The following is a 115,343-nucleotide window of genomic DNA, read 5'->3' on the forward strand; positions in this document are numbered from 1 at the left end:
CCGCCATAGTCAAACCACTCAATCAGTGAAATTGGTAGATAAATCTGTATCCTGTATACAAACAAACATATAGAAGAATAAGACTTTTGCAGCCTGAGAATGGGACGTGGAAGACACTTTTTCAAACGGTGAATTTTTAGAATAAAATAAAATTTTAGCATGCAAATAATGAAAGGCAAAGTTGCTCTTGTTACAGGTGCAGCTTCAGGACTTGGACTTGCTTCTGCAAAAGCGTTTGCAGAAGCGGGTGCTTCAGTAGTGTTGGCCGATTACCATGAAAAAGCAGTTTATGCAGCCGCTGAAGAATTGGCAAGTAAAGGCTACAAAACCCTTGCTGTTGTTTGTGATGTTTCTGATGATATACAGGTTGAAGCAATGGTTGCAAAAACTGTTTCAACGTTTGGTCGTTTGGATGCAGCCTACAACAATGCCGGCGTTCAAAATGCCCTTGCAGATGCTGCCGATCAAACCAGGGAAGACTTTGACCGTGTTACGGGTATCAACCTTCGCGGGGTTTGGAGCTGCATGAAGTATGAGCTTCAACAAATGCGTAAACAGGCAAGTGGTGCCATCGTTAACTGTTCTTCCATAGGAGGTATTTTGGGTGGAGCACAAAGGGGAACTTACCATGCTGCTAAACACGGAGTAATTGGCCTTACCAAAAGCGCCGCTTTAGAGTATGCTTCACAAGGTATTCGTATCAACACAGTTTGCCCCGGCTTGATACATACTGCCATGGCAGACGAAATGATTGCCGGTGGGCAGAAGGAGGCACTCGATGCCATGTTAAAAACGGTACCTGTCGGTCGTCTTGGTCGCCCCGAAGAAATTGCCAGTGCCGTTCTTTTCCTTTGCAGCGATGCCGCCAGCCTTATCGTAGGTCATACACTTGTTATTGATGGCGGTTACAGTATTCAATAATTAATTTAAAGATTATGAAGATAAAGTCACTATTACTGCCATCTTTTGTAGCTGTTATTGTATTAACAACAGCTTGTAATAACAACAAGAAACAACATGAGATGGCAACACAGAATACCGCTGCAATTTTCCCTGAGGGAAACAAGTTGCCCGGCGATCATTTTACCGGAAATGCTTTTCTACATCCGATGCTGGCAAAAGACAACAACAATGAGTTTTCGCTTGGTTGCGTCACGTTTCAACCCGGTGCAAGAACGCATTGGCACACACATCCTAAAGGGCAGGTTCTGATAGTTACAGAAGGTGAAGGATTTAACCAGGAAAAAGGAAAATCAGCACAAACCCTGAAAAAAGGGGATGTGGTAAACATACCTGCGGATACGCAGCATTGGCACGGAGCTTCTACCAGTAGTAAATTGGTTCATGTTGCTATCACCAATTATAGGGGTGACGAAAATGTAGTATGGCTTCAGCCTGTCTCTGACGAAGAATACAACCAGGTTAATAAAAAATAAAACACGTAAGTGATGAACAAAGACAAACTTTTTAAATGGATACTATTCTTTGTTTTAATGCTAAGCATAAACAAAATGAATGCACAAACTGCAACTTCAAACCAGTCTTTAGATGCCCGCCAGCAACATATTGTTAGCATTTCGGCTTTGACCGCAGTCGGAGATTTACCGCATCTGCAAAACCAACTTAATAAGGGGCTCGATGCCGGGCTTACTATTAGTGAAATAAAAGAGATATTGGTACAGCTTTATGCCTACTGCGGTTTCCCGAGAAGCCTGAACGGCATTAATACATTCATGACGGTGTTGCAGGAAAGAAAAGCCAAAGGCATCACTGATGTTGTAGGCAAAGAGGCTGAAGTTATAAACGATACTACCGACACCTACGAACGGGGCAGAAGAGTACTTGAAATGCTTACAAAAACGCCGCAGGCAAAACCTGCACCCGGCTTTGGTGCATTTGCCCCGCGCATTGACGTTTTTTTAAAGGAGCATTTATTCGCCGATATTTTTGAAAGCACTGTGCTTACTTATCAGCAACGAGAACTGGTGACTATTGCAGCATTGGCAGCAATGACCGGCGTTGAAGCCCAGTTACAGGCGCATTTTGGAATGGGGATGAACACCGGCATTACCGAACAGCAGTTACATCAGCTTATTTACATTATTGAAAAAAATGTAGGAAAAAAAGGAGCAGATACGGGTAAACAAGTACTGGCTAAAGTAATAGCTGCAAGGCAAAAGTAGAAGCAGCTTTTTTACTTGCGGACGATTAGAGATGGCCATATTTTTTTTGAGCCGGGCTTAGGAACATCTATGATTCTGCCGTTGCGTCGCACTCTTTTACTTTTTGTTTATTATTCAGCAATACAGAAATTCATGACTCATAAAGTAGAACTACTCCAAATCAATGATGCCTGTAAAAAGGTGGTAAACAAAGAAGCGGAATATAGGTATATGATTGAGGTGGCAACGATATAAAACATTTTTAAACGGTTATATGGAAAAACAAAAAACAAGTCTCCGCAGTCTGCAACTCTTCGCAGCACTTGCGTTGGCATTTTTTTCTGGCTGTAAGTCAGGTGCTGATAACGATCGAACATGGGCTGTGTATAAGGCGGATGCCAATAGTTCGAACTACTCGCCGTTGGACCAGATTAATGTTTCTAACGTTGGTCAGTTAAAGACTGCGTGGACATTTGCTATTAACGATAAAGCTCCCGGAGCGAGACCAAGTCAGTGTAATCCCATCATTGTCGATGGAATAATGTATGCAACATCAGCAGGCCAATCCGCTTACGCTATAAACGCTGAAACGGGAGCGCCACTTTGGTCTTTTGACCCGTTTAACGGTGAGAAAGGTGGTGAAGTGAATCGTGGAGTTACGTATTGGGAAAATGGTGACGACAAGCGCATATTATTTACGGCTAACAATCACCTTTTTGCTCTTAATGCCCACACGGGCAAACCCATCACTTCGTTTGGGAATGAAGGGAAGGTCAATCTTCGGGTCGGACTTCGGGATAGCTCCGAAAACATCTTTGTTACATCCACCTCGCCTGGAATTATTTACAAAGATCTTATCATTATGGGCTGCAGAGTACCTGATGTGTACGGTGCTCAACCCGGTTACATAAGAGCATATAATTGCCTGACCGGCAAACTTGCCTGGACATTTCATACCGTACCATTGCCTGGTGAGCCGGGTTACGAAACATGGTCTAAAGACGCCTATAAAGTGGTGGGTGGTGTTAATAACTGGGCGGGCATGAGCCTGGACCTCAAAAGAGGCATTGTATTTCTTGCATTGGGGGCACCTTCATACGATTTCTACGGTACAGACCGCAAAGGAACAAATCTTTTTGGGAACTGTGTTTTGGCTCTAAACGCAGTTACAGGAAAACATGTCTGGCATTTTCAGACTGTTCATCACGATCTATGGGATTACGATTTGCCAGCTCCACCTAATCTTGTCACCCTACATCGGGATGGAAAAGATATTGATGCGGTAGCACAAATCACCAAGCAAGGCTTTGTATTCGTGCTTAACAGGGAAACAGGTGAATCTTTATTTCCCATTGAAGAAAGAAAAGTACCCGCATCCAATCTACCTGGTGAAGAAGCATGGCCGACGCAACCTTTCCCGCTAAAGCCAAAACCTTTTGCGAGGCAGTGGATTACGGAAGCGGACCTGACGAATTACTCGAACACTGATCATGATTCACTATTAAAAAAATTCAGGTCGTTGCGATATGAAGGTTTGTACACGCCTCCCGATTTAAAAGGAACGCTTCAACTCCCTGGCACACGGGGTGGCGGAGAATGGGGTGGAGCTGCTTTTGACCGGACTAACAATTTCTTGTACATCAAATCCAACGATGCACCCGACATTATAACGATCACTAAAGGAGATCAACAAGTTCCGGCTATGGAAGATTCGACACGAAAGGGCGGCTCGGTGAGCCAGTTGGAGACGGTAGAAAGGTATGCAAATACCGACCAGTACCTGAACGTAACCGGATATAAGACATGGAAAGACCCGAGTGGTAATCCGGCAATCGCACCACCCTGGGGAACGTTAAGCGCATTGAACTTGTCAACAGGCGAGTATGCGTGGCAAATCCCGTTAGGAAACGATACGGCACGGCAGCAAAAAGGAGCACCCGAAACAGGTCAGGAGGGGAAAGCAGGTCCTATCGTAACCGCGGGAGGTTTGATCTTTATCAGCGGAACCGAGGACAAAAAGTTACGAGCCCTCGACAAAGCCACGGGTAAGCTACTATGGCAAACAACGCTGCCTGCATTGGCAAATGCAACTGCATGTACTTACCAGGTCAAAGGGAAACAATATGTAGCAATTTCGGTAGGTGGTACAAGCCAAAACCCTTCCGGTTTTATTATAGCCTTTGCATTGCAGTAAGTTTATAAAAATTTATACCGTTTGTTGTAGTAAAACAATTTGAAAAGATGAAAGCTATCAATTTATTCGCCATCGCATTTAGTATGCTCTTCCTATTAAACCGTGTTTCCGCTCAAGACAAAAACCAAAAGGTGCGGCTGGCAAAACTTGTTATAGATACAAGCCAGTTAGAAAATTATAAGGCTGCATTAAAAGAAGAAATCGAAACCTCGCCACGTAAGGAGCCAGGTGTGTTAACTCTTTATGCGGTTGCCGAAAAAGATAATTCCAGCCACATAACCATTTTAGAAATTTACGCAAATGAAGCGGCGTACAAAGCACATTTGCAAACACCTCATTTTATTAAATACAAGACTGGTACAAAAGATATGGTCAAGTCGCTTGAACTTGTAGAAATGGATCCGCTGATACCAGGAATGAGAATAAAATATCAACCGGAAAAAATACCAAATGCAAAAACGAGCATTAGGAAACAGCGGCCTTGAAGTGCCTGCTATAGGGCTTGGTTGTATGGGTACGAGCTTCTGGTTATACCCCAATTCCGGATAAGAACGAAATGATTAGGTTAATACGCAAAGCAGTTGAACGGGGAGTTACTTTCTTTGATACCGCTGAAGTGTAGGGGCCTTTTACGAATGAAGAACTGGCAGGCGAGGCTTTAGCCCCTTTTCGAAATGAAGTGGTGATTGCAACCAAATTTGGCATCAACATTCAGGGTGGAAAAATGGCGGGTGTAAACAGTAAGCCGGAGAATATTAAGAAGGCGATAGAGGGGTCATTAAAACGATTGAATGTAGAAGCGATGGACCTTCTGTATCAGCATGATGACTTACAACAAATTAAGGAAGCCGCCTCGCAAATTACTGTACATGGAAACAGGTATACAGAAGCCCGTGAAACGATGACAGGGCTGTAACTGGTATCGGGACAAAGAGCTGTTCGTGCATCAGCAGCATGCACCGCATTAATTTGGACAAAGTGCCGGCAGTCAGCTTTTGTGAGCATCTTTGCGCTATAAATTTTTAACGCAACCTCTATTTTGCCATGTACGAAGTGTATTTTGAAAACTTCAATCAGAAAGTACCGTTAACAGACAGCGAACAAGCACAAATAAAAAGTTTTCTTTCCGTAAAAAAGCTCCGTAAAAAGCAATATCTGTTGCAGGAAGGCGATGTTTGTAAAAGCATTGCCTTTGTTGAGAAAGGAATACTAAGGGCGTACGCAATAAATGAAACCGGAACAGAACACATTATCCAATTCGCATTAGAAGGATGGACTGTTTCAGATTTGTATAGTTTTTTAACCGGCGAGCAGGCAACCTATAACATTGATGCTTTGGAAAACGCTGAGTTGGTTCTAATAAGTAAAACAGCACATGAAGAGCTGTTGCAACAGGTTCCTAAATACGAGACCTATATTCGATTGCAAATGACCAATGCTTACATTGCACTTCAAAAACGCCTTGCATCTACTGTTAGCCTGTCTTTAGAAGAACGTTATAAAATCTTTACCGCCACATATCCCGACCTAATTCAACGTGTACCTCAACACATGATAGCTTCTTATATGGGTCTTACACCGGAGACATTAAGCCGTATTAGGCGTAGAATAACAGAAAACAAATAAGCGGTTTCTGCGATAGCTTTACTTTCGTTCGATGAAGCATCAAATAAGAAAAGTTGAATAGAATTTCTATAAGTACAAGAGAGTGACACAACGATGCTGAATAGAAATTGTAACGCCGGTCGCCAAAAAAATCTTGACTAAATAAATTAAGTGCAAAAAGCGTTGATTTAGATCAATGCTTTTTCTTGCTTGTAAGCAAGTGTGAATGACATGGCGGAAAGTACTTTTGCCTTGTGAATTAGAATAGATATGAGGACAAAGCAAACAATAGCAATTATCGGAGCATCAGGAACTATGGGCTCTGCTATTGCCAAAAGCCTGTGTAAAGGTAACTACAAGTTACTTCTTTGTTCGAAAGAACCAGGCAAGATTGAGACGTTAATACATGATATAAAGAGCACCAACTCATTAGCTGATGTTGAGATCAGTGATTGTTTTAAAGAGGCTTGCTGGGAAGCAGACATTATTATTGCCGCAGTTCCGTATGCTTCTGAACAAGAATTAGCTGAAAGGATTAAAGAAGTAGCAAACCAAAAAATTGTTATCTCAATTGCCAATCCGCTAAACGAAACTTATACTGGTTTAATAACTGCGGCGGACACCAGTGCGGCAGAAGAACTGCAAAAATTGTTGCCGCACTCTAAAGTAATAAAGGCATTTAATACAACTTTTGCTGCGGATTTCTCTACCGCGGTAATTGATCGTAAAAAGATAGATGCGTTTATTGCAGGCAACGATGAAGACGCGCTTGAAACTGTTTCTGAACTGGTTAGTACCGCAGGTTTCAACCCCGTTATAGCGGGCGTGTTATCAGCAAGCAGAACCCTGGAAAACACGCAACTGATGCTAATTCAGTCAACACGGAAATACAATTACAACTGGTTGGCAGCTGGTTAAATTTTACACAATTAATTCAATAATCATTCAAAACAATAAAAAAAAACAAATGAAAAAGTTCGCGATTATTTCTTCGGCATTTCTGGTATTATCGGCTTTTACAGCCGCCGTTTCTACAACCTGGCAGAATGACGACATGCACTCTCAATTAAGTTTTACAGTAACGCATCTCGGCATAAACGATATTTCAGGCACTTTTAATGATGTTGATGTAACCGTTCAATCAACTAAGGCAGACTTTAGCGATGCATCGTTTGAGCTAACGGCTAAAACAGCTTCGATTGATACAAGGGTAGAGCCAAGAAACAAACACTTAAAAAGTGCAGATTTCTTTGATGTAGAAACGTACCCTACTTTGAATTTTAAAAGCACAGGAATTAAAGCAGCCGGTAAAAATCAATACAAACTTACAGGCGATTTAACTATACACGGTGTTACTAAACCAGTTACCATGAATTTGCTTTATAAGGGAACTGTAGAAAACCCTATGAGCAAAAAGCCTACTGCAGCTTTTCAAATCTCGGGAACTATTAAACGTACTGACTTTGGTGTTGGTGAAAAATTTCCTTCAGGTATGGTTAGCGATGAAGTTCGCATAAAAGCTGATGGAGAATTTGGATTGAGCGAGGCTAAATAAATACAGGTAAAAAAATCAGATGAAAAAGATACTAAGCGTAAATGAAGCAACCTCAATTACAGATGTAGCGCTGTTGATTGCAAGAGTAGGTATAGCCCTTCTTATGTTAACACATGGCGTTCCAAAAATGGTAACACTATTTTCAGCAGCACCGGTTCAGTTTATGCCGGTGATGGGAATGAGTGCAGAATTTTCGTTAGCACTTGCAGTGTTTGCAGAAGTTTTCTGTTCTATACTTCTTTTGGTGGGTTTTGCCTCCAGGTTAGCCGTTATTCCTTTAATGATGACAATGTTAGTGGCCGTATTCCTTGTTCATTCGGCCGACCCTTTTGCCAAACAAGAACCGGCTTTGCATTACTTACTGGTGTATATAGTGCTTTTGCTTGCTGGTAGTGGTAAATATTCAATTGATTATTTATTAAGCAGAAAAACATTCCCTACCAACACCTCTGCAGGTAAAACAGAAAGGGCAAATTCGTTGAGCTATCAATAGACAATCATTTAGTGCGCAGTGGGTTCTTTAAAAAAGATGAATTATTTGTAGACGTATTAAACGAGGCTAGACCGTATTAACCTTGCCTTGAAATAAAGATAAACATTTACAGAAGTTTTCTTTTCCAACAGTTAATGTTCATATAACTGTTGGAAAAGGAACTTCAAACCAGGTTCATCAAATCTTGCTGAAAGCAAAAAGCGAAAGTTTTTGGTGCCCGAGTGCAGTACTTCTATTAAGGTTTACTTGCGTCGCACTCGTGTACTTTTTTCTCCTTATGGAGCAATGCGCTCTCTTATATTTTGCCAACTGTAACGTGATACGGCATTTTTTGCAGCGTTGCCATTATGGTTCAAAATCTACTTACAGCTTCTAAGAAGTGTTGCTTACTTTAAAACAATTCCTTCTATCGGTTCTCCACATCAAATTCTTGTTTGTAATAATTTCAGGCAGGTGCTTAAGTAAAATAAAAAAGGCTGACACAGGTTAGCATCAGCCGGTAATTCGAATATAGGATTTTAAAAAAACCTCAATTAAGGTTAGTCTAATTAAAACGTTCGTTTAAGAGGCATATTATTCAAAAAATACAGTCAGTACAATTAGAGCATCAATGTAGCCGTTTGGGTTATGAAAACGTATGAAACGTACCTTCATCAAAATACGTACGGGTTCGTTTTTCATCTTTGCTTTGTTACACGCCATCCTACACACCAGCGAAATGCGATAACCCATCAAACTCCTGAAGAAAAATCGTTCATTATAATTGTTTCCAGGTTTCGGCAAGTGCCTGTACTTTTTTCCCGTCAGGATTTCGAAAAGGCTCAGGTAATGCCCGACTAGTGGAGGTTATTCATTATAAACTTTCCCGTTCACTAACACTTTTGCCACCATCCACGAATATTCACTGTATTTATCTTTCATATCAGCTTCCATAGGCAACTGCTTTTCGGTAATGCCGAACTTATTAAAAGTTGCCGGAGAGATCTGAACACGGATTTTATGTTTCTTATTCGACAATCCCTGAATAAAGGTGAAGCTGAGACGGGTGTAGTAACAGTATTTGTCAAACCTGTTAATGTAACGTGGAGCATCATTATCAATCAACACTTTTAGCTGCCCTGTAGATGGACCAATGATATCAAGAAAACCGATTGATTCACCGGAAAAAGAGAAGGACAGGATAGCCGCAGTATCTGAAAGTTTATACACATCTGATAGGTATCTGCTGTATCGTTTTAAATTTTCATTTTTGTTTTCGCTGACTGTAATGTGCCCAATATTTCCTTTCGCCATCGCCGGAGTTACCGGTATCATATCTGCTTTCTCAAATTTTGAACTGAAATAAGCAGTACCTAACATATGTTTTACGGGACCGGCAATAGAATGCAGGCTCATAATTGCATTAATGATAGATTCTGTATAATAAACATGACCTGTTTCTTTATACGGATGAACCCCGTCTCCGGAGAAAAACGTAGAATCATTTATAAACGGTTGTTTTCCTGAAACAAAAAGTTTTTTATCATTTATCAACCGCACGATTTTAGGAGAAAGATTAACGGAAGGAATACCATAATGACCCGCTATCTCTTCCATAGCTTTCACCGTGGAAGGCGCTCCTTCATTGTTATAATTCTTCAATAAGTAGTGGGCAAAGGTGTAGACAAAACAGATATCTGTTTTAGCATTTGCCATCCATGTTTTACGAACGATGCCCTCCATTGATGTCAATACATTTTCGCGCGTATCATCATCATCATTTACAGCAAACTCAACAAACAATAAATCCGGTTTATATTTCAGCACCTGTTCATTTAACCTAAATACTCCTAACCGTGAAGTTGTACCCCCAATAGCAGCATCTATTTGTTTGAAAGCAACGCGGGGATATTGTTTTTGCAGCCAGTTAAACGTCTGTTCCCGCCAGCCATTTTTTGCCTCAGTAATACTTCCGCCAAGATAGGCTACAGTTACCGTGTCCCTACTGTGTTGCAGCTTCCATAAAAAACCAGGCAAACCCTTTCTTGCAACGAATTCCTCCGGTAACGTTGCTGCCTTACTGGCTATATGCATGTGAAGAATGCAGGAAATAAGCAATAATCTAAACATAAAACACCTGTTTTTACTAATAGTTATACCCGTAAAAAGACTTTTTTCTTATATAAAAAATACAAAAACAACCACTTTATGGCCAGGGTGCAGACAGCAAAAACAACTACATTATAAGGATCTCCGACAAGTTGGACGAGCCATTGAAAAAAAGCATTGGCCGTATAATGAAAGTCTATAAAAATCTCGGCAACATAAATCAGGATGGAATTCATTCCTATTACCTTGAAGAAAAATGCCCAGTTTTTATGCCCAAGTACATCAATGATATAATAGAAAGCTGCTAATAAAAGCAAGCTTATTCCGGCTGCATGGAGCACGAAAGAACTTGTCCAGAGATTTTTATTTATAGGAAAAACAATGTTCCAGATGCGGGCCAGCAATAAAAATCCAACTCCCAAAAGCATTAAAACCCATGCTTTCTTCTGCTGGCTCATGGGAGTATTTCGCAAAAGATTACCAGCAAAAATGCCTGAAAGCGCCGTACTAATTGCCGGAACTGTTGACAATATACCTTCGGGATCGTGAATGTCCAGATACAGTTTTCCGGGCATAATAAGTCTGTCTACATAAGAAACGACATTGCCGGGCATGGTCATATCTCCGGCGGGGAAACCTGGTGCCGAAGCAAACTTGAATAATAGCCAGTAACCAATTAAAATGCCCAAAAACCATATTATCTGCGCCCTTTTACTGGTATATAAGTAAACAAGATTAGCAAACATATAGGCAAGTCCGATATGGCCGAGTACACTTCCAAAACGCATTTCTGAAAACGGCATAATTTTAAAATGGTTATTGGTAATGATGCCTATCAGCACTAATATCAAACCTCTCCTGATTATTCCGGGTATTAGTTTTTGTTTGCTCGTCCCTTGTTCAAGTCTTCTGCCTATTGAATAAGGTGTTGCTACACCTGCTATAAATAAGAAAAGTGGAAAGATGAGATCGTAGAAATGAAAGCCGTTCCAGTCGGGATGGTCCATTTGCTCGGAGATGATCCCCAGAAATGGCGAACCTGTTGCCTTTGCAAGACCTCGAACTATTCCGTCTGCTCCCATGATCCAAAACATATCAAAACCCCGGAGAGCATCAAGCGAATAAAGGCGTTGCGATACAGAAGTTTCAGCGATAGGATCTTTACCTGATGATGCCGTCATGTCAGAATTATAAAATTTATATTCGTATTTGTTTAAAGAATGCTTTGCATCCGTTTTCATGCTTTTATCACAAACTCACTCAACAATTACTTCATCTATAAATAAAGATGCATAGTTACCTGCCGGTGTTTTACCATAAGGTTGTGCAATGACCCTGATAAAACGGGAACTGGTGTTGGTAGGTGAAAAAGTTAATGGCACTGCGCCGGTAGCTTTTGGCAGTGCAATGGTTTGCGTTGCCTGGTCACTGAAATTTATGCCATCATCAGAAGTTTGCAATGTAACAGACTTTGGTATCATTATACCAAAAGGTACATCATGAAAGAACCGCATGGTAACCTTGTTGATGCTTTGCGGCTTCCCTAAATCAATGGTTCCATCAAAGGCCCGGTTTTCCCAGCCAAGCCATTTGTCATCATTATAGCGTTCCTCATCTTCGTTGCGATAATCATTAAAACGGGTATCATCAGCAAGGCTTCCATTGATCCAGCCATTCAGGTCGGTTTTAATATAATCGGGCGGCGTTTGCAGGGTTCCTTTTTTGCCGACAGCTTTGTGCATGATAAACGGCTTTACCGCCCTGTCTCTTAGTACCCCATCTATTATTATGGCTGCATTTACAGTACAGCTTTTTGCGATTGCTACAGGGTTTGTATAAACAGGAGAATTTGTATTGGGAATGCTGCCATCTAATGTGTAATAAATGGGGAAACCATTTTCGGCGCCTGCTAACGTAACAAAGAAGCTTCCGTCTGCTTCTTTCAAATTACTTATTCTTATGTCGAACAAATGTTTCGAGTAGTTTACGCGATAGCTATCTAATCTTTTTTCGTACGAAAGAAGTCTTCTTGTAAAATCAGCGAAGTTTTTCTTTGAAGGTAGGGACCAGTTCACTTCAGCCAGCGCGGTTGACCTGGGGAAAATCATGTACTCGGCAATAGTAGCATCAGGAACATAGGTTGTCCACAAGTTGCCTTGTGCACCCATTATGTATTTTGCCTGCTGGTCATTCAATTCTTTGCTTACCGGCTCGTAATTATACACATTAGAAAGCATGGTTAACCCATAATACGAAGGAGGCTCACCCGGAGCATCTGACTGAGCATGATCGAAGTAACAATAAGGCAGAGGTGTCATGGCAGCATAGTGGTTATTTTTTGCCGCTTCAATGCCGGGCTTTACGCCCGTCCAGCTCATGATGGCCGCATTTGGCGCCAGTCCGCCCTGCACAATCTCATCCCACCCAATAATGCTTCGTCCCCTGCTGTTTACAAACTTTTCAATTCGTTTTATAAAATAACTCTGCAATTCGTTCACATTTTTCAATCCATGCTTTTTCATGTTTGCCTGGCAATATTTACAGGTTTTCCAGTTAGCCTTATCTGCCTCATCTCCACCAATATGAATATATTTTGAAGGAAAAATGTCTATTACTTCAGATAAAACATCACTAAGAAAATTAATTGTTTCATCTCTTGTACAAAACTCACCCTGTATCTGTTTTGGATATGGAAACGGATGGCCGTTACTATCCACGCAAGCAAGTTCGGGATAAGCTGCTACTGCTGCCTGGGCATGAGCGGGCATTTCTATTTCCGGAACTATAGTAATAAACCTTTTGGCAGCATATTGAACAATCTCTTTCATTTGCTCTTTAGTATAATATCCGCCATGCAATTTTTCGTTGGGCCTGCTATCATAGTCGTAAGTAAATTTGTTATCTATAATATCACCTTTCCGGTATCCGCCTATTGATGTCAGCTTTGGATACTTTTTACTTTCGGGGCGCCAACCCTCGTTATCTGTCAGGTGCCAGTGCAGGCGATTCATTTTTTGCATTGCTAACAGGTCCAGTATTCTTTTGATTGAGTCTGTACCCATAAAATTTCTCGACACATCCAGCATTATTCCTCTGTAGGGTAACCGTGGCGCGTCCTCAATTTGCACGCAGGGCACTTTCCATTGTACATTTTTTACAGCAGTGGATGATTCTATACTTTCCGGCAACAGTTGCAGCAAACTTTGAACAGCATAAAAAACTCCCGCAGGCTGCCGAGCAACGATTTCAATCTTTTGCCTGCTGATATTTAATGTATATCCTTCTTCATCAGCGATAGCATTACTTAATGAGACACTAACAGCAGGCTTTCCCGGGCACTTTGTTTGGGCCAGTAAATTAACAGAAGCGGCCCTTTTTAGTTTATTAATTAAAGGGGCAATAGCATTTTGTAGTGGTTTATTGCTTTTGTCAAAAATAATCCGGGTACAGGAAGTAAACATAAATGCTCCTTCTTTCCATTCTGATCGTGCAGGTATTGGAACAATATTATTTTTAGACTGTGAGTTGCCCGCAGTAAAAAAAGCAGAAACAATAAGTATCAATAGAAAGCATTTCCTTTTCATAGGAGTGTTTGTAGAAATAAAAAATTTTGAAGAAGGTATTTTTATAAGCTAAACCGGGCAAGGTGTAAAAAAGCAAATGGTTTTTTGGGGGGACCCGGCACAATTGCTACTATCAGCAGCCGTTGCGTCGCACACTTCTACTTTTCTTTGCTGCTTCAGCAAAATAAAAAGTCACCAGGCACCCCTTTTGAAGTATAATATATAAGCTCTTTAAAAAAAGACATCTGTAAAGTAAGAAGTAAAAACAACTCACCTTACAGATGTCTCATTTTTTTAATAACCCTGATTTTGTTTTAAAACAGTACTTCCATTTACCTTGCTGCGGTCTATCTGATTCTGAGGAACAGGAAAATATTCATTTCTGCCTTTTTTGAACGTGGCACCTTTTAATATCTGGTAATCGTAGGTGGTGGTTTCATGTTTAATGTATTCGTTTAATACATCGGCCATATAACCTGTACCATTATCCCAACGCTGCAAATCAAAAAAGCGATGACCCTCCATTGCCAATTCAATCTTTCTTTCAAAGCGAACAGCTTTTCTTGCATACTCCTGTCCCCGTTGGGCAAACTGCCCCGTGTACAATCCTACTTTGTAGTTTGCTGCAGGTTGATTTGTAAAGCCTTTTGAAGGATCATTATTATCAACATAAGTATGTACAAAACCCGAAGGATTGGCAGCACGGCTTCTTACCTGGTTTACATACTTTTCTGCCTGGGCGAGACTTCCCGCTTCTACTTCAGCTTCAGCCGCCCATAACAGTATATCAGCAAAGCGTATCATAACATAATTGTTGGCTGTAACATTGCCGGCGCCCCATCCATCGTAAATATCACTTGTTGTAGCTGCATCAGCTTTATAATAAACATTTTTAATTGGAACATATGGTCCTCCCTGTGCCTGTGCACGTATCCATGGCAAACCGGGCATTATACCCCAGTCGAGATAAGGTATACCCCTTCTTCCTGCCGTCCAGTCGAGCCGTGAATCCAAGGTGCCTTCATAGGGAGCGAAGCTTGCTGTTCCGTCTACTCCCATATCATTTTTGATGTTAGCCCCGTTCCAGGTATCTAATAGGGGAAGCCCGCTAACAGGATCTGTTTTGAATGAATTTACGAGACTGAAAGAGGGCTGATAAAAACCGCAGCAGGTAGCTGGGCCCCCTCCCGGGAAATTCAATAAATCACCTGCATTTCCATTGTGCCCCGCCGCTCTGTCATTAACAGACATTTGAACCGCGAATACAGATTCTGAACCATTTTTTTTAATGGGATTGAAGTTCTCTCCATAATTAGCAAGAAGCTGGTATTTCTGCCCGGCTGAAGTAACTCCGTTATTAACTATATCAGACAATAGACTTTTAGCTTCTGCATATTTATGTTCAAACATATATACTTTGGCCAAAAATGCCTTTGCGGCCCACGAATTTGCCCTTCCCACCTGTGGCTGAACAGTTTTTAAGTTAGATGCGGCAAACTGAAAATCTGCTTCAATTTTAGGATATATCGGAGGCTCGTTGGAAACGTTGTAATTGTCGTTTTCGAAACTTACTGTTTCATCTATATATGGAACATTCTTCCACATTTTGGCAGCCTCCAAATGATACACCCCTCTTAAAAAAATTGCCTCAGCTTTTATTTCTTTCACCTCTGCCTCTGTAAGAGAGCCATCTGTTATTTTAGCCATTACGCGAAGCACATCATTGGCACGTTGAATTCCCGCATACAATGCGCCCCATTTAATAGGTAAATATTCATTTGTAGGATCAACTTTATAGCTTTCTATCAATTCAATACTTGTAATATCACCATACTCTGAGCCTTTATGGGCATCATCAGAAGCTACCCCTCCGTATATCCAGTTACTTACTGCTGATCCTTCATTGGATCCCGGGCTGCCTCTCCCGTCAAGTAATGAGTAAGCGCCTATCAGTAATCCATTAACTCCTGCTTTGGTGGCCAGTGTACTTTCTCCTATAGGGCCCAGTGGTTCTTTTTCGAGAAAACTTTTTTTACAGGCAACTACTACGGTAAGCAGCACTAAAAAACCCGAAATAATACATTTATTACGTAATTGTTTCATCCTACATTAATTTCAAAAAGTGATTATAATTAAAATGACAGGTTCAGTCCAAAAACTATATTCTTCTGGTTGTTGGGATAATTTCCGTAATCAATTCCAAAAGCTGAACTGCTTCCGCTTAATTCCGGGTCCAACCCTTTGTACTGGGTAATGGTAAATAAGTTGGCGGCCTGCACATAAAGTCTAAACCTGTTTATACCATATTGTTCTAAAATGCGCGGTTTAATTGTATAGCCCAATATCAGGGACCGGCACTTGAAGAAGGAACCGCTTTCCATATAATAGGAGTTAGCAACTCCCGACGTGCTGAAAGTATTGGTTAGTTCAGCAACAGGTGTTTTAGCATTTACATTCTGAGGTGTCCAGGAATTATAAAGAAGATCGTTGCTCTTACCTCCAATGAAACTGCCAAAGAAATCAGTATAATAACGAATATGGTTTAGGACATCATTACCCTGCGAGCCATAAAACAAAGCAGAAAAATCAAATCCCTTATAACTTGCGCCTACATTAATGCCGTAGGTAAACTTAGGGTTGGGATTGCCGTAGAAAGTACGGTCATCAGGAGTAATTTTTCCATCATTATTTACATCCTGGTATTTAAATCTTCCAGGGGCAGCATCTGCCTGTGTTGGAGAGGATGTTACATCACGATCATCCCTGAATAGCCGCTCTACCTGGTACCCGAAGAATGAACCAACGGGGTGGCCAACCTGGTTACGTACCAGATTACCCAAACTTGAACCAGCCACATCAAAGTAGTCACCGGGGATATTGACCACTGTATTTTTATATGCCGTTACATTTAGTCCAACATTGTATTGAAAGCTCCGCTTGCCTCCACCACGGTAATTCGCAGAAACATCCCATCCCTTATTTTCAATATCGCCAATATTAATAACCGGTGCATCAGCACCTCCTGCTGTTAGTAGCACCGGTTGGGGGAAAAGTAAGCCGTTAATTGATTTTCTATACCATTCGACAGATAAATCTATTTTATTAAATATCGTTGCATCCATCCCTATGTTGGTAATTACATCTTCCTCCCATCCTGTTTTCGGATTGCCATTGGAAGCACTATAAAAACCCTGCACAGGATTGGTGCTGAGGCCATTTATATCATAATAAGAGGTCTGGAAATTTGAACTAAATAAAGTGAAGGCATTGTTAGGACCTACATTGTTTTGAGAGCCTAATTTCCCCCAGCTTCCTCTCAATTTTAAATCGTTGATTTGGCTCACACTCTTCATGAAATCTTCATTAGATATTCTCCATCCTAAAGAAAAGGAGGGGAAAATGCCAAATCTCTTCTCACGTCCAAATTGGGATGATCCGTCACGACGGACAGTAGCAGACATAATATACCTGTCGTTGTAAGAGTAATCTAAACGACTAAACAGAGAATACAGGGAGATGTCGTAAGCATAACCGCTGTTGGTAATATTGGAAGTGCCATTACTTAACAAAAGATAAGCGGGACGGGTAGAGAAAAAGTTAGCGGCGGCACCGCCAATTCCCCTTCCGTTACTGTTGATTGCTTCCGATCCGGCCAGTACTTTCAGACTGTGTTTGTCAAACGTGTTGGTGTAAGTCAGTGTATTCGTCCACGTCCAGCTATTATCGTAATTCGAGTTTTCGCTTAAGGAGTTTATACCGTTATGAAATTCTTTGTCGTTATAGGCATTAGGCGAGAACCAGGTGCTATGACCATCGCTAACAGTTCCGCCAAAGCTGGTACGGGCCAGAAAGTGTTTAAATAAATCTACTTCAGCATACAGGTTTCCTACTACTGCCAGCGATCGGTTCTTATTAAGACTGGTACGTGCCTGAGCAGCATAAGGATTTGGAGCGTTTCCTAACTCAGGCCCTGCCCACGTTCCCCCGTAATTTCCCTGGATGTCGTAGACAGGAATAATCGGCATGGTACGGTAAGCATACGAAATCACATTGTCTGTGCTCTGGTTGCCAAATCCAGGGCTTTGCTTTAAGTAGATGTATGCATTCTCCCCTACGCGTATGTTCTTTTTAATTGTAAATTGGGTATTGATCCTGGTTGAATATCTTTTTAGATAGGTTTCTATAAGCGTACCCTGCTGATTAAGGTATCCAAATGAGAACAGGTATTTTGATTTGTCGGTACCCCCGCTTGCCGTGATGTTGTGGCTCTGCATAGGGGCGGTCCTGAAAATTTCATGAAACCAATCTGTACCCTGCTTGTTCACCTTTTGTATTAAATAATCGTTAGCCGGATTGGCGGCATCAAAAACATACTTCGAAGGGTCAACCGCCGGATCTCCTCCCATAGCAGTACCGGCAATGCCAGGGCCCGCATAAAGATAATCAGGAAGGCCATTGGCAAATAGAGTGGTCCCCGGGTTTACTTTCTTTACCAACATAGCAAAATCTGCCGAGTTCAATAAATTAAAAACGTTCCCTTTTAAAGGAATCTGACTTCCATAGTAAGCATCATAAGACAAGGTAGGCTCGCCTGATTTTCCTTTTTTTGTAGTCACCACGATAACACCGTTAGAACCCCGAACACCATAAATGGAGGCAGCCCCAGCATCTTTGAGTATTTGAACAGTTTCAATATCATTGATGTTGATGTCGCGAAGGCCAGCGGGTACCCCATCTACAATTATCAAAGGTTGTGTGCTTCCAAAGGAAGACACCCCACGGATAAAAATATTGCTTTCGCCCCCGGGAACACCGGAACTAATAATCGTAACACCCGATGCCATACCCTGAAGCGCCTGCTCGCCCGATCCTGTAGGTATAGATTTCATGTTCTTTACATCTACAACAGAAACGGAACCTGTAATATCTTTTTTTCGCTGAGAAGAATATCCGGTAACAACTGCTTCAGTAAGGGTATTTACGGCAGCGGCTAAAACTATGCTGATGTCTTTTCTGCTATCGACTGCAACCTCCTGAGATTGATATCCAACAAAGCTAAAAGACAAAACATTTCCTTTTTGTGCAGTAATAGAAAACGTTCCGTCTGGCCCTGTTGCTGTACCGGTTTTGGTATCTTTTACTATAACGGAGACATTTACCAGCGCTTCTCCGGCTTCATTAACTACCCGCCCATGCACTTTTGGGATGGTGTCAAAGGGCTTAATTACTTCGGCTGCCGGTACTGTTTTTTTTATAAAAATGGCATTATTCTCTACACTAAAGCTAAAGGGCCGGTTTTGCAGGCACCGGTTCAATACTTCAGAAATCCGGGCATCTTTAACATCAATACTAACAGGTGAAAAGTTTTCGAATAGTTTTTCATTATACACAATAGAAACTCCCGTTTGACGAAAAATTTCTTTAAATACCTTTTGAACGGATACGTTTTTAAGAGAAAGCGTAACAGTTTGTGTGTAACTCCTGGCGCTAAGCTGCAGGCAAGCGAATAATAAAATAATTGCTGTTAATCTCATAATTCTCAGCGTTTTGGTTAATGCCCGCTGCTTTAAAGGCAGTGTTTTACAATGAACATTTAATTTCATATTTTTGGAAAGTTTGGGTTTTCAACAATAAGCAGTTTATTAATTGTAACGAACCCCTTTTGCAGCCGTTCCGACTCGTACCCGGAACGGTTTTTATTTGGGTCCTTCTTTAATATCTATGTCATTTTATTTGTTTTTATCTTTTAACTATGGTTACCAAGCACAACTATTTTTCTGCCTTCAATTTTAAAATGCACCCCGTTGGTCTCTAATAAATGCAGCACTTCAGATAAATTTAGTTTCCGGCTAATTCCACCACCAAAACGGCCCTTATTATCAGAAGTTTCATATGAAATATCTACATCATACCATCTCGAAATTTGCCGCATTATTGTTGGCAGATCAGTATTGTCAAATTCGAAAAAACCGTTTTTCCATGCAATCACCTGGTCAACATCGACTGGTTGTATGATTATTGGCTTTGAAAAAGAAGTGAATACGGATTGCTGTCCGGGCAGTAGCAATTTTTCTAAAGAACCAGCACTAAATTTTACCGATCCCTCCAGTAATGTAGTATTGATGCTTTTCTCGTCGCTATATGCGTTTATGTTAAAATGCGTTCCCAAAACGGTTACTTTTGTTTGCAATACCATTACTTCAAATGGCATTGATTTATTTTTTGCTACCTCAAAGTAAGCTTCGCCGCTTAGCTCAACCCTTCGGTTATTACCAGTAAATGTGGTAGGAAACTTCAATGAACTTGCTGCATTTAGCCATACATGTGTACCGTCTGATAATTTAATCTCATATTGGCCACCACGTGGAGTACTAACCGTATTATATTCTATCGCTTTGTTATTCGTATCACTGTTATTATAATAGGCCAGTTTTCCATTGTCTTCTTTTACGACTTTGGTTTTCCCTTGTTCAATCAGGTTTCCATTTTTTGCATTATCCAGAAGAATAGTGGCACCATTTGAAAGGGTAAGCATAGCATGGTTGCCACCGGGAACAATATGATTTTTAGTAGTTGTTTTTCGGGCCACCACAGGTGCATGGGCTGTTTTCTTTTCTGTAAGTAAATAAATACCTGATGCAAGACAACATATGACTGCGGCTGCCGCAATTACACGTTTAACCGTGAAGAAAATTAATTTTGAAGGTTTCTCTTCGATTGCATTTTTTCTCTCTATGATTTCCTTAAACATTCGGTCTCGCTGCTGCTGGCTCGTCATGCCATCAAAGGCCCGTTCTTCAAGGTCCTCAATGACTTTGTTTTCAAGAATGCCCTGGTTGGCCGGCAGCAGAATTAAAAATTCCTTCAGTTCATCTTCCGACAGAGAAGCATCTAGATATTTATCAAGTAAAACCTGAAAACGCGACATAATGAATTTTTACACAAAAAATAGACGTGGGTACAATCGTCGTAGTAAAGACAATCGCAGATTGAAAATGTACCAGTGGGAAAATATTTTTTTTTAAAATTTTTTCAGAGATCTGATAACAAGGTTACAATAAAAATGAGATGGCGATCGGTTTGCTGTACAAATGATTGAACAGATTTTACGGCTCTGTCTAAATGGTTCCGCACTGTATTTCTTGTTAACCCTAACCGGGTAGCTACTTCTTTCAGCTTCATGCCCTGGACACGAACGAGCTGGTAAATAATTTTTTGCTGAGGGGGCAAATGCGAAATTGCTTTTTCTATAAGTGCGTTGGACTCCTTAAACATCAGTTCACCTTCAGGTGTGATACTGTTTTCTTTAAAATAAGCGGAGAGGTGTTGAATGCAATCTTTTTCCCTGATTTTGCGTTGTAGATAATTGAGTATATGATTACGTGCAATGATAAAAATATAATTAGAAAACTGATCAATTTGGGCAAGCGTTTCGCGCCGCGTCCATATTTTTAAAAACACATCCTGCACCAGTTCTTCTGAAAATTCCTGTGATTTTGTATAAGTAAAAGCAACCCCGTAAATTGTATCTGCATATTGCTCATAAAGCTGCTCAAAAGCCTTTTCGCTGCCCGTTGCAACTTGCAACAGCAATATTTTTTCATCGGAGGAAGCAGGGGGCAGCACTATAACAATAATTTTTTAAGTGTCTAAAGATAACTTATTACTTAACTTAAGTGCTGTCATTCACGACATAAGTTTCACATCAACTTACAATCAAGCAACGGCCAAAAAAGACTTTATCTATAAAATTTTCTGAAGAACTTATTATTAATTTTTAGTTACGGGTTGCTGCGTTTATTATCATCAGGGCTTGCTATATAAACTGCTGCTCCCATTATAAAAGCATCCTCCACAGGTAGGGGAACTAATATTTCGTAACAATTTGCAAGTGCACTGTTGGCTTTACCCGGCTACACAAAGCCCGACACTTCAAGTGCGTCGTGTTGGTATTGCCGCCAGCAACATAACTTGTACAAAGCCGCCGTGAGCACAGCCCTTAAACGGAGCGTCGCAAGCAAAGCCTCGGTAAAGACCTAATGCTAAGCCCAAAAAACATCTCATAACATTAAGGTGATCATTAAGCTCAGCTAAAAAAATTAAACCAATGGTATTTATAACACAACTCATTTACACCTCAGATGGTTAGGAAGTTATTTTAACCAATTTGAATCCATTGCTATTTTCATGATTTCAAAATACAACGGAAAACTTCTCATTAGGGTACGCCCTCAGTACGACGCGTACATACAAAGCAATATTGAAAAGCCTTATGAAATTCGCCTTGTAGAATTTGAAAACGAGCAGGACTTTAATAATTTTATGGAGGACTACGAACGAAAAGGATCATTGCATTTGAAAGAACAATCAATAAGATCGGTCGTGCTAATGAAGGGGTCAAAACTATAACGATTAAATGCGCCACAATCTCATATTGTCAAAGGGTTAATTATGAAACAATCAATAATGTTTTTGGTGTTTGTTATATCAGCAACACTACTTTTTGGGCAGAGCAATTTTGATGAATATGGAAAATTTGCCAAAAAAGCAGATTCTCTTTACCAGTTAAAGGACTATAAAAATGCGGCTACTACATTTTCGCAGGCATTTAAATCAATAGGCTGGAAGGGGTCGCAAAAGGACAGGTACAATGCTGCGTGCTCGTGGGCATTAGCGGGAGTTGCGGACAGCGCTTTTTTTCAACTTGATAATATTGTGCAAAAACAGCATTATACCGACTACGCCCATATTACTTCTGAGCCTAACCTAAATTCTTTGCACCAGGATAAGCGGTGGAAGCCGTTGGTTGGGCGTATAAAACAAAACAAGTATAGGGCAGAAGTTAATTTAAACAAGCCATTGGCAGCGCAGTTGGATAGCATTTATGTAGAGGATCAGCAGTACAGGCGGCAGATAGATTCTCTCCAGAAAAAATATGGATGGGAGTCAAAGGAAATGACAGCGCATTGGAAAATTATAAATGAAAAGGATTCGATCAATTTGATCAAAGTGAAGAATACTCTTGATAAGTATGGCTGGCTGGGAGCGGACGTTGTGGGCGAACAGGGAAGTACAACCTTATTTCTTGTGATACAACACTCAGATAGATTGACGCAGGAAAAGTATTTACCGCTGATGAGAGACGCCGTAAAAAAAGGCAAAGCACGAGGAAGTAGTTTGGCATTACTTGAAGACAGAGTTGCATTAGGCCAAGGAAAAAAACAGATTTATGGCAGCCAGATTGGAAGTGATGCAACTACCAAAACCTTTCATGTACTGCCGCTTGAAGATCCTGACAATGTTGACAAAAGACGTGCTGAAGTTGGACTACCACCTTTAGCCGAATATGTAAAGCAATGGCAAATAAAATGGGACGTTGAACAATACAAAAAAGATCTTCGGGGAATGGAAGCTAAAGGAAGAGTAAGCCCCTAAATAACTTTTAGCATATAAATAATAGAAAGGTTTAGTCTAACCAATAAACTACTTTTTTTGCCTTTGCAGTTATTCTTCACCTGCAAGTTCTTCTTCAATTACAGTTATAATTTTTTGGAAGTGCATGTAAAACTATTCGGTTTTCATTTGGGTTGAGGAGTTGTCTTAAAAAGATTTGTTGAAAATTTTTGCGGACCGAACACCTGTTCTTTGTGCAGAATTTGTTGTGTCACTCACTTGTACTGCATCTTTTTATAGCAGCTTTTTTAATAAAATAAAATTTGCAGGGGCATGATTATAGTGTATTTTTTCTTATGATTTTTAGGAATTCTCTTATAACTAATCCAACAAAAAATTACGGTATTACTTCAATTGCAGACAAAGGTGTAGCTATTTCAATTGTATTCATTTTGTTTTGTGTCATTCCTTCATATACAACGGCTCAGCAGATTACTCCCTCTAATGATAATATTGATACAATTAATAAGAAAGATTTGATAGATGTTTTTCAAAAGACATTCAAATACACACCACAGAAAATTCAAAGAAGAGGCAGACGAAAAGTTTATTTTTCCCTGGTACCTACTTCGTCTGCTGTTCCTGGCGGAGGCAAGGCTTTAATTACTTCTACTTCGGCAGCTTTTTATCTCGGTAGCAGAATAAATACTGCTTTGTCAAGTGTTACATTTGTTCCTTATCTAAACTTTAAAGGACGTTACTCCATTGGCTTCCGCAATAATATTTATACCAACAAGAATAAGTGGAACATACAAGGCGATACCCGCTTCTCTTTATACCCCGAATACGTTTATGGAAAGAACAACACAAATAGCCAAAATAATAGGGTGCTGATCACTTATAAATACGTCAGGTTTTACCAGACATTATTAAAACAATTAAAGCCCTACCTTCTGGCCGGTGTTGGTTATAATTTAGATTATCATATCAACATTCAAACCGTGGGAGATACGATAGGGCTGCCAAAATTTTTGAGCTATCCTCATGGTACAGCGGCCAACGCAAACTCTTTGTCGTCAGGAGTAACCTTCAACCTGTTGTATGATTCAAGAAACAATTCATTAAATCCTTTGCCGGGAGCGTATCTCAATTTTATCTACAGGGTAAACCCCTATATTCTTGGTAATGGCGACAATACATGGAAGTCATTATATATCGACGGGCGCAAGTACATTGACCTGCAAGGCAGAAGAAGAAAGGTACTGGCTCTGTGGAGTTATGTATGGACAGCTTTGAATAATAATGTTCCTTATCTCGACTTGCCAGCGATAGGGTATGAGCCTTATCAAAGGTCGGGAAGGGGGATTCAGCAGAACAGGTATCGTGGCAAAAGCCTGGTTTACTTCGAAGGTGAATACCGTAATGACTTACGGGATGACGGGCTTTTGGGTTACGTTCTTTTTGCAAATATGAATACTACGTCTGGCCCCGGAGACGGGAAGTTTACCGGGCCACACCCCGCCGTAGGCGCAGGTGTTCGTGTAAAATTCAATAAACGTTCAAATACTAATATTGCAATTGACTTCGGCGTAAGCAAGGGACATTCTGCGATTACACTAAATCTTGGAGAGGTATTTTAGGTGATGGCCTGATCAAAGATGTGATGAATATTGGATGTTCCCCTAAGCATGTTGGCGATTAAAGTATCTTGAATGTAGCGAGGGCAATATTTAAATACCGTGGGGGAAAATGAAATTAAATTAAATCTACTCGAGCTTATCAGGCTAATTTAATTCTTATGGTACTTTTTATTCTTAAAAAGCCACGAACTGACCTGGTAGTAAGCGATGGCTTTTTTAGCTAGCGAATCATTCAAAGGTTCCTCTGTCGCAGAACCCGTTCTGAAGTCTGGTTTAAACTGCTTTACCTTTCTCACCGGCGACTGTATTATAAGACGATCATTCTGTATAAACCCAAGTCCCTGGTATGTACTGATAAAAGCTTTTTCTTTTCCAGCGGGAAGATTAAAAATGTCTTGTCCAAGAAATTTAGACCTGTAACTAAAGTTCAGCATTCCCAAAATAGTAGGAGGGATATCTATTTGTGCCATCAAACGATCAACAATAAAAGGTTGTTTGATAATTGCCGGAGCATAAATAAGCATGGGAATATGATAACCTGTTACAGGTAGTTCAACGCTGCCTGCACTTCCGGCACAATGGTCCGAAACAATAACAAAAATAGTATTGCCGAACCATGGTTTTAATGAGGACTCCTTGAGAAATCTATTGATAGCATAGTCGGTATATTTCACTGCACCTTCGCGCACGTGATTGTCGGGAGAAATATCAATACGTCCTTCGGGGTAGGTGAACGGTCGATGGTTTGACACGGTCATAATTTGAGAAAAGAAAGGCTTTCCTTTAGCGTAGTTATTGTCTAAAGTGCGACCTGCCAACGTAAACAAGTCTTCATCAGCCACGCCCCAAATGTTTTGATAATGCACCTCTTCGGGCTTTATAGCATCACGGTCTATTACCTCATAATCATTATTGCTGAAGAACTGCTTCATATTATCAAAATAGCTGTATCCGCCATAAATGTATTGGGTAATATATCCTTTTGATCTAAAGACAGTTCCCAAAGAAAATAGATTTTCATTATTGGGTCGCTTAACAATGCTTTGCCCTGATGAAGGAGGTAAGCCAAGAGATAAAGATTCTAACCCTCTTACCGTGCGCGTGCCGGAAGCGTACAGGTTTTTAAAGAAAATACTTTTGCTGACCAGCGAATCAAGATAAGGAGTTATATTTTTTTCTCCTCCTAAGGTGTTCATAAAGTCGCCGCTAAGGCTTTCAACGCTAATTAAAACAACGTTATGTCTTAACTCTGGTTTTGGATAAGTTATTTGTCTTTCAATATTAAAAATATCATTAGTGGTAAATGTGCTGTTACCGTTTACAAGATCTTGCCTAACAATTGTAAAGGCATCTTTATCTGGAAGTGTTGTATAAAATTTAAAGAAGTCTAGTTCATTATGCCAAAAAGCATTCGCAAATTGAAATACGCCATTTCCCGCCAATTCGTTAGCGTATTCGTTCTTGCTAAAATTTCTCCATTCTTCTTTTACCCCTAAATAGTTAACTAGTGTTATTGTTAGTAGGATAATAGCTACGATAGTACGTGAAAGAAAAGTTGAGGAAGCATAAACAGACTTCTTAATGATAGGACGAAGTAAAAGGAAAATGGCTGTGGTAACGATAAGAATGATTGTTACTATAGCTGCAATAGGATAAGATTCTTTTATGTTACCCAACACTTCATTCGTATATACCAGGTAGTCCACCGCGATGAAGTTATACCTGACCGAAAATTCATCCCAGAAAAACCATTCGCTAATGGCGTTAAATAGTAATAAAAATATGACCAGGAAAAAGTCGAAGTATAAGACACCGGTTCTCCATGTTTTTCGAAAGGTGTTCTTTGTAAAGAGCAGGAATATAAAAATCAGGAACCGTAGGATGATGTAGGCCGTAACTCCTTTTTTCAGGTCTGCATTAAAATCAGAAGGAACAAGATTGGTAAAAAGAAAAATGCTAATAATAATTACAAATCCACCAATAGCAATCCATTTCCATTTGCGATCATATATCTTGTCATTTGTAAACCACAGTTGAAGAACAAATGGAACGATAAGATATGTAGACATGGCGAGGTCGAAAAAGGAACCTATGGCAAACGAGCCGGTTACATTCTTAAAAGTCCAGTCAAAGCTTTTGCCGGTTTTAAAAAGCAGTGCAATTCTGGTTAAGAATGAAATACCAAGCACTAACACGATAAGCAAGAAAACAGGTGAAAATCTTCCCGATACAAAATTTTTAAACACTCTGGTTATTGCGGGTTCTTTGGTTTCCTGTTTGACTTTTAATTGAAAAGATGCTTTGTCTTCTGACATTAAAAAATAGTTACTGAAAGCTTCAAAGTTAAACTAAAAATAATGTTTTCAGGTTGTCTTAAAAATCAACAAGCGTTGAGTGGGTATTGTGTATATAGTCTGTAGACATGTTATTATTATCGTTAATCCTAACCCCATTTATTCGCAATTTCTAACCAGCGCTTACGAGACATTCGTCTATAGCAAACTGATTTAAACAAAAAACCCGTATTGTTCTATCTGTTGCGGAAAAGGTAATTACGGCAAAAGGAATTGGTTGACATAGATATTTTAGATGTCTGATAAAAAAGAAAGTTTACGAGGTTAATGGGATTTAATTATCTTTTTGCCAGTTTCTTTAAAAAAAAAATTTACCAACGTAAAATGCGTTAATAAAATAAAAACGATGCTTGCATTCTCTGAAATCCAAAGTGAGGTAATAGGTAAACTCGAAAAGGGCTTGCCGCCTACGTTAACTTATCATAACGTACCACATACTTTAGATGTATTGAAGCACGTAATAAAAATTTCGGAGCAGGAGGGAGTAACTGAAGCAGAACTGTTATTATTAAAAGTAAGTGCCTTATATCATGACATCGGATTTCTTTACACTTATTTAAGACACGAGGAGAAAAGCTGTGAAATTGCCACCGCTGAACTTTCAGCGTTTGGATTTTCATTAGATCAGATTAAAAAGGTATGCGGAATGATTCGGGCGACAAAAGTACCACAAGAGCCACAGACCAGGCTTGAAGAAATTATTTGCGACTCTGATTTGGATTACCTTGGTCGGGATGATTTTTTTAAAATAGGGGAAGGGTTGTATAAAGAATTTTTGGCACAGCACATAGTTTCAAATGAAAGAGATTGGAACATGTTGCAAGTGAAATTTTTGGAGAGCCACCACTATTTTACAAATAGTTCTAAAAGAAACCGGGAAGCGGCAAAACAATTAAACTTAGAACAAGTAAAACAAAAGTTACTTTAAAGGGGTTGAGTTGGCCATTGTAGTACTTTTTTTGTTGATTACTCTTAACCTTTTGCACAGCGTTTTTAAGATTCCTTTTAATATATCGGCATTCGTCATTAGTATTTCGTAAAACGCTTCCTGCTCTAATTTAAGCAGCAGACATTCTTCCAGTGTTGTTGCGCTTGCTGACCTGCTTTCTGAATCTAAAACAGACAATTCTCCCACAATTTCATTTTCACCTAACACTGCAAGGGTATGCTCTCCATCATGAATTCTTAGCGTACCATTAAAAATAAAATACATGCAGTTGCCAGGATCACCCTTAGAAAATAAAGTGATGTTTGGTTCAAGATAAGTTTCTTCAAGTATAGCTGCTAACTCTACCAGCTCCGTTTCTGCTGTGTTTTGAAATATTTCCGAAGATTTTAAAATCAAAACCTTTTCAATCAACAACATCTTTAAATTAATTTAGCATAGATAAAACATAATTCTTCGTTTCATTAAACAGATGCCCGTCTTTTGGTTCTTTTACGTTTAACATCTTTAATGACATTTTACTCTTCTTCATTTTAGGAATCATGTAGCAAGCTACAGACCTTGTCCACTCACTAAAGTTAGCTTTGCTGTCTTTTATAACTTCCTCAATTATAACGTGCGGATCGAGGCCCTGTGTTTTTATCAATAGCTCTTTCTTGTGCTGTACGTCATCTATCAACTCAACAAAATTATTTAGCGGCGTAAAGTATTTCTTAGGAACGATTAACTCCAGTATTTCAATTGCATTCGATATTTTAGAAGTATTTCCAATAGATAACAATTCAATCACCCTGTCAACTTTCTCTCTATCGTAAAGTAAGGAAAAGCTTTTAAGCAGCATTTGTACATCTTTTCTTATTTCCATTATAATGGCCTGCTGTAATAGGGTAAGATTTTTATTATGAAGTATCTCGTAGTAACAGGTCACTTTATATTTGTCCTGCTCAGTCTTTTTATTTGCCCAATCTTCGATCAGCTGCATTGTCTCACTTGAAACTTTAGATTTCTTTAGCCACAATGCTTCGATTATATCATCTGTTTCCCCTGTCTTTTGTTTTAATAGTTCAACCAAAAATTTGGTCGAGTGGTCACCCTTTATATTTCCTGAGGTTTTAATAAAAATAGTAAGCAACTCTCCCCTTGGTGGCCGGTTCTTCCAGTTTTCTTCCCAAAAAAAACCGTCGCCGTAGTTAACAATAGCACGTTTTAAAGATGGAATAGCGCTTTTTGCCAAAGCCACGTCAATTACTTTTGGTAATAATTTCATGTTCTTAACCTTTCCACTAGCTTCAATTGCTTTTTTGTACACTTTAGGTTCGGAGTCAGAGAGTAAGGTTTCAAGCACTGCGGTATAATTCTCGCACTCGCAATCGAGTACAACATCCAAAGTCAGCAGCTTGTCTGCCATACTTCCTTTTGCCATCATTAAAAGCTGGTCTATTACCAGTTTCTCTGTTTCCTCTTCTTTGCGAAGAAGCAGCCCTTCCATAGCCGCTTTTTTGTGTTCGGCTTGTAAAGATTCCATGGCAGTTTTTCCATCAATCCCTATGTCTTTGTTAAGAAAGTAAAAAGCTTTGATAAGCCTGGGCTGCATGTTTTCATTATTATCTTTCCGGAGTTGTTGGGTAATTATGGGCAAAGCAATAGTCATGTTGTTTGCAATAATCCTTGTAAGCACATATTCCTGTATTTCGCAAACAGGACTTTGAAGGTTTTTAAGCAAAAGTTTAAATAGGTCCTTATATCCAGACCTCTCCAGCAAATTCAACGAATGAATTACTTCTAAAGGTTTTTTACTTTCCGCTTTTGAGATAAGTAAATTTGTTACTACTGAGTCATTTAAAAAAAGTTCCGCACCGGTAAAATTTCCTCTTTTTAACGAGGTGATTAAGGTTTGCAGGTATTGTTTTTTAATGATAAAAATTACCCCAATCCATATAATTAATAATGCGATCAACAATTGTCCCACAGCCATAATAGGCAGTTCGCGGTTATTTTTAAAGTATAAAACGAGAAAAGTACCCACCCCTAGTAATGCAAAAGGCAGTGTATGACCTTTTGCAATCAGGTGGCCGCGCAGCCGGTCGTGTGGCTTCAACGGCTGAAACAAGATAAAGAATACAGGCTCCTGTAAAGCGGAACGAAGTACTTCTGTCAGCAACACCATGAACCCAAAGATATATAGGTGTGAGATGAACCTGTCACCGGAAAGAATGATAAAGAAATCAATCACGAGAAGTAGTATCGGGGTTACCAATAAAGCATTGGTAAGGCCCATTCTCGAAATCATCCGGCTACTAAAAACTAGCTTTATTACAATTGCAAGAAATCTTCCAGTTGCGAAAAATACTCCGATAAACGTAGCTATTTGCTCTCCTTTAGGGTATTTTACTTTAATGTCAGAAAGAAACGTAAAGTCAATAAATGAAAAAACGATGTAAGAAACAAGGGATAAAAGTGCAATGGAAAAGACTAAATGGTTATCGAAGAATTTTGTTATAAAACCAGAAGTGTGAATAGAGTGTGCTGGTTTATTGTCATGAGCATGTGCTGAAGCATTAGGATCTTGCTCAACTAATAAACCTTTTGAGGTAAATCGTTTTAAAAGAAACCCCGCAATTAAAAAGGAGATTATGGATATCCATAGTAAGTTATTAACGCCTATAACCGGAACCATGGCAGTAACAGAAAAGTAACCCAGCATCTTTGCCGGGATGTCTCCGGCACCAACAATTGAGAACAGTCTTTTGCTTTCTCTTACATTAAAAATGATAGAGGCCATGCCCCAAAAAGCATATCCGACCAGCATATAGATTAGCATGTACCAGCTTGCCACTATCAGGGGCAGTTGTTTAAACGGATATACATTAAGTAACAGCCAGAACAATAAAATGGAAGCGGCAGAAAAAAAGATAACTACCTGTAATAATTTAGGCGACGTTAATCGCTCGTCAAGGAAGCTATACAACCTGTTGAAACCAAACAGAAGACATGCTGAAATAATATACGAAACAGGTAGAATTTGAATTTCATAATTGGAAATAAACATCGTTAGAGAGGAGGTAAATAAGAAAGCCGTGGCTATTCCTAAAAAAAACTGGATAGTAAAAAGTTCTCTTACTAAGGTAGATTCAGAAGGTTTTATATTTAAAAGCCGTAAAATTTTGTGGTACATCTCTAGTATTTTGTAAATAAGGGCAGAGAGAGGTTTCAGAGCTAAATTTAATAAAAATTAACATAGGTATTCAGGTATAGTAAGGTTACTTGTTTTTATTGCACCAGCTGCAAATTATTGTGCGGCTTTTGTTGTGTCACTCACTTTTACATCAGCTTTTCATAGCATCCGGCCTAGGGTTACATGCAGCAAAAAGGGTTAGAGCCATAAGAGGAGCTTTTCAGGCTGTTGTTAAATCAAAAGATATTAAGAGTGGCTTACGGCAACAACCGGTTGCAAGAGCTGTTTACGGAGCTTTTTTTTAATCATTTTAAAGTTTCCGTTGCTAAAAAGGGTTGTGCCAAATATATTCCTGTTTAAGAGCGGAGGCAATAAGAACCGGACAGGAAAAGCGGTAGCTGTTATGTTAAAAGCGTAAGCTATTTCCAGCTTTTTGGATATAGCTTACGCTTTTAAAAAATAATGTGGAAATACTTGAATAAAGAGTTGCCGTACAAGTGAGTGACACAACAATGGCGAGAAGCGTTATACAGCATAGACACCCATTATTTCTACACGGGTACCAGACAGCAGAACCCTCTCATCGCTATTTAAACTTATAGGTTACTGCTAACCCTTTGTTTCCTATTCCTACAGCTGGCGAAATAGTTACATTTCTCATTCCCTTTATTTTATGTAGTTGCGGAACTAATATTCCTGCGCCTGCACCTATTGCATACCCCAGTAAATTGTCGCTTAAAAAGTGCATCCCGGCTTTATACCTTAAATAGCCCACTACTGCAGGTACAGCGGCAGCAAAAGCCCAAACGTAGGGTTTCGCCTTTGAGGTGGGATTAAAATCAGCATAAGCCTTAGCCATAAAAAAAGTAGCAGCAGCGGTGGCTGCGGTATGTCCGGCAAAAAAAGCACGTTGAGAGTTTTTGTCGCGTCTTAAGTCCGACGACAAACTTGTATTATATACATAGGGTCTGCTGCGATAGATATTACCGGTAGCCATGGTAAAAAGGGTTCCGGTAATTGCCATGGTTTCGGTGTACAGAACCATTACCTGACCGAACTTTTGCCTTTCATTCTTATTGATTAATCCCATTAAAACGGGCATAACAAAAGAAGCCTGAAAAGGAATATAACTGTCATCATCGGCCCTGGTAGAATAATAACCTGCATTGCCACGGTCGAAAAAAGGAATTTTGTCACGGGTCTTACTTACCAGCTGAGCTGGGGTAAGATCATTTTTATTATTGATTAGCACAGTTCCGAGATAAGTTAAACCTACACCTCCAACTATAATTGCCCCATCTTTTATAAGACTTGTATGATAAGGGGAGTTAGACTCACTACCAGTGGTTTCTTGTGCAAAAGTGGAATTGAAAGTGACAAGGATGCATAGCCAGAGCGTGATGACTTTCTTCATAAGTAGAATTTTTAATTGCGCCTTTAGTGGTGCATTTTTCACCTCTTGCAAAAACAATGCTCGCTGTTTTGCTGCGCCTGATTGTTGAGCCTATAGTGTAATTTGATAGAGTAATTATTTATAGAAACGATAATGCCGGAACTATTAGTGCCGGCATTATTAAAAACTATGTTTATAAAAATGGCTTTAATTAATGTTCATAGGATCAGTTTTCTTTACTTTTTTCCTAAACCTGATAGCTGCGTTTGTATTTAATGTGCTGGTAAGGTTTAATTCAAATCTTTGTTCGCCTGCGTATATAATTGCCAGGGCGGTGTTAGGGGCTATTTTGCCAAGGTTTTCTGCAAACATGGAAATTTCATTTACCCCATCGTTGAGCAGTAAAGTAAAATTGAGCGGTTTGTCGCTGAGCATTTGCTGAGTGGCAACGAGACGCCTGTTATAAAACAACGAAATCGAGTCATTATCCACTTCTCCGTTGTCGTACAACGAAACCTTTAAACTGTCAGCGTCTACATCTATAATCGGAGACTCCTCAAAAGCACGAAGTTTTAGGGCTTGTGAGATTTGTTGTTCAGGCGAAATTGGTTTATTTAAAACGGGGGAATTTGCAACTCCGATAGCTTTCTTCGTGGTGTCTGCATTACTAACTATAGCTGGTCGTTGCAGGCTGTCGCTTCGCCGGGTCGATGTTACGTTCGTTGTTGCAGTGGTATCTTCATCATCAATAGGGTCTGGAGTAGGTTTGTCAATGGTAGGGACAAACTTGGTAAACGTTACGTCTATGGCAGGGCACATAACCCGGTAGTCATAGATCGGGTTAAATTGGCCAACCAATACTTTTTGTCCCTTGATTGTCTTTAAAGTAAACGAACCTTCCATAGGGCAATCGGCCCCGTTGGCATTCTTTGCAAGAAAGTTTAGCAATGGCTGCGGATATAATTCCAAAACACGGTACCTGGGATCGAATTTCCCGCTTACTTTAACCTTAATCTCTGCGCTTCTGTAGAAGTAATTTAACTGCCCTGTTACTTTATTTCCTTTTTGCTTCAGTACCATTTCAGAAAGGTAGCTGTTGTGGTCTCCAGCCTTTTTTACTTTTCCAACCCCGTACCACTCGCCCGTAACATTTTGAGCAAATGTTGACGAAGTACAAAATATAGCTACCAGGAATAGAATTAAAAATGTAGTCTTCAAAAGCTAGAGTTTAATAGTTGAAATGGGTTTATCAAAAAAAACACCATTAGTTACAATTCAACCATTTAGAGGGGTAATTAACAAAGTTTTAGTAGGGTAGGCAGGCGTTATTTTAAAAATCTTTTAATGTCTCTCTCTGTATCTTTTTTCTTTAATGTTTCCCTTTTGTCATACAGTTTTTTACCACGACCTATTCCAATCTCTACTTTTGCCAGGTGTTTGTCGTTGAAGAAAACTCTTAGCGGAACAATTGTGTAACCCTTGTCCTTCATCCGGTTCTCTATTTTCTTTAGTTCTCTCTTTGTAAGTAATAGCTTGCGGTCGTGCACCGCAATGTGATTGTTAGTTGTGCCAAGGGAATATTCTGCAATGTAAAGCCCGCGTACCCACAGTTCGTTTTTGTGTAAGAGGCAGAAACTGTCGTTGAAGCTTACTTTTCCTTCCCTTATGCTTTTAACTTCGGTACCTAACAGCACGATGCCCGCAGTCCATTTGTCTTCAATAAAATATTCGTGATAAGCCGACCTGTTGTTCATTTCTTTTGTAGCCATAGTCTTTTCCTTAACCAGCAAAAGTAAGATGCTGCAGTCCTAAATCGGGAGCAAAGTAACAGATAACTTCAGCATTTATAAAAAACACATCATCTCTTGCCGAAAGCGCTAACCCTGAAACAGTACAATTAGTTTAGCAATCTTTTGCTTAAGCTCTTTTCTGTCAACAATAAAGTCAAGAAATCCATGTTCGAGTAAAAACTCGCTACGTTGAAAGCCGGGTGGCAGGTCTTTTTTTATTGTTTCCTTAATAACGCGTGGTCCGGCAAAGCCTATTAATGCGCCTGGCTCGGCAATGTTCAAATCGCCCAACATACCAAAGCTGGCAGAAATACCTCCGAACGTAGGATCGGTAAGCATACTGATAAATGGAATTCCGGCATCAGTAAGGTGAGATAGTTTTCCACTGGTTTTAGCTAATTGCATCAGGCTAAAAGCGCTCTCCATCATACGGGCTCCACCACTTTTGCTAATCACCATATACGGATACTTATGCTCAATGCAAAAGTCAACAGCGCGGCTAAATTTTTCACCCATCACACTACCAAGACTGCCACCGATAAATTCGAAATCCATACAGGCAATTACGATAGTTCTGCCACCAACGTCGCCAACGGCAACTCTCATACTATCGGTAAGATCTGTTTTCTCCCAAATATCCTCTAATCTTTTGCCGTAAGGCTTCAGGTCGGTAAAGCCTAAAAAGTCTTTGCTTCTAATGTTATCAAACAGCTCTTCGTAATCAGCATTATCAAAAATAATATCGTAATATTCTAAACTTCCAATGCGGTGGTGGTGGTTACACTTATGGCATACGTACAAATTTTCGCGTAAGTCGGCAGAGGTGCTTATGTAGTTACATTCAGGGCATTTGGTCCATAACCCTTCCGGAGTTTCTTTTTTTTCTGAAGTGGAGGTAAGAATTCCTTTTTTGATTCTTCTAAACCAACGCTGCTTTGCTTCTTCCTGCTTCTCCTTGTCGCCGGTCAAATTTGATTCAAAATCCTCTTCTTGTTTCATACTATTCTATTGGGGTAATAAGGGTAGTGCAATTTATATGTAAATTTTGAACAGCGGCCTTCCTCTGTAAATTTCATTTACAGTTCACTATTTTGTGCTCCTGCTTAAAAAATGTACAAGGGTGCGACGCAACGTTGTTGCGCCTACAACATATGTTGGTAACAAAAAATCTATTTTACCTGTTTTGTTTGTTTTAGTAAAAGATGCAGTCATAGATAATTTTTTGTAATGGTACTTCTTTAGCTCCCTGTTTAATTTTTTGTAATTGTACTGTTTTGTAAGAAAAAAACTTTATTCGCCTTCTTGCAAATACTGGTAGAGTAGATTTTTTTTGTTTCCGGCCGTCAACGTTCGCTGCGCATTTGTTGCGTCGCACTCTTGTACAGTAGTAGAAGGAGCGACAAAGGTAGATATAGTAAGTCTAAGAAAAAAAATGGCAACACAGCACAGCTGCCCCAATATTTGGTACAGAGGGGCTATTCGCCTGTTTTAATTTTGCTTTTAGCTTCCTGTATCTGGCGCAGGTTTCTTAACAGGGTTTGCTTTAGATTAAGTTTTACAATATCGCCCATTGAATGGCATTTGAGAAATTTAGGATTACTGAAGTATTCTTTAAGCTGCTGCTTCAGCTCGTCAATTTTGTTTGTAGAAGAAATATTATCGCTGCACATAATATTAAATAAGTCCATCAAACGGTAACGAGAGTCTGCGACTCTAAAAGCCATCAGCGTTTTTTCTTCGGTCTTGTATTGGTTAATCGACTCTTTGTCAAGGTTCTGCAGTACCAACTCCACATAAGCCAGGTTCTCCTTGAAAAATTGTGGCAGGTATAAATTTTTCCTGCCTTCGTACGACTGCTGGTCAAAGTCAATTGCACGGATGCGGTACTGAAAATCTTCTATATCAGGAGTAATGTCTACCACAAAATTATAGCTGCGCATGTCGCCCAGCAACCGTAAGAAACATCTTTCATTAAACTTAACGAACTCCTTAGCAAAACGTGTTTTGTTTGTAATCGGGTTTTCGAGGTATTGCTGCACAAAAATATCGCCGGGGATCCCCGGTATATGTTCTTCGACCAGCGTAGCGAAGTAGGTAAAGTACGAAATTCGGTTAGGCGACAACATGTGTTCCAACTCCAACCCGTAAATGCGCGAGGCATCTGCAGTTTTTACATAAAAATGATCGTAGTTTCCATTATGCTTGTTGACAATTTTTATTCTGAAAGGGTTGGAGTTGCCAAAGGCACAGTATTCTATTCGTGCCACATCCCAGTGGGGGGCAAAGTTAAGATTGCCTTCCGTTTTTAAAATTGCGTAAATTTTAATTAGCCCGTCCCTGATAAATTCCCACTCCCGCATATCATACCTTGCTTCTTCCCAATAGGTATCTTTCCCGTTTTTGTCTTTTATAGGCAATGAGAAAGTTATTCTGGCAAGGTCCTGGTACAATACAGGTAAAACTACTTCGCGGCCGTGTTTTCTTAAGTAACTTCTTAGATCTGCATTAATCGGGTAATACGGCTTTTTTCTTGACGGAGCATCGTTGGTATTTATCTTTCCTGCGTTTGGGATGTGTACAAACTTCATGTTCTCGGTTCTCTTATTCAGCTAAAATAGACGTTTTTAACCGGTATTAGCGTTATTAGGGGTGCGTTCGTTGCATAGGCTGCCGGGCAACGCAAGCGCAAATGCTGTGCTCCGTGGCTACAGGCAGCCAACCAGTCTTCATTAGTGCTACAACTTCGTATGCACCCATCATCAGATACTTTTAAACCTTACAAAAAGAACACATGATGAAAGAACATCTGACTGGCATATGTGCCCTTCAATATTCTGAATATAATTTTTTAAAAAAGGTTGATTACGGGCAAAAGATGTCCTATTTGAGCAACCATGTGTCTTTTGGCGGTTTTAGTTGGGGAAGAGTTAAAATAAATTTACTACATGAAAAAAACAACATACCTCTACTATTCGCCCGCTCCGTCCGCCCATGGCAGGAGACAATCGGCCATCCCACACTGGGCTATAGATTTTTTGAAAGTTGTCCTTTTGTTTTTGTTAGGCTTTATTGTTTCATTATAAAATAATGTCTCAATCGCTCCGAAGTACAACCACCCTCTACCGTTGCTTTTGTAATTGAGCTATCATTCCTGCCAGGTAACCGGGGGTATGTAACAATCGGCTTCCATACCACGAAAACATTTCTCCATCTGTCAGTACAATCTTAGCATCCGGCAATTGTTGCTGCAATTCTGTAACATGCTTTTCTTTAAATGGATACGGCTCAGAGGACAATAGGATTAGCTGGCAACCTAGCGATGACAATTCGTCTATTGTTGTTTCAGGATAACGTTTACGCTCCATAAAAACATTATCCAAACCGCAGTACATCATTACATCGTTTATAAAGGTATCGCCAGCGGCAACCATAAAAGGGTTTTTCCAAATCATATAGGCGGTTCGAAGTTTTATCTTTAATGGCGAAATTTGTTGGAACCCAAGTTTAATATCGGATGCAATTTTACTTGCCCGCTCCGTTTTATTTACCAGTTCTCCTACAGATTGTATCATTTCCAATGTATCGCCAAGAGTGGTAATGTCACTTACCCATACCGGTGCAATGCCTTGCAGTGCTTCGATTTGCTCTTTTACGTTTTCCTCTTTATTTCCTATAATTAGGTCGGGCTGTAATGCTTTTACAGCAGCGATATTTATGGTTTTCGTTCCCCCCACGCGTTGCTTGCCTTTAAACCAGCTTTTGGGATGGATGCAAAATTTGGTAATACCCACAACTTCTTCATCTAGTTGCAGCGAGTAAAGCAGTTCGGTTTGAGAAGGCACAAGCGATACAATTCTTTTTGGAGGGAAAGGAACTTGAATGTTATTGCCAATTTGATCTGTGAAAGAATGCAAGGCTGAAGATTTAGTTTGAATGTTTATGCCTTCTTCCTTCTAAAATTTTGTAGAAAGAACGGCTATGAATTTCTTCCAGGGTAAGTCCTGTTAACAGGGCTTCTTCTTCTGTGATGGCTCCACAATTCATGGCCATTAAGAAGAAGTTCAGCAGTCCTTGGCCCGTAGCAGCATCATCAAAAATATCCCCGGTAAGTGTAGAGATAGCAGAGCGATCAACAAAGGTTTTCAGGCGAAAAACTGCGTCTTCATAAGCACTTAAAAAGAAGCTGTATGTAGCCGCATAGCGCATTGGTAATTGCGACGGATGCAGGTCCCAGCCCTGGTATCGTGCATTGATAAGCGAATGCGTGGTATGATGGAAACCAGTAAGCCAGGCTTTGTGAACGGTGTGCCTGTTTTCTGCTAATTGTTCAAAAGACAAGCGCTCACCTCTATGTGGGCCAAGAGGTATTACGTTTGTAGCTCCATCTGATAAAAAAATTCCGGTTCCACCCAGTGCAACCTTGGTCATGTGATGGGCAAAGTCACAAACGGGGTGTGACATAGTTTGATATTTGGCTGTGATGCCGGCAGATGCAGTATAATCATAAGTGCCGAAGTGTGCCGCAATACACCTGCCTTCACTGGCTCTTATAATCCGCATCAACGGATTTCGGCCTTCATCATCCAGAACTATTTGCGTGGCTTCTACCATGGTTTCCATTTTCAAGGTTCCGGGTTGCAAATTGTTCGCTCTCTCTAAAATCTCGAACAGCCTTACCATTGTAGTCATCTGCTCTGGTATTGTTACTTTGGGTAGCATTACCACAAAATTGCCCGGTAAGCTACCACCCGTTTTCTGTAGCAGTGTAGTTAAGAAAATGTCTAACGTACGCACGCCCCGATTTTTAAAATCCTCGGTGAAAGGCTTTATGCGAATCCCTATAAACGGTGAAAGCGTTTTATTGGCCATTCCAATCGTAACTTCAGTAGCAGCATTTACCGCAGTAGCATCTTCTTCGTCGTTCGGTCGGTTTCCAAATCCATCTTCAAAATCAATTCTGAAATCTTCAACTGCTTCAGACTGTAACTTTTTTATAACCTTATTATAAACCGAATATGAAAGCCAGGCATGTTCTTTCTTTCTTGCTGCCTCGCTCATGTTATCTAACTTTTTGGTCAGTTCGTATATATCTTTTTCAAGATGTGGAAGATGTTCATGACCTTTTAGTTGCAGCGCCTTCGCTAGTATTACAAAGTTTGGTGCATAGGTTTGAAGGCTTTTTAAAGCAATTTCACCCATTCTTATACAGGTGTCAGATTTAAAAAGATTGGCACCTCCATATACCGTGTGTACAGGTTGCCTGTCGGGCCGGTCGCCAGGATATGTTTTTTGAAAATTAAGGTTGGCCGACTTTAATTCGTTTAATAATCTGTCTCTGTCGTTTTCTGTTATTGATAATTTCATCCGGTTAACTTTAATAATGGAAAATGCTTTAAAAGAAAGCAGCGTTATGAACCACGATAAGTAGTGTACCCAAAGGGGGTTAAAAGTAAAGGAATATGATAATGTTCGGCACCGGTTATGGTAAAAACAATTTCTATAAAAGGATAGAAAGTTGAAATTGCCTTCCCGTCGAAATAAGCTTTCGTTACAAATTTCATTTTGTAAATCCCCGCAGGCAGCACTTCTTCCTGCGGCAACAGATCGGTTATTCTTCCATCTGCATTTGTTACACCTTTGGCCATTTCTATCCAGTCGTTTTCCTGGGCGTATAAGATGATGGCAACCCCTGTGGCAGGTTTGCCCGTTGTAGTATCGAGCACGTGGGTTGTAATTTGACTCATGATGCTAATAATTTCTGTAGTCTCAGTTGAGTAATTTTATTTTGTTCTTCCATCGCAATTTTTATTTCATCTTCTGACTTGTTGGGTAACCTCGCTTGCAGCAGGGCCAACATTTCTTCCGCCGATTTTCCTGTTGCACAAACAATAAAAATGTAGCCGAACTTCTCTGCGTATAATCTGTTTGCTTCTGCGAGTGCTTCTAAAACTTCGGTTGAAGTTTGTTGTACCGCGGCCTGTTCCCCTTCTGCCCATTTGCTTGTTGATGCAAATTTTTCTTTCAATGTACTTACATCCCCAATTTTCGGGTGATGGATAAATGCTTCTTTCCAATCATCCTCGGTGCATTGATGCCATATCCTTTCGCTTTTATCCAGTAATGACAACAGGTCAATCGTAGGAAAAATATGAATCATTTTTTCAACCCATCGTTTTGCTCCGCAGCATTTTGTCAATGCTTCTTTCAACATTGGTTTGTCTAATTGATTTAATTCAGTTAATGTCATAATGGTTTCCTGATTGTACGACAACAAACAATTATCGCTTTTTTTATTTGTTCATCATCAGTGGTTTTTTATAGCAACATCGTTGTGTCACTCACTTGTGCTTCTGTTGCAGCCAGCAACGATATAAACCACAAAGTCGCAAACGAAAAGAAAGCCTGGTAACCAAGTGGGCCCGGGAGTTTATGTAGTTTTTAAAAAAAGCCCAATAAAGAGCCAAAGTACAAGAGTGCGACGCAACGAAAGCTTTATTTATGTGGTGCTGCCGGCTGCCCCAAAAAAAAATCAGACAACAGTTGGAAAACGGTTTGTGTTTTTATAATAGATATAAACAGCCGGTTCTTTACCCATGGCTGTAAACCACTGCTGGCAGTAAGGAGCCATCCAGATGGAGTCGCCTTTTTTTACCGGGTACCATTGATGATCTAACATGTAAACTCCCTGTCCCTGCAAATACATCAGGCCATGTTCCATAATATGGGTTTCAACCATAGGCAAGTGACCACCGGGATCGTAGGTGAAGATGTTAACTGCCATATCAAAAGAGAGATCGTGAGGCAATAAAACCTGCAAGCGCAAAGCAGGGTCACCAAGATACATGGGACCTTCTACATTTGCGGCATCTCCAAAAAGAACAGGAGGAGTGTTGTAGCCTTCGAGCGTTTCGTATACCTTATGAAAGGTGAGTATTTGTGTGCCTTCCTGCGGCATTTGGATACAGTATTTCATATTAACCGGAACGTAAACAAATTGGCCTTCCGTTAGTGTTTTTTCCTGGCCACTTATTGTTGCCTGGCATTGGCCTTTTACTACGTAAAAAAATATTTGGGATGCTTTTGTAACACCTTGAAGCTTGCCCCCTTGAGCTGAAGTAATTAAGATTTGGCAAAGATGGGCGCCCATTTGATCGTTGATAATTACGTTCACGGTGCAGTTGGTCCATCCCGGCACATTGCTGTTGATATAGCCATCGGGGCTAATGACAGCATGATTACTTTTTACAACCGACCTGGTGAGAGCAGATATTTCCATTTATTGATTGTACTTTTTAATAAGGTTTTTAATAAAGTTATCAGATATTTTAACGGTCGCTTCAATATCTTTTAATTCCACATTTTCCAGCGGATTGTGACTAATGCCCTTAAAGCATCTGACAAACATCATGGCAACAGGTGCTATTGCAGAAATAGGAACAGCATCGTGACCCGCGCCGCTGACCAGCGATAAGACATCATAATTTTCCTGTTTAATTGATTGCGAAAGGAGCTGAATGAGCGCTTTATCGCAAGTAACCGGGGCGGTTTGCTGAATAGTTTTCCACTCGAACTCTATGTTTCGTTTAATACAGATTTGATTGCATAAGGCCTGCAAGTGCCGGCTAGCGGTTGAAAGGGTTGTTTCATCAGCGCTTCTCACATCAAGGCTGCAAATTACTTCTCCGGGAATTACGTTACTTGCTGCGTTTGAAATGTTGAGTTTGCCCACTGTAGCCACCATATTTTCTTTGTTTGCTACCGCGTATTTTTCGGTTTCCAGAATAAATTCTGCTGCGCTGCATAAAGCATCGTTACGCATTTCCATAGGCACTGTTCCTGCGTGACCTGCCATTCCTCTAAAAATTACTTCTATTCGCCTTTGTCCGGCAATGGCAGTGACTATGGCAGCAGGAATATGGTTCTCATACAATACCGGGCCCTGCTCAATATGTATTTCAAAATATCCCAGCACCTCAGCTGGAGAAATGGCATCTTTTTGCATTTGGCCTATATCGCCACCCATTTCTTCAATAGCCTTTCTTAAGGTTATGCCCGCTGCATCTTTTTTTTCAAGAAGACTCGTGTCAAACGACCCTGCAACAACTTTGCTTCCGAGGTAGGTTGTATGAAAGCGCACACCTTCTTCATCGCTGAATGCAATTAATTCTATATGAAATGGAACTACTGTTTTAGTTTGAGATAGTTGTTCTACCAGGTCAAGACCGATGATCACTCCCAAAGGTCCGTCCCATTTTCCGGCGTTCGCCACGGTATCAATATGGGAAGCAATAACAAAAGTTTTAGCATCGGGCTGGCTGCATGCAAATCTTCCTCTTACATTTCCAATGCTGTCTATTCTTATATCAAGACCTGCTTGCTGCATCCACCACTCAACTTTGTCTCTGCCCTGAATAAAAGCTTTTGTACCAAATGTTCTTGTAATACCCTTTTCATCTTCACTGATAGCTGCCAGCTCATTTATTCTTTCTACAATATTTTGAGCCCGTTGTAAATATGCTTGCATCAGTTACCTTATTATGATTTTACCCTGGTGTAATTCTATAAACGCTCCATTGTCATAAGCTTTTCTTCCACTTAAATATGTTTGCTCAACTACTCCATATAGCTCTTTGCCAAGATAAGGTGTCAGCTTATGTTTATGCTGTACAATGTCTTCGCTAACCACAAACTTTTTCTCGGGGCTCCAAACCACCAGGTCGGCATCAAAGCCTTTTGCAATTTTGCCTTTAGACTTTTGCTTGCCTATTATATGTGATGGATTTTCGCTTAACCATTTCGCAATGTCGTTGACACTCGCTGATTTTCTCTTTGCTGCCGTCCATAAAACAGGTAGCGCAAATTGCAGTGAGGCTATACCGCCCCAGGCTTTGGTAAAACTGCCAGTTACTAATTGCTTCATTTTGGGCGGAGCAGGGGAGTGGTCTGTGGCAACAAAATCAATAATTCCGTCTTGCAGGGCCTGCCACAAAAGCTCGTTGTTTTCACTTTCCCTAATAGGTGGCGCACATTTAAACTGCGTTTGCCCGTCTGCAATTTCTTCTGCACTGAAGTATAAATAATGCTGGGCAGTTTCAACTGTTAATGGCAAACCTTGTTCTTTTGCTTTACTAATTCGTTCTATAGTATTGGCGGAAGATAAATGAACAATGTGTGTGTGGCAATTGTATTCTTCGCATAAACGGATGGCTAAATCAATTGCGTCATCTTCCCATTTTTTAGGTCGCGAAGAAAGATAGTTTTTATAAGAGTTAGGTTGAGCGTTTAGCGCTGAATGTTGAACGTTATCCGTTAGCTCGCAATGAACTAGTAATGGTACATTATGTTTTGCAATTACTGGCAACACTTTTCTTAAGTCTTCTTCTGTTGCATTTGGAAATTCATCAATACCTGAATGTGTTAGAAATGCTTTGAAACCTAAGACGCCCTTTTCTATCAAACCGACAATTTCATTTTCATTCCCCGGAACCACACCTCCCCAAATGCCAACATTTGTGTGCAGATTTTTTGTTGCTGCCGATAGTTTTTCCTCAAATGCTTTTACAGAAGTAGTTACGGGCGAAGAATTTAAAGGCATATCAACTAATGTTGTTATGCCACCTGCAAGCGCTGCTTTTGTTGCTGTTTCGAAACCTTCCCAGTCTGTTCTTCCCGGTTCGTTGATATGAACGTGCGGATCAATTATTCCGGCCATCAATATGGCGGTGCCGACGTCAACGATAGGGATATTAAGACTACCAGGTAATGCGCTCACAATGTCAACAATGAGTCCATCTTTAATCAAAACAAAAGCATCTTTAACCCCAGTTGGAAGAATAACATTTTTGCTTTTGATTATAAAGTCAACCATTTGCTATAGCAGTACACTTTAATTAAAGAGATCGAAATAAAAATAGAATTATATTTTTTAAATTGAGCAATTTTAATGCAAAGCAGCGTACTGAATTATGAAAATTAAACTGGGAAAGGATTCGTATGGAAAGAACGCTATAAACTTGTCTAAGATCGTCCGACACGAAGATTATCATGAATTCAGGCAGATATCGGTAAACGTATCGTTGCAGGGAGATTTTGAAACAGCATATACAGTTGGTGATAATACAAAAATTCTTCCTACCGATACTCAAAAAAATACGGTGTATGCTTTAGCTAAAGAGCACTTTGTATCATCTATCGAAGACTTTGCTTTGTATCTCGCCAATCATTTCTGTTCGAACAATGCCCATGTGTCGCGAACTACTATTGAAATTACGGAGCATTTATATAGTCGTATTTCGTTTGATGGCTTAGAACATCCTCATGCATATGCAGGTAGGGGAAATGAAAAGCATGTTACAACTGTTGTACAAGATTTAAATGGAAAAAGCGTTACATCAGGCATTAAAGGGTTGCTGATATTGAAGACAACAGGTTCTGCTTTTACAGATTACATAAAGGACCAGTACACGACACTAAAGGAAACGACTGAGAGGATTTTGGCAACTGAGTGCGAAGCCTTATGGCTCTACGATTCTCATAAACCGGATTTTACAAAATTATTCCCGCAGGTTAGGAATACACTTTTAAAAGCCTTTGCTTTTCATAAAAGCTTATCTGTTCAGCAAACATTATATGCTATGGGAGAGGAAGTGTTGAAAAAAAACGCTGAAGTGAAAGAGATCAGCCTGGTAATGCCGAACAAGCATCACATACCTTTTAACCTTCAGCAATTTGGTATAGAAAATAACAATGAAGTCTTTATTGCTACAGATGAGCCGTTTGGGTATATAACCGGGACGATTATAAGGGAGGAAGAAAATTGATCCATTTATTCTTATACTTCATTTTTTACCTTCACAATTTGCGCCGCAATGCTAATTGCAATTTCCTCAGGTGTCTGACTATTAATTTGTAAACCAACAGGAGCGTGGATCTTTTTTAATAACGCTTCATCAATACCCTCTTTTCTATAATCTGAAAGCATCTTTTCGATTTTCTTTTTGCTTCCTAATAATCCAAGGAACTTAAAGTCTGTATCCATCAGTGACCTAACAACAATGTCATCTGTTCGGTACCCAACCGTCATAACGACAAGGTAATTGTTTTCGTTTGGAGCTATCAGTGCTTTTAATTCTGAATAATCGTTAACAATCGTTTTTTGATGAGCATACGTGTTATCTAAAAAGGTTTTCAAGTTCTCCCGGTCGTCATATAAATGAATGTAGAAGTTTATGTCAGCCATCATTTTTGAAAGAGCCAAAGCACAATGTCCTGAACCGATTATATGAACGCTGTTCTTATAGCCAATCTGTTCTTCGTATACCCAATCTCCTTCTTCTTCGCCCAACCAAACATACTCAATCGGCTCCTCCGTATTATCTTCTTCAAAAGAAATTCCCCTATTTGATAGAGTGAACTTTCCAGGGCTATTATTCCCGATGCAACTAATAATACCCTCAATAGCCTTGGTATCTTCTACTTTTACTCTATAAACAAAATTGCTTTGTTCTCCCGAACAAATCATTCCACTTTGATAATTCAAAGATTTTTTATCATGTACTTGTCTATAAATGGCGGATTCTTTATTATCATCTTTCAGCTTGTTCTTCGCCATCTCCACAAACTTATGTTCCATAATACCTCCGCCAATAGACCCTTGCATTTCTCCTTTTGCATTTACGGCCATAAAAAAACCGGCTCTGCCTGGGCTGCTGCCAAAGCTTTCGAGGACATATAACAGCATAACCGGAATGTTTTCCCGAAGGCTTTCACTAATTAACTGCCACACTTGCAACTGTTTCTTCATCTTTTTTCTTGATCTCCTTTAATAATGGCCTTGGGTTAGAATAGAGGGCTAGTAAAGTTTTTTCAGGAGTCATGGGCGCGTCAAATGGAATGAGCGCTGAAGGATTAAAGGCTTTAATGGCATTTCGCAAGGCAAAGTAAGTACCAATACCATACATAAATGGCGGCTCGCCCACGGCTTTAGACCGAAAGATGGCAAGATTGTCTGTATTGTTCTCAAGAGAATCGATACTTATTTCTTTAGGCGCAGAATAAATATCAGGAACCTTATAAGTTGATAATGCATTTGATCTCAACCTGCCTTCTTTATCATAAATAATCTCTTCCATGGTCATCCAGCCTATGCCTTGTACAATGCCTCCTTCAATTTGTCCCCTGTCAATTGCAGGGTTCATACTCAACCCAAAGTCATGCACCACTTTCACTGCATCAACTTCATAAATACCGCGCAAGCAATCGACCGTTACCTCCGTTATAGCTGTACCATAAACATGATAAGCAAAAGCATGTCCCTTTTCTGCTGACTTGTCAAAATAAATTTCGGGTGTTGCATAGTTTGCATGTTCCGATAATCCAACCCTTTTCAGGTGGGCTGTATTTACCAATCTTTTCCAGTCTAAATCTGTTTTTGCATTATTTACAAATACCTGCTCATCCTTTATTTCAATGGTAGAAAACCCGACTCCTAATTCTTGTGCAGCCACTTTTTTCAGACGCTCTAAAATTCTTGTACAAGCTAACAGCGTTGCCTGGCCATTTAAATCAGCAGTAGCGCTTGCGGCTGATGGAGAGGTGTTTGCAATACGTGACGTACTGGTAGTTTGAAGTTTGATTTTATCCGGACTTATCGAAAAAACCCTCGCAGCTACCTGCAATATTTTTGTATTTACCCCTTGCCCCATTTCGACTGCGCCTGTACTTACGCTTACGCTTCCATCAAAGTATACGTGTACCAGCGCCCTTGCCTGGTTCATAGCAGTATTGGTAAAAGAAATACCAAAACAAACCGGCATAAGCGACAGCCCTTTTCTATAAATTTTATTTTTACTATTAAAGAGTGTTACCTCATTTCTTATTTTCTCAATATCATAAATCTTTTCTGCTTTGCTCCAGCAGGCCTCGGCTTCGCTAACCGCTTTTTGACCAAACGGAAATTCATCTCCTGTTTTAATCAAATTCTTCTTTTGAATAATAGCTGCATCTATTCCTAAAGCATCCGCAGCTTTTGTAATAGCCGACTCTATTACAAACATCGATTGTGGTCCGCCAAAACCACGAAAAGCAGTATTAGGTGGCAAATGTGTACGACAACTATAAGCCGTTGCTTTTACATTGGGAATAAAATAAGCGTTGGTACAATGCAATAAAGTTCGCTCCATTATTGCTGGAGATAAGTCGGCGGCAGCCCCGGCGTTTTGATAAAAGGTAGCTTCATAAGCAACCATCTTTAAATCTTTATCAAACCCAATTTTATAGTCCGAAGAATAAGGATGACGTTTGCCTGTCATCGCCATATCTTCCATCCGGTGTAACGAATATTTTACCGGCTTTCTTAACCTGTGTGCAGCAAGTGCACATAATGCAGCCCATGTATTAGCCTGGTCTTCTTTACCACCGAACCCCCCGCCCAAACGGGTTACATCTACTTCAACAAGATGCATTGGTAAACCCGTAACTCTACACGATGCCCTTTGCACAGCTGTTGGCCCTTGTGTAGATGAATACACTTTTAGCGCTCCATTTTCCTGGGGTATTACGTAAGCTCCCTGGGTTTCTATGTAAAGATGTTCCTGGCCGTTTGTGTCGGCAGCACCTTCAAAAACATGCGCGCAGCGCTCCCATGCGGTATCAACGTTTCCCAGGGTAAAAGTTCTTGGCGGAACAATAAGTGCGCCTTTTGCGTGCGCTTCTCTGGCATTCGTAATTGCAGGTAATAAATCAATATCAACCACAATTTTCTTTACTGCGGCCCGCGCCGCTTCACCCGAATCTGCTACAACAAAGGCTATTGGCATTCCGCAAAAATCAACCTCGTGTTCTGCAAAAAGTGGCTCATCGGGAATAATACCTCCGATCTGGTTTTCACCCGTAACATCTTTATAAGTAAAAACTTTCACAACCCCAGGCATCTGTTGCGCACCGGTGACATCTAGATTTGTAATATGGCCATGAGCAACCGGGGAGGCAAACGCAGCGCCAAAAAGGGTTCCGTTAATTAATGGAATATCATCTAAGTAAATAGACTCGCCTCTTGTATGTGTTTTAGAATCTATGTTTTGCATACCTCATTTTTTGGTTCCGGCCTCACTATTCCAATTGATCTTTTGTTGCGTCGCACCCTTGTACAGTTATTCTTTAATCTGCAACTAATCCCATGTTACTGCCAAACAGTTCCTCCATATTAAGTTGAGGAAACAACGTTATAAAATGAGCTTTAATTAGTTGACTTAGTAGGAGGCGTTTATACACTGCTGTTCCTCTTGCATCACTAATGGGATGGATTTCTGTTTGAGCTACATCTACTGCCTCTATAACAACCGCTTCAGTTACAGAATTTCCTATCAACATCAACGAAGTTCTTTCTAAGAATTTCGGTACAGGTCCAACGCCTCCTGCCGACAGATGGGCACCCGTTATAATTCCATCATCTACTGTAATACTTATGGCAGTATTTACACTCGCAATATCAAGATGAGTTCGTTTACTTACCTTTTCAAAATTAAAACGCGTTTTCTCATCAGGCAATTGAAACCAGATCTGTTCAATAAATTCTTCCGGTCTTTTATCCAGTGTTTTGTATCCTTTATAAAGTTCGCGTAACGGTACCTCCCGCCTTTCATTGCTATCACTTAACACCAACATGGCATCTAAGGCTAAAAAGAAAATAGTGAAATCACCAATCGGGGAAGCATTTATGAAGTTACCGGCAATAGTTGCCATGTTACGGATAGGTGTTGAGGAAATCAACTTTACCTGCTTATTGAAATTTGGAAAATACTCTTGTATAACCTCCGACTCCTGTAAATCAGTAACCGTAGCAGACGGGCCAATAAAACATTTATTACCTACTTTTCTAATGCCTTTTAAAACATCCTCGTTATATAAAAATTTTATCCCCGCTTCTTTTAGTTCCTCCGGTCTTTGAACATATATATCTGTTCCACCTCCTGCGAACTGTATGCTGGTTCCATGTTTACTCAACTCGCCGTTTAGTTGCAGCAATAATGTTTTTAACCTGTCTTTTATACCGGCAAAATATAAAGGCAGAATTTTATTATCGACAACAAATTCTAATATGTCTTCGTCACCCCTTTGCTGCATTAATTCAGATATCCTTCCTGCTGCACGTTCAATTGATTTATATCCGGTGCACCTGCAAATATTTCCGTCAATTGCAGCAACAGCATTTTGCGGTGTTGCTTCTTTTTTACTTAGACAAAATCCTGCTAAAGACACAACAAAACCTGGTGTGCAAAAACCACATTGAGTTGCAGAAGCATCAGACATGCATTGCTGAATAGGCATCAAATCATTCATATTGATACCCTCAATAGTAACAACATGTTTACCATGAATATTGCCTAATGGCGTAAGACATGAAGTAAATGAGCGGTAGCGTAATGTATTATTTTTAAGGTCACCTATTAATACCGTGCAGGCACCACAATCTCCTTCACGGCAGCCGATTTTAGTTCCTGTTAAGTGCTGATTATAACGGATAAAATCGAGCAGCAAACTTCCACAAGGTTCAGCGGTATTAACTTCTTTGTTATTTAAAATAAACTTTATCAACAGCTTCTTATTGCTTTTTTTAAAATTAAGATAACTACAGCAATAAAACGTCACGGATGCATCACGAATTGTAGCACCTGAATGGAAACCAGTTGGAGCTTCCAGGACCGACAATGGCATCTTACGCCGCAATTCAGGATGTACCCATAGCTGCGAAAGGCAGGTAAACTATTAAAGAGAATTGAAAGACCTCTGTAATTAATGCAATTAATGTTTGCAAGACAAATGGCGGAGTTCGGTTTTTAAGAATAAATGTTTTCTATCAATGCCGCCGCTACATCTAACTTGCATAAAACGATTTAATATGGATTTTGGAAAACTCTCTGCCGTGGAATTGAAATCGGCGGATCTTTCTTTGCCTCCCGATCCTGTGGCGAATAACTCTATTCTTACCAGTCAACCAATTAGTAATCCCAAAATTTATATTGGATGTGCGAAATGGGGCCGAACAGAATGGGTTGGTAAAATCTACCCCGAGGGAACTAAAGAGGCCAGGTTTCTTGATCACTACGTTGAGCACTATAATAGTATTGAACTAAACGCCACCCATTATAAAACATATCCTCCGTCATCTATACAAAAGTGGGCAGATAAGGCGGATGGAAAAGATTTTATTTTTTGCCCGAAGGTTCCCCAAACAATTAGTCATTATAGTTCGTTTGTAGATATTGAAGACAAAACCAATGCTTTTCTTGAAGGTATTTATGCTTTTGGAAAACATTTAGGCCCCATCTTTTTACAAGTAAGCGACCGGTTCTCACCTAAACGAAAAGACGCACTTCTGAAATATCTCGAAAGCCTGCCAACTGACCTGCAATTTTTCCTGGAGGTAAGAAATTCGGATTGGTTTAAAAGCAAAGAAGAAACTGACGCACTTCTTGCAATACTCAGGCAGTTGAATGTTGGATTTATTATAACTGATACTGCAGGCCGACGGGACTGTGTTCATATGTATTTAACCGTTCCGAAAGCCTTTATTCGTTTCGTTGGAAACAGTCTTGATACATCAGACTATTGTAGAATAGACGATTGGGTGAAACGAATAAAGTATTGGTTAGAGAACGGTTTAAGGGAGTTGTACTTTTTCATGCATATGCACGATGAAACGTATTCGCCCGAACTTTCTTCTTATTTAATTCAGAAGCTAAATAGTGAGTGCGGTTTGTTATTAAAAGAGCCGCTGTTTATATCAGAATTACCTTCAGACAAACTAAAAAAAGAATCGGGTGTTGGTTCAAAGGCAGGTAAAGGAAAAAACGATAATAATCAGGATAAGCTTTTTTAGTTCTGTTCGCCTTTGAAGGGGCAGCTTAGTGCGATAAAAGTACAAGTGAGTGACACAACAATGTTGAGTAAATTTTTGCTGTTCTGACACCCCAATTATCTTTTACATAACTGATTGTTGTTAACGGATCAACCAGTTTTTAGATGAAAATGAGGTAGCATAAGATTTGTATGACTAGCCCTAAAGTAAATAAATGGCAAAAAATGTAAAGATTAAATCAACAGAGGTGTTGTCAGATAATTTTTTTCCCTTAAAGAAGGTGAAATACGAGGTTGAAACGAGCCAGGGATCTGTTGAAGAGGTGTCGCGCGAAGTATATTTCTCTTCTAACGGAGCAACCGTATTATTATATAACAGGGAGAAAAGAACGGTTATACTCACCCGGCAATTCAGGCTGCCAACCTTCTTAAATAACCATCCTACGGGGATGATGATAGAGGCGTGTGCAGGAATTGTAGAAGATAATGAGGACCCTGTAGAAGGGATTAGGAGAGAAATAGAAGAAGAAACCGGTTATAAGGTAGAACCGGAGTCGGTTATAAAAATATACGAATTGTATAGCACACCGGGATCGGTAGCAGAAATGATACATTACTATGTGGCGGAGTACGATGCCGGACAAAAAGTGAGTGATGGGGGAGGTTTAGAGGAGGAAAAGGAAGATATAGACGTTATTGAACTTCCATTTGAAGAAGCGTTCATTAAGTTACATTCAGGAGAAATAAAGGATGCCAAAACGGTTATTCTATTGCAGTATGCAAGAATGTATTTGTTGAAAGAAGAAAAGGTGTTTGATTTATTGTAGAATAGAGCACTTCTTTGGGTTTTCGGCAAAGATTATTTATGCTCCACGAAAAGCAAATCGGCTGTCAAATTGAAAAGGTTCTACCTCAACAATGGTAACCTCACTTGTCATTGGATGAGACGGATTGATTAAGTAGTTCCAGTCCCCCGGTACGACCGCTGAAGGAACGCGTAAAGCCAGGTGTTTTAACTCTGCTGCAAACTGGTCTCCGATTTTTTGTGTGCTATCTGAGTGCGGGTTAGAGCGCCAGTCGGCAGGCATGTCTGCTTCAGCTAATTCAAGAATATCGGCAGTATCCGGAATTTGAATACTTATTAAAAAGTAATCGAGGGGTACGATGCCAAGGGGAATATGCATTGAAATTTCAGCGAAGGCTAACGCTCGGGACTGGCTGGTATAAAGCAGGGCAGTTCCTTTACTATTCCATCGGCCGCCGTACATTTCTGCGCCTTTTCCAGAAATGTCACGGTGATATTTACCTTTGCTTAATCTATAAACAATCATGCTAAAACACCATGTTCTATTCTTCCTAACTCATCCCTAACCATACTAATACCGAACTTTGTATCAAGTAAATCTTTTGGTGTTCTGCCCCCCAGTGAAATTGATTTGGAATTTAGCCAAACATTAAAGTTGTCTTTATCTCCAAATACCTCTACTCCATATGTGTAAAGCATGCTTAATTCAACAATTCTTTCGGATTGAATTGGTTGGAAGGATTTCTTTTCCTTTTGGTTTCGTTGAAGGGTGCGCTCAGACAATTGGAGGTAGTTTGCCCACTCGGTTAAAGAAAAAGGAGTATCAACAACAATTTGATTAAAGTCTTTGTAAGAAATGCCGTTCCTTACAATATCAATAATGCCAAGAACATTTTTGTCGTCGGTTGACTTGTATGAGAAAAACATTTCTGGTTGGCCTTTTGTTGTTTCAGCTATAATTGCGGGGTTGTGTCGAGCTTCTTTAGCGATGCCCTTTGAAGTAGCCTTAACTGCAGTTTTAATGGTGGCTTCTCTATTCATAAAGAAAATTTAAGCAAATTTAGGTAAATTGTCGTAATAATTATGCCAATTGTCGTAAACATAAAAATATGACTTCAAAATCAGAAAAGAGATTTTTTGTTTTACAGGCGGATCTCCTGGTTTGTTAATAAAGGGTTTTACACCGATAGCAGTGTGTTTAACTGCATTACATAGCTTTTCAATACGACCGCCTTCAACTGCAGCTTCAGTTAGAAATAGGTTTTAGTGCATTGCTTCTGCCGGATTAATCTTATTCCCTTTATTTCCTTTTACCATTAATACAAAAGGAATACAAATAAGAAACATTACACCGAGGTACAAAAATGCGTCCATATACGATAGCACTGCTGCTTGTTTCATAACGATGTAATCAAGCGATTTATAACCAGACTCTAGTGCACGTTCAGGAGAAATGCCTTTGTTCATAAAACCGTGTTGCAAACCGGCAACTCTTTGTTGCACTATAGGATTGTTAATGTCTAACTTACTCACCAAATCGTTTCGATGACTCATGTTCTGGCGGGCTAAAAAAGTAGTTATCATAGCTACTCCAAACGAACCGCCCAGTTGCCGCATCATACCAGTAAAGGCCGCACCCTGTCCAATCTGTTGCCCTTTTAATGTAGAAAGTGAAAGCGTGGTAATCGGGATAAATAGCATACCCATACCAATACCGCGAACAATAAGCATCCAGAAGAAAGCGTCTTTGCTGGTATCCGGAGTAATTATTTTATACCCCCAAAAGCTATATGCAAAAAACAGCAGCATTCCTAATGCAACCAGGTACTGTTGTGGTACACCTCGTTGCAATAATTGCCCTATAATGGGCATCATAAACGCCGTTGTTAGTGCTGCAGGTATCATCAGCATACCTGATTGAGTGGCAGTCCAACCTAAGGTTGACTGGGTGTATAAAGGGATAATGAAAGTAGAGCCGTATAGCCCAAATCCCAAAATGAACGATAAAATGGTTCCAACCCGCAGGTTAGCATTTCTTAAAACTCTAAGGTCGACAATCGGGTTGCGAAAAGTAAGTTCGCGCCATATAAAAAAGAAGAAACCAAAAACAGCCAAGACAGCACAGGTAGTAATACCAAGGCTTTCGAACCAATCTTCGTCTTGTCCTCTTTCAAGCACAAATTGTAAAGAGCCAACGGCAAGCGCCAGCAAACCAATACCTGCCCAATCAACGTCTTTTGCTGCGCTCTTTTCTCCATATTTAGGGCTTCTTACAAACTGAAGCGTAAGCAAAGTGGCGATGATGCCTATGGGAATATTTATGTAAAATATAAAAGGCCACGAAAAACTGTCTGTTATATAACCACCCAGTGGTGGCCCTAGCGTAGGACCGATAATTACTCCCAAACCATAAATTGCCTGAGCCATTCCACGTTTTTCGACCGGGTAACTTTCAGTTATAATTGTCTGTGATGTAACCAACAGGGCTCCTCCGCCAATACCCTGTAAAAACCTGAATGCTACCAGTTCCCAAATGCCGTTTGCGTTGCCACATAAGAATGAGCAAACCGTGAAAAGAATGATAGAAGCAGCAAAATAGTTTCTTCGGCCAAACTGCTGCGATAGCCAGCTAGTCATTGGTACCACAATTACATTACCAATAGCATAAGCAGTAATTACCCAACCTACTTCTGTCATGGTTGCGCCAAGGTTGCCCCGCATATCGTTCAGCGCCACATTTACAATAGTGGTATCCACAATTTCCAGCAGTGCACAAAGAATTGCTGTTATGGTTATAATCACCCGCCTCGACCCATACTCAACTAAAGAATCAGCCTGTTGCATATTTTAAAAGTCATTAAGTTCTTAAAGTCAATAGAGAATAGTCACTCGGTTAGTGAGGGTATTTGGTGCGTCAAGTAAGGAAGAGCTATTTTGCACTGTCCCGGTTTTCAATTTATTTTTGGCTGGTATTCGTGAACCAGTAATAAGTACTTTTTGGTGGCCGTAACTAGTTGCTACTATTAAACTTTTGTTGCGTCGCACCCTTCAACATTTTTTCGTCTTTCTGCAAAAGTGAAAGTGCCGCATTGCCCGGCAAACAAAAGTTCAGCTTTTTACAATAGTACAAGTGAGTGACACAACCGGGGCTGAGGGATGATTTCGTGCCCGTCACAAAATCATCCTCCACGAATTCCAGCTTAAAACAACTTTCTTACTTTTTAGGTCTAATAACCATTGATTAACTAACCGGATTATTAATCCAAATGCACATCCACATCTACGTTCATTCCCGGTCTTAATTGTTTGATCAGGGAATCATCAGGTCGCGCAAACTCAATTCTTACCGGAAGTCTTTGAACAACTTTTATAAAGTTTCCTGAGGCATTATCCGGAGGCAATAAAGCAAAGCGGGCACCGGTTGCAGGTGAGAATGAAGAAAGTTTTGCTTCAAAATTATGACCGGGGAAAGCATCTACATGCACAACCACTTTTTGACCAATTCTCATTTTGTCAAACTGTGTTTCCTTAAAGTTTGCAACAACCCACAAGTCGTCACTAAGCACTATGCTAAACAAAGACTGTCCTGCCTGTAAAAATTGACCGGGCTGCACATTTACTTTCGAAACCAATCCATCTGCGGGTGCAGTAATCACTGAATAAGAAAGGTTCAGTTTTGCCTCATCCACATCAACCTGCCGTTGTTTAATAACTGAGCTGGCAACCTTTATTTGCGAAGCGGTTGCTCCACTTTGAGACGAAATGGCGCTTGATTGAGATGCTGCCTCTTTTCTTTGTTCCTGTAAAATTTCAATTTGTTTTTCAGCAGTTTGTTTTGCTGCTAACGCCTGCTCGTATTGTTGCTGGGTAATAGAGTGGTCTTTAATCAGATTGGCATAACGATCAAAATCTTGCGTTGCCCTGGTAAGGTTTATTCTTGCTGCTTCAATTTGGGCGTCAATTGTACCTATAGATGCCTGCACAGGCGCTATATTAGACTGAGCGGCGGAGGAGGAAGTTCTTGCTACACCCAGGTTACTTTGGGCGGTTGCAAACGCTGCCTCAGCTTGTTCAATTTTAAGTCTTAAATCTCTTTGATCTAAGATCAAAAGCGTATCTCCTTTGCGAACTCTTTGGTTGTCTTTAACCCTGACCTCGTCAACATATCCCGAAACCCTGGGAATAACAGGGCTTATGTTAGCCTCTACCTGTGCATCATCGGTTTCTTCGTGGTGCTGGTTATGAATATATTTAGAGGTTCCAAACCATCCGCCGGCAACTATCAGTATTAATAAAATGATTGGAAATACTTTGCTGCGTTTCGGCTTTTCGATACTGGTAGTAGTCGCTGTTTCCTTTTTTACGTTTCCCTGCGTGTCCATAAAAGTACTTTATGTTGGTTTTTTATTTTATTTCTGTCTGATTAAGTAATAAGCCCGCTGTCTGTAAAAGTTTGTTGTACGCTACAGAAGCATCGGCTTTTGCAAATGCAGCATTTAACCTCGCCTGCAACTGTGCAATATCAGCATCAAGCAAATCTGTGGTGGTTGCCAGCTGATTTTGAAACTTGTTTCTTACGATCCTGTAATTTTCTTCAGCTTGCGTTGTGGCGGTTTGGTATACTTCCATTTTCTTCCTCCATGAAAGATAGTTTTGATAAGCCTGGTTCACTTCCAAACGGATGTTATCGGTCAGCATTTCTTCACTTGCTTCCAACTGTTTTTCCCTGGCTTTCGCCTGCTCAACCTGCGAATTCTTCCATAAAGACGACAAGCTATATTGTACGCCTACGCCTATATTTATGGCATTTGTAACTGTAAGCACATTCGGAATGTCGGCAGCAACATATCCGCCGGTTAGTGCAAGTGAAGGAAGACTTCCTCCTTTTGCAGCTTTTACACCGGTGCTTGCAGCTTTTTTACGTAAACCTAATGCCGCAATGTCTTTTCGGTTTTGTATACTCAGCTGTACATAATCTTCAACAGGTTTTAATTGCGCGTCAGATAGCTGCAGGTCTGTTTCATTTACTGTCAGCACTGTAGTATCTGGTAAACCTAACATCAGGTTCATATTTATGTTGGCGAGTCGCCAATTGTTCTCAGCATCTAATAATGATAACTCGGTATTTGATTGTTGCAATTGTGACTTCAATAAATCGTTGCGGGGAAGAATACCATTTTTTTCGAGGTTCGAAAAATCCTTTACTCTTTGTCGGGCTCCTTGTAAGCTTTCATTTACCAGGTCAACTGCAGCTCTCGATTTGTAAAGGTTGTCAAACGCATTAATAGTGTTTAGCACAACTGCTTCACGATCGTTGTCTGCATCAAGCTTTGCAGCTTCTTCCAGGTATTTCGATGATTCTATGCCGTATCGTATTCTCAATCCTGAATAAATAGGTAAGGAGGCATGTAGCATTCCATACATAGCCGACGACGGTTGTCCGGAACTTTGCTGCGTTGTTCCGGTAGTACCTGTACCACCCGAATTACTGCCCAGCTTTGCTTTAACATTTACATTAGGACTGTTTAACCGCAGATAAGATCCTGATACTCCTGCTTCAGGTAGTTTGCGTTCCACAGCTTCTCTCAAAGCTGCAGTAGCCTCTTCAATCTTTGCTTTGCTTTCTTTTAGTTGTTTGCTGTTTTTGATGGCTAAATCAATGGCTTCTTTTAACGTAATAGTTCTACTTCGTTGTGCCGATAATTGATTCGGCTTTGCTAACATTACCGTCAGCAGTAGTATAAAAGCTGATAAGAATTTATGCTTCATAACTCAATAGTGCTTTAAATAGGAATTTTATGTGAACGCTTAGTTTTTGTTTCATTTGTTCGAAGAACTGGTCGTCGGGTATATTTTGCAACTCATTAAACTCTTTATAATAATCCAGGGTAAGCAACATTTGTGTGATACAACCTATGAGTGTATTCATTAATAATAGAACGTCAACATTTTTTCTAAAGACCTTTTTTTGCTGCCCATCTTTTATAAGCTTGTTAATGGACTCAACATTTTTCTTCTTTAAGTCACCTATAAGTTTTACAATAACAGGGTTTTTGTTGATTACCTGTTCACACATCATGATTTTAAAAAACTGCTGCTTTTGCATAACTCTTTCAATATAAGAGTCCACCAAATCTTCCATTTTTTGCATAGGCCCTATTTCCTCATTTTGCAACAAGCTTTCGATTTGCATGTTTATATCATCAGACCTGCGGCTAAACAATGCCTCCATTAATTTTTCTTTTGAACCAAAGTAGTAGGAGATCATAGCCACATTTACTCCTGCTTCATCTGCAATATCTCTAACTGAAGTGCCGTCGAATCCATTCAAAGAGAAAAGGAGTTCGGCGGTAGTTAAGATTTGTGTTTGCTTTTCGCTGTAGTTCATGTTTTTAAGATTCAGGACACAAAATTAAACAAACGTTTGACTTAAAACAAACGTTTGTTTAACTTTGCATTTGAAATTTTTATAACGAATAGCCAAATTTTGTCACCGAGGGCATGTAAGATGTTTTTTCCTTTGTGGAAAAGTTGGGAGGTATGCCAATTGCTTTAGCGGTATTGTGGAAACCGATAATATTTGTCTTTTGTGTGGTCGCCCATTAGCGGAGCCTGCTAATAAACATCACTTGATACCGGTAAGCAAAGGAGGGAAAAACACGCCTACTATTTTGCTACACAAAGTTTGTCACGATAAAATTCACGCTGTTTTCACTGAGAATGAACTGAAGCGGGAGTATAACACAATTGAGCTTTTACAGCAGCAGGTAGAAATAGCCAGCTTTATTAATTGGGTTCGTAAAAAAGAACCGGAGTTTTACGATAAGTCTGTTAAAACCAGGAGTAGAAGGGGAAAATAAAAGCTTTTGTTTTACAAAGGTGGTGGTTTAGCATAACCATTTTTATCTGGATCAGCGTTTTAAGGGAGACCCCGAAACAAGGGTTCTGCCTGGTTTGCTTGTGTTTGGGCGTTCGTGCAGTTTTTAATTACTTGCCTAAAAAATTTCACCAACTCCTCTACATGATAATCAAACATAAACAAGTGCCTTTGGCTCCAGGTATTCTTCCTTAAACCAGACATCAGCTCTTTGTTCCTCATCAACCTGCCCAGTTCCTCCATATCGTTAAACAGTAGTCCCACTTCCAGTTTTTTCACTAAAGACTGTGTGGCCACAATGTGTTCTCCATTGTCTCTTTGCAACATAGGTACACCCGCAAGTGCCAATGTGGCCATTCGTGCAGGTATGTTTAAGTCATCCCAATTGGAACGTTTGATTTCGCCGCCATTTTCGCTTCTAAAAAAATGAAGCCATCCTGCGTCATATTTCGAAAATTCTGTCACCCACTTCTCCTGGTCAACGTTTGGATGAATATGAAGAAACCCGGGGGCCATCAGGTGTGTTTTCTCAATCCACTGTTTCCATTGCCCATGGGTAAAATCGCCGTAAAAATGCAAGTGAATTTTTTGTTGGGCCAATTCTACTACCGTATGCGGATGTAATCCAATGGGCCTTCCCGGAACAACTGTGTGAAACTCCTCCGGAGTGCCTTCTGACAATAATGGCGACTGTGGCTGATCAAACCAATCTTTTTTTGGCAAATCTCCATCCAGCACATAGTCTAATGAATGTTTTTCTTTAATGGTAAATTCATCCAGCCAGCATTTCATTTCTTCACTTGTATATATCCGTCCATCCGATTTATTGTATAATTCTATCAATTCATTCCAGGTGCCTTTTTCCATACAGATAAAAGGGCCCTCTTTAAAGTGCCATACAAACGGAATTCCTGTATTTGCTTTTAACACCTTATGGCAAATTGGAACAGCCTGCCAATTGAGTAACGCGTAGATAATGTCTGGCTGAATCCTTTTTATTTCATCCTCCCAGTTTTCTGCAGATATATCTTCCACATGGCCAAAGGGTAGGGGGCCAACGTAATTATACCAATAAGGTTGCTCCATCCACAAACCATACAACTTGTGTCCTTGTTCTTCAAGTGCCAGTACTCGTTCTGCATTGTAAGCGAGTTCACCCACCAGCAGAATTTTCAAGGCATTTTCTTTTAACGGCGTAGATACTCTTTCCCGGTAAGAAGCATATCGTTCTACCTCGTTCATAAAGTTGCCTTTGGTTGTATGATAAATCAAAGGCTCACTAATATTATAATAAGACCTAAACGTGTTGATACCACCAACCGGTTCCTGCATCACTTTATAACGCTGGTTTGGATGGTCAACCCACTCGCAGCTCACTCGGTCAGTGGCCACCCGGTCCCCTTGCAATTTGCTCCAAAACAAACGGTTCAGGTCGTCGCTCTCCAATTCTTTTCTTTCGGTCCATCTCGCGTCTGTCTTTTTATGCATTACCTGCACCAGTTGCAACCATTCGTTGTTTACAGGGCCTTCAGCACGGCGGTTGTAATGGTGACGAACAGACGAATATGCTAAAATTGCATTTTCATTTTGCCTCAATGTATCATATAAAGATTGAAAGTGAGCCCGGTAAATAACATCATCCGAAGGAAGATAAGTTATATAAGAGCCAAAGGCTATGGAAAGTCCTAAATTCAAACAGGCGCCCAAACCCTTGTTGTGCCTGTTTCTGTAGTATCGAATTCTTGGGTCCGTTAAAAACGGTTGGATAATTTCTTCCGTATTATCAGGAGAACTGTCGTCTATAATTATCAATTCCCAATTGTCAAAAGTCTGGTCAAGTAAAGAAGCAATAGCACGACGTATAAAAGGTTCGTGCTTGTATGTCGGCATTATTACAGAAACAACAGGATTCTTCATATCCATACAATTTGCTTAATTCTTCTTTTGTTGTAATTTTTTGTTGCCCGCTTTTGTTCTTTGTGGATCTTTTGTTGTGTCACTCACTTGTGCATTTGAGTCAAGTGCATCGGGGAGACAAGTATTAAGTAGGTTGATTACGTATCTTTTGCAGTAATTGCATGATGCTTTCCCTGTAGCATAAACCTTTTGCTTTGTTCGATTGCATCCATTACTTGTTCAAGAATTGCTTCGACCGGTTTGTCGTAATCAATTACCAAAGGTTCTTTGAACCTCACTGATAACAGTGATCCTTTCTTTTTAAAAGCAAGTCCTTTTTTATTAAATGCTCTCCAGAAGCCATTGATGACAACCGGAACAACAATAGGTCTGTGGTTTTTAATTATATAAGCAGTGCCTTTTCTTGCCGGTGCAAAAGGTTTTGTGGTACCCTGCGGAAAAGTAATTACCCAACTATCAGCTAATGCTCTTTGTATTTTTCTCGTATCAGAAGGGTCAAGGCCGCGCCGTACTTCTTTGCCCTCCGCCTTCCAGGTACGCTTCACAGTGAGAGCGCCGCCGAGTGCGAAAAAGCGACTAATCCAGCTTCCTTTCATTGTTTCTTCAGCAGCTACATAATACACGTTTGTAAAAGGATTTAATAAATAAACCGGGAAACCTAGTTTGTTTTGTCTTCTCCATTTTACTGCACAAAAAATATGGAGGAAAGTAATCACATCTGCAAAATAAGTTTGATGATTACTTACAAAAAGAACATTTCCCTTAGGAAGGTTTTCAATATGTTCTGTTCCTTCAATTTTCAGCTTATTTATCATTGCCAGCATTGGATACGACACAACGCCTACCATAGCATACAATACTGACCGAAACAGCCTTATATTTTTAAATTTATCAACAACTGAACTCATTATAGTTATTTAACCCAGCAATTAGAGCGAGTGCAAAATAAGGAATGTAAATGCAATGTTAAGACCAGAGTGATATAATTTTTATTTTGTGTAATCGTTGATATAATTACTCTTTAAAAAAAATAAAATTATGAACAGAATATTTGGTTGTGTGCTGGCAATGTTTAGTTTGATAAGTATTGATGCAATAAGCCAGGAACCAGTAAAGCAGAGAACGATCAATGTATCGGGAATAGCTGAAATGGAAGTGGTGCCCGACGAGATTTACGTACAGGTTGATTTGCGGGAGTATGATAAAAAAGGTGGGGCCAAAATAGATATAGATGCAATAAAGAATGATTTTTTAAAAGCGGCAATAAGCATTGGTTTAAATCAAAGCGACATAAGCGTTCAGGGCTACCAGGGTTGGGATGGTAACTTATGGATTTATAAAAAGAACAAAAAAAAGAACCCCGATTTAAAAGCAAGCATTACCTATGAGGTAAAATTAGCTACGACAAAAAAGTTGGATGAACTTGTACAGAAACTGGACGATGAAGCCACCCAAAATTTTTTTATCTCAAGAGTAAGTCACAGCAAGTTACAAGAGTTCAAAAGGCAGCTCAAAGTACAGGCAGTAAAAGCTGCACGGGACAAAGCAATATATCTCGCTGAAGCCATAAATGAAAAGGCTGGAGAGGCCGTTACTATAAACGAGCCGAATGAAGTGGTTTCCTATCCTCAGCCAGTTTATGCTAATAGAATGATGAAAGCGGAAGCGATGGCAACCAGTAGCGACGCGCCGGTTTCCAATATTGACTTTAAAAAAATAAAGCTTCAATTTGAAGTGAATGCAACTTTTGCATTGAAATAGGGGCGGTATTTAAAAATCAAATATTACAAGTAGGTTTTGCAAGTCTCACTGTTTATCTATGACTTTCACCGTTCGCCTTTGCCTTCTTTTTAACCAATGCTTCAATTATTGTAAGAAATGCTAATACTATCTTTGCCGCCTTAAAATACCCGATGAATTTAAATACAGTGATTTTTGATATGGATGGTTTGCTAATTGACAGTGAACCTTTGTGGACACTTGCGGCAACAGAAGTTTTTGAAGCTTACGGAAAAAGGTTGACTCCGGCAGACTTTGCAACGACTACGGGGTTGCGGACAAGCGAATTTGTATCGTGGTGGTTGCGTGACTATAAGTTTGATGAAACCGAACTTGAGAAAGTAGCTGAAAAAATTGTGACGCTTGTAATAAAGAAAATAAGATTGGAAGGGAAAGCAATGCCCGGAATGGAATATATTTTGGACTTCTTCCATAGTAGAGGGTACAAAATTGGCCTGGCAACATCTTCGCCTATGAGCGTTGCAGATACCATTATTAATATGCTAGGCATCGAAAAGTATCTGCATGTAAAAACGTCGGCTGAAAAGCTAGAATACGGTAAGCCCCATCCCCAGGTGTATCTGGATTGCGCTAAAGCTTTACAATCTTCACCACTTGAATGTATGTGTTTTGAAGACTCCGTCAACGGAATGATTGCTGCAAAAGCCGCAAGAATGAAGTGTGTTGTTGTTCCTACTTACACCCAGCAAAAAGATGAGAAGTGGAGTATTGCTGATTTGAAGATTTCTTCTTTAAAAAATTTTAGTGAGCTACATATAAACTTGCTTTAACTGCAACGGCAAGTAGCCATTACGGCAACAAGTTTTGCAAATGCTGTAAGATGGTACTAAAGAACAAACAGTTGATGGGAGTGACACAACTAGTGTTTCACGTACTGTAAATAATTATTTAACTTCTTACTCAACCAAACAACATCTTGTCCGGAGTTGCCTATAGTTGAAAAACGAGCCTTTTATAGTGCATTCAAAAAACGATAGCGATAAGCACATTTTTAATACAGAGACAATAAAAAACACCATGAAGAAACATTCTTTTTTACATGTATTGCTTTTGGCCTCATTCTTCCTTACAGCCAATACCGAAACTTCATACGGTCAAAAAGCAGGTGTCAATGTAAGCGCATGGCCCAGGGGTATCACCTATGAAATTTTTGTTCTGGCATTCGCCGATTCAGACGGGGATGGGAAAGGCGACATTAAAGGAATGACTTCTAAACTTGATTATTTGAAAGACCTTGGAGTGGAGGGAATATGGCTGATGCCTATGAGTCCTTCACCTTCTTATCATAAATATGATGTGTCGGATTACTACGGTATACATCCTGACTATGGAACGATAGATGATTTCAAAAAATTCATAGAAGAAGCACATAAAAGAAATATAAAGGTAGTAATGGACATGGTGATTAACCATTCTGGCAGTCAAAATGCATGGTTCAAAGACGCCAGGACAAATCCAAACAGCCCTTACTGGGATTACTATGTATGGACCCATAAAGACGATCCTCAAACCACCGTTCCGGGAAGGATAATAGCCGGTGATTCTGGTAATAGGAATCGATGGAATAAAGTGGAAGGCAGTGATTACATGTATTATTCATACTTCGGAGGCAATATGCCCGATTTGAACTTCGATAATCCTAAACTCAGGGAAGAAATTTTTAGAATAGGCAAATTCTGGCTTAACGATATTAAGGTTGATGGGTTCCGTCTAGATGCTGCACGTCATATTTTTCCTGACGACAGGCCAAAAGACAATCACAGGTGGTGGGTTTATTTTCGCAATGAGATGCAGAAGGTAAATAAGGACGTTTACCTGGTTGGCGAGGTATGGGCGCCTGCTGAAATAGTTGGACCATATATGCAGGGATTACCTGCCTTATTCAATTTTGACATGGGCGGCGCTATTACCAAAGCCGTAAATACAGGCCGGGCAGATTCGCTGACTATTAACCATAAAAAGATCAGAGATTTTTATAAATCAATCAACCCCGGGTATGTTGATGCCACCTTCCTTACCAATCATGATCAAAACCGAATCATGAGTGCAGTTAGTAATAATTTGGATAAAGCTAAGATGGCCGCTTCACTTTTACTCACTCTTCCGGGCTCACCTTATTTGTATTACGGAGAAGAGATTGGTATGCAGGGGATGAAGCCTGACGAGCATATTAGGGAGCCCTTCATTTGGGACGAAAAAGCGAAAGACAAGTCACGTGCCAGGTGGGTTACGCCAAGATATAGTTCCGACTCATCTGTTGTTCCGGCTGCACAGCAAATGAAAGCCAAAAACTCAATCTATAATCATTATAAAACTTTTATTCAGCTGCGCAATACCAGCAGAGCTTTAACTTATGGGGAATTAGAACCAGTTAGCTTTGACAATAAAGAAGTCTGTGCTTTTATACGATCTACAAGTGATGAGTCTGTATTAGTTCTACATAATCTTTCTACATCTGAAATTACGGTGACTTTACCTGGGAACCTTACAGAATACAGTAAAGTAGCATTTAAGAACAAAGATGCGAATGTGAAAAACAATACGCTGAAAATGGCGGCATATAGCACCGTGGTTCTAAAGAAATAGAACTTAAAGATGAGGCTAAAAGAGGCGAATACATAGCTAATATAGCAATGAAAGATGGAAGTGAATTTTTTGATATATCGGGAACAGGAAAATGGTTTATTAAATTTTCCACTTTCTGTTCCTTCTCGATAGTATCTAACAAGGGCTTTTGTGAACCCACAAAATATTGGTCGTATTTGGTCGTAAAGATGGGGTGATGAAGGTAATCCCGGTTTTCGTAAAACTCCGGACAAGAATAGTGTTGCTTATATTATAAAAACACCGTGCTCATACATCGTTGTCTTTAGTATTGATACAGCGGTTTTTTAAGAGCATTAAAGGGGATCGCAAGTCGTGCAATGTAAGTCGAACTTTCAGTTTGTATACCTCAAAAATTAATATTAGACAGGCCTCTTAAGCAGTGCTGTCTCTGTCTGTGTTTTATTTAAAACAGAAGTAATGCTGGATATTATTCCAGCGATATCAGAAAGATCTGCAGGCACGATCATAGAATTATTGACTTTTGCCAGTTTGCCAAATTCTGTAAGGTATTGTTCTGCAATCCGAAGGTTTACTGCGTTCATTCCTCCTTCCTCATTTATTGATAAGGCAATTTCCCTGATACCCTTTGCCGTAGCAATGGCTACCATTTCTATTTCCGCAGCAGTACCCGCTGCTTCATTCATTCGCCGTTGCTTTTCGCCTTCAGAACGGGCAATGGCTTCCTGTTTATCACCTTCAGCCCTGTTTATTTTAGCTTGTTTATCACCTTCCGATTCGGCGATCAAGGCTCTTTTCTCACGCTCGGCACGCATTTGCTTTTCCATTGCATCTTTAATGCTTTGAGGGGGAGAAATATTCTTTACTTCATAACGTGACACTTTTATACCCCACGGGTCGCTTGCTTTATCCACTGCTTCAACAATACTTCCGTTCACCGTTTCTCTCTCTTCAAATGTTTTATCCAGTTCCATTTTTCCAATAACGCTTCGCATGGTGGTCTGTGAGATTTGTATGACTGCGAATTTATAATTGTCGATGCCGTAAGAAGCTTTTTGGGGATCAATTACCTGCAGGTATAAAACCCCGTCTACTTCGACGGCTATATTGTCTTTCGTAATACAGATCTGCGGCGCCACATCAATTGCTTGCTCCTTTTGGTTTTGCTTGTAAGCGATCTTGTCAATAAATGGAATAAGAATATGGAAGCCTGCTTCCAGGGTGCGGCTGTATTTCCCAAGCCTTTCCACTATATAAGCAGAACGTTGCGGAACTACTTTAAACGTAGAAAGAAATGCAACTAACAAAAACAGAATTAATACAACTAAAATAATAGTGGAGCTCATAAAGATAAATTTTTGGTTGATTTTACAATTAATAAAATGCTTTCATTTCCTGTGATAATTACATTTTCTCCTGCTTCAATAATGTCTGCTGATCTAGCATTCCAACTGGTACCTTTAAAGTTAACCTTGCCATCGTTGCCGGGTGCAATTATAGTTTCAGCTGTACCACGCTTGCCAATAAATTCATCTTCAAGCTCGGTCGGATTTTTCTTTACCCATATCATTTTCTTTACCCAGTTTCTAAATAATAAAATAGTAAGTACAGACCCTGCTAAAAATATAATTAGTTGTGTATTGATGGACATATCGAAAAACAAAGAGAGAAGTGCGACTGTCCAGGCACCAACTGCAAAAAAGAAAAGGATCAAACCTGGCATAGCAAACTCAAGTAAAAAAAATATAAAGCCTGCCATCATCCAAATAACCGGGGGATTATAAAAACTTTCCATTTATAATTTAGTTTATGGTTATTTAATATAGAAACTAAATATAAAACTATTAACCTGATGAAAGTTATTTAACAGGAACATTTGCCAGCTAATAAGATTATAAGGGCTTTTGCTGTTGCAATAAAAAAAGCCACAAAAGGAGCTTTGAAGGCTGCAGGGTGCTTTTTGGGCAAAGGAATTAATACGATGAATTTCAAATTCAGAAGTACAGGTGAGTGACACAACGATGTTGACTAAAGATTTGCCCCTGGTAAACAACTCCTTTTATACATCCGCATATAAATCGCTGTTCTCGGAAAGAGACTGTCTATAGCGATCGAACAACTTTGATTTTGAGATGAAACCGAGAAATTTGTTTTCTGCATTAAGAACTGGTAAATGCCAGTTGTGGGTATTGTCGAACTTCTTCATTACCTCGGTCATTGTATCCTTGTAGTAGATAATTTCTGGTGGATGTTTTACAATTGATGCAATTGAAGCGTCTACCTGTATATCTTCCCGAAGCACTAATTTCTTTATATCGTTCAGCTCCATTATTCCCGCAAATAATCCTTCATCGTCGTGAATAGCAAAAACGGTTTTAGGACTTTGGTGTAGAATTTTAAGCATGTCGCCGGCAGTGTGATTGATTGAGATATTCATGTAAGTATCGTCAATCATTTCTCGGAGTAAGATTGTACTTAGAATGTTTTGCTCTTTTTTATGTGTAAAGATTTCTCCCTTTGCTGCAAGCTGCTTTGTTTCCATTGAGTATGGTTCGAAGTGTTTTGCAATGGTATAGGCAATGGAAGAAACAATCATCAGCGGAATAAAAAGTTCGTAGCCATTTGTAATCTCTGCTATTAGAAATATAGCTGTTAACGGACAATACATTACTCCGCCTAATACACCTGCCATGGCTGCAAGGCTAAAATTACCTTCAGGTATTTGTACCAGGTTTGTTGTATTTACCAGGCGTGAAAAGGAGAAGCCTAAAAATGAACCTACAAATAGGGATGGAGCAAAGTTGCCGCCATTACCACCTGAACCAATTGTAATGGCAGCAGCTATGGGTTTTAATAAAACAACGCTTATTGCATAGATTATGAGAGTCCAAGTTTCACCTGCATAACGAAAAATGTATGACCGACGTGTTGTTTGTGCAATCTCACCTGTTGCTACCTGTTTTATACTTTCGTAACCCTCGCCAAATAAGGGTGGAAGGGTGTAGCATAAGATGAGCAACATTAAACCTCCCATGGCAGCTTTTACATAGCTGTTGATCTTCCATTGATGTATTCTTTTTTCACAACTTTTAAAACTTCTGGCATAATAAACTGCAGCAAGTCCGCATAGTACCCCAAGAACCATATAGAAAGGAATGAAGTGGTAGTTGAACTTTTGCGTGAGGACAAAATTAAAGAGTACGGTTTCGTCTAAAATGATTTTAGAACATAAGGCACCAATGACAGCGGAGATAATAAGCGGTATAAAATAACTGACACCTGTTTCTATCATTAACACTTCAATAGCGAATATTACCCCCGCAATTGGAGCGTTGAATACAGCTGCAATGCCAGCTGCAGCGCCGCAGGCAATCATTAAAGACCTGTCGCGATAAGACAGCACATTTATGCGGCCTATGTTAGAGCCGATAGCTGAACCTGTAGCAACAATAGGACTTTCTAAACCTACAGAACCACCCAGGCCTACAGTTATAGAACTTGTAATTAAATGAAGGTATGTATGGCTAAGGGGGATAAATGAAGATTTTTGTGCAATTGCTTTGAGCACCATACCGATACCTCTATCGAAAGCTCCATTAAAAAAACGATTGGTTAAGTAGGCGGTGAGTAATAAACCTATTGCGGGAAAAATAAGGTAGGTTGGTGGAGCAGGTATTTCTTCAATCCACCTCTGTAGGTAGTGTACAATCTTTTTTAGTAATACGGCTATTAGCCCTGAGATTAAACCTGTAAGTATTGCCACATAAATAACAAACTGTACTTTGTTTAACTTACTCCTGATTTGTTCTGCTAAAAGTTGGTAGACGTGTCTTAAAATCTTCATTGTAACGTTCTATAATTACCTAGGAATACGATAACAATAATTGCAAAGATCAGCAATTACAGCCTATGGTATTTAAATCAGGTGAAATCTGAGCGTTCAAAATAGACAGTAGCCTGGTAAAAATTATAAAAAGTAAGAAATGGTGCATTAGGTTGTTTCTTTTAGCCAGCTTGTTATAGGTGTAACCTGAAAGTTTTTTGAAGTAATTCGTGAATAACCATCAACAATTGTGCACGAACTTGCACAATGATTATAGCGCCGCCGCGCTTTATATACATACATAAAACACAAGTCTTGTAGGTACAATACGCGGAATAATAGCTTTTGTACTTTTAACCTAATAGCTTTTTCGGTACGACAACATTGCCCGTGTTTAAATGGGGATTATATGAGATTAGAATGGGATTAGAATTCTGCTAGGTATTGTGGTGTAGGAAAGTTTATTTTTTTGATTGACCGCAGTAACGCAAAACGGCCTATAGGAATGGTATTAACAAGGAGGGCTGCATTTAAAAAAAATAAGGTTTAATGTAGGTTAATCTACCATTCCAACCGATACTCTTCGGTGACATCCCCTTCGTATTTTAGTCCGTAAGTTTCTGCCGCATACTTAATAAAGCCTGCCAGTTCTTCTCTTTCAGTAAGATCAATAAACCCGTCGTCGTCCATATTCAATTTGTCGAACGCCTTTGTTGCAGTTTCTATTGCTTTCCAAATTTCAGAGGTTTCTTTAGCTTTTGATAGATTAAATAAATAGGTGTCTAATATTTTGTCACTTTTAGCAATCCTTGTTACTGTAAAAAGATCTTCACCTTCTCTCATTCTTTCCGACCAATTAAATGTAGGTTTTTGTTTTACTAAGCTCTGCATTCTTGCGTTTTAAAAGTTCTGTCTATATACGTATGCAATGAACTAAAAGTATGTCTTTTGTACAATAAAATCAATATTAGCTGGCGTACCTGGCAAAGCGACAAAAGTAGTTAATGCTAAATTTTAGAGAGTGTAAGTTTTTGTACTTGTAATTGCTATGCTTAAAACTGCTACATGGGAAATTTATGAAGACGTAAATAAGAATGAGGAATGAAGAATCAAAATGTATAAGTGAGTGACACAACGATGATGATAACAGCACAAAAGCTGGTAAAATAATTATTTAAACATTAAATGTTGTTAAAGGTTTAAAGAAGTAAGTTGGTCTGCAATCAGCAGGGGAGACGGCTTCTTTGAAATGCCCGTTGCGAGCAAGTAAGGTAAGGCAACTTTTAGCAAATAAACGGCAGAGATTAAGACCCTGCCGCCTGATCTTGATAGCTTGAACAACCGTAGTATTGCGCCGGCTATTTTTTGTTTTTCTGCGCAGTTGTATAAGAAATGCTTGTTGAGCCCGATTTAACTCCAGATAAAAAAGCCACCATTATTTCAATCTGTCCTTGAAGAAATCAATGGTGCGATCCCATGCTAGTTGTGCAGTAGGTTTGTCATAACGAGGGGTGGTATCGTTATGGAAGCCGTGGTTTACATTAGGATAGATGAAAGCTGTATATTCTTTTTTATTCTCTTTTAAGGCTGCTTCATATGCAGGCCAGCCCTCATTTACCCGGGTATCGAGGGCTGCATAATGCAAGAGTAGAGGCGCCTTTATTTTAGCGACATCTTCTATTGCAGGCTGGCCTCCGTAGAACGGGACGGACGCTGCAAGATCAGGGATGCGCACCGCCATTTTATTTGCAATTGAGCCACCGAAGCAAAAACCTACAACACCAATTTTACCATTACAATCCTTATGATTTTTTAAATAATCATATGCCGCTATAAAGTCTTCCAACATTTCGTTTTGATTACGTTTGCTTTGCATCTCCCTGCCGGCATCGTCGGTGCCGGGATAGCCGCCGAGTGGAGTTAATGCATCAGGAGCAATTGAAATAAATCCTGCAAGGGCTGCTCTTCGTGCAACATCTTCAATGTGTGGATTGAGCCCCCTGTTTTCATGAACCACTATAATACCTCCAAGTTTTTTCTTTGTATCGGCAGGCAGTGACAACAACGCTTTGATAGTTCCGCCGCCTTTTGGAGAAGGGTAGTTGACGTAATCTGATTTTAAACGAGGATCATCTGCGGTAATTTGAATGGCGCCTTTGTAATCGGGCATTAGAAAGCTCATGAGGGCCGGCACTGTTAAACTTCCCACCGCAAACGTTGATAGTTTTTGCATGAAATCGCGCCTGTTGACCCTGTTGTGCGCATAGTCGTCATAAAGATCAAACACTTCCTGTTTAATGTCTTCCTTTTTAAGTTCATTCATATTGTAAAGGTTTACTTTAAATATAAGCAATTCTATATGAATAGGTTTATAACATTTGCCCATTTTAGGTTACGTTATTTAGTTCGGTTGTTGAAGAAATGAGTGGAGCGGCAAGTTTAAATATGATTTTACACGTTTAATTTTGTAATGAAAAATCAATTAAATGACACGAAGAGAAGATATAGTGAAGAATTATATAGAAGGCTATAATGAGTTCGATATAAATAAAATGATAAGAGATTTTGACGAAAATGTGGTGTTCGAAAACATATCAGGTGGAGAGGTAAACATGTTGCTTGAAGGTCTGGAGGCTTTTATGGAACAAGCAGATCAAGTGAAAAGCTATTTTTTGGAAAGAACACAAACTATAAAATCATTCAAACATGGTGTTGATGAAACTGAAGTTGAGATAAATTATTATGCAATTTTAGCTAAAGACTTTCCTAACGGACTAAAAAGAGGAGATGAACTAAAGTTACAAGGAAGATCGGTTTTTAAATTTTCAGGTAACCAGATTATTAACCTGACAGACATTAGTTAAAACGGCAATGATAAGATCAGGAACTATTTGGCGTAGTTACGCTTATATTCCTGCTAGTACTAACAGTCTTATTAATACTGTATCAATTGATAGATGGAGAATACCCGCAATTTGGCGTGAGTGTAACGGTCATAGTCATCTTTATGTTATTGACATAAGCGGATGAAAACAGTGTTGGCTTTTAAATAAAAACTACGGCTGCTAGTGATATCAGCCGTAATTATATTGAAGCAGGAAATTTACCCATGGTATTCTTGAGAACAGGAACCCTTACATTACATACCTTTTTTTCTTCTTCTTTTTATTCTGCTGCTTAATTATCACAACCGCCGCTCCGGCGATTGCAACACCAATGGCGAGATTTTGCACAAAAGATTTTCTGTTATATTTCCATTCTGCCTGCCATCCACGTTCTGCAAATGGATTGGGTACGATGCCGTGTTTAAAGTCGTCAATGTAGCCTTCAAACACGTTTATACGATCTGCTAAGACCAGGGGAACCCAATGTAAATAAGTAGATTCATTCCATTTGTATGCCCACCTTCTTATTGCGCCACTTAAGCCTGTGGGTGGGGTAGATGTACCAAACACACGGGAGACGCCAGGGCGCTCAATAGATTGTAAAACCTCCACATCGATTGGTTGTTGCGATGGCTTCTCATAATTAGATCGTTGGTGATCTGCCCCGTTCCAATGTTTCATTGGGTAGGTGGGGTCGTTTTCCGGGTTAAAATCTATACCCCAACCTGGTATATGGTCTTTTGAGCTGTTTGCTATATTTCTGTCGTAATCAGCTTCCATTGTTTTATCTGGTTCTGGCCTATTTTTATTTTCCATAATAACTAAAGTTTTATGCGGTTGCACGTGGTGGAATAAGAACGGGTTTAATGCAATTGTCACGCTTTGCCGAAAAGAGGTGATAACCTTCTGCTACTTCCTCCAATGGAAGGCGATGAGAGATGATTGCCTTTGGGTCTAGTCGTCCCGACATGACGTGATCAATAAGGATTGGGAGCAGGCGTTTTACGGACGCCTGGTTTGCTCTTATGGTGATCCCTTTATTAACAACATTACCAATAGGCACCAAAGAATCAAGTGGACCATAAACCCCTACTATTGAAACAATACCCCCTTTTTTAACCGAGTTGATTGCCCAATGAAGCGCTGTTGCCGCACCACCTGTCAACGGTAGTTTTCGGCCAACAAGGCTTTGGAAAGCATCTCCCGCGGCGTCCGCACCAACAGCGTCAATACAAACATCAGCACCATACCAGCCGGTTGTTTTTTTCATAAACAAAACAACATCTCCCAGTTCTTTAAAGTTATAAGCTTCGCACTGAGCATAGTTTTTTACAAAGTCAAGGCGGTAGTCAATATGATCAATAACAATTACACGACCTGCACCAAACAGCCATGCACATTTAGCAGCCATAATGCCAACGGGTCCTGCACCAAAAACCACTACCGTATCACCCTTTTGAATACCTCCCATTTCTGCTGCCTGGTAGCCAGTAGGGACAACATCTGTTAGCAATACCGCATCGTCGGGATCCATTCCATCGGGAATTATAGTTGGACCCACATTGGCATAAGGAACCCTTACGTATTCTGCCTGTCCTCCATCGTACCCGCCTGCTGTATGAGAATAGCCGTAGATGCCGCCAACAGCTGAAGCTTGGGGGTTCGATTCGTGGCAATTGCCAAATAACTTTTGTTGACAAAAAGGGCATGTGCCGCACGCGATATTAAATGGTACCATTACATGATCCCCAACTTTAAGATTATCCACGCCCGACCCAATTTCTTCTACAATACCCGTAAACTCGTGGCCGAATGTCATACCTACACGGGTGTCAGGTACAAGACCGTGATACAGATGTAGATCAGAGCCACAAATACACGAGCGTGTTACACGTAAAATCGCATCCTGCGGATGCTTGATTTCGGGCATTGGGCGGTGGCGGTCTGCCCTTATGCGAAATGGTCCACGAAAATTCATTGCTAACATAGACGTCCTCCTTTTTTTTATAATGATTGCAACTTTGCCTGGTTCTTTACCATAGGTAATAGAGTCAGCAGTACTGTCAATCTCGTTTAACAAAAAAGTGCCACGCTGGAAAGAAGGCTATATTTATCAGGGTTGGATAGGGAAAAAATGTTCTAATTATTTGTATATGTGGTCATTGTATTAGAATTTAAAAAAATATTTAAATTTTTCTATAAGAGATCCAGGCAAAAAAGATGAACTTTTAAAGTTGCCGTGTATTGTTTTCCCCTTTTACTCTAAAAATAAACGGAGGTATTATTTTTGAATTTCCTGGGCCATCTTTCTGTTATATCTTTAATATTTTCCAGGAGTATTCTCGTATATAAGCCACTCAGGCCTTATTCACTTATCGAAAAAAATCCTCGACCTGGTTTTGTCATTCCTGACCCGGCGACCGGGTAGTTGGTAGCAGACGGAATGGGAAGTATAGCAATTTCTGGTACTTCTTCCAACGGCAAGTTGCGTAAGATATACTATGAAGTTGAAGACTTTTTTGAGGAAGACTGAGTTATGAATGATTAGGTGCCTGCCGGCAGTACGATACTTGCAACGGCAAAGAAGCAGGATGAATACTAGGGGATATTCCAAAAGCTAATTGCCATTGTTTAGCGCGTAAAAACAATGGCAATCAGGATGGATACAGGTAGAAGTTACTTATACACTGCTTTTATGTTTTATTCTACCTCGGGGAGATTACGTAGAGGATTTGATAATGAACTTATCAAGGTAATTGAGTACAGCTTTATAGGGTTGAAAGACACTCTTTAAAGTGTTAGGTTCTGTTATTCCTCCTTCAAGCTCTAAACCAAGCACTATTTCTTTGTTAGCCCCAATTTTACGTTCCCTTATTTTAAAATCAACAATTGGATGTTTTAATAATTCCTCAGAAACTTCAGTATCAGAAAGCAACTCTTTCACTTTATCTGCATCGTTGCTTTGAATGAGAAATTTTTTATCAAATTCGCGATGGCCAATTACTACATCCTGCATTCCAAAAAGCTTTCCTATTTCGTGTTTCAATCCTTGTTTTTGTATCTTGAATCTAAATTCAGTTTCGTCAGGAAGGTCAACAGAAAAAGAAGTAACAGGTTTATCGTTATCCTCTCCGCGGTCAGGATGAATATCTATATCAAGAGTAACGCAATAGTTTTGAGTATCGAATTGAGCCGTATAATCAAGATCGTCTTTTTTATTATTTAATTGATCTGCTATTATCTTCCAAACTTCATCTTCAGATTCTCCGGTTACAATATTTTGATGAGGCATAATTAAATTCGATTTTAGTTTTTATGCATAAATATATGAAGGCAATATAGAAGAAACAGCAAAAGGTTTTATACTGTAAACAGCAAATTACGATAGCAAACAATAAAACCTGTTTAGCGGGGTAGTTTAACCAAGTATAAAAGCAATAAAAGACGAAAAGAGCAAGATAAAGGGAGAACAGGAAGTGATTTTTGCATGCAGGCACGAAAAAAAACATGCTTCAAGGCGCTCTAGACTATTTTGGAAATAAATGTTTTAAAGCTTCAAAAATCAGTCCTTCAATAATAATTTCTTGTTTTCTCTTTCAACTATTAATCCACATTTCATTAAAGTTATGCACCCGCGAACTTTTTAGTTATAAAGACTCTCTACATTTATTATCTGAAACTGTTATCAGGTTTTAATTTCTCTGAAAAGGTTACATAAAGTGTGAGGATTTCATTTCTTAAACATAAACGAAAGCCTTTTATATGAAAGCAAATCCATCCGGTATAGTCAAAATTCTTGAAAAGGAAAAATGTGGAACCCACAAATACCGCGCTCTGATTTATTTAGAAAAACAATCTATTAAAATCAATGCTTGCTGCGACAGTTTCAAGTATCAACTGGAGGAAAGATCAAAACAGTTACTCGAACAGGAGTCGGTGCAATTAAGCGATTTCGAAAATTAGTATTCATATAAGAGGATATTCCTGTTCTTTAAGCTGTTTTTCTTCAATGCCAATACGAACAGATTGGTCTTACCACCTTATTTTAAATCTTCGTGTAAAATGGCATTAGGTTAAACGTATCTAGTTCTGCTTGTTGCAGATGTGGATTATTAAATGTTTCCATCAATTCAACTTCATTATCAAATAATAGGGCCGGGCTATTTTTATAGCTCTCTATTTTTTTCCCGCCAATACATTTCTATAAGTCTTGCTTTGTCAATAAACGAATGTCTCCCAAAGGAAGCGTGTATCTAATATTACCTGCTCTTAATCTGTCGATTAACAATTCTTCAAATTTTGATATTTTGTATCGTTTGTAATTCCAACCTCAAATACAATAGCTCCGGGGTGAAATGATTCGTAAATTCAAAAGTTGCATTTCCCGGGTTGCTTGCTTTACAAAGTTTATAGTTTCAACAACGCTGATGAATGAAACGGCAAAAGCAGTTTTGTTACAGCGTTCGAAATTTGTAATAGTAGCTGTAAAAAGCTGTCCCAGTGTCATTTCTACCTTCTCTTCCTTGCGGACCTCCAGCCTGATAAACATGCACAGTATTACAACTATTGTTAGCAGCCGCTAATAGAAACAACACAATAAATAGTAGTACCAGGTAAAAGGAGAAATGAAATGGTTTAACGGGTGCAACCCCCGACAAGATTGGCGCCTGTTGAAACAACGTTTTGTACAGGCGTGGAAATATTACTTTTCTTCTTTGGTAAATTAGCATTTAAACTAAAAATTGTCTTATGACAACGCTAAATTTTTCAGTTCATATTAATGCACAAAAAGAAAAAGTATGGGAAGTTTTATGGAGCGATGCAGGCTATAGAAGGTGGACTTCTGTTTTTTCCGAAGGTTCTTATGCAGAAAGTGATTGGGAGGAAGGAAGTAACATCCGATTTTTATCTCCTACAGGCGACGGCATGTTTGGTGTCATTCAAAAGAAGGTTCCTTTCGACGAAATGGTGTTTGAACATAGGGGTGAAATAAAAAATGGGTTAGAGGAAAACAAAGATTGGGCGGGAGCATTAGAAGGTTATTACTTGAAAGAAAATGGCAATACTACCGGGTTGCGCGTACAACTAGATATAATGGAAGAATACGCAGATTACTTTAGTGATACATTTCCCAAAGCCCTTGAGATGGTGAAGCAATTAGCTGAGAAACAATAATAGATCGCTGGTTGCAACAACTAAGAACGATAAAAAAATACGTAGCACTACACTATCCGCTTAAAGCCCCGGAAACAATTAAAGTGTGTTAATGGCAGATTTCAATTTTGCCCCGCAGTTTTAAAAGATGTTGACGGAAAAGAATTGTCCCACCAGTTAAGTGAACAAGAATTAATGCCATCAAAATAAAAAATCAGTGACTAAAGGGTCCAATCGGGTCTTAGATAGTGACAGGTATAACCGCCCGGATGCTTTTGCAGGTAATCCTGGTGTTCCGCCTCGGCATCCCAGAAATCTCCCGCAGGTACAACTTCTGTTACAATTGCACCAGGCCACTTTTTCGACGCTGTCATTTCTGCAATTAAGTCGTTTGCAACTTTCTGTTGTTCTTCGTCCGCGTAGAAAATAGCCGATCTGTATGAAGCTCCTCTATCGTTCCCCTGCCTGTTGCGCGTAGTGGGGTCATGTATTTGAAAAAAGAATTCTAATAAATTTCTATAAGTAAGTACATCTGCATCAAAAGTTACAGCAATGGCTTCAGCATGCGTACCATGATTGCGATAAGTTGCATTGGCAACATCGCCACCGGTATAACCCACAACCGTGTCTATTACACCAGGCAGATCTCGTATTAGCTCCTCCACTCCCCAAAAACAGCCTCCTGCAAGAATAGCCTTTTCAATCTTCATATCTTTTTTTGTTTCTGTTCAGCAAAAGTAATTAAAAACCACGCCAGAGTATAAATGCACTACTAGCCTTGCATAAAGTAATGGCTGAAAAGTTCGGTGTAAACATTGCCATTAAATAGAATGGGTCACTTTATTCTCAACATACCTTTTGAAGTTGTTTAATACCCGGCGCAATATTCTTTTTTGGATATCAACTATAGCGCATTCTAAATAGGAAATTTTTTATGCAGTTGGGCTTAGTCAGTTCCCGGTAACACGTCTTTTTTGCCCTCGTTCGTAAAACAACTAAATTGTCGAATATGAAAAGAGTAATAATAGGGTTCGTTTTAATGGCTTCAATTTATGGTGTACAAGCACAAGATCAAAAAGAAGCTAATTATGACGAAGCAAAGGTTCCCAAATATGTATTGCCCGATGTTTTAAAAACCACCTCGAATGTGGAGGTGAAGAATACGAGAACATGGGAGAATAGCAGACGCCCCGAGCTCCTTAAACTTTTCGAGAATAATATCTATGGCCAGATGCCAAAAAAATATAGCAGTATAAAATATACGGTTACTAAAGAAGATGCTACTGCAATGAATGGCAAAGCAAAACTAAAACAGGTTATGATTGAAGTGTTCAACAATAATAACTCCGTTCGCATCAATCTTATATTGTTTATTCCGAACGCTGCAAACAAGCCCGTGCCTGCATTCTTATTAATTAACAACAGGGAAAGAGATAATACAGACCCTACAAGGACTAAAAAAAGTGAGTTCTGGCCAGCAGAAATGCTGGTCGACAGCGGTTATGCTATCGCTGCAATTCATGTTAGCGACCTCGCTCCCGACGATAAAGAGAAATACGTTGAGGGGGTGCTGCAATTATATCCCGAGCAACTTACTGCTGCCAATGGAATGAAAGCTATTAGTGCATGGGCGTGGGGTGCCAGTCGTGTGATGGATTACTTTGCAACCGATACAGACATAGATGCTAAAAGAGTTGCAGTCGTAGGCCACTCACGTGGTGGAAAAGCTTCTTTGTTGGCTGCTGCAGAAGATCAGAGGTTTGCACTTTGTATTACCAACTGTTCCGGCAACACTGGAGCGGCTTTGGCACGCAGGCAGTTTGGCGAAAGAATTAATCGTATTAACGCCACTTTCCCACACTGGTTTAATACCAATTATAAAAAGTATAACAATAATGAAAATGCGCTGCCCGTCGACCAGCATATGCTTATTTCCCTCGTTGCACCTCGACCTTTATATGCCACCAATGCTTCAAAAGATCTTTGGGCCGATCCCACCGGAACATTTTTAGCTCTAAAAAATGCTGAAAAGGTGTACGCGTTATATGGAATTAAATCAAATCTTCCTGCAAATCCTCCAGGCGTCAACCAGCCAATTATTTACGCTTCATTGGCATATCACAATAGGGAAGGAGAACATAATCTTACAGCATATGACTGGAGCAATTTTATTCGGTTTGCAACTTATCATTATAAGAAAAACAAATAAAAATTAACGGGAGTATGCTGTAATTAAACTTTTGGTACCGGCCTTTAACCCTTATGATGCCTTTGTTGCGTCGCACACTTGTACCGAATCAGGTCATTCAGCTCTTCTTAAACGTCATGTTTAAAAATGCAGCTATCAGGAATGTCAGGGATGCTTTAATGCCATATTTCGCCACGATTTATTACTTCTTTAATTCTGTGACATACTTATTGTTCGTAATTTCCCCCCGAATTTTAAATAATAACAACGATTGTATGAAAAAACATTTTCCCGCTCTTTCTATTTCGCCCAATTTCTACCCCTTTTCAGTGGTGCCTATACAAGTCAACCTTTTAGCAAAAAAATAGGCAGTTACACTTTTACTGATTTTACTTAATCTTTTACAAATCATTCTCACAAACAAAAGAACTATAACTCTTTTGCAGGTTTAGCAGCAATCAAACAAGCGTTTTTAAAAAGTGAGATTGAACGTTTTAATAAATTCTTTTTTTAATTCTAATAACGATATGAGGCATATTGAACAACTTTCTTTAGAATTCATAAATAAATCCAAACAGGTCTATGTGCTAAAGAGGGCACTTTACTTTCTGCCCCTGGTAGTATTAATAGCAGGATTCAGTTTTTTGGTAAAGAAAAACCAGGGTGATACAAAGAATAGCGTTTTAATCCAAGAGCCGAAAAAGGCTACTTCTTCCCCGGTCTTAACTGCAGAGGAAGGTATTAAAAAAATGCACGTAGAAGATGGCTTTACTGTAAAGCTGGTAGCATCGGAGCCGCTGACTACAGCCCCGGTGGCTTTAAACTTTGACGAAAAAGGACGGATCTGGGTAGTAGAAATGGAGAATTATATGCCTGATACTGTTGGTACAGGTGAAGATCAGCCGCTTGGAAAAGTGGCTATTTTAAGCGATAAAAATGGCGACGGTGTAATGGATGATCGTAAAGTGGTTATAGACTCCCTGGTTTTGCCAAGAGCAATCTGTTTAATAGAGAACGGCATCCTTGTGGCAGAGCCGCCGTATCTCTGGTACTATGATCTAAAGGATGATAAGCCAATAAATAGAACCCTGGTAGACGCGAAGTATGCTGATGCAGGCAATGTTGAACATCAACCAAACGGGTTATTTCGTGCTTTAGACAATTGGATCTACAGTGCCAAATCGAGTAAACGATATAGAAAGAAAGGCAGCAAGTGGTTGATTGAAAAGACCCATTTCCGAGGGCAGTGGGGCATAACCCAGGACGACCAGGGAAGATTATTCTATAATACCAATTCTGAAAATCTATTGGGCGACTATTTTAGCCCCGGATTAGGAGCTACCAACAAGCACCAGCGTTCCGTTTCCGGATACGTAAAAAAAATAGTAGCAGACAACAGGGTTTATCCCGTAAGGCCAACGCCTGGAGTAAACCGCGGGTATTTAGAAGGAGTGCTTGATGATAGCCTTCGCCTGGTAAATTTTACTGCCGCCTGCGGTCCTGTAATTTATAATGCCGATCTTTTTAGCCAGGACTATTACGGTAATGCATTTGTAGCGGAACCATCGGCAAATTTGATAAAAAGAAATATTCTAAAAGACGATGGTTATAGAATAGATGGAAGGGAGGCGTATGTTAAAAAAGAATTCCTCGCCAGCGAGGATGAACGCTTTAGACCAGTAAGTTTATATGTTGGCCCGGATGGAGCAATGTATGTAGTTGATCTTTATCGCGGAATCATTCAACACAAAACCTATTTAACGCCGTACCTTAAAAACGAGATTAAAGAAAGAAGTCTTACCCAACCGCTGTCCTGCGGCCGTATTTATAAAGTTGTTCCAACTAATAAGAACGGGGAAGTTGCAAAGTTTTCAAAAGATCCAAACCAATTGGTGTCCTTGTTGCAACATCCCAATGGATGGGTACGAAACAAAGCGCAACAATTATTGTTAGATGGGAAATACAAAGCTGTCGCACCGGCACTCCGTAAAAATTTAATGGCTGGCAATAATGCATTAGGGCTTACTCATTCCTTATGGACGTTGGAAGGCCTTGGTGTTTTACAACCAGCGGATGTATTGCCGTTATTGAAACAAGCAGATTCGAAAATTCGCACGCAAGCGCTAACTGTGTTACCTTCTGTTCTTAGTAAAACTAATTATCAGCAGTTTTTGCCGGTCTTGCAAAAAATGATCAACCAGGACGATTCGTTAGCTGCTACCTATATTGCTTTCCTGGCGCATTATGTTCAGCCACTGAATGCTGTTGCTGCAAAGCAACTGTTATTGTCCCTGGCCAAAAAATACGGGGCAAATACTTACGTAGCTGATGCAATCATAAGCAACCTGCAGGATAAAGAAACTGCTTTTTATAAAGAAGCGCTTCGTGTTAACCCGGATTCGAATATTGCTATTTACAGGCAATTAAAGAGAGTTATGACAGATGTTGCCAGAGCAAGAAACAATAGCAATGCAGGCGATATTGCTAAACTATATCCTAAAGGCGCGGCTCTATTCGGAACGATTTGCCAAACCTGCCATGGTAAGGATGGTAACGGAGTACCGGCACTTGCACCTCCTTTAAATAATTCGGAGTGGGTAACGGGAGATAAGAATAAGTTGCTTGCAATCATTTTATATGGTTTGACAGGCCCTGTTAAAGTAGCCGGTAAAGTATATAAGGCGCCGGAGATTAATGGTGACATGCCAAGCATTGGCGCCAGTAAAGAGTTTACTGATAGTGATATTGCCCAGGTCTCAAATTTCATCAGGAGTTCGTGGCTTAATAAAGCAACAGACATAGTTACCGCTGCTGATGTAGCCAATACGCGAAAGCGGTTTAAAAACAGGGAAAAGACTTTTACAACGGATGAGCTAAATAAGCTTTCTAAATAAGATGATTTAGTTGCGGGTAAAAAGGTATGCAACACTTGCAACGTGTGGTATCTTTTTACCCGACTTTCGGTGAATGTAGAAAGTAAAAGAGTTGAAAAAATTCGATTTGTCGTAGAATAAAGAATCAAAAGATAAAAGTGAGTGACACAACAATGTCTAATTAGGTTACGTCGGCTGGTAACATAAAAATTTTTCTTCTTACAAATTCATGAATTCCTTTTTGTATTCTAAAGGAGTTTTAGACATTACATCTTTAAATTGATTGTTGAAATTTGAAAGGGTATTAAAGCCGCAGTCGTACCCAATGTCAGATATAGAAAGATTTGTTTCGACTAACATTTTGCAAGCCTGTTTAATTCTTATTTCTGATACAAATCTTGAAAACCGTTTGTTATTAGTTGTTGAAAAATAACGGCTGAAAGAAGTAGGTGTCATGTGAAGTAATGAAGCAACATCTTCGAGTGTTACTTTTGTCCGGTAGTTTTTCAAAACAAATTCATACACCAAATTCATCCGGTCTGTTTCCGATTTTTTTAAAGGGTTCTGGTAAGTTATCGGAGATATATAATGATAGTCTTTAGAACCGGCAAGCAGGGTAAGAATTTGCAGCAGGTGAATAATACTTTCGACGGCTTGCAACTGCAGTAGTTCTTTCATTAGCTGAACTACGTCTTCCTTTTTTTTTCCATAAAATTCAAGCCCCTGGATAGATTTTGCGAAAAGCTTTTTTAACGGTATAAATTCTTCTTTAGCCAGTATGTCTTCACCTAAAAAATGTTCGTTTAAATAAATTACAATTCCTCTTGTTTGTAAAGTGCTTTTTCGTTCAAAATAACATTCTTCGCTTCTCCACAGGTGAGGTAAGTGAGGGCCGGTAAAAACGAGTTCGCCAGGTTGAAACAGTTTTATACTATCACCAACGAAACGCGTTCCTGATCCTTCCGCTACAAAAAAGAGCTGGTACTCGGAGTGGGAATGCCACGTAGGATCGAAATGTTTTTCCACCAGTTCTTTAACTACAAAAATTTTTGTGTCGGGAATAGCTGATTTATGTAAAGCGACCTTCATGTTTTCTTTAATATCTCTATTTCTATTGTTTTATTGACAAGATACAGTCATAATGTGACATAATGCGCGTATCTTTTCTAAAACATTGTAGCGATATTCGCTATCTAATTTCTAACGAACTACAATTGCCATGACCTCTAAAAAAAATCTCCTTCTTTTTATTATCTGTTTTATCTCCATTTGTTTTATAGCAGCTACCAACAAAGCTGCTGATCCTGCCCGACGCCTCGAAATTTTGTTTCTTGGGCATAAAAGCAAGCACCACGACTCCCAGCAATTGGCAGACATCTTAAACAAAGAATATTTTAAAGATGGTATTAATATTACCTATACGAACGACCCGAACGATATGAATGATGCCAACCTGAAAAACTTCGACGGGCTGGTTGTATATGCGAACCACGATGAGATAACTAAAGACCAGGAAAAAGCTTTATTGAGTTTTGTAAAAGGCGGAAAAGGATTTATTCCGCTTCATTGCGCTTCGTATTGCTTTCGCAATTCCCCTGAAGTAGTCGAAATGATTGGCGGGCAGTTTTCAACTCATAAAATAGATTCTTTTCCTGCTGTAATTATAAAGCCTGAGCATGTTGTAATGAAAGGCATTAATGCTTTTACTACAAAGGACGAAACGTATGTACACACTAAGATTAGCAAGAATATAGAAGTGCTTTCTGAGAGGGTAGAAGGCGATCACCACGAGCCTTACACATGGGTAAGACCTTTTGGGGATGGACGGGTTTTCTACACTGCTTATGGTCACGACGAGATAACGTTTAATAACCAGGGCTTTCTTAACCTGGTAAAAAACGGAATACTGTGGGCGGTGGGTGATAACGCAAGGGCGAGCCTTGCTGCTTACCAGATAGCGAAACCTACCTACAGTGATGCCACTATTCCTAACTATGAAAACCGCAAACCTGCCCCTCAGCTACAAGCGCCTTTAAGCCCGGCCGAATCAATGTCTTTAATGCAAGTACCTCCCGGTCTTGAACTTCAGTTGTTTGCTGCAGAACCAGATGTTATTAACCCGATTTTTATGAATTGGGATGAAAAAGGAAGATTGTGGGTTATCGAAACTATAGATTATCCGAACGAAGTAAAAGACGGTGATATAGGTGACGATCGTATAAAAATATTGGAAGACACAAACGGAGATGGCAAGGCTGATAAATCAACTGTGTTTGCTGACAAACTGAATATCCCAACCAGCTTCGTCTTTTCAAATGGTGGTATTATTGTCAGCAGCGCGCCGAGTTTTTTGTTTTTAAAAGATACAGACGGAGACGGAAAAGCAGATGTAAGGCAGCCGATATTAGGTGGCTGGGGTAAAGATGATACACATGCCCAGGCTTCAAACCTTCGCTACGGGCTTGATAATAAAATATGGGGCGTGGTAGGTTACTCAGGCTTTAATGGTAAGGTGGGTGATAGCGCTATCAAATTTAGTTCAGGCCTGTACCGCTTTACTCCTGATGCAAAAAAGTTAGAGTATTTATCTACCACCAGCAACAATACCTGGGGACTAGGTTTCTCAGAAGATTTTGATGTATTTATTTCAACAGCAAATAACACCCATTCCGGTTTTTACGGAATAGATAAGAAGTACCTGACGATGGGTAAAATTGATGAGTCTGGAGTGGAAAAGCTAGATGCCCATTACGAGATGCACGTGGCAACCAAAAACCTGCGGCAGGTAGATGTGCAAGGAGGGTTTACAGCTGCAGCAGGTCATAGCCTTTATACTGCAAGAAATTTTCCTAAAGAATATTGGAACAGGATAGCTTTTGTAAATGAGCCAACCGGTCGTGTCATTCACCGTGCAGTGATGAAGCAAAGCGGTGCAGGGTTTAAAGAAGAAGGTGACGGGTGGAATTTACTTACGAGTGCAGATGAATGGGCCGGACCTGTACAGGCAGAAGTTGGACCGGACGGTGCAGTGTGGGTAGTTGACTGGTACGATTTCATCATTCAGCACAACCCAACTCCCTCACCTGATCGCGGCGGGTACCAGGCTAAAAATGGTAAAGGCAACGCTTATATAAATCCGCTAAGAGACCATGAAAGGGGCCGTATCTATCGCATTGTAAATAAAAGCAATAACCAACTGAATACTTTTAGTTTAAGTAAAAGTGACCCTAAAGGTCTTATTGCTGCCCTGTCAAACAATAACATGTTCTGGCGCTCACACGCTCAAAGACTTTTAGTTGAAAGCGGTGATAAGAGTGTGTTGCCAGCTTTATATAAATTAGTAAGGAACGAAAAAGCCGATGAAATAGGAATTAACCCGTCAGCTATTCATGCGCTTTGGACCATGCATGGTTTGAAAGCTTTTGACGGCACCAATAAAGAAGCTATAGATGTTGCAATAAAAGCTTTATCTCATCCGATAGCCGGCGTTCGTCGTGCTGCTGTACAGGTGTTACCAAAAACACCGGCAACGTTATTAGCTTTGCAAAGAGCGAAGGTTTTAGATGATGTCGACGGAAGAGTAAAACTAGCGGGCGTACTTGCTTTAGCAGATATGAAACCTTCTGCTGAAATTGGTACTGCTTTAGTAGATGTAGCGTTGAAACCAGAAAATGAAAAAGATAACTGGTTGAAATGGGCTATTACGGCAGCGGCTGCAAATAATCAAACTTACTTTGCTGCAGCTTTCAATAAAAAAGGTGCTGTTGCTACCACTACCAATATCGGTGAAGCATCGTTGGCTCAGCGGCTTGCCATGTTAAATAGAATTACGTCCATTTCTCTGCCAGCGCGCAGGGCTCCCGGTTCTGCCCCTTTGGAAGCGCCAGACGTAACAAACAAAGAAATAACGATTTCGGGCGACTTGCAAAAAAACGGACCTTTCCCTTACCAGGGTTTAGTTGTGGCTCATGGAAATCTTTTAAATGGCTACGGGTTGTTCCTGAAAGAAAATAAATTGTATTTCCAGGTAAACCAGGAGAGTAAGTCTTATTCTATTAGTAGTGAACCCTTACCTGCAACAGGTAAGTTTAATTTTAGGGCAACGTTACTTAAAGACGGAGCAATGGGCCTTGCCATCAACAATAAACAAGTTGCTAATACGCTTGCCTCCGGCTTGTTTACTACCCCTTTTAAAACTGGCTTGCGGGTAGGTATGGAAGATAAACAAGGCAGTGATAAGGTTGCCGAATATCCTGACACTTTTAGAATTCGTGGAGCTTTGACGGGTGCAAGACTGGAAGTCTTTACCCCTGGTTCTCCACAAAGTCTTGCTTCAACCAAAAAGCAAACTGCATCAAAAGTGATTATAATGAATGTGGTGAAGGATGTGATGAAGTTTGATAAGACATTGATTACTGCAAAAGCAGGTTCTGTTCTTCAGATTGTATTTAAAAATCCTGATCATATGCAGCACAACTGGGTGCTTATTAAACCAAAATCAATGGAAAAGGTAGGTGCTGCTGCTGATAAACTGGCGATGGATCCGAATGGTACAAAGTTGAATTATGTACCAAGAATGCCAGAGGTTTTACAAGCTACACCCCTGATAAACCCGGGAGGTGAATTTACAATAACCTTCACGGTTCCGAATGCTGCCGGCGACTACCCGTTCGTTTGTACTTTCCCGGGTCACTGGAGAATTATGAAAGGCATTATGAGGGTTACAAAATAATTATTTATAAGACGGTCAGCGGACGTAAGGCTTGTTGATTATATAGCTTTCAGTACAAGAGTGCGACGCAACTAATGCTACATAGCATTGAAATGCTGGTAAAAAAAAGAATTTAAGACGGGCTCTATTCGAAATAAAAATTATGGCATTACAAATTAAATACGGTGTTAGTACCTGGCTTTGGACTTCGCCTTTTTCCACTGCGTCTACTCATTCGGTATTCAAAAAGATTAGAGACATGGGGTTTGACGCAGTTGAGATTGCTGTTGAATACCCTGAATTGATTGATGCAAAAGCTGTAAAGCAAGGCTTGCAGGAGTATGGGTTAACCCCCGTGGTTTGTGCGGCTTTCGGTCCTTCACGCGATCTTACCAGCGATGATCCTGCCATTCATCAAAACTGTTTCGACTATATCAAATCTTGTTTCGATTTGTGCAATAGCTGGGAGACCTCTTTCCTGGCCGGCCCAATGTATTCTGCCGTAGGCAAGGCGAGAATGGTGCCCGATGAGCAGCGAAAACGGGAGTGGGAGCTAGCGGTGAAGAACCTGCAGCTGGTGTGTGAAATGGCTGAGGAAAGAAATCTGCAAATAGCTTTAGAGCCATTAAACCGTTTTGAATCGGACCTTGTAAATACTGCGGCCGATGTTATTCGCCTCGTCAATGACATTGCTCATCCTGCCGCTAAAATAATGCTTGATGGTTTTCACATGAACATCGAAGAGCGCGATGTTGAAAAGGCTATTATTAGTACTGCAGATAAATTGATCCATTTTCAGGTGTCGGAAAATTACAGGGGTACACCGGGAACCGGCCAGACACCATGGGAGGCATATAAGAGAGGATTAGAAGCGATTAATTACCGGGGCGTCGTATCCATAGAAAGTTTCACTCCTGAAAATAAAGAACTAGCCGGCGCAGTTTGCTTTTGGCATCCAATGGCCGAAAGCCAGGATAAATTTGCATCAGAAGGTTTGCATTTTTTAAAGGGTTTATTTGCCTGAAAGGATTTTTAGTTACTGGCCCAATTACTAATATGGTACATACTACTAGTGAATATGTATATTTTTTTGTTACCGGCAGCAGAATATCTATTAAACATTGTTGTGTCACGCTCTTGTACTGCAACAAAAAATCAGCAGGTTCATTGTGCCTGGTTCAAAAGCCCCTTTAGCGGTTTGGGGTTACTCTTGCGTTGCGCGCTTGTACCATTTATTATATTCTCAGCCCATGGGTATAAGCGGCGCTTAGTAAGCACAGCGAAAGGTAACATAAGCTGCTGCCGTTAAATGAGTAAACACTTATTTTAATAAAACATCATTAAAACTAAAACCAACTTCTAAAAACAACATTATGGAAAACAACAAATTCAACGTAGCTATTGTCGGTCTCGGTTTTGGGGCAGAATTTATTCCTATCTACCAACGCCATCCGTATGCAAACATGTATGCCATTTGCCAGAGGAATACAGATAAACTCAACGAAGTTGGTGAAGCGTTCGGTATTGAAAAAAGATACAGCGACTATAATGATTTGTTGAAAGATCCGAATGTTGATGTTATCCATATCAATACACCTATTCAAAGTCATGCTGAACAATCTATTGCAGCATTAAGGGCTGGTAAACATGTAGCCTGTACTGTACCAATGGCAACTACTGTAGAAGAATGCAGGCAGATAGTAGAAGCTGTTAAGGAAACAGGGTTGACATATATGATGATGGAGACTGTAGTGTACAGCCGTGAATTTCTGTTTGTAAAAGAAATGTATGAAAAAGGCGAGATGGGTAAGCTACAATTCTTAAGGGCATCGCATCAGCAGGAAATGGGAGGATGGCCGGGGTATTGGGAAGGTTTGCCGCCGATGCATTACGCCACCCATTGCGTAGGGCCAGTGGTGGCATTGGCAAAAGCTGATGCAGAACATGTTTCGTGTTATGGCTCCGGAAGAATTGATGAAAACCTGATTAGTAAATACGGTTCGCCTTTCGCAATTGAGAGTTGCCATATTAAATTTAAAGACTCAGACCTTGCCGCGGAAGTTACACGCTCATTATTCAATACTGCCCGCCAATACCGTGAAAGTTTTGATGTGTATGGATCTAAAAAATCTTTTGAATGGACCCTCGTTGAACATGAAGAGTCAGTTATACACACGGGCGAAACACCAGAAAAAGTAAAGATTCCGGATTATGCGCACCTGTTACCTGAAGAGATACAATCTTTTACCACCGGCGGAGTGTACGACGCAGACAGTAAACAACACTTATCCTTTATCCAGGGGTCGGGCCATGGCGGGTCTCATCCACACCTTGTAAATGAATTTCTTTCGGCACTTCATCACAAGCGTGAACCTTTTCCAAATGCAAGACAATCCGCAAACATTACTTGTGTAGGTATTCTTGCACATGAGTCTGCTATGCAAAATGGAAAGCAGCTTTTCTTGCCTGAGTTTACATTAAGTAACCCATAATTTTATCTTTTACAGTACTGAGCTAACCAGTAATAATTTATCCACTTTTTTTGAAGCAGTGACTAAAAGCATGATTCTACAAACTGGCAAAATAGAAAAAGTAAAAAGAACAATAACAACCTTAATAACGGTTGTTTTTTTTATGTCTGGTACCACTGTAAAGTCATTTGCACAAACTGCGAATACGGCTGCAGCTTACACCTTGCCTGATCCCCTTGTTATGAATAATGGCGGTAAAGTTCGCACCGCCAGGCAATGGAATAGCCGCAGAAGAGAATTGATTGAGACATTCTCTCGCGAGATGTACGGTGTGGCGCCTGTGCGTCCCCGAACTATGACCTTTAAGGTATTTGATGTAAATAAGAATGTATTAGACGGAAGAGCTACCCGCAAACAAGTAACGGTATTCTTCGATGGAACAGTAGACGGCCCTCAAATGGACATTCTCATTTACCTTCCTAATCAGGTGCAATTTCCTGTACCGGTTGTATTGCAACTAAACTTCGACGGCAATCATAAAACCAACAGCGATACCGGGATAAAGCTTCCTGTTAGCTGGATGGAGCCGAAGACCATTGGAGTGGTTAATAATAGGGCGACGGAAGCCGGCCGGGGTAATGCATCCGGCGGTTGGGATGTAGATATGATTTTAAGGCATGGCTATGGTTTTGCAACAATTTACCGCGGCGATATTGACCCTGATTACGCTGATGGATTTAAGAACGGTGTACATGCGCTTTATCCTGAACTGCAGGGAAGAGGTGATAACTTTAGTACGATGGGTGCATGGGCGTGGGGATTAAGTCGTGCAATGGATTACCTGGAAACAGATAAAGATGTTGACGCAAAGCAAGTAGCGTTGTTTGGCTTTTCAAGGTTAGGAAAAGCGGCTTTGTGGGCAGGTGCAACCGATCAACGTTTTGCTTTGGTAATTAGTAATCAATCGGGGGCGGGTGGGGCAAAATTATTTCATCGTGCAAAGGGCGAAAATATAAAACGTCTATGTACTGTATTTCCTCATTGGTTTTGTTCAAATCTTAAAAAATACATTGACGAAGATTCTATCCTTCCTTTTGATCAACATATGGTTGTTTCTCTAATCGCTCCCAGGCCAGTTTATATCGGCAGTGCAGAAGGAGATAGAAATTCTGATCCTGAAGGTGAATTTGCCTCGGCTTTAGCTGCTGACCCTGTTTATCGTTTTTTAGGTACCGAGGGATTTCCAGCCAAAAAAATGCCTGGCTTAAGTGAGCCTGTAGTTGGACGGCTTGCCTACCATATTCGTCCCGGAGGCCACAGTGTTATGCCATATGACTGGGAACAATACTTACAGTTTATTGACAAATACTTTAAAGGGAGAAATACAAACGTAATAAAGGTTAAAAGATGAAATTAATAAGAGTGTTACAGCTGTACGCTTAAAAAACGGGCAGGTGAAAACATTTCTATGTGCACCAGTAAATTCCTTTTAACTATTTTGCTCTAAATTGTTATTGAAACGTTCTTACTAGTACTACTAACTCAACCATTTACAATGCAGCTTGCTTCAAATGAAACTACATCTAGCACACCAGTTAAAAGTTCAGGAAATCTCTTCGGTATTTCTTTAATAGCGGCCCTCGCTGGTTTTATTTTTGGATTTGACACTGTTGTTATATCCGGGGCAAACCTTCCCATTAAAGAACTTTGGCACACGTCTCCCTGGTTTCACGGATTCTTTATTATGTCAATGGCTTTATGGGGCACAGTGGTAGGTGCGTTATTTGGGGGAGCTCCTACAGAAAAGTTTGGACGAAAAAAGATTCTGTTATGGATCGGGGTACTTTTTAGTGTTTCAGCTATAGGATCGGCATTAGCGCCAGACCCTTATTCTTTTTCATTCTTCCGTTTTATCGGTGGCCTTGGCATCGGCGTATCGTCAGTAGCGGCTCCAACTTATATATCTGAAATATCAACACCTGCTACCCGCGGAAGGTTGGGAGCCATGTACCAGTTTAATATTGTATTCGGAATATTAGTGGCTTTTCTTTCAAACTATTTTTTTGCCGGCGTAGGTGGCGAGAATTCATGGCGTTGGATGCTGGGGGTTATGGCTGTTCCCTCACTTATTTATACGATAATGGTTATAGGTATTCCTGAAAGTCCGCGTTGGTTAATAGCTAAGAAAAACGACCTGGCAGGTGCTGGCAAGGTATTATTAAGGTTGGGGATCACAAATGTTGAGGAAGTGATTTCATCGGTTACAGACAGTATTAAGCATGAAACTTCTGTAGGTCACACCTCAGGATTTTTTAGTTCTAAATATAAAACTATCCTTTGGCTGGCGTTTCTTGTTGCCTTTTTTAACCAGGTTTCCGGGATAAATTTTATACTATATTATGCCCCCGAAATTCTTGAAAGAGCTGGTCTTGCTGCAAAAGAGTCGCTCTTAAACTCTATAGCGATCGGCGGTACCAACCTTATTTTTACATTCGTCGGGCTTTATCTTATTGACAAAGCAGGCCGGAAAACCTTGCTAACTATAGGCAGCTTCGGCTACATTCTTAGTCTTTCTATGGTTGCGTGGGCATTTTATTCTCATGCAAGCCCCGGTTTTCTATTGGTGTTTTTGTTGCTTTTTGTAGCATCTCATGCTGTTGGCCAAGGCGCTGTTATTTGGGTATTTATATCTGAGATTTTTCCAAACAAGGTAAGGGCAACAGGGCAGTCTTTTGGTGCAAGTGTTCATTGGGTGTTCGCAGCATTAATCACCCTGTTCAGCCCTGTTTTTCTCGATTCGGAAAATGGGATTTTCAAAGATAATCCGTGGCCAATATTTGCGTTTTTTGCATTTATGATGTTATTGCAACTGGTATGGGTACTGACAAAAGTTCCGGAAACCAAAGGTGTTTCGTTGGAGCAACTGGAAAGGAAATTGGTTAAGGAGAATTAAGTCTGATAGAAACAGATTTGAAGTACAATAAAAAGCCCCTCCTATTAAGGAAGGGTTTTTTACAATCAAGAATTTGCCCCCAACTTCTTGCCTCCCAAAGGTGGGCTTATTATTAAAGCAAGACAACCGCATATTTATGTGATATTTTGCAAGTGTTACTTAATTCGAAAGTGTTTAATGAAGCTTTTGATAACAACCATGATGAAATGCGGACCAAGCCTTCAAAAAGTGGAGGTGGGCACAATGTTGAGAAAGCTTCCTTTGATGGTGACATAGCTAACGCCGCCGTTTTCCTATTATCCTATTGGCAGTATAACCGGAGTTACTATTGTACAAGGGTGCGACGCAACGAATGCTTAATTGATATCCGTTGCCTGCACCCAAAAAAATAACGGTGATCTGTAAATGATAAAATAAAAGAGAAGCAACTTCATTTATATTGCTTCTCTTTTATTTACAACGAATTATGTTAGCAACTACACATTGCTCTGCTTTATCCTCATAAAGTTGGCGATCCACTGAAAGGCTACGAACCCAATGAGAAAAAGTATTGAGAAGATATTGAGTGGATCGGATGTAATGAATGCTTGTATGATGCCGAGTACGCCAAGAATAAACATGACCCCGCTATAAATAACGAGTTTGCTATTGCGTGTTGAGTCGGAGAACATGGAGCCAAGCGGAACCATCATTGCAAAACCGAATACTGCAACCAGTAGCCAGTTTGGATTAGAAAACAATGAATAAAGAATAATTCCAATAATACACAGCAGCAGGCTGGCGCCAACAAAATTTGAACTCCATATTTCCTTTTTATTTAAAAGGTATTTGCCGTACGGATTTAAGCGAAGAAACAAATTGCTTACCGGGGTAATAATCCATGTAGAAAATGCAAACAGGGCTATTAAGACCATGAAAGGGATAAGAATTGGTTGCAAACTTTTATAGCTCTCAACAATAAAATTTAGTAGCCTGGTGGCAAGGTAGAAACCAATTATAAGCCCCCACTGATTCTTTTTCGAGAGGTTGCCCATGAAAAAAGCATACTTAAGAAAAAGGCGATATAATATATACTTTGCTTTTAACGCCTGGGCCATACCTGACTGTGCATGCTGTGAATTCGGATTGTTTTTAAGGGCCTCCCGGAAGTGTTCGAGTGCTTTTTTATGGTCACCTTTTTCGAGCAAGCCCCATCCGTAATTTGAGTGAGTGTAAGCGTTATTAGGATCTTGAGCTAAAGCTCCCTCAATTGTGCTGAAGGAGTCTTCTTTTCTATTCAGTTTAAGCAGTGCCGTACTTCTGATATTTAATCCTAAAATGTTTTCAGGATCACGTTGCAGTGCTTCGTCTGCCAGTTCTAAAGCTTTTTCGTATTGTTTCCGGGTTAGTTTTACTGAGGCCCATAACGCAAAAAAGTCTGCTTCATCCGGATCAATAGCTACCGCTGTTTGCAGATTTTTTTCTGCTTCATCATATTTGTTTTTCCGAATCGCAATACTTGCCTTGATATAAAATAAATAAGCAGTATCGGGACTCAAGCCAATAGCGCTATCGATCAGCTCCTCCGCCTCTTTTGTATCATCCTGCTGTAACTTAACCTGCGATAACATGGCTAACACAAAAATATTATTTGGATCCTGGCTAAGAATGTTTCTTAGCAGGTGGCCAGCTTCTTCGTACCTGTTCTGCTGTATTAATATTTGAGCTCTCTGAATTAAATTATCAGCCATTGCTATTTTTTAATTTTCATATGCGTTAAGATATCATCGTAAAGGCCAGAGTCATTGGCAAACAGCGCGAAGTTTTTAGCCGTTGCAAACCATTCTGATGTACTTGCTTTATGCCTTTTTACTGCGTTTAGAATATCTTTTGTAGAAAGGGGTTTGGGAATTCCATCTTTAAAGGATTCTTCGAGCTTTTCTTCAATAGCTATATCAATGATTGCCTCAATATCGGCTCCTGAATAATTTTCTATTTTGGAGGCAAGGCTTTTATAATCGATTGATTCAATTGGTTTGTTTTTTAGTTTCAGTTTAAGGATAGATTCCCTTGCTTCTGTGTCGGGAGGCGGAATAAAAATGATTCGGTCAAAGCGTCCCGGCCTTCTGAATGCTGAGTCGAGATGCCAGGGGGTGTTTGTTGCGCCAAGAATTAAAACACCTTCGTTGTTGCCATCAATCCCATCCAATTCCTGCAAAAACTGGTTTATTAAATGCCTGCCGCCCGATTGTTTCATATCGCTTCGGCTGGCACCCAGCGCATCAATTTCATCGAAGAATAATACACACGGAGTATTTTGTCTTGCTACCTCAAAGATGTTGTGCAGATTTTTCTCGCTGTTGCCGACCCACATATCAAGTATATCACTGAGACCAACGCTGATAAAACGAGCATTTACCTGGCCGGCCGTTGCTTTTGCAATATAAGTTTTACCGCATCCGGGAGGACCATACAATAAAATTCCTCCACCTGCTTTCTTGCCGTAGGCTTTATACAACTCGGGATGCTGAAGGGGACGAATAATTTTTAGATCTATCTCTTTTTTTATGTTGGCCATTCCGCCTACGTCATCGAAATTAATATCTGCCTTTTGTATGAAAGGTGACTCAAACGCTTCATCGTCGTCATCATCATCATCATCATCCTGCCCCATGATCGAAGACAGGCGTAATTGATTATCGAGTTCTTCGTCTCGAAATGCAGGATTTATTGAAAGAGCCTTTTTATAAATTTCGGTTGCCTTGTCGATAGAATGTTCTTTTAGTAGGGCTTTTGCATGCAAGATGAGTACGTCAAAATCTACCGTGCCGGTTTGAAGAAGCTCTTCGAGTATTACGTTGCAGTGAGAATATTGCCCCTTTAAGAAAAAAACAGTCGCAAGTCCTGTTTTGGACTGGTGGGTATCGGCCATTGCCATTATCTCTTTGTACTCTTTTTCAGCCTCATCCAGGAGAGAAGCTTTTAATAAAGTATCTGCAAAATGTTGTTTTAATGGAATGTTTCCAGGTGAGAATTTTAGTGCTTCCCTGAGACTGTTTATTGTATTGTCATCCATGTATAATAAAATTATTTTTTGTAAGAATAGGTGGTAAGTTTCTTATAAAACGCAATATTAGTGTTTAAAAACAGGGATGTTTTATTATATGATAAAAAAATGGTACCGAAGAAAGCTTTGTTTTCCTTAGGTATAGAAAAAATTAGTAATCAGTACGAAAATATTAAGAAGCCAACTTGAAGTATAAACAGGAATTGGTTTCTAATTGACACTATTAATGAACAGTCGGCACCTATGATAAAGACGCAATTGTTTTGAATAGCGAGGTGAAAGAGGTAATTATCATTTGTAATTTGCCCACATTCGTCTGCTAGTTCAACAGAAAAAACTTCAGATACAACATATTCAGTTCTTCCTCACTTTTGTTTCGAAGTTTATCCACCAGTTGTGCAAATGCAGAGGGAGTGGGCTGTATGGTATCCATAAAATGTTTTTCTCAAAATTACACTTCTATTTCGGGGTTAAATTTAAACGCTCGGCCAAATTGCTAAAGTAGATGATGAATCATTCACAGGCAATTTAGCCATCAACCAGCCAAAAGAATTTACCTGTCTGGCAATTCCTCAATCCCTTACTTTTGCAGCTATGACACAAGAACAGATTAAGGAAATGAGGGACAGAGTTGCCGTCCTAAGGAGGTTTCTTTGACGTCGATAATCGACAGGCTAAAATAGATAATGATAAGCAGCTTTCACTTTCACCCGGCTTTTGGGATGACAATGGTCGTGCAACCGGCATTCTGAAAGAAATAAAATTAAGTGAGTTTTGGACAAAGCTTTACCATGCCGTTGAAACAGCGGTAGAGGACTTTGCTGTGTTGTTTGAATTTTGGAAAGCGGGTGAGGCAAGTGAGGAGGAGGCTAAAGAAGCTTATACTCTTGCTACAGCAGCTATTGAAGAAGCGGAGTTTAAGAGTACACTGAACGAGCCCGAAGACGAACTCACTGCTATCATGCAAATTAATCCCGGAGCTGGTGGTACGGAGAGCCAGGACTGGGCGGAAATGCTCATGCGTATGTACCGGATGTATGGCCAGAAGCAAGGCTGGAACGTGACGGAGCTTGACTTGCAGGAAGGTGATGGAGCAGGTATTAAAAGTGCTACGCTTCAGTTTGAAGGTGCATTTGCTTACGGCTTTTTAAAAGCTGAAAGCGGCGTGCATCGTCTGGTTCGAATTTCTCCATTTGATAGCAATGCCCGAAGGCATACATCGTTTGCCAGTGTATATGTTTACCCTCTTATTGATGATACCATTCAAATTGAAGTTAATCCCAGTGATGTAGAATGGGCTTTCTTTAGAAGCGGCGGTGCAGGCGGGCAGAACGTAAACAAAGTGGAAACTGCAGTGCGGCTAACACACAAACCTTCGGGAATTATAGTGGAATGCCAGCAGGCGAGAACGCAGGGCGAAAACCGTGAAAAGGCGATGAAGATGCTGAAGAGCCGACTTCATGAAGAAGAGATGCGAAAACGCGAAGCAATTAAGAACGCCAACAACGCCAGCAAGAAAAAGATAGAATGGGGCAGCCAGATCCGCTCTTACGTTTTTCACCCATATAAAATGATTAAGGACCATAGAACTGATTATGAAGTGGGTAATGTGGGACCGGTGATGGACGGTGACCTTGACGGCTTTATTAAAGCTTATTTAATGATGCAGAAGGAAGTTGAAGCAGCTCCGTAGGACCACTAAGACCCGTAAAACGCAACTTGAAGCAACACTAATAAATTTAATAACATTTTTTGTAAAAAAATTAAGAGGGTCTCAACGTTTTTTATCTCTCCAAAACTACCGCGCTCTTGCAAGTTCCCCTTTAGTGAAATTTAGGGGGTGCGCTCTTATTCTTCTCAACCAAATACTCCAGCCATAGGGTTTTATTATAGGCAGGACAGTAGAAATAGTAGTTGATGTAGCTCCAGTGAAGAAAAATTTGTTTGAAAGGTGTGGGGTATGAAAAGGCAGGTCTGGCCTGGAAGAATAAATACTTCTGCTGGTTGCTTTTTTCAAATTCTTCTATTGTATTTAGATCAAGTGGAGGCGCTTCAGCATTTAATCGAAGCAGTGCTGTTCGCAATATTACTTGATCCATCACATTGGTGCTTTCTTCCAATTCTTTCCGGATGTCTGCTACTAACTGAGGTGTATATGGTTGCAGTTGAGGGATTTTGAAAGCACCCATTAGCCGGGTTAAATGATATAACAAAACAGGTGTCTTTACATAATAAGGCGATATATAAACAGGCCTTGTTTTATAGTACCTGTTTTTTACCATTTCGGTAATGTATTCTAAAGTTGCTGTGTCTTGCTTTACTAACGGCAGCCCTTTTTCGAGCATGAAGTACATAATGTTACACTGAACAGAAAAATCAAAGTCAGGAGTCATTTTAAAGCCCATCCAGGTGCTGTAGGCGGGCAGATTTCTGTATTTTCTGAAGGTTGAAATTATTTTTCGTCTGCTGAGGTTACTTACACCAATCATCCTTTTTTTGGCAAGCGTGTTTACACTGTCGCTGTTATCTGAAGTCATTAATATCATAACCGTATCGTCCGCGTCTTCGCCCTGGCCAAAAACAACCTTTAAATATTTAAAGTAATAAGTGTGGGGCATGATGGGGGAGTAGGTTGGCCAGAAATTATAAAATGGGTAACCAAACCTGTTCTTGAAATTTGGATAAGTTGACGCAGCTTGTGAGACAATATTTTGTACAACCCGTTTGTTTTTTTCATCCAGGAAAGGAATCATGTTTTTAAAAGCGAAAGCCGTGATTGCTGTAAAAAAAATGTTGTTATCGGGCTGAAGATTATGAGGAATTCCTCCACATTCTCTTGTTCCGTAGAACATGCCGGCATAAAATTCACCATCATCTTGTTTCACCTGCATTGCTGCAATATCCTTTACCAACGCATTTATTAAAACGGTATCATTATTTGCAAAAGAATAAGATGAAAAAACAGAAAAGAGTAAAATATATACGGTTCTTCTCATAGGGAAAGGTGGCTTAACGGCGAAGCGCCTGAGTGGTTTAAATTGATAATCATTTGACGCTTGATAGATGGGAGCATTGGCTGAATATTTAAAAAATCGTACACGCGTGCGACGCAACGGAAGTCTAATAGTGGCAGTGCTGCGCGGTAAAAAAAATTTTTCGGATACTTAAATAACACAAGCATAGCTGTTGTAGTAATGACAAAAGTTTAAGTAAGCCTTGGAAGCTTGTAAGCATAATACAGCCACTTTAATACATTTTTTGTTTTCTCCATATCGCAAACCAACTGTTTTCGACTCATGTTTTTGTAATTTAACGGTTTGCCTAACTGCCGCTCTAAACCGATCATCTTATCTATTACCACAACACCTCTGCTAATAACGAGGTGCATGGCAATAGCGAATTCTTCTTTTTTATGTTGCTGGTAGGGAAGGGCATAAATGAGGCGGTTGCATTCCTTTACCCTCGACATAAATAATGCTTTCAATCTGCTGTAATCAGCACAACGGTCGGGAAGTGTAATGATGCCGTCGCGAAGGTCTTTACACATATCGAAAAGATCGTTTCCAAATTGCATCAAACTACCCACGTAAAACAATACTTTCCACATAGCCGCACTGGCGGGGTTTTCCATTATCTGGTGATAGATGATAACAGAGTGGCCACCTTTTGCATACGTTATGCGTTCAAGCTCCTCATCGTTTATTGCAGGGTCCGTTTGTTTTATGGTTTCCAGTTGTATCTCAAACACATTTTTTGCGGCTGCAAGGTATTCCTTTTTGTTAGGTACATCTTTCAGCATAAAAGATTGTATTTCCTTGGCAACGTGTGCTGAAAAAGTTTGAGCCTGGTAGCGTTCAGGATGATAAGTAATTTCATTTATAGCATCCACATCCAGCCTGTCAATATCAAATAAGTCGTCGCCCACCGGTGTCAGTATTCCAAAAAGCGTGGCTCTTTTTCTTTCAGGACTGGTGTAGTTTTCATTGTATAAATGTTTATAGCTTGAGCAGAGAATGGTAGGAATAAATAAGCCATAGTACTGTCTTATCTTTTTTAATTGCTCTTCATCAAAAGTACCTGCATGTTTTTTCTGTAGTTCTTCCAGATAAGGGTTTAAAAATGTATTGATGTAATGCTGCTGTATTTTTAATTCTTTCCTGAACCTTGTAATGGTTCTTAAGTAAGATAAGATTATCATTTCTCATGCTGTTTCTGTAAGTGGGTAAAGATATTATATTCTTAATTTGAGGTTGGGCTTTTAAAATATTGGAGCACCTGGTGCCAGCTAGCGGGTAAGCTTTTTGCTGCAAATTTTGTAAACGCTTATGAGAAGTAAAGCCCACATCAAAAGTCATCCTATACATCCTATATTGGTATGTTTCCCCCTGGCGTTTTATATTGGCACCCTTGTGTTCGACTCACTGCGTATCATTAAAGACGACGTTGCTTTCGGGTTAACCGGTCAATATCTTCATTCTGCGGGAATTATTGCTGCTGTGTGTGCTGCTATTCCGGGTATCATCGATTACACGTATACAGTGCCGCCAAAAAGTTCAGCTAAACAGCGTGCAGCGACACATGGTATCGTAAATACTGCCGTCCTGCTCATATTTGGTATTGCTTTATACTGCAAGCACATCGATCATTTTCCGCCTTACATAGTTATTGGCTTAGAATTTATTGGGGTTGTGCTTACCTGTTATGCAGGTTGGTTGGGCGGAACCCTGGTACACAAAAACCAGATCGGAATTGACGTACGGTATGCAAGCTCAGGCAAATGGAAAGAACAATACTTTGAAACGGCGTCGGGGCGATTAGAAGTCTGTGCAATTGATGAGCTGCAGGTTGACCAGATGAAACTTATACATGCAAAAGATAAACGTATAGTGGTTGCCAGGACAGAGCAAGGTTTTGTTGCTTTTGATGACCGCTGTTCACATAAGGGAGGTTCTCTTGCCGGCGGCGCAATGATTTGCGGAACAGTACAATGCCCCTGGCACGGAAGCCAGTTCGATGTTGCAACAGGTGCAGTAAAAGCGGGGCCTGCAACCGGTAAAATTCCAACGTACCTCGTTACAGAAGGGGAGGGAAAGGTTTTTTTGATGTTGTAGAGAAGGCGGAAACTGGTAGTTAAAAACTAAATTGGGAGGTCGCAGGGAGAAAGTTTTTTTTGTGTACCAGCTAACCTCTTTGTTTGGGCTCCGGTTGCGGCGCTCCGTTCAGGTTTTCATCTTTATTGTACCTTTTTTCCATAATAATAGCCCTTTACGAAACACGAACTTCGTTTGTAATGTATACTTTTTCACCTACTGCCACCACCATTTCGCAAGGCCCCTCAAAGCCATTTCCTGTTTCAAATGTTTTTAGTTCCATCTCAATTTCCTCCCAAACCGATTCTTTTTCGGCGTCTGGCAATCCGCTTAGCATTTGGTGTAACGCACCAAAAGATTCCTTTTCAAATCGAACACATTCTTTCGCTGATGGAAGCAGCAAAGGAGAGTTAACGCGTTCTGACTGTACATTTTTGAAGCCCGCTTGTTGAAAGGTTTTTTCAATAATACCTTCGGCTCCTAAACTAAATGGACCGGGCTGACCGGGTAGAGGTGGTGGTAGCTTTGCACGATTGCGAATAATAGAAACGGGTACCGAGAAAAATTTATTTTTTTCAGGAGTTGAATAAACGATGGCCGCAACTTTACCGCCGGGCTTCAACACCCGCAACATTTCTTTTAAGGCTTTTTGCTGGTCTGGAAAATAGATAAGGCCGACTCTTGAAATAACTGCATCGAAAGTTTCATCTTGTAATGTTAGATTTTCGCCGTCCATAACCTTCGTCTCTATGTTGTTTAGCCCGGCTTGTTGCGCCATTTTCCGGGCAAATTCCAAAATATTCGAAGAAATGTCCGTTGCCAAAACATAACCAGACGGTCCCACTTTCCTGGCCGTTGTTATAGATTGTTCACCGGCTCCAGCGGCAACGTCAAGTACCCGGTGGCCAGTTGCAATACCAGCCATTTCTACCATTTTATCCGTCGCTGGCCCCAACCATTTATTTAGCGTGTTGCTCCATTTATACCATGCTTCTGCTGCCGACTGCCACTGATCGTGGGTAGTGTTCTTGTATTTTACCGGGTCAAATGGAGGCGTAGCTGTTTCCATAATAGAGTTGATTTATTAAACTTGATTTTAAAAAAGAGCAAACTCCAAACGCTGCTGGCGTCCAGCTCTCTTGGGGATATAGAAAGATAAATACTTTCTGTAACTTTTAAAATAGGTGCAAAAAAATGGTTGAGAAGGTGGCAAGTAGTTATGGGCCTGGCAAAAACCCATGGGTGTTCGGAATGGTTGTTGACTTGGTTGAATAGGGAATTGCCGCCAACCGCTGGGTGATTTGATGTAAACAGCAAGTTGTTCTAATGTTAGTTGGGTTTGTGTTGGATGCTATCTGACTTGTTGATGAAATTATACATAGTTAAAAAAACACTTTCCCATTTTATATTGGTTCAACCATTGTTTGCCATAATTGTAAAAATTATAATACTCATTAAACAATGCTGACACTTAATATCTGGAATGTCCTCGCACTTATCTCCTTAGTTTTATTAGTACTGTTCTCAAAAAATAGAAATGCTGTTTGGGCCGGCCTTGCGGGAGGCTTCATAGTAGGATTAATTATCGCAATCATTTATTCATTTAAAGGAAATGGTTTTCCGTGGGTAGTATTAATGAAAGCTGCAATCATTGGAATACTTGCTGGTTCATTAGTAGCATTTGTTGCGGGATTGTCGAAGAAGTCAAAAGCTGCTAAGCAAGGCGAACTATAGCTTCATCCAGACATCCCGGATATTTTCCTGGCCGGGATGCTGCTGTTCCTACAGTTTTTATAGACGATGATGGTCAGGCTTACCTGTTTTTGGGTAATACCACACTTCATTATGTAAGGCGAAAGGACAATATGCTATAAATGGATCGCTCCCATTTATAGTTCGATTTATTGATTCAAAATATGTTCAATCCTGTCTAATTCTTCCTCGTTAAAAATGGTTCTGGAGTAAGCCTGGAGACAATCTTCGAGTTGCTCTAATTTGCTGACACCAATCAATACTGATGTGATTCGTTCGTCTTTAAGTAACCATGAAAGAGCCATCTGGGCAAGGGTTTGTCCTCTCTCCTGGGCGATGTAATTTAACCTTGCAATTTTATCTACCGTTTCAGGTGTTACCTGGTTTTCCTGCAAAAATCCGGTAGGTTTTGCCGCCCGTGAGTCTTCGGGTATTCCCTTCAGATATTTGTTTGTTAGCAATCCCTGCGCAAGTGGTGAGAATGGGATACAGCCGACTCCTTCACGCTCAAGTAAACTTAGCAAGCCGCCCTCAACCCACCGCTCAAACATAGAATATTTAGGCTGGTGAATAATACAAGGAGTTCCTAAATCCTTTAAAATTTGCATAGCCCTTTCCGCCTCCGGAAGCTGGTAATTAGATATTCCCACATAAAGTGCTTTTCCTTGCCTGACTATCAAATCTAAAGCACCCATTGTTTCCTCAAGGGGCGTGGTTGGGTCTGGCCGATGACTGTAAAAAATATCTACATAATCAAGCCTCATCCTTCTGAGACTTTGGTCCAGACTGGATATAAGATATTTTTTTGAACCCCACTCACCATACGGCCCTTCCCACATTTTATAGCCCGCTTTTGAAGAAATAATCATTTCATCCCTGTAACCTTCAAAATCTTTTTTAAGAATGTGTCCAAAGTTTTCTTCGGCCGAGCCCGGAGGCGGGCCGTAGTTATTTGCAAGGTCAAAATGTGTGATGCCGCTATCAAAGGCGTGCTGTAAAATTTTGCGGCAGTTTTTGTAATCATCAACGTCACCGAAGTTGTGCCAAAGCCCAAGCGAAATTGCCGGAAGCAATAATCCACTTCTTCCGCAACGTCTATATTCCATTGTTTTATATCTTTCTGCCGATGGTGTGTACGATGACATATATTATTGGTATTTATTCTTAAAAATAATGCATATCTCTTTTTTGCCTGCGGAGGGTTTATTTATGCGTTCTTAAAACTGAAAAAATCAGGCCTGAATCAACTTTGCAGATACGATTCGCCGAAAACATAACGCATGCAAAAAAGGCATACATGTTGTATAAGACCAACTATAACAAACTGGTATTTTATGAAAAACGCTTTTTTACTAGTCGCTTCTTTGATTTTTTCTACGGTGTCATTTCCATTTGAGAGCATTGGACAAAATACTACAACAAAAAATTCACTAACTAATTTTGAGGCACTCCACAAGGGAAGTGCAATACAACTTTCGTGGACCGCATTATACGAAACTGATTTAACCAGCCACGAAATTCAAAAGAGTGCAAACGGCTCATCTTTTACAAATATTGGAACTCTTGTGGCTCAAAATAATGCCGGTTCGTACCGCTATACTTTTTTAGACGCCAGTCCTGTTGAAGGCCTTAATTATTATCGTTTGCGTACCCTCGATAAGAGAGGCTATGAAACTTTTAGCAATATCATAGAGGTCGATAGGGGCTTTGGTCGAACAAATGTTATGGTGCTTCCTAATCCTGTCAGGGGCGGTGTGCTCAACCTGCAGTTAAGCAACATTAATAGTGGAAAGTATGCAATCAGTCTGTACAGCAACTCGGGTCAAAAAGTTTTTGCCCCCTCCCTTGACTTATCAAATGGTTCGTTAACTCAGACAATTAATCTTCCCCAAAATCTTGGTCGCGGAATCTATTTCTTACAGTTTTCCAACGGGGGTGATACAAGGATCAATAAGCAAGTGTTGCTGCAATAGAAGTTTTTTGATTTCTGAAACATGTAGGTGTGCCTTTTTCCCTTTTTTTACCCTGCGTAAAATGGATACAAACAACTTTATTATAAGTAAAGGCTTCACCGGTATATCAATCTCTGCAACTAATGTTGGCCTTATGCGGCAGTACGAGAAATAAAATCTACTAATCTTAATTTTATTGAGGCAGTTGGCGCTTTGTTTAGCCACTTTTTCGAGATTGAGATTTACAAAAGAAAGTTTCATTGCTGCGGCATTTCAATTCAGAATTAGATACTGATACTCCTCCCGGGGCCCTTGTGAATTTAGAAGGCTACTTTAAATGATTGTCTCTCACACAGCTGTTAATGTAGTCTGGTTTCCAGGGAGTGAAAAATTACACGGACTTGCATTTGAACTAGCTGTTCAGCTTGGAACAGATTTTATAGCACACTATCTTTATTTATCTAACTAAATCAACTTTTATGGTAGAAAATTTGAACAGCCTCGTAAAACAAAATGCCGATGCCCTTATCATACACAATACGGCCATTCCTAATGAACGAAATGAAGAAGCAGTGCAGGAAGCTAGCACTGCCATAGAGAATTCTTTGAAAACGTCTTTATCTGGTGGAAACGTAAAGGAAGTAGCTAATCTTTTTAATGGTACTGGCGAGAACGTTGCAGCGAGCCCTGTTACACAACAAGCTACCGGAACTTTCATGGACCGGTTGCAAAGCCGCTTCGGCCTGAACGTGCAACAGGCAGCGAACATAGCTAACAACTTAATACCAACGGTGTTAAAGAGACTGGTACAAAAAACAGCGGACCCTGCAGACAACAGCTTTAATATCCAAAAGATTTTTAGCGAGGTGAGTGGCGGAAAAACGGATGGCCTGAACGTTCAGGCGATGATGACAAAGTTTAAAGGAAGTATGGATAAAGATGGTGATGGCGATGTAGATCTTGATGATCTGAAAGCATTTTTTACTGGGAATGGTGGGGTAGTTGACAAAATAAAAGGACTTTTTAAATAGGCAGGATCTAAAAGGAGTGATCAGGAAGGAAGAAGTATGTTCCTACGGCTGAATACTCTAAAACATATTGTTTTCAACCTGGTGAATAGCAGACGTGTTCACCAGGAATTGTGGGGAAAAGGAAACAGCAAATGGGGGCCGGTTGTTGAAACCGATGATGTAAACAAAGCATTAAATGGAAAAGTATTGGAAAAGTTTTTGGCTACACCGGACTTTTATTTCGAAACCTTGGAATTGATAGCATATCAGGCAAGAGAATAACAGTAAGAGATAGCGTAAAACCTGGTATGTAGTAGTTGTAATTATCTTTTAAACGCTTTAATCACTTCCGGCAGAAAAATATTGGGATCCAATTCATTCCCTTTTTCGAGCGCTAGCCGAACGACCACTAATTTTTCCGAAGGTATAATCCATACATATTGACCTTCATAACCCTGGCAACGATAGCAGTCATCTGGTACAAGAGGATACTTTTTGGGTGCATGAGCGGTAGCTTTATTAAGCCAGCAGTGAGCGCCATAACTTCCTTCTTTTTTAGCAGTTTTGGCAGTGGTTGGATTGGTAGTGAAACTGACCCAACCTTCGGGCAAGATTCTTTCGCCGTTCCAAATACCATCATTTAAATACAGTAAGCCAAAACGTGCCCAGTCAGATGCGGTTGCAAAACAATAAGATGAGCCTACAAAAGTGCCGCTGGCATCTACTTCAAAAACGGTATTATTCATTCCGATTTTATGAAACAACTGGTCGTAGGGAAAGCGATGATAATCTGCTTCGTCAACGATACTTCGAATGATATTGGAGAGAATGTTTGTTGAACCACTTGAATAATAGAATTTGGAGCCCGGCTCATCTTTAAGTTTTTTGTGGATGGCAAACCGGCCCATATTTTTTTCCTGGTACAGCATGTTTGTTGCGTCGCTGGGGGCCATGTAGTATTCCCACCATTTTAGACCGCTGCTCATATTAAGGAGATGAGCTATAGTAATTTTGCTTCTTTCGTCGTTTTGCCATTCTGCTATAGGTGCAGGTGCATAAATATCAAGCTTATTTTGTTGTACCAGGATGCCGATGAGTGCACTGGTGATACTTTTGGCCATAGACCACCCGGCTAGTTTTGTGTTAGCTGAAAACCCTTCAGCATATTGTTCGGCAACAATTTCTCCGTCATACACTACCACAACAGCCCTTGTACCTCTTTTGTTCCCGACATCAAAGAATGCTTCAGCTAAAGCGGCCTTTAATTGTTCATGATCAATGAGCGGACTACCAGTACTTTTTACTTTATTTGCAAGTGGCCAATTAAATGTTCCTGTGGTTACTATCGGACCGGTTATTATTGTACTTGCCTGTTCTATTAACTCTCTTTCTTCTACTCCAATTATCAGAGTCGCACCCAATCCCTCTCTATAAACAGCTTTCATTTTTGCCAGTCCCAGCACTGTACCCGTTACGGATCTCTCCTGTTTGTTAATTATATAACTCCCAAGGTTTAGAGGAAATGACCCTAGTTCGTTCTTAATAATATCTTCAGCCAATCTTTCGCAAACAAAAACATTAGAGCACATTACTTTAGCTCCGTATCCGGCGATGATAGGAAATACTTTTGTAACCAGGAAAATTCCGATTGACAAAAACAATAATAGAAGTAGGAGATACAGCAGCATTCGGTTGTTGTCTAAATATGGAAGTTAGTGCCCTTTTTTCATTTCACTATCCCGGTCGCAGTTCTTTTTAAACTAGGTAAAGGCAAAGGCTAACTGAGATGTAAGTGAGGAATGCGCTAATCTTAGTTTTCGATTTACGGGGCCGTAAATATTGTACACGGGCGTTTCTTCGAATCGGGATGCTACAACGATTTCTACTCCCTTGGCATTTTCGTCAAAAAGCTTCTGTACCAGTACAGGGCAATTATTATTCTTTGAAAGGTGGGAAAGAATAAGGTGGGTCATAAAAGCAGGCCGGTGATGGTTAAACAGGTCCAAAGCCTGGGTATTGCTTAGGTGTCCATTTCCACCGCTTATTCGCTTTTTGAGGAAGTAGGGATAATTTCCTTCTTCAAGCATTCCCTCATCGAAGTTGGCTTCTAAAAAGGCTGCGTGGCAATTTTTGAAGTGCTTTATTAAATTTTTACAAGGAGCGCCTATGTCGGTAAAAACACCCACGTTTACTTTGTTGTATTCAACAACAAAACTATAAGGGTCACATGCATCGTGCAGTTTTGCGAAGGCAGTAATAGCGAGTTCACCTATAAGGATAGGTTCATCGGGCACAAAGGATTTTACCAGATGTTCCGGCATGTTAAAATGACACTGCAAAAGTGTAGGCGCGGTTATGTAAACAGGGACCTCGTATTTCTTTGCAAGCGTACAAATTCCCTTGATGTGGTCGCTATGTTCATGCGATACAAAAACTGCTTTTATTTTCTGGATGTTCAATCCAAGCCGCTTCAATCGTTTTTCAACCTCGCGGCAAGAGATTCCTACATCAACCAAAATTGCTTCATTTTGGTTGCCTACGTAGTAGCAATTGCCATTGCTGCCAGAGTTGAGAGAAGTGATAAATAAGGACATAACGAAGCAAAGAAAGCAGGTTTTTGGGGAATTGGTTAAAAAGTATTTGTCCTTTTTATATAGCTGTGTAAAAACTAATTTGTAATGCTAAAGGCAGCAACGTTATCAACAATGTAAAAGGTTACAGTTTTATGTGGCATTGTTTTAAGACTTAGTAGAAATTTAAGACTTTAATGGTTTTGTCCAGGTTATTTCTAAGTATTATACGACTTGAGTTTGAACTGAAATTTCTAAGTGGCAAAACACGTTCAATAAAACCTGCGCTTTTTGCTGCTTCATTTTTTTAATCAACCTTTGAAAATGAAACGGGAGCTGCTGAAGATATACAGTACAAGGGTGCGACGCAACAATGACGGGAGTAGTTAGAATGACCGGAACCAGAAAATATACATCAACAGATACATCATATGCCTAACAGAGACGAAAAAATATTGGTGGTAGGAGCGTGCGGACAAATAGGAGTAGAATTGACTTTACAACTTAGAAAGATATACGGTGAAGGTGTAGTGATTGCGAGTGACTTGAGGGAGGAGCATCCTTTATTGAAGGGGACAGGGCCGTACGTTTCGCTGGATATTATGAATAAGGAAACTTTTCATGTGCTTGTTCTTAGATATAACATTACGCAGGTTTATTTACTGGCTGCAATTTTAAGTGCGACGGGAGAGAAAAATCCAACACTTGCATGGCACATTAATATGCAAAGTCTTTTGAACGTTTTAGAGGTTGCGAAAGAAGAAAATCTGGCAAAAATTTATTGGCCAAGTAGTATTGCTGTTTTTGGCCCTAATTCGCCAAAAGACAATACACCTCAACACACGACTATTGAACCTACGACTGTTTACGGCATTAGTAAGTTTGCGGGGGAGCGATGGTGCGAATACTATTTCAACAGGTATAAGATTGATGTAAGGAGTTTGAGATATCCTGGTTTGATCAGTTATAAGTCGCAGCCGGGAGGTGGTACAACAGACTACGCGATTGAGATTTTTCATGACGCTTTAAGCAGCCGGCATTATACCTCTTTTTTAAATGAGGACACGTACCTGCCTATGATGTATATGCCTGATGCCATACGGGCCACAATTGAATTAATGGAAGCTGATGCGTCTAAAATAAAAGTACGGTCTTCATATAATATCGGTTCTATGAGTTTTTCTCCCGGCGATATTGCTTCAGAAATTAAAAAGCATTTTCCTGACTTTACCATAAAATACCAGCCTGACAGCAGGCAGAATATAGCTGATAGCTGGCCTAAAAGTATTGATGATAGCGAGGCTAAAAATGATTGGGGGTGGAAGCCTGAATTTGGTATAGAACGCATGACAGAAGATATGCTGAAAAACTTACAGCAATAAAAAAACAAAGAGCACCAGCACTTATGCTCTTTGTTTTTATTAATCTCGTTGCAGCCTAAAATCTGATTCCAAGGTTAATACCTAAACCTCTTACACCAACCATAGTTCCTGACGTAATAATGGTAGCGCCACTACTATTTACAGTAGATTTAATTGAAGTAAATGCAACGTCTATACTTTCAAGTTCCTCGCGAAGAGATCGCTGTTCTGACTCACTGAGCGGGGTTTGAGCTATAAAATTTCCATTAGCACTTCCGATGCTTCCCCCAATGATCCACCAATCTAAGAACAAACGCTTGTGTAAATTAAAGCTGCTACCTAACATTAGCCCCCCCGTTGCCGAATTGAGTGATCCGGTAAATACAAGATCTCTTTTAGTATTGGTTGAAGTAGTATATGTAATGGGTCCCTGAAGATTGTAACGGCCAAATCTTCCGTAGGGGGCAAGATAAAAGCCATGGAACGCGCCTTTTTTTCCCAGGTAATATCTAACCTCGGGTGTGAAAATAGAAGTGCCTAGTTTAAAGTCTCCTATCTTAATATCAGGATCATCAATTTGGCTTTCAATAAAAGATTTAAAAGCAATGTTCGAGGTCGGAATTTTACTGTATCCTAAAGCAACTGTAAGTCTTTTTCCTATTTGCCTTTCATATTGTAGGCCGAAGCCTTTGCCAACAAAAGCAGACAAATTTACTTTCGCCATATTTTTGCCTTCTATGATTTGTGACTTAGCAGGAAGATAACTTAGAAAAACCAATACCGGCAGTAACGTCCTTATATTCATTTTACTATTTTTAATAAACTAGCAACTTTAACGCCAAGTGCATTTATAATATTATACTGTTACCAGCAATATCCGTCACTGTTTTATTTTCTAAAATAGCCAAAGAAGCATCTCGAACCTGCAACATAACCCTGTTAAGTCCACAGTAATTTTCGTCGCAATTTTTGCATTTTGTATAGAAGTGAAGGCTTACACACGGCAGTAGCGATATGGGGCCGTCCATCAGTCGCATTACTGTTGCCAGTTTAATTTCACCTGGGTTTTTTGCAAACAAATAGCCGCCGCCTTTTCCTTTTTTACTATCAAGTATTCCCGCTTTTTTTAATTGCAATAAGATATTCTCAAGAAATTTTAAGGGGATGGTTTTTTGCTCTGATATTTCTGCAATCAAAATAGGCCTTTGCTTATCCTGCTGTGCCATATACATTAATGCTTTAAAAGCATACTGCGTCTTCATTGAAAGCATAGAACCATTTTTATTAAAATTAAAATTAGTGTTATTAATTATTCCGTTTTCAGTAATCCTTATTTCGATACGCTAACATTGGCATCTACTTTTGCATTGAGATGACAAGTAATTACAACAATATTGCTTCTTTCTATGACTTTCTTTCAAAAATGGTCTTTGGTAATGCCATAATAAACGCTCAAAGATTTTTGGTAGAAGCAATACCGGCCAAAAGTACTGTTTTGATTGTTGGAGGAGGCACCGGGTGGATTTTAGAAGAAATTGCTAAAGTGCATTCCGAAGGACTGGAGATAGCGTATGTAGAGCCGTCAGAAAAAATGGTTTCAATGTCAGAAAAAAGAAACGCAGGTTTCAATGAAGTCATTTTTATTAATAAGACCATAGAGGAAGTAGAATTTCCTAATCATTTTGATATAGTAATAACTCCCTTTCTTTTTGATAACTTTTCTTCAATTACTTCGAACCAGGTTTTCCAAAAGATAGATGGTTGTTTAGTACCCGACGGTATGTGGTTATTTGTCGACCTTCAACCAATTAAGAAAGGTGTATTGTGGCAGCACATGCTGTTAAAACTTATGTATCTCTTTTTTAAATTAGTTTGTCAAATTGAAGCCAATAGCCTACATGATACTACGGTATTATTCCATCAGTATAAGTACAAGCTGATTTCGTCCAGAACCTTTTTTAAAAATTTTATCTGTTCTTCTGTTTATAAAAAGTGCCACGGCTGTACAGAATAAGTTGTCGACTTTATGCACTCAAAATTTTCCTCATTCATTGCAACATGTCAGGAAGTAGCGTTGTACACCGTGCAGACAATTTCGAAGAGATTCAAGGGTTTTGGTTTTGGCTTGTACATAGGCAGGCAAATAACTGATGCACATAATGGTGAGTTGCGGTATAAAGCAGGGAAAATAAAACCTCTACTTTTATTTCTCCATTCCTAAAGCTTCATACTTATATGCTAAAGCTTCTTATTTGGCTTATAAAGTTTTGAAGAAGGTCGTACTGCGAAAATGCGTAGCCAAATACGAGAAGCAGACCTATTCCAGCCAAAGCGCCGAACAAATGCGCCGAGTGATTAATGCCACTTGCTCCACGACGATCAAGATAAGCGGTTATACCGAGATATATAAAACCGAAAATAAAACCAGGAATACCAATCGGTATAAATAGTATTCCCATCTTAGCTAAAGGGTTTAAAAAGATACCGGCGAATATGATTGCTGACACCGCTCCACTTGCCCCTAAACTTCTGTAATAATAATCATCCTTATGTTTGCTGTAAGTCGGTAACAGGCAAAGGAACTGTGAAATTACATACAAGGCAATAAAGAGAACAGAACCTAACGAGCCAAAAAGATACTTAAATGTACCTTCAACCATTTCTCCAAAGCTGTAAAATGAAAACATGTTGAAGAGCAAATGAGTTATATCAGCATGGATTAAAGCACACGAAAAAAACCTGTACCACTGTTTTTGATTGGTGACTGCAGGAGGATAAAATATAAGTTGATCTGTGACTTTTTGATTTGAGAAAGCCGAAAAAGAAACGATCGAGGTTATAATAATTATTATTAAAGTAATACTCATAGGAGGGCAAGTTAAAGAATTATTCGTGATGGTATTTTTCGTTTCTAATGATTGTACAAGCCCTATATATTTGCTCAGCTAACATTAACCTTACCAGTTGATGGGGAAATACCAAAGGAGAAAATGACCATATAAAATTGGCCCTTGTTTTAATTTGCTCATCCACACCAAAAGCACCTCCTATTAAAAAGACGACATTTTTAATACTATTGTTTGCCCTCGCTTCAATCATTGCCGCAACCTGCGGTGAGTTGATATGTTTACCTTTTTCATCCAGCAAAACAAGGTAATCGTCCTTTTGCAAACCGTTTAAAACACTTTGTGCCTCATTCTTTTTTATGTCATTTTCTACTGAGTGAATTGTTTGTTTTGCAGCAGCAAGTATTCTCCATTCAACGGGATAATACTTCGATATTCTCTTTGTGAAGTCTTCTATGCCCTCCTTCACGTAACTCTCATGTCCCTTGCCGACAGACCATAGCTGAATTTTCATAAGCCGAAGTTAATTTGCCTGAGGCTGCTTTTTTCGCCAAATAAAAAAATAAATTGCATAAATAAATATGCTAATGTCAAGGTTGTTAATTATACTGGTCTTTTTACTTACTTCAGTCGCAAATGCTCAAACCCTAAATCGACGTTTTTTAGAAATTGCAAAGTATAGTGGGTTGGGAATAAATGGAGCGGATTATTTTCAGAACAATAAAATGAGCTTTTACGATGTGAAGTATGTAAAGATTGATATTGCCGTTCAGCCTAAAAGCAAATTTATAACAGCAAAGTGCGATTATAGTGTTTTAGTAACCCTGCCCTTAGACACTTTTGCAATCGAATTTAAACAAACAATGCAGCTTGATTCTGTTTGTATAAATAATGTAAAAACAGTCTTTACGCGAGCCAATGACCATATTTACATTCCCCTACCTGTAGCGGCTGCTGGAACTTTTCTCAATCTTTCTTTTTATTATAAGGGAAATGTTGCTGCAGGGTTTTTTGCCGGCACAGATGCAAATGGTCTTGACTATACAGCAAGTCTTTCCGAGGCTTTCCAGGCGCGGGAATGGTTTCCTGCAAAACAGTTATTGAACGACAAAATCGACTCGACTGATATTTGGATAACCACGGGAGCTGCTTTCAAAGCCGGCTCCAATGGTCTTTTGAAGGCGGTGATTGACCTGCCGAACAATATGAAGCAATACCGTTGGGCTTGCCGATATCCTTTGAATTATTACATGCCCAGCGTTGCTGTTGGAAACTACCTGGAATATAACAGTTATGCAAAGCCTGCTGCTATAGCCCCAGACTCTATATTGGTGCAAAATTTTGTTTATAATAGCCTGCCCTATTTTAGCCAGGTAAAACCACAGTTAGATAAAACGCCCCGCTTCATCGAAAAATTTAGCGAGCTATTTGGTATTTATCCCTTTTATAAAGAAAAATACGGGCACGCCCAGGCAGATATTGGTGGCGGAATGGAGCATGCAACCATGACCACTATAAAGAATTTTGAAGAGCGGCTTGTTGCCCATGAGTTAGCACACCAATGGTTCGGCGACAATGTTACATGTGCCAGCTGGAATGATATATGGGTTAACGAAAGTTTTGCGACTTATAGCGAATACCTGGCGGCACAATATCTTCCCGCTCTTTTTCCTGCAACTGCATCCCAGATAATGGACGATCTTCACAGCAACGCAATATCTGCTCCTACAGGCAGTGTGTATGTTCCTCCTTCTGAGCGCTACAACGAATCGAGAATATTTAGTTACCGGCTTACCTATGCAAAAGGTGCGGCTGCTTTGCACAACCTGCGTTTTGAAATGCAAGATGATTCCTTGTTTTTCAAAACCCTTAAAATCTACCAGCAACAGTACGCCAGTTCTTTTGCAACAACCGCAAATTTCAAGGCAGTTGCAGAGCAGGTAAGTGGTAAAAATTTAACCGCGTTTTTCAATCAAAGAATTTACGGAGAAGGCTATCCTATTTACAACGTTACTTATTTAAAGCACGGAACTGATACTGTTGTTTTACAAATAAATCAAACTACATCTGCCCCTGCAGTAACTCCTTTTTTTTCCGGTTTAATGGAGTACAAAATTTTATCTCCCCAGGGCGACACTACAGTTAAATTCAATCATACTGCTAATGAACAAACGTTTACGTTTTACCTTCCTAAAACAGTAACAGGCGTTGTGGTTGACCCAAAAAATTGGGTTTTAAACGGGGTAGGAACTATTAAGGAAGGCGTGTCAACTGCGCCGCCTGTTGTTGATCGTCTAACTGTTTTTCCGAATCCAGCTAAAGATAACATCTCCATCCGTATGCCTTTAAATACTTATAATATTATGAGGCTTATTGATGTAAACGGAAGGTTGATTGCTACTTATACAATACCTGCCGGAACAACTTTGTTCAAACAAAATCTCCATCTTCCTACGGGCATTTACTTCCTTTATTTTTTTGGAAACAAAGCTTCAGATGTTCGAAAAATATTGGTAAGTGGGAGATAAATAGAAGTAGGAATTTTTGTTGGTCGGCTTCAAAGCTTGCTTCATCAGCCGTTGCGTCGCACACTGCAACTTTTGTAATTCTATTGATATTTCTGTCTCTGCAAAAAAGAAATGCAAGACTCAAAAGTAAAAGCTTTGCGTCTTACATTTCTTTGTTTTCTGCCCCAAAAATCCGCAATAAATTGGTTGCAAGGAAAGCAAGCATTAAACAATAATACAAGTATAACTGCCAGGAAAAGAAAACCTAAAATCGCTCTCTTTTTTAAAAATCCCAAATACAGTACTTCCCGAACCTGTCATTGACGCATACATAGCCCCTTTTTCGTAGAGTTGTTCCTTTATAATTTTAATTGCGGGATGTAGTTCAAAAACCGTTTCTTCAAAGTCATTCTTCAACTCAGCTTTCCAACTTTCTATTGGTTGTTTTATAATTTCCTGAATTCCTTTTGCTGGTTTTGCTAATATTAGTTTAGAAAAGGCTTCTTTAGTGGAGACATGAATTCCGGGGTTGATCAGCACTATCTTGTACCGCGACATGTCTAACTCTATTGGGGAAAGGTTTTCTCCACGTCCCGTTGCAAAGCAAGGTTTATTGATAATAAAAAAAGGACAGTCACTACCTAGCTGCAGGGCATAAGAAATAAGTTTTTCTTCTGCCAGATGTAGGCGAAATTTCTTATTAAGCATAATAAGCATAAAAGCTCCGTCTGCGCTTCCTCCACCCAACCCTGCACCCATAGGGATTGCCTTATGCAAATGAATACTAACGGGCGGCAAGTCAGGGAAATCCTTCTTTAAAAGAAGATAAGCTTTTACACAAAGGTTATTATCAACTGTATCATTAACCGGTAAGCCGGTAAGCTGAAAACTAAATTGGGGGGAGGGAATAATCTCTAACGCGTCTTTTACTGCAACCGGGTAAAAGATAGTTGCAAGGTTGTGGTAACCATCAGCTCTT

The 115,343-nt window shown here is 39.9% G+C and carries 97 protein-coding genes (1 of these 97 running past the window's edge); 41 read left to right on the forward strand and 56 right to left on the reverse strand.

The window, feature by feature from the left end:
- The first annotated feature begins 159 nt into the window (after positions 1-159).
- From JWR87_RS14515 to JWR87_RS14560, 10 genes are all read left to right on the forward strand, one after another.
- Positions 160-921 (forward strand): glucose 1-dehydrogenase, encoded by a 762-nt coding sequence (locus JWR87_RS14515; RefSeq protein ID WP_297821335.1) that lies wholly within the window; start codon positions 160-162, stop codon positions 919-921.
- Positions 922-935: 14 nt separating this feature from the next.
- Positions 936-1,436, forward strand: a complete 501-nt coding sequence (locus JWR87_RS14520) for a cupin domain-containing protein (RefSeq protein WP_297821337.1) — start codon at positions 936-938, stop codon at positions 1,434-1,436.
- Between the two features lie 12 nt (positions 1,437-1,448).
- Positions 1,449-2,183: a carboxymuconolactone decarboxylase family protein gene (locus JWR87_RS14525; protein ID WP_297821339.1), complete on the forward strand. Its 735-nt coding sequence runs from the start codon at positions 1,449-1,451 to the stop codon at positions 2,181-2,183.
- A 253-nt stretch (positions 2,184-2,436) separates the two neighbouring features.
- The gene (locus JWR87_RS14530; protein ID WP_297821341.1) at positions 2,437-4,356 is read left to right on the forward strand and encodes a pyrroloquinoline quinone-dependent dehydrogenase; all 1,920 of its coding nucleotides are present in this window, start codon (positions 2,437-2,439) and stop codon (positions 4,354-4,356) included.
- Positions 4,357-4,403: 47 nt separating this feature from the next.
- Positions 4,404-4,841 (forward strand): putative quinol monooxygenase, encoded by a 438-nt coding sequence (locus JWR87_RS14535; protein WP_297821343.1) that lies wholly within the window; start codon positions 4,404-4,406, stop codon positions 4,839-4,841.
- Between the two features lie 197 nt (positions 4,842-5,038).
- Positions 5,039-5,272, forward strand: coding sequence for an aldo/keto reductase (locus JWR87_RS14540; RefSeq protein ID WP_297821345.1), 234 nt, complete (start codon positions 5,039-5,041; stop codon positions 5,270-5,272).
- Between the two features lie 128 nt (positions 5,273-5,400).
- On the forward strand, positions 5,401-5,982 hold the full coding sequence (locus JWR87_RS14545; RefSeq protein WP_297821347.1) for a Crp/Fnr family transcriptional regulator: 582 nt from the start codon (positions 5,401-5,403) through the stop codon (positions 5,980-5,982).
- 249 nt (positions 5,983-6,231) lie between these two features.
- Positions 6,232-6,879 carry an NAD(P)-binding domain-containing protein gene (locus JWR87_RS14550; RefSeq protein WP_297821349.1) on the forward strand — a complete coding sequence of 216 codons (648 nt, stop codon included), beginning with the start codon at positions 6,232-6,234 and terminating at the stop codon, positions 6,877-6,879.
- Between the two features lie 49 nt (positions 6,880-6,928).
- On the forward strand, positions 6,929-7,516 hold the full coding sequence (locus tag JWR87_RS14555; protein WP_297821351.1) for a YceI family protein: 588 nt from the start codon (positions 6,929-6,931) through the stop codon (positions 7,514-7,516).
- A 19-nt stretch (positions 7,517-7,535) separates the two neighbouring features.
- On the forward strand, positions 7,536-8,009 hold the full coding sequence (locus JWR87_RS14560; protein WP_297821353.1) for a DoxX family protein: 474 nt from the start codon (positions 7,536-7,538) through the stop codon (positions 8,007-8,009).
- An 846-nt stretch (positions 8,010-8,855) separates the two neighbouring features.
- On the opposite strand, the gene JWR87_RS14565 is transcribed toward JWR87_RS14560, so the two are convergent.
- The 7 genes from JWR87_RS14565 to JWR87_RS14595 form a co-directional block, all read right to left on the reverse strand.
- Complete coding sequence (locus JWR87_RS14565) at positions 8,856-10,118, reverse strand: SGNH/GDSL hydrolase family protein (protein ID WP_297821355.1); 1,263 nt, start codon at positions 10,116-10,118, stop codon at positions 8,856-8,858.
- A gap of 23 nt (positions 10,119-10,141) precedes the next feature.
- Complete coding sequence (locus JWR87_RS14570; protein WP_297821356.1) at positions 10,142-11,338, reverse strand: DUF5009 domain-containing protein; 1,197 nt, start codon at positions 11,336-11,338, stop codon at positions 10,142-10,144.
- 15 nt (positions 11,339-11,353) lie between these two features.
- Positions 11,354-13,681 carry a family 20 glycosylhydrolase gene (locus tag JWR87_RS14575; RefSeq protein ID WP_297821358.1) on the reverse strand — a complete coding sequence of 776 codons (2,328 nt, stop codon included), beginning with the start codon at positions 13,679-13,681 and terminating at the stop codon, positions 11,354-11,356.
- A gap of 273 nt (positions 13,682-13,954) precedes the next feature.
- Positions 13,955-15,763 (reverse strand): RagB/SusD family nutrient uptake outer membrane protein, encoded by a 1,809-nt coding sequence (locus JWR87_RS14580; RefSeq protein ID WP_297821360.1) that lies wholly within the window; start codon positions 15,761-15,763, stop codon positions 13,955-13,957.
- 29 nt (positions 15,764-15,792) lie between these two features.
- Positions 15,793-19,263: a TonB-dependent receptor gene (locus tag JWR87_RS14585; RefSeq protein WP_297821362.1), complete on the reverse strand. Its 3,471-nt coding sequence runs from the start codon at positions 19,261-19,263 to the stop codon at positions 15,793-15,795.
- Positions 19,264-19,406: 143 nt separating this feature from the next.
- Positions 19,407-20,588 (reverse strand): FecR family protein, encoded by a 1,182-nt coding sequence (locus JWR87_RS14590; protein ID WP_297821364.1) that lies wholly within the window; start codon positions 20,586-20,588, stop codon positions 19,407-19,409.
- Between the two features lie 104 nt (positions 20,589-20,692).
- Entirely contained in the window at positions 20,693-21,247 is a 555-nt protein-coding gene (locus tag JWR87_RS14595) for an RNA polymerase sigma-70 factor (protein ID WP_297821366.1), read from the reverse strand.
- A 600-nt stretch (positions 21,248-21,847) separates the two neighbouring features.
- Here JWR87_RS14595 and JWR87_RS14600 point away from each other — a divergent pair.
- The 3 genes from JWR87_RS14600 (at position 21,848) to JWR87_RS14610 (ending at position 24,693) form a co-directional block, all read left to right on the forward strand.
- The gene (locus JWR87_RS14600) at positions 21,848-22,069 is read left to right on the forward strand and encodes a DUF1330 domain-containing protein (protein WP_297821368.1); all 222 of its coding nucleotides are present in this window, start codon (positions 21,848-21,850) and stop codon (positions 22,067-22,069) included.
- A gap of 42 nt (positions 22,070-22,111) precedes the next feature.
- A complete protein-coding gene (locus JWR87_RS14605; RefSeq protein WP_297821370.1) occupies positions 22,112-23,095 on the forward strand; it encodes a DUF6624 domain-containing protein in 984 nt (327 codons plus the stop codon).
- A gap of 314 nt (positions 23,096-23,409) precedes the next feature.
- A complete protein-coding gene (locus JWR87_RS14610) occupies positions 23,410-24,693 on the forward strand; it encodes a BamA/TamA family outer membrane protein (RefSeq protein ID WP_297821372.1) in 1,284 nt (427 codons plus the stop codon).
- 149 nt (positions 24,694-24,842) lie between these two features.
- Here the strand turns inward: JWR87_RS14610 and JWR87_RS14615 are convergent, their stop codons facing one another.
- Positions 24,843-27,008 (reverse strand): alkaline phosphatase family protein, encoded by a 2,166-nt coding sequence (locus JWR87_RS14615; protein ID WP_297821374.1) that lies wholly within the window; start codon positions 27,006-27,008, stop codon positions 24,843-24,845.
- Between the two features lie 385 nt (positions 27,009-27,393).
- On the opposite strand from JWR87_RS14615, the gene JWR87_RS14620 reads away from it, so the two are divergent.
- Positions 27,394-27,975, forward strand: a complete 582-nt coding sequence (locus tag JWR87_RS14620; RefSeq protein ID WP_297821376.1) for an HD domain-containing protein — start codon at positions 27,394-27,396, stop codon at positions 27,973-27,975.
- Here the strand turns inward: JWR87_RS14620 and JWR87_RS14625 are convergent.
- From JWR87_RS14625 to JWR87_RS14655, 7 genes are all read right to left on the reverse strand, one after another.
- Positions 27,967-28,413, reverse strand: a complete 447-nt coding sequence (locus JWR87_RS14625; protein ID WP_297821378.1) for a cyclic nucleotide-binding domain-containing protein — start codon at positions 28,411-28,413, stop codon at positions 27,967-27,969. The genes JWR87_RS14620 and JWR87_RS14625 overlap by 9 nt on opposite strands.
- A 7-nt stretch (positions 28,414-28,420) precedes the next feature.
- Positions 28,421-31,168, reverse strand: coding sequence for a hypothetical protein (locus JWR87_RS14630; RefSeq protein ID WP_297821380.1), 2,748 nt, complete (start codon positions 31,166-31,168; stop codon positions 28,421-28,423).
- Between the two features lie 586 nt (positions 31,169-31,754).
- The gene (locus tag JWR87_RS14635) at positions 31,755-32,582 is read right to left on the reverse strand and encodes a phosphatase PAP2 family protein (RefSeq protein WP_297821382.1); all 828 of its coding nucleotides are present in this window, start codon (positions 32,580-32,582) and stop codon (positions 31,755-31,757) included.
- A gap of 186 nt (positions 32,583-32,768) precedes the next feature.
- Entirely contained in the window at positions 32,769-33,779 is a 1,011-nt protein-coding gene (locus JWR87_RS14640; protein WP_297821384.1) for a hypothetical protein, read from the reverse strand.
- Positions 33,780-33,886: 107 nt separating this feature from the next.
- Complete coding sequence (gene smpB, locus JWR87_RS14645; RefSeq protein ID WP_297821386.1) at positions 33,887-34,330, reverse strand: SsrA-binding protein SmpB; 444 nt, start codon at positions 34,328-34,330, stop codon at positions 33,887-33,889.
- Positions 34,331-34,438: 108 nt separating this feature from the next.
- Positions 34,439-35,350 (reverse strand): acetyl-CoA carboxylase, carboxyltransferase subunit beta, encoded by a 912-nt coding sequence (gene accD / locus JWR87_RS14650; RefSeq protein WP_297821388.1) that lies wholly within the window; start codon positions 35,348-35,350, stop codon positions 34,439-34,441.
- A 476-nt stretch (positions 35,351-35,826) separates the two neighbouring features.
- Positions 35,827-36,939, reverse strand: coding sequence for a hypothetical protein (locus tag JWR87_RS14655; protein WP_297821390.1), 1,113 nt, complete (start codon positions 36,937-36,939; stop codon positions 35,827-35,829).
- A gap of 357 nt (positions 36,940-37,296) precedes the next feature.
- On the opposite strand from JWR87_RS14655, the gene JWR87_RS14660 reads away from it, so the two are divergent.
- Positions 37,297-37,434 carry a hypothetical protein gene (locus JWR87_RS14660; RefSeq protein ID WP_297821391.1) on the forward strand — a complete coding sequence of 46 codons (138 nt, stop codon included), beginning with the start codon at positions 37,297-37,299 and terminating at the stop codon, positions 37,432-37,434.
- 36 nt (positions 37,435-37,470) lie between these two features.
- On the opposite strand, the gene JWR87_RS14665 is transcribed toward JWR87_RS14660, so the two are convergent.
- From JWR87_RS14665 to allB, 7 genes are all read right to left on the reverse strand, one after another.
- Positions 37,471-38,265 (reverse strand): helical backbone metal receptor, encoded by a 795-nt coding sequence (locus JWR87_RS14665; protein WP_297821393.1) that lies wholly within the window; start codon positions 38,263-38,265, stop codon positions 37,471-37,473.
- 10 nt (positions 38,266-38,275) lie between these two features.
- Positions 38,276-39,715 (reverse strand): phosphoenolpyruvate kinase, encoded by a 1,440-nt coding sequence (locus JWR87_RS14670; RefSeq protein WP_297821395.1) that lies wholly within the window; start codon positions 39,713-39,715, stop codon positions 38,276-38,278.
- Positions 39,716-39,759: 44 nt separating this feature from the next.
- Positions 39,760-40,095, reverse strand: coding sequence for a hydroxyisourate hydrolase (gene uraH, locus JWR87_RS14675; RefSeq protein ID WP_297821397.1), 336 nt, complete (start codon positions 40,093-40,095; stop codon positions 39,760-39,762).
- Positions 40,092-40,598, reverse strand: coding sequence for a 2-oxo-4-hydroxy-4-carboxy-5-ureidoimidazoline decarboxylase (gene uraD / locus JWR87_RS14680; protein ID WP_297821399.1), 507 nt, complete (start codon positions 40,596-40,598; stop codon positions 40,092-40,094). The genes uraH and uraD overlap by 4 nt, the downstream gene beginning before the upstream one ends.
- A gap of 282 nt (positions 40,599-40,880) precedes the next feature.
- Complete coding sequence (gene allE, locus JWR87_RS14685; protein ID WP_297821401.1) at positions 40,881-41,627, reverse strand: (S)-ureidoglycine aminohydrolase; 747 nt, start codon at positions 41,625-41,627, stop codon at positions 40,881-40,883.
- On the reverse strand, positions 41,628-42,875 hold the full coding sequence (locus JWR87_RS14690) for an allantoate amidohydrolase (protein WP_297821403.1): 1,248 nt from the start codon (positions 42,873-42,875) through the stop codon (positions 41,628-41,630). It lies immediately after the preceding gene.
- Positions 42,876-42,878: 3 nt separating this feature from the next.
- Positions 42,879-44,219, reverse strand: coding sequence for an allantoinase AllB (gene allB / locus JWR87_RS14695; protein WP_297821405.1), 1,341 nt, complete (start codon positions 44,217-44,219; stop codon positions 42,879-42,881).
- Positions 44,220-44,316: 97 nt separating this feature from the next.
- Between allB and pucL the strand changes: the two genes are divergently transcribed.
- Complete coding sequence (gene pucL, locus JWR87_RS14700; RefSeq protein ID WP_297821407.1) at positions 44,317-45,171, forward strand: factor-independent urate hydroxylase; 855 nt, start codon at positions 44,317-44,319, stop codon at positions 45,169-45,171.
- 11 nt (positions 45,172-45,182) lie between these two features.
- Here pucL and JWR87_RS14705 read toward each other — a convergent pair whose 3' ends face one another.
- The 3 genes from JWR87_RS14705 to JWR87_RS14715 form a co-directional block, all read right to left on the reverse strand.
- Positions 45,183-46,154, reverse strand: a complete 972-nt coding sequence (locus JWR87_RS14705; RefSeq protein ID WP_297821409.1) for an XdhC/CoxI family protein — start codon at positions 46,152-46,154, stop codon at positions 45,183-45,185.
- The gene (locus JWR87_RS14710) at positions 46,120-48,435 is read right to left on the reverse strand and encodes a molybdopterin cofactor-binding domain-containing protein (protein ID WP_297821411.1); all 2,316 of its coding nucleotides are present in this window, start codon (positions 48,433-48,435) and stop codon (positions 46,120-46,122) included. The genes JWR87_RS14705 and JWR87_RS14710 overlap by 35 nt, the downstream gene beginning before the upstream one ends.
- Before the next feature lie 73 nt (positions 48,436-48,508).
- Positions 48,509-49,945, reverse strand: a complete 1,437-nt coding sequence (locus tag JWR87_RS14715; protein ID WP_297821413.1) for an FAD binding domain-containing protein — start codon at positions 49,943-49,945, stop codon at positions 48,509-48,511.
- A gap of 304 nt (positions 49,946-50,249) precedes the next feature.
- On the opposite strand from JWR87_RS14715, the gene JWR87_RS14720 reads away from it, so the two are divergent.
- Complete coding sequence (locus JWR87_RS14720) at positions 50,250-51,230, forward strand: DUF72 domain-containing protein (RefSeq protein WP_297821415.1); 981 nt, start codon at positions 50,250-50,252, stop codon at positions 51,228-51,230.
- Between the two features lie 193 nt (positions 51,231-51,423).
- Positions 51,424-52,035, forward strand: a complete 612-nt coding sequence (locus tag JWR87_RS14725) for an NUDIX domain-containing protein (protein WP_297821417.1) — start codon at positions 51,424-51,426, stop codon at positions 52,033-52,035.
- Positions 52,036-52,071: 36 nt separating this feature from the next.
- Here JWR87_RS14725 and JWR87_RS14730 read toward each other — a convergent pair whose 3' ends face one another.
- The 6 genes from JWR87_RS14730 to JWR87_RS14755 all read right to left on the reverse strand — a co-directional run bounded on the left by JWR87_RS14730 (position 52,072) and on the right by JWR87_RS14755 (position 58,401).
- Positions 52,072-52,539: an RES family NAD+ phosphorylase gene (locus JWR87_RS14730; protein WP_297821419.1), complete on the reverse strand. Its 468-nt coding sequence runs from the start codon at positions 52,537-52,539 to the stop codon at positions 52,072-52,074.
- The gene (locus tag JWR87_RS14735) at positions 52,536-53,054 is read right to left on the reverse strand and encodes an antitoxin Xre/MbcA/ParS toxin-binding domain-containing protein (RefSeq protein WP_297821420.1); all 519 of its coding nucleotides are present in this window, start codon (positions 53,052-53,054) and stop codon (positions 52,536-52,538) included. The genes JWR87_RS14730 and JWR87_RS14735 overlap by 4 nt, the downstream gene beginning before the upstream one ends.
- Positions 53,055-53,276: 222 nt before the next feature.
- Complete coding sequence (locus tag JWR87_RS14740; RefSeq protein WP_297821422.1) at positions 53,277-54,857, reverse strand: DHA2 family efflux MFS transporter permease subunit; 1,581 nt, start codon at positions 54,855-54,857, stop codon at positions 53,277-53,279.
- A gap of 413 nt (positions 54,858-55,270) precedes the next feature.
- A complete protein-coding gene (locus tag JWR87_RS14745) occupies positions 55,271-56,395 on the reverse strand; it encodes an HlyD family secretion protein (protein ID WP_297821424.1) in 1,125 nt (374 codons plus the stop codon).
- 22 nt (positions 56,396-56,417) lie between these two features.
- Positions 56,418-57,782, reverse strand: a complete 1,365-nt coding sequence (locus tag JWR87_RS14750; RefSeq protein ID WP_297821426.1) for a TolC family protein — start codon at positions 57,780-57,782, stop codon at positions 56,418-56,420.
- The gene (locus tag JWR87_RS14755) at positions 57,772-58,401 is read right to left on the reverse strand and encodes a TetR/AcrR family transcriptional regulator (RefSeq protein ID WP_297821428.1); all 630 of its coding nucleotides are present in this window, start codon (positions 58,399-58,401) and stop codon (positions 57,772-57,774) included. The genes JWR87_RS14750 and JWR87_RS14755 overlap by 11 nt, the downstream gene beginning before the upstream one ends.
- 175 nt (positions 58,402-58,576) lie before the next feature.
- On the opposite strand from JWR87_RS14755, the gene JWR87_RS14760 reads away from it, so the two are divergent.
- Complete coding sequence (locus JWR87_RS14760; protein ID WP_297821430.1) at positions 58,577-58,873, forward strand: HNH endonuclease signature motif containing protein; 297 nt, start codon at positions 58,577-58,579, stop codon at positions 58,871-58,873.
- Positions 58,874-58,932: 59 nt separating this feature from the next.
- On the opposite strand, the gene JWR87_RS14765 is transcribed toward JWR87_RS14760, so the two are convergent.
- Entirely contained in the window at positions 58,933-60,807 is a 1,875-nt protein-coding gene (locus JWR87_RS14765; RefSeq protein ID WP_297821432.1) for a glycosyltransferase family 2 protein, read from the reverse strand.
- A 137-nt stretch (positions 60,808-60,944) separates the two neighbouring features.
- A complete protein-coding gene (locus JWR87_RS14770) occupies positions 60,945-61,715 on the reverse strand; it encodes a lysophospholipid acyltransferase family protein (protein ID WP_297821434.1) in 771 nt (256 codons plus the stop codon).
- A 130-nt stretch (positions 61,716-61,845) separates the two neighbouring features.
- On the opposite strand from JWR87_RS14770, the gene JWR87_RS14775 reads away from it, so the two are divergent.
- The 3 genes from JWR87_RS14775 (at position 61,846) to JWR87_RS14785 (ending at position 65,193) form a co-directional block, all read left to right on the forward strand.
- Complete coding sequence (locus JWR87_RS14775; RefSeq protein WP_297821436.1) at positions 61,846-62,568, forward strand: SIMPL domain-containing protein; 723 nt, start codon at positions 61,846-61,848, stop codon at positions 62,566-62,568.
- 152 nt (positions 62,569-62,720) lie between these two features.
- The gene (gene hxpB / locus JWR87_RS14780) at positions 62,721-63,377 is read left to right on the forward strand and encodes a hexitol phosphatase HxpB (protein ID WP_297821438.1); all 657 of its coding nucleotides are present in this window, start codon (positions 62,721-62,723) and stop codon (positions 63,375-63,377) included.
- A 247-nt stretch (positions 63,378-63,624) separates the two neighbouring features.
- Entirely contained in the window at positions 63,625-65,193 is a 1,569-nt protein-coding gene (locus tag JWR87_RS14785) for an alpha-amylase family glycosyl hydrolase (protein ID WP_297821440.1), read from the forward strand.
- Positions 65,194-65,573: 380 nt separating this feature from the next.
- Here the strand turns inward: JWR87_RS14785 and JWR87_RS14790 are convergent, their stop codons facing one another.
- The 5 genes from JWR87_RS14790 to JWR87_RS14810 all read right to left on the reverse strand — a co-directional run bounded on the left by JWR87_RS14790 (position 65,574) and on the right by JWR87_RS14810 (position 71,318).
- A complete protein-coding gene (locus JWR87_RS14790; RefSeq protein WP_297821442.1) occupies positions 65,574-66,518 on the reverse strand; it encodes a stomatin-like protein in 945 nt (314 codons plus the stop codon).
- Complete coding sequence (locus tag JWR87_RS14795; RefSeq protein ID WP_297821444.1) at positions 66,515-66,967, reverse strand: NfeD family protein; 453 nt, start codon at positions 66,965-66,967, stop codon at positions 66,515-66,517. The genes JWR87_RS14790 and JWR87_RS14795 overlap by 4 nt, the downstream gene beginning before the upstream one ends.
- A 264-nt stretch (positions 66,968-67,231) precedes the next feature.
- Positions 67,232-69,016, reverse strand: a complete 1,785-nt coding sequence (locus JWR87_RS14800) for a chloride channel protein (protein WP_297821446.1) — start codon at positions 69,014-69,016, stop codon at positions 67,232-67,234.
- Positions 69,017-69,556: 540 nt separating this feature from the next.
- Entirely contained in the window at positions 69,557-69,886 is a 330-nt protein-coding gene (locus JWR87_RS14805) for a hypothetical protein (protein ID WP_297821448.1), read from the reverse strand.
- Positions 69,887-70,430: 544 nt separating this feature from the next.
- Complete coding sequence (locus JWR87_RS14810; RefSeq protein ID WP_297821450.1) at positions 70,431-71,318, reverse strand: dienelactone hydrolase family protein; 888 nt, start codon at positions 71,316-71,318, stop codon at positions 70,431-70,433.
- Positions 71,319-71,481: 163 nt separating this feature from the next.
- On the opposite strand from JWR87_RS14810, the gene JWR87_RS14815 reads away from it, so the two are divergent.
- Positions 71,482-71,859, forward strand: a complete 378-nt coding sequence (locus JWR87_RS14815) for a nuclear transport factor 2 family protein (RefSeq protein ID WP_297821452.1) — start codon at positions 71,482-71,484, stop codon at positions 71,857-71,859.
- A gap of 270 nt (positions 71,860-72,129) precedes the next feature.
- On the opposite strand, the gene JWR87_RS14820 is transcribed toward JWR87_RS14815, so the two are convergent.
- The 3 genes from JWR87_RS14820 to JWR87_RS14830 form a co-directional block, all read right to left on the reverse strand.
- Positions 72,130-72,696: a hypothetical protein gene (locus JWR87_RS14820; RefSeq protein WP_297821454.1), complete on the reverse strand. Its 567-nt coding sequence runs from the start codon at positions 72,694-72,696 to the stop codon at positions 72,130-72,132.
- Positions 72,697-72,709: 13 nt separating this feature from the next.
- Positions 72,710-73,960, reverse strand: a complete 1,251-nt coding sequence (locus JWR87_RS14825) for a zinc-dependent alcohol dehydrogenase (protein WP_297821456.1) — start codon at positions 73,958-73,960, stop codon at positions 72,710-72,712.
- Positions 73,961-74,599: 639 nt separating this feature from the next.
- Positions 74,600-75,172, reverse strand: a complete 573-nt coding sequence (locus JWR87_RS14830; RefSeq protein WP_297821458.1) for a hypothetical protein — start codon at positions 75,170-75,172, stop codon at positions 74,600-74,602.
- Positions 75,173-75,642: 470 nt separating this feature from the next.
- On the opposite strand from JWR87_RS14830, the gene JWR87_RS14835 reads away from it, so the two are divergent.
- Both JWR87_RS14835 and JWR87_RS14840 read left to right on the forward strand, forming a co-directional pair.
- Entirely contained in the window at positions 75,643-75,843 is a 201-nt protein-coding gene (locus tag JWR87_RS14835) for a hypothetical protein (protein ID WP_297821460.1), read from the forward strand.
- Between the two features lie 786 nt (positions 75,844-76,629).
- Entirely contained in the window at positions 76,630-77,055 is a 426-nt protein-coding gene (locus JWR87_RS14840; protein WP_297821462.1) for an SRPBCC domain-containing protein, read from the forward strand.
- A 200-nt stretch (positions 77,056-77,255) separates the two neighbouring features.
- Here the strand turns inward: JWR87_RS14840 and msrA are convergent, their stop codons facing one another.
- Positions 77,256-77,744, reverse strand: coding sequence for a peptide-methionine (S)-S-oxide reductase MsrA (msrA, locus tag JWR87_RS14845; RefSeq protein WP_297821464.1), 489 nt, complete (start codon positions 77,742-77,744; stop codon positions 77,256-77,258).
- 299 nt (positions 77,745-78,043) lie between these two features.
- Between msrA and JWR87_RS14850 the strand changes: the two genes are divergently transcribed.
- Both JWR87_RS14850 and JWR87_RS14855 read left to right on the forward strand, forming a co-directional pair.
- Entirely contained in the window at positions 78,044-79,243 is a 1,200-nt protein-coding gene (locus JWR87_RS14850; protein WP_297821466.1) for a hypothetical protein, read from the forward strand.
- Between the two features lie 506 nt (positions 79,244-79,749).
- Positions 79,750-82,116 (forward strand): c-type cytochrome, encoded by a 2,367-nt coding sequence (locus JWR87_RS14855; protein WP_297821468.1) that lies wholly within the window; start codon positions 79,750-79,752, stop codon positions 82,114-82,116.
- A 198-nt stretch (positions 82,117-82,314) separates the two neighbouring features.
- On the opposite strand, the gene JWR87_RS14860 is transcribed toward JWR87_RS14855, so the two are convergent.
- A complete protein-coding gene (locus JWR87_RS14860) occupies positions 82,315-83,184 on the reverse strand; it encodes an AraC family transcriptional regulator (protein WP_297821470.1) in 870 nt (289 codons plus the stop codon).
- 130 nt (positions 83,185-83,314) lie between these two features.
- On the opposite strand from JWR87_RS14860, the gene JWR87_RS14865 reads away from it, so the two are divergent.
- The 5 genes from JWR87_RS14865 to JWR87_RS14885 all read left to right on the forward strand — a co-directional run bounded on the left by JWR87_RS14865 (position 83,315) and on the right by JWR87_RS14885 (position 92,230).
- Positions 83,315-86,827, forward strand: a complete 3,513-nt coding sequence (locus JWR87_RS14865) for a PVC-type heme-binding CxxCH protein (protein WP_297821472.1) — start codon at positions 83,315-83,317, stop codon at positions 86,825-86,827.
- A 142-nt stretch (positions 86,828-86,969) separates the two neighbouring features.
- Positions 86,970-87,830: a sugar phosphate isomerase/epimerase family protein gene (locus JWR87_RS14870; protein WP_297821474.1), complete on the forward strand. Its 861-nt coding sequence runs from the start codon at positions 86,970-86,972 to the stop codon at positions 87,828-87,830.
- A 349-nt stretch (positions 87,831-88,179) separates the two neighbouring features.
- A complete protein-coding gene (locus JWR87_RS14875; protein ID WP_297821476.1) occupies positions 88,180-89,298 on the forward strand; it encodes a Gfo/Idh/MocA family oxidoreductase in 1,119 nt (372 codons plus the stop codon).
- Between the two features lie 70 nt (positions 89,299-89,368).
- Complete coding sequence (locus JWR87_RS14880) at positions 89,369-90,688, forward strand: hypothetical protein (protein WP_297821478.1); 1,320 nt, start codon at positions 89,369-89,371, stop codon at positions 90,686-90,688.
- A gap of 144 nt (positions 90,689-90,832) precedes the next feature.
- Entirely contained in the window at positions 90,833-92,230 is a 1,398-nt protein-coding gene (locus JWR87_RS14885) for a sugar porter family MFS transporter (protein WP_297821480.1), read from the forward strand.
- Between the two features lie 476 nt (positions 92,231-92,706).
- Here JWR87_RS14885 and JWR87_RS14890 read toward each other — a convergent pair whose 3' ends face one another.
- On the reverse strand, positions 92,707-93,960 hold the full coding sequence (locus tag JWR87_RS14890) for a tetratricopeptide repeat protein (protein ID WP_297821482.1): 1,254 nt from the start codon (positions 93,958-93,960) through the stop codon (positions 92,707-92,709).
- 2 nt (positions 93,961-93,962) lie between these two features.
- The gene (locus tag JWR87_RS14895) at positions 93,963-95,285 is read right to left on the reverse strand and encodes an ATP-binding protein (protein WP_297821484.1); all 1,323 of its coding nucleotides are present in this window, start codon (positions 95,283-95,285) and stop codon (positions 93,963-93,965) included.
- A gap of 585 nt (positions 95,286-95,870) precedes the next feature.
- On the opposite strand from JWR87_RS14895, the gene prfB reads away from it, so the two are divergent.
- A protein-coding gene (prfB, locus tag JWR87_RS14900; RefSeq protein ID WP_297821486.1) for a peptide chain release factor 2 occupies positions 95,871-96,969 on the forward strand; the annotation gives its coding sequence in 2 pieces (ribosomal slippage) (positions 95,871-95,918 and positions 95,920-96,969; 1,098 coding nt in all).
- Between the two features lie 130 nt (positions 96,970-97,099).
- On the opposite strand, the gene JWR87_RS14905 is transcribed toward prfB, so the two are convergent.
- On the reverse strand, positions 97,100-98,272 hold the full coding sequence (locus JWR87_RS14905; protein WP_297821488.1) for a hypothetical protein: 1,173 nt from the start codon (positions 98,270-98,272) through the stop codon (positions 97,100-97,102).
- Between the two features lie 209 nt (positions 98,273-98,481).
- A complete protein-coding gene (locus JWR87_RS14910) occupies positions 98,482-99,474 on the reverse strand; it encodes a hypothetical protein (RefSeq protein WP_297821490.1) in 993 nt (330 codons plus the stop codon).
- Between the two features lie 127 nt (positions 99,475-99,601).
- Between JWR87_RS14910 and JWR87_RS14915 the strand changes: the two genes are divergently transcribed.
- Positions 99,602-100,387, forward strand: a complete 786-nt coding sequence (locus tag JWR87_RS14915) for a DUF2231 domain-containing protein (RefSeq protein WP_297821492.1) — start codon at positions 99,602-99,604, stop codon at positions 100,385-100,387.
- A gap of 154 nt (positions 100,388-100,541) precedes the next feature.
- Here the strand turns inward: JWR87_RS14915 and JWR87_RS14920 are convergent, their stop codons facing one another.
- Positions 100,542-101,435 (reverse strand): class I SAM-dependent methyltransferase, encoded by an 894-nt coding sequence (locus JWR87_RS14920; RefSeq protein WP_297821494.1) that lies wholly within the window; start codon positions 101,433-101,435, stop codon positions 100,542-100,544.
- 392 nt (positions 101,436-101,827) lie between these two features.
- On the opposite strand from JWR87_RS14920, the gene JWR87_RS14925 reads away from it, so the two are divergent.
- Positions 101,828-102,100, forward strand: a complete 273-nt coding sequence (locus JWR87_RS14925) for a hypothetical protein (RefSeq protein ID WP_297821496.1) — start codon at positions 101,828-101,830, stop codon at positions 102,098-102,100.
- A 167-nt stretch (positions 102,101-102,267) separates the two neighbouring features.
- On the opposite strand, the gene mgrA is transcribed toward JWR87_RS14925, so the two are convergent.
- Positions 102,268-103,263 (reverse strand): L-glyceraldehyde 3-phosphate reductase, encoded by a 996-nt coding sequence (gene mgrA / locus JWR87_RS14930; protein WP_297821498.1) that lies wholly within the window; start codon positions 103,261-103,263, stop codon positions 102,268-102,270.
- Between the two features lie 189 nt (positions 103,264-103,452).
- On the opposite strand from mgrA, the gene JWR87_RS14935 reads away from it, so the two are divergent.
- From JWR87_RS14935 to JWR87_RS14945, 3 genes are all read left to right on the forward strand, one after another.
- Positions 103,453-104,091: a T9SS type A sorting domain-containing protein gene (locus tag JWR87_RS14935; protein ID WP_297821500.1), complete on the forward strand. Its 639-nt coding sequence runs from the start codon at positions 103,453-103,455 to the stop codon at positions 104,089-104,091.
- Positions 104,092-104,549: 458 nt separating this feature from the next.
- Entirely contained in the window at positions 104,550-105,101 is a 552-nt protein-coding gene (locus JWR87_RS14940) for a hypothetical protein (RefSeq protein WP_297821502.1), read from the forward strand.
- 36 nt (positions 105,102-105,137) lie between these two features.
- A complete protein-coding gene (locus tag JWR87_RS14945) occupies positions 105,138-105,362 on the forward strand; it encodes a hypothetical protein (protein WP_297821504.1) in 225 nt (74 codons plus the stop codon).
- Positions 105,363-105,403: 41 nt separating this feature from the next.
- Here the strand turns inward: JWR87_RS14945 and JWR87_RS14950 are convergent, their stop codons facing one another.
- Entirely contained in the window at positions 105,404-106,768 is a 1,365-nt protein-coding gene (locus tag JWR87_RS14950) for a serine hydrolase (RefSeq protein ID WP_297821506.1), read from the reverse strand.
- A gap of 72 nt (positions 106,769-106,840) precedes the next feature.
- On the reverse strand, positions 106,841-107,674 hold the full coding sequence (locus tag JWR87_RS14955; protein ID WP_297821508.1) for an MBL fold metallo-hydrolase: 834 nt from the start codon (positions 107,672-107,674) through the stop codon (positions 106,841-106,843).
- Between the two features lie 407 nt (positions 107,675-108,081).
- Here JWR87_RS14955 and JWR87_RS14960 point away from each other — a divergent pair, with 407 nt between their 5' ends.
- On the forward strand, positions 108,082-109,032 hold the full coding sequence (locus JWR87_RS14960; RefSeq protein WP_297821510.1) for an NAD-dependent epimerase/dehydratase family protein: 951 nt from the start codon (positions 108,082-108,084) through the stop codon (positions 109,030-109,032).
- A 55-nt stretch (positions 109,033-109,087) separates the two neighbouring features.
- Here JWR87_RS14960 and JWR87_RS14965 read toward each other — a convergent pair whose 3' ends face one another.
- Complete coding sequence (locus JWR87_RS14965) at positions 109,088-109,816, reverse strand: DUF3575 domain-containing protein (RefSeq protein WP_297821512.1); 729 nt, start codon at positions 109,814-109,816, stop codon at positions 109,088-109,090.
- Positions 109,817-109,859: 43 nt separating this feature from the next.
- On the reverse strand, positions 109,860-110,282 hold the full coding sequence (locus JWR87_RS14970; RefSeq protein ID WP_297821514.1) for an Rrf2 family transcriptional regulator: 423 nt from the start codon (positions 110,280-110,282) through the stop codon (positions 109,860-109,862).
- 101 nt (positions 110,283-110,383) lie between these two features.
- Between JWR87_RS14970 and JWR87_RS14975 the strand changes: the two genes are divergently transcribed.
- Complete coding sequence (locus JWR87_RS14975) at positions 110,384-111,025, forward strand: methyltransferase domain-containing protein (RefSeq protein WP_297821537.1); 642 nt, start codon at positions 110,384-110,386, stop codon at positions 111,023-111,025.
- A 217-nt stretch (positions 111,026-111,242) separates the two neighbouring features.
- Here the strand turns inward: JWR87_RS14975 and JWR87_RS14980 are convergent, their stop codons facing one another.
- Both JWR87_RS14980 and JWR87_RS14985 read right to left on the reverse strand, forming a co-directional pair.
- On the reverse strand, positions 111,243-111,878 hold the full coding sequence (locus JWR87_RS14980; RefSeq protein WP_297821539.1) for a rhomboid family intramembrane serine protease: 636 nt from the start codon (positions 111,876-111,878) through the stop codon (positions 111,243-111,245).
- A gap of 19 nt (positions 111,879-111,897) precedes the next feature.
- Positions 111,898-112,371 (reverse strand): 23S rRNA (pseudouridine(1915)-N(3))-methyltransferase RlmH, encoded by a 474-nt coding sequence (locus JWR87_RS14985; RefSeq protein ID WP_297821540.1) that lies wholly within the window; start codon positions 112,369-112,371, stop codon positions 111,898-111,900.
- Between the two features lie 73 nt (positions 112,372-112,444).
- On the opposite strand from JWR87_RS14985, the gene JWR87_RS14990 reads away from it, so the two are divergent.
- Complete coding sequence (locus JWR87_RS14990; RefSeq protein ID WP_297821541.1) at positions 112,445-114,385, forward strand: M1 family aminopeptidase; 1,941 nt, start codon at positions 112,445-112,447, stop codon at positions 114,383-114,385.
- A gap of 204 nt (positions 114,386-114,589) precedes the next feature.
- On the opposite strand, the gene JWR87_RS14995 is transcribed toward JWR87_RS14990, so the two are convergent.
- On the reverse strand, positions 114,590-115,343 hold the 3' portion of the coding sequence (locus JWR87_RS14995; protein WP_297821543.1) for a 4-(cytidine 5'-diphospho)-2-C-methyl-D-erythritol kinase. 53 nt of this gene lie beyond the right edge of the window; only the last 754 of its 807 coding nucleotides appear in the window; the start codon falls outside the window, past its right edge — the gene reads right to left on this strand; its stop codon occupies positions 114,590-114,592.

The organism is Segetibacter sp. (assembly GCF_025963695.1).
In the GTDB taxonomy this organism is placed as follows: Bacteria; Bacteroidota; Bacteroidia; order Chitinophagales; family Chitinophagaceae; genus Segetibacter.

Bases quoted from the DNA above. Each gene is read 5' to 3' on its own strand.
- JWR87_RS14515 (WP_297821335.1), top strand. From the start codon at position 160: ATGCAAATAATGAAAGGCAAAGTTGCTCTTGTTACAGGTGCAGCTTCA.
- JWR87_RS14520 (WP_297821337.1), top strand. From the start codon at position 936: ATGAAGATAAAGTCACTATTACTGCCATCTTTTGTAGCTGTTATTGTA.
- JWR87_RS14525 (WP_297821339.1), top strand. From the start codon at position 1,449: ATGAACAAAGACAAACTTTTTAAATGGATACTATTCTTTGTTTTAATG.
- JWR87_RS14530 (WP_297821341.1), top strand. From the start codon at position 2,437: ATGGAAAAACAAAAAACAAGTCTCCGCAGTCTGCAACTCTTCGCAGCA.
- JWR87_RS14535 (WP_297821343.1), top strand. From the start codon at position 4,404: ATGAAAGCTATCAATTTATTCGCCATCGCATTTAGTATGCTCTTCCTA.
- JWR87_RS14545 (WP_297821347.1), top strand. From the start codon at position 5,401: ATGTACGAAGTGTATTTTGAAAACTTCAATCAGAAAGTACCGTTAACA.
- JWR87_RS14550 (WP_297821349.1), top strand. From the start codon at position 6,232: ATGAGGACAAAGCAAACAATAGCAATTATCGGAGCATCAGGAACTATG.
- JWR87_RS14555 (WP_297821351.1), top strand. From the start codon at position 6,929: ATGAAAAAGTTCGCGATTATTTCTTCGGCATTTCTGGTATTATCGGCT.
- JWR87_RS14560 (WP_297821353.1), top strand. From the start codon at position 7,536: ATGAAAAAGATACTAAGCGTAAATGAAGCAACCTCAATTACAGATGTA.
- JWR87_RS14565 (WP_297821355.1), bottom strand. From the start codon at position 10,118: ATGTTTAGATTATTGCTTATTTCCTGCATTCTTCACATGCATATAGCC.
- JWR87_RS14570 (WP_297821356.1), bottom strand. From the start codon at position 11,338: ATGAAAACGGATGCAAAGCATTCTTTAAACAAATACGAATATAAATTT.
- JWR87_RS14575 (WP_297821358.1), bottom strand. From the start codon at position 13,681: ATGAAAAGGAAATGCTTTCTATTGATACTTATTGTTTCTGCTTTTTTT.
- JWR87_RS14580 (WP_297821360.1), bottom strand. From the start codon at position 15,763: ATGAAACAATTACGTAATAAATGTATTATTTCGGGTTTTTTAGTGCTG.
- JWR87_RS14585 (WP_297821362.1), bottom strand. From the start codon at position 19,263: ATGAAATTAAATGTTCATTGTAAAACACTGCCTTTAAAGCAGCGGGCA.
- JWR87_RS14590 (WP_297821364.1), bottom strand. From the start codon at position 20,588: ATGTCGCGTTTTCAGGTTTTACTTGATAAATATCTAGATGCTTCTCTG.
- JWR87_RS14600 (WP_297821368.1), top strand. From the start codon at position 21,848: ATGATTTCAAAATACAACGGAAAACTTCTCATTAGGGTACGCCCTCAG.
- JWR87_RS14605 (WP_297821370.1), top strand. From the start codon at position 22,112: ATGAAACAATCAATAATGTTTTTGGTGTTTGTTATATCAGCAACACTA.
- JWR87_RS14610 (WP_297821372.1), top strand. From the start codon at position 23,410: ATGATTTTTAGGAATTCTCTTATAACTAATCCAACAAAAAATTACGGT.
- JWR87_RS14615 (WP_297821374.1), bottom strand. From the start codon at position 27,008: ATGTCAGAAGACAAAGCATCTTTTCAATTAAAAGTCAAACAGGAAACC.
- JWR87_RS14620 (WP_297821376.1), top strand. From the start codon at position 27,394: ATGCTTGCATTCTCTGAAATCCAAAGTGAGGTAATAGGTAAACTCGAA.
- JWR87_RS14625 (WP_297821378.1), bottom strand. From the start codon at position 28,413: ATGTTGTTGATTGAAAAGGTTTTGATTTTAAAATCTTCGGAAATATTT.
- JWR87_RS14630 (WP_297821380.1), bottom strand. From the start codon at position 31,168: ATGTACCACAAAATTTTACGGCTTTTAAATATAAAACCTTCTGAATCT.
- JWR87_RS14635 (WP_297821382.1), bottom strand. From the start codon at position 32,582: ATGAAGAAAGTCATCACGCTCTGGCTATGCATCCTTGTCACTTTCAAT.
- smpB (WP_297821386.1), bottom strand. From the start codon at position 34,330: ATGGCTACAAAAGAAATGAACAACAGGTCGGCTTATCACGAATATTTT.
- accD (WP_297821388.1), bottom strand. From the start codon at position 35,350: ATGAAACAAGAAGAGGATTTTGAATCAAATTTGACCGGCGACAAGGAG.
- JWR87_RS14655 (WP_297821390.1), bottom strand. From the start codon at position 36,939: ATGAAGTTTGTACACATCCCAAACGCAGGAAAGATAAATACCAACGAT.
- JWR87_RS14660 (WP_297821391.1), top strand. From the start codon at position 37,297: ATGAAAAAAACAACATACCTCTACTATTCGCCCGCTCCGTCCGCCCAT.
- JWR87_RS14670 (WP_297821395.1), bottom strand. From the start codon at position 39,715: ATGAAATTATCAATAACAGAAAACGACAGAGACAGATTATTAAACGAA.
- uraH (WP_297821397.1), bottom strand. From the start codon at position 40,095: ATGAGTCAAATTACAACCCACGTGCTCGATACTACAACGGGCAAACCT.
- uraD (WP_297821399.1), bottom strand. From the start codon at position 40,598: ATGACATTAACTGAATTAAATCAATTAGACAAACCAATGTTGAAAGAA.
- allE (WP_297821401.1), bottom strand. From the start codon at position 41,627: ATGGAAATATCTGCTCTCACCAGGTCGGTTGTAAAAAGTAATCATGCT.
- JWR87_RS14690 (WP_297821403.1), bottom strand. From the start codon at position 42,875: ATGCAAGCATATTTACAACGGGCTCAAAATATTGTAGAAAGAATAAAT.
- allB (WP_297821405.1), bottom strand. From the start codon at position 44,219: ATGGTTGACTTTATAATCAAAAGCAAAAATGTTATTCTTCCAACTGGG.
- pucL (WP_297821407.1), top strand. From the start codon at position 44,317: ATGAAAATTAAACTGGGAAAGGATTCGTATGGAAAGAACGCTATAAAC.
- JWR87_RS14705 (WP_297821409.1), bottom strand. From the start codon at position 46,154: ATGAAGAAACAGTTGCAAGTGTGGCAGTTAATTAGTGAAAGCCTTCGG.
- JWR87_RS14710 (WP_297821411.1), bottom strand. From the start codon at position 48,435: ATGCAAAACATAGATTCTAAAACACATACAAGAGGCGAGTCTATTTAC.
- JWR87_RS14720 (WP_297821415.1), top strand. From the start codon at position 50,250: ATGGATTTTGGAAAACTCTCTGCCGTGGAATTGAAATCGGCGGATCTT.
- JWR87_RS14725 (WP_297821417.1), top strand. From the start codon at position 51,424: ATGGCAAAAAATGTAAAGATTAAATCAACAGAGGTGTTGTCAGATAAT.
- JWR87_RS14730 (WP_297821419.1), bottom strand. From the start codon at position 52,539: ATGATTGTTTATAGATTAAGCAAAGGTAAATATCACCGTGACATTTCT.
- JWR87_RS14735 (WP_297821420.1), bottom strand. From the start codon at position 53,054: ATGAATAGAGAAGCCACCATTAAAACTGCAGTTAAGGCTACTTCAAAG.
- JWR87_RS14740 (WP_297821422.1), bottom strand. From the start codon at position 54,857: ATGCAACAGGCTGATTCTTTAGTTGAGTATGGGTCGAGGCGGGTGATT.
- JWR87_RS14745 (WP_297821424.1), bottom strand. From the start codon at position 56,395: ATGGACACGCAGGGAAACGTAAAAAAGGAAACAGCGACTACTACCAGT.
- JWR87_RS14750 (WP_297821426.1), bottom strand. From the start codon at position 57,782: ATGAAGCATAAATTCTTATCAGCTTTTATACTACTGCTGACGGTAATG.
- JWR87_RS14755 (WP_297821428.1), bottom strand. From the start codon at position 58,401: ATGAACTACAGCGAAAAGCAAACACAAATCTTAACTACCGCCGAACTC.
- JWR87_RS14765 (WP_297821432.1), bottom strand. From the start codon at position 60,807: ATGAAGAATCCTGTTGTTTCTGTAATAATGCCGACATACAAGCACGAA.
- JWR87_RS14770 (WP_297821434.1), bottom strand. From the start codon at position 61,715: ATGAGTTCAGTTGTTGATAAATTTAAAAATATAAGGCTGTTTCGGTCA.
- JWR87_RS14775 (WP_297821436.1), top strand. From the start codon at position 61,846: ATGAACAGAATATTTGGTTGTGTGCTGGCAATGTTTAGTTTGATAAGT.
- hxpB (WP_297821438.1), top strand. From the start codon at position 62,721: ATGAATTTAAATACAGTGATTTTTGATATGGATGGTTTGCTAATTGAC.
- JWR87_RS14785 (WP_297821440.1), top strand. From the start codon at position 63,625: ATGAAGAAACATTCTTTTTTACATGTATTGCTTTTGGCCTCATTCTTC.
- JWR87_RS14790 (WP_297821442.1), bottom strand. From the start codon at position 66,518: ATGAGCTCCACTATTATTTTAGTTGTATTAATTCTGTTTTTGTTAGTT.
- JWR87_RS14795 (WP_297821444.1), bottom strand. From the start codon at position 66,967: ATGGAAAGTTTTTATAATCCCCCGGTTATTTGGATGATGGCAGGCTTT.
- JWR87_RS14800 (WP_297821446.1), bottom strand. From the start codon at position 69,016: ATGAAGATTTTAAGACACGTCTACCAACTTTTAGCAGAACAAATCAGG.
- JWR87_RS14805 (WP_297821448.1), bottom strand. From the start codon at position 69,886: ATGCAGAGCTTAGTAAAACAAAAACCTACATTTAATTGGTCGGAAAGA.
- JWR87_RS14810 (WP_297821450.1), bottom strand. From the start codon at position 71,318: ATGAATGAACTTAAAAAGGAAGACATTAAACAGGAAGTGTTTGATCTT.
- JWR87_RS14815 (WP_297821452.1), top strand. From the start codon at position 71,482: ATGACACGAAGAGAAGATATAGTGAAGAATTATATAGAAGGCTATAAT.
- JWR87_RS14820 (WP_297821454.1), bottom strand. From the start codon at position 72,696: ATGGAAAATAAAAATAGGCCAGAACCAGATAAAACAATGGAAGCTGAT.
- JWR87_RS14830 (WP_297821458.1), bottom strand. From the start codon at position 75,172: ATGCCTCATCAAAATATTGTAACCGGAGAATCTGAAGATGAAGTTTGG.
- JWR87_RS14835 (WP_297821460.1), top strand. From the start codon at position 75,643: ATGAAAGCAAATCCATCCGGTATAGTCAAAATTCTTGAAAAGGAAAAA.
- JWR87_RS14840 (WP_297821462.1), top strand. From the start codon at position 76,630: ATGACAACGCTAAATTTTTCAGTTCATATTAATGCACAAAAAGAAAAA.
- msrA (WP_297821464.1), bottom strand. From the start codon at position 77,744: ATGAAGATTGAAAAGGCTATTCTTGCAGGAGGCTGTTTTTGGGGAGTG.
- JWR87_RS14850 (WP_297821466.1), top strand. From the start codon at position 78,044: ATGAAAAGAGTAATAATAGGGTTCGTTTTAATGGCTTCAATTTATGGT.
- JWR87_RS14855 (WP_297821468.1), top strand. From the start codon at position 79,750: ATGAGGCATATTGAACAACTTTCTTTAGAATTCATAAATAAATCCAAA.
- JWR87_RS14860 (WP_297821470.1), bottom strand. From the start codon at position 83,184: ATGAAGGTCGCTTTACATAAATCAGCTATTCCCGACACAAAAATTTTT.
- JWR87_RS14865 (WP_297821472.1), top strand. From the start codon at position 83,315: ATGACCTCTAAAAAAAATCTCCTTCTTTTTATTATCTGTTTTATCTCC.
- JWR87_RS14870 (WP_297821474.1), top strand. From the start codon at position 86,970: ATGGCATTACAAATTAAATACGGTGTTAGTACCTGGCTTTGGACTTCG.
- JWR87_RS14875 (WP_297821476.1), top strand. From the start codon at position 88,180: ATGGAAAACAACAAATTCAACGTAGCTATTGTCGGTCTCGGTTTTGGG.
- JWR87_RS14880 (WP_297821478.1), top strand. From the start codon at position 89,369: ATGATTCTACAAACTGGCAAAATAGAAAAAGTAAAAAGAACAATAACA.
- JWR87_RS14885 (WP_297821480.1), top strand. From the start codon at position 90,833: ATGCAGCTTGCTTCAAATGAAACTACATCTAGCACACCAGTTAAAAGT.
- JWR87_RS14890 (WP_297821482.1), bottom strand. From the start codon at position 93,960: ATGGCTGATAATTTAATTCAGAGAGCTCAAATATTAATACAGCAGAAC.
- JWR87_RS14895 (WP_297821484.1), bottom strand. From the start codon at position 95,285: ATGGATGACAATACAATAAACAGTCTCAGGGAAGCACTAAAATTCTCA.
- JWR87_RS14905 (WP_297821488.1), bottom strand. From the start codon at position 98,272: ATGAGAAGAACCGTATATATTTTACTCTTTTCTGTTTTTTCATCTTAT.
- JWR87_RS14910 (WP_297821490.1), bottom strand. From the start codon at position 99,474: ATGATAATCTTATCTTACTTAAGAACCATTACAAGGTTCAGGAAAGAA.
- JWR87_RS14915 (WP_297821492.1), top strand. From the start codon at position 99,602: ATGAGAAGTAAAGCCCACATCAAAAGTCATCCTATACATCCTATATTG.
- JWR87_RS14920 (WP_297821494.1), bottom strand. From the start codon at position 101,435: ATGGAAACAGCTACGCCTCCATTTGACCCGGTAAAATACAAGAACACT.
- JWR87_RS14925 (WP_297821496.1), top strand. From the start codon at position 101,828: ATGCTGACACTTAATATCTGGAATGTCCTCGCACTTATCTCCTTAGTT.
- mgrA (WP_297821498.1), bottom strand. From the start codon at position 103,263: ATGTCATCGTACACACCATCGGCAGAAAGATATAAAACAATGGAATAT.
- JWR87_RS14935 (WP_297821500.1), top strand. From the start codon at position 103,453: ATGAAAAACGCTTTTTTACTAGTCGCTTCTTTGATTTTTTCTACGGTG.
- JWR87_RS14940 (WP_297821502.1), top strand. From the start codon at position 104,550: ATGGTAGAAAATTTGAACAGCCTCGTAAAACAAAATGCCGATGCCCTT.
- JWR87_RS14945 (WP_297821504.1), top strand. From the start codon at position 105,138: ATGTTCCTACGGCTGAATACTCTAAAACATATTGTTTTCAACCTGGTG.
- JWR87_RS14950 (WP_297821506.1), bottom strand. From the start codon at position 106,768: ATGCTGCTGTATCTCCTACTTCTATTATTGTTTTTGTCAATCGGAATT.
- JWR87_RS14955 (WP_297821508.1), bottom strand. From the start codon at position 107,674: ATGTCCTTATTTATCACTTCTCTCAACTCTGGCAGCAATGGCAATTGC.
- JWR87_RS14960 (WP_297821510.1), top strand. From the start codon at position 108,082: ATGCCTAACAGAGACGAAAAAATATTGGTGGTAGGAGCGTGCGGACAA.
- JWR87_RS14965 (WP_297821512.1), bottom strand. From the start codon at position 109,816: ATGAATATAAGGACGTTACTGCCGGTATTGGTTTTTCTAAGTTATCTT.
- JWR87_RS14970 (WP_297821514.1), bottom strand. From the start codon at position 110,282: ATGCTTTCAATGAAGACGCAGTATGCTTTTAAAGCATTAATGTATATG.
- JWR87_RS14975 (WP_297821537.1), top strand. From the start codon at position 110,384: ATGACAAGTAATTACAACAATATTGCTTCTTTCTATGACTTTCTTTCA.
- JWR87_RS14980 (WP_297821539.1), bottom strand. From the start codon at position 111,878: ATGAGTATTACTTTAATAATAATTATTATAACCTCGATCGTTTCTTTT.
- JWR87_RS14985 (WP_297821540.1), bottom strand. From the start codon at position 112,371: ATGAAAATTCAGCTATGGTCTGTCGGCAAGGGACATGAGAGTTACGTG.
- JWR87_RS14990 (WP_297821541.1), top strand. From the start codon at position 112,445: ATGTCAAGGTTGTTAATTATACTGGTCTTTTTACTTACTTCAGTCGCA.